This window comes from Streptomyces sp. enrichment culture, assembly GCF_964272895.1.
Taxonomy (GTDB): Bacteria; Actinomycetota; Actinomycetes; order Streptomycetales; family Streptomycetaceae; genus Streptomyces.
Genome location: NZ_OZ186832.1, coordinates 3,798,345 through 3,910,128 on the forward strand (window position 1 = coordinate 3,798,345; position 111,784 = coordinate 3,910,128).

Annotated in this window: 103 protein-coding genes, 3 tRNA genes and 3 pseudogenes (2 of these 109 only partly in view); 65 read left to right on the plus strand and 44 right to left on the minus strand. The window is 71.9% G+C overall.

The genetic code is table 11. The features are described 5' to 3' along the window. Window positions 1–526 carry the 5' portion of a UTRA domain-containing protein gene (locus tag ACSU6M_RS17175; protein WP_437070600.1) on the minus strand. 131 nt of this gene lie to the left of the window's left edge, so only the first 526 of its 657 coding nucleotides appear in the window; its start codon is at window positions 524–526; the stop codon falls past the left edge of the window. A gap of 148 nt (window positions 527–674) precedes the next feature. Beyond that, window positions 675–1,190 (minus strand): DUF6344 domain-containing protein, encoded by a 516-nt coding sequence (locus ACSU6M_RS17180; RefSeq protein WP_437070601.1) that lies wholly within the window; start codon window positions 1,188–1,190, stop codon window positions 675–677. A 338-nt stretch (window positions 1,191–1,528) separates the two neighbouring features. Between ACSU6M_RS17180 and ACSU6M_RS17185 the strand changes: the two genes are divergently transcribed. Both ACSU6M_RS17185 and ACSU6M_RS17190 read left to right on the plus strand, forming a co-directional pair. Beyond that, window positions 1,529–1,657: a DLW-39 family protein gene (locus ACSU6M_RS17185; protein ID WP_003999697.1), complete on the plus strand. Its 129-nt coding sequence runs from the start codon at window positions 1,529–1,531 to the stop codon at window positions 1,655–1,657. Window positions 1,658–1,851: 194 nt separating this feature from the next. After that, window positions 1,852–3,186: a hypothetical protein gene (locus tag ACSU6M_RS17190; protein WP_437070602.1), complete on the plus strand. Its 1,335-nt coding sequence runs from the start codon at window positions 1,852–1,854 to the stop codon at window positions 3,184–3,186. 117 nt (window positions 3,187–3,303) lie between these two features. Here ACSU6M_RS17190 and ACSU6M_RS17195 read toward each other — a convergent pair whose 3' ends face one another. Together ACSU6M_RS17195 and ACSU6M_RS17200 are read right to left on the minus strand one after the other, a co-directional pair. Continuing rightward, window positions 3,304–4,782, minus strand: a complete 1,479-nt coding sequence (locus tag ACSU6M_RS17195) for a serine/threonine-protein kinase (RefSeq protein ID WP_437070603.1) — start codon at window positions 4,780–4,782, stop codon at window positions 3,304–3,306. Between the two features lie 465 nt (window positions 4,783–5,247). Then, a complete protein-coding gene (locus ACSU6M_RS17200; protein WP_437070604.1) occupies window positions 5,248–5,796 on the minus strand; it encodes a helix-turn-helix domain-containing protein in 549 nt (182 codons plus the stop codon). A 181-nt stretch (window positions 5,797–5,977) separates the two neighbouring features. On the opposite strand from ACSU6M_RS17200, the gene ACSU6M_RS17205 reads away from it, so the two are divergent. Continuing rightward, window positions 5,978–6,050: transfer RNA gene (locus ACSU6M_RS17205), tRNA-Ala, on the plus strand. 528 nt (window positions 6,051–6,578) lie between these two features. Here ACSU6M_RS17205 and ACSU6M_RS17210 read toward each other — a convergent pair. After that, the gene (locus tag ACSU6M_RS17210) at window positions 6,579–7,271 is read right to left on the minus strand and encodes a DUF5324 family protein (protein WP_437070605.1); all 693 of its coding nucleotides are present in this window, start codon (window positions 7,269–7,271) and stop codon (window positions 6,579–6,581) included. A 272-nt stretch (window positions 7,272–7,543) separates the two neighbouring features. Here ACSU6M_RS17210 and ACSU6M_RS17215 point away from each other — a divergent pair, with 272 nt between their 5' ends. Continuing rightward, window positions 7,544–8,071: a peptidylprolyl isomerase gene (locus ACSU6M_RS17215; RefSeq protein WP_437070606.1), complete on the plus strand. Its 528-nt coding sequence runs from the start codon at window positions 7,544–7,546 to the stop codon at window positions 8,069–8,071. 115 nt (window positions 8,072–8,186) lie between these two features. Beyond that, window positions 8,187–9,059: a rhomboid family intramembrane serine protease gene (locus ACSU6M_RS17220; RefSeq protein ID WP_437070607.1), complete on the plus strand. Its 873-nt coding sequence runs from the start codon at window positions 8,187–8,189 to the stop codon at window positions 9,057–9,059. A 278-nt stretch (window positions 9,060–9,337) separates the two neighbouring features. Here ACSU6M_RS17220 and crgA read toward each other — a convergent pair whose 3' ends face one another. Then, window positions 9,338–9,592 carry a cell division protein CrgA gene (crgA, locus tag ACSU6M_RS17225; RefSeq protein ID WP_437070609.1) on the minus strand — a complete coding sequence of 85 codons (255 nt, stop codon included), beginning with the start codon at window positions 9,590–9,592 and terminating at the stop codon, window positions 9,338–9,340. A gap of 150 nt (window positions 9,593–9,742) precedes the next feature. On the opposite strand from crgA, the gene ACSU6M_RS17230 reads away from it, so the two are divergent. The 6 genes and pseudogenes from ACSU6M_RS17230 to ACSU6M_RS17255 all read left to right on the plus strand — a co-directional run bounded on the left by ACSU6M_RS17230 (window position 9,743) and on the right by ACSU6M_RS17255 (window position 13,924). After that, window positions 9,743–10,522, plus strand: a complete 780-nt coding sequence (locus ACSU6M_RS17230; protein WP_437070610.1) for a DUF881 domain-containing protein — start codon at window positions 9,743–9,745, stop codon at window positions 10,520–10,522. 20 nt (window positions 10,523–10,542) lie between these two features. Then, window positions 10,543–11,214 carry a class E sortase gene (locus ACSU6M_RS17235; protein ID WP_437070611.1) on the plus strand — a complete coding sequence of 224 codons (672 nt, stop codon included), beginning with the start codon at window positions 10,543–10,545 and terminating at the stop codon, window positions 11,212–11,214. Between the two features lie 19 nt (window positions 11,215–11,233). Beyond that, window positions 11,234–11,429: pseudogene (locus tag ACSU6M_RS17240) on the plus strand (hypothetical protein). Beyond that, on the plus strand, window positions 11,426–12,064 hold the full coding sequence (locus tag ACSU6M_RS17245; RefSeq protein ID WP_437070612.1) for an aminodeoxychorismate/anthranilate synthase component II: 639 nt from the start codon (window positions 11,426–11,428) through the stop codon (window positions 12,062–12,064). The pseudogene ACSU6M_RS17240 and the gene ACSU6M_RS17245 overlap by 4 nt, the downstream one beginning before the upstream one ends. Next, on the plus strand, window positions 12,061–13,161 hold the full coding sequence (locus tag ACSU6M_RS17250) for a class E sortase (RefSeq protein WP_437070614.1): 1,101 nt from the start codon (window positions 12,061–12,063) through the stop codon (window positions 13,159–13,161). Before ACSU6M_RS17245 ends, ACSU6M_RS17250 begins: the two co-directional genes overlap by 4 nt. A gap of 13 nt (window positions 13,162–13,174) precedes the next feature. Continuing rightward, window positions 13,175–13,924 (plus strand): class E sortase, encoded by a 750-nt coding sequence (locus ACSU6M_RS17255; RefSeq protein ID WP_437070615.1) that lies wholly within the window; start codon window positions 13,175–13,177, stop codon window positions 13,922–13,924. Between the two features lie 1,278 nt (window positions 13,925–15,202). On the opposite strand, the gene ACSU6M_RS17260 is transcribed toward ACSU6M_RS17255, so the two are convergent. Then, window positions 15,203–15,826, minus strand: coding sequence for a hypothetical protein (locus ACSU6M_RS17260; protein WP_437070616.1), 624 nt, complete (start codon window positions 15,824–15,826; stop codon window positions 15,203–15,205). 147 nt (window positions 15,827–15,973) lie between these two features. On the opposite strand from ACSU6M_RS17260, the pseudogene ACSU6M_RS17265 reads away from it, so the two are divergent. Continuing rightward, window positions 15,974–16,168: pseudogene (locus ACSU6M_RS17265) on the plus strand (IS5/IS1182 family transposase); the annotation flags it as partial. Between the two features lie 349 nt (window positions 16,169–16,517). Here the strand turns inward: ACSU6M_RS17265 and pknB are convergent. The 6 genes from pknB to ACSU6M_RS17295 form a co-directional block, all read right to left on the minus strand. Further along, a complete protein-coding gene (gene pknB / locus ACSU6M_RS17270) occupies window positions 16,518–18,527 on the minus strand; it encodes a Stk1 family PASTA domain-containing Ser/Thr kinase (protein ID WP_437070617.1) in 2,010 nt (669 codons plus the stop codon). A gap of 169 nt (window positions 18,528–18,696) precedes the next feature. Further along, window positions 18,697–20,169 carry a peptidoglycan D,D-transpeptidase FtsI family protein gene (locus ACSU6M_RS17275; RefSeq protein ID WP_437070619.1) on the minus strand — a complete coding sequence of 491 codons (1,473 nt, stop codon included), beginning with the start codon at window positions 20,167–20,169 and terminating at the stop codon, window positions 18,697–18,699. Then, complete coding sequence (locus tag ACSU6M_RS17280) at window positions 20,166–21,602, minus strand: FtsW/RodA/SpoVE family cell cycle protein (protein WP_437070620.1); 1,437 nt, start codon at window positions 21,600–21,602, stop codon at window positions 20,166–20,168. Before ACSU6M_RS17280 ends, ACSU6M_RS17275 begins: the two co-directional genes overlap by 4 nt. A 27-nt stretch (window positions 21,603–21,629) precedes the next feature. Continuing rightward, window positions 21,630–23,171, minus strand: a complete 1,542-nt coding sequence (locus tag ACSU6M_RS17285; RefSeq protein ID WP_437070621.1) for a Stp1/IreP family PP2C-type Ser/Thr phosphatase — start codon at window positions 23,169–23,171, stop codon at window positions 21,630–21,632. 140 nt (window positions 23,172–23,311) lie between these two features. Further along, window positions 23,312–23,827, minus strand: coding sequence for an FHA domain-containing protein FhaB/FipA (locus tag ACSU6M_RS17290; protein ID WP_437070623.1), 516 nt, complete (start codon window positions 23,825–23,827; stop codon window positions 23,312–23,314). 10 nt (window positions 23,828–23,837) lie between these two features. Next, a complete protein-coding gene (locus tag ACSU6M_RS17295; protein ID WP_437070624.1) occupies window positions 23,838–24,704 on the minus strand; it encodes an FhaA domain-containing protein in 867 nt (288 codons plus the stop codon). A gap of 483 nt (window positions 24,705–25,187) precedes the next feature. On the opposite strand from ACSU6M_RS17295, the gene ACSU6M_RS17300 reads away from it, so the two are divergent. The 5 genes from ACSU6M_RS17300 (at window position 25,188) to ACSU6M_RS17320 (ending at window position 28,497) form a co-directional block, all read left to right on the plus strand. Further along, window positions 25,188–25,274 (plus strand) — tRNA-Leu (locus ACSU6M_RS17300). 251 nt (window positions 25,275–25,525) lie between these two features. Further along, window positions 25,526–25,993: a type II toxin-antitoxin system CcdA family antitoxin gene (locus ACSU6M_RS17305; protein WP_437070626.1), complete on the plus strand. Its 468-nt coding sequence runs from the start codon at window positions 25,526–25,528 to the stop codon at window positions 25,991–25,993. Window positions 25,994–26,118: 125 nt separating this feature from the next. Beyond that, on the plus strand, window positions 26,119–27,249 hold the full coding sequence (locus ACSU6M_RS17310; RefSeq protein WP_437070627.1) for a hypothetical protein: 1,131 nt from the start codon (window positions 26,119–26,121) through the stop codon (window positions 27,247–27,249). Between the two features lie 73 nt (window positions 27,250–27,322). Continuing rightward, on the plus strand, window positions 27,323–28,126 hold the full coding sequence (locus tag ACSU6M_RS17315; RefSeq protein ID WP_437070628.1) for a TylF/MycF/NovP-related O-methyltransferase: 804 nt from the start codon (window positions 27,323–27,325) through the stop codon (window positions 28,124–28,126). Between the two features lie 8 nt (window positions 28,127–28,134). Next, window positions 28,135–28,497: a DUF6176 family protein gene (locus ACSU6M_RS17320; RefSeq protein WP_437070629.1), complete on the plus strand. Its 363-nt coding sequence runs from the start codon at window positions 28,135–28,137 to the stop codon at window positions 28,495–28,497. 21 nt (window positions 28,498–28,518) lie between these two features. Here ACSU6M_RS17320 and ACSU6M_RS17325 read toward each other — a convergent pair whose 3' ends face one another. From ACSU6M_RS17325 to ACSU6M_RS17340, 4 genes are all read right to left on the minus strand, one after another. Further along, on the minus strand, window positions 28,519–28,971 hold the full coding sequence (locus ACSU6M_RS17325; RefSeq protein WP_437070631.1) for a MarR family winged helix-turn-helix transcriptional regulator: 453 nt from the start codon (window positions 28,969–28,971) through the stop codon (window positions 28,519–28,521). Window positions 28,972–29,056: 85 nt separating this feature from the next. Then, window positions 29,057–30,049, minus strand: coding sequence for an aldo/keto reductase (locus tag ACSU6M_RS17330; protein WP_437070632.1), 993 nt, complete (start codon window positions 30,047–30,049; stop codon window positions 29,057–29,059). 52 nt (window positions 30,050–30,101) lie between these two features. After that, entirely contained in the window at window positions 30,102–31,307 is a 1,206-nt protein-coding gene (locus ACSU6M_RS17335) for a nucleotide disphospho-sugar-binding domain-containing protein (RefSeq protein ID WP_437070633.1), read from the minus strand. Next, complete coding sequence (locus tag ACSU6M_RS17340; protein ID WP_437070634.1) at window positions 31,304–32,545, minus strand: cytochrome P450; 1,242 nt, start codon at window positions 32,543–32,545, stop codon at window positions 31,304–31,306. The genes ACSU6M_RS17335 and ACSU6M_RS17340 overlap by 4 nt, the downstream gene beginning before the upstream one ends. A 704-nt stretch (window positions 32,546–33,249) precedes the next feature. Here ACSU6M_RS17340 and ACSU6M_RS17345 point away from each other — a divergent pair. The 3 genes from ACSU6M_RS17345 (at window position 33,250) to ACSU6M_RS17355 (ending at window position 37,248) form a co-directional block, all read left to right on the plus strand. Further along, window positions 33,250–34,293 (plus strand): methyltransferase, encoded by a 1,044-nt coding sequence (locus tag ACSU6M_RS17345; RefSeq protein ID WP_437070635.1) that lies wholly within the window; start codon window positions 33,250–33,252, stop codon window positions 34,291–34,293. Between the two features lie 61 nt (window positions 34,294–34,354). Beyond that, complete coding sequence (locus tag ACSU6M_RS17350; protein ID WP_437070636.1) at window positions 34,355–36,007, plus strand: FAD-dependent monooxygenase; 1,653 nt, start codon at window positions 34,355–34,357, stop codon at window positions 36,005–36,007. After that, on the plus strand, window positions 36,004–37,248 hold the full coding sequence (locus ACSU6M_RS17355; RefSeq protein WP_437070637.1) for a cytochrome P450: 1,245 nt from the start codon (window positions 36,004–36,006) through the stop codon (window positions 37,246–37,248). The genes ACSU6M_RS17350 and ACSU6M_RS17355 overlap by 4 nt, the downstream gene beginning before the upstream one ends. An 81-nt stretch (window positions 37,249–37,329) precedes the next feature. Here ACSU6M_RS17355 and ACSU6M_RS17360 read toward each other — a convergent pair whose 3' ends face one another. Together ACSU6M_RS17360 and ACSU6M_RS17365 are read right to left on the minus strand one after the other, a co-directional pair. Beyond that, complete coding sequence (locus ACSU6M_RS17360) at window positions 37,330–38,172, minus strand: AfsR/SARP family transcriptional regulator (RefSeq protein WP_437070638.1); 843 nt, start codon at window positions 38,170–38,172, stop codon at window positions 37,330–37,332. 132 nt (window positions 38,173–38,304) lie between these two features. Beyond that, complete coding sequence (locus tag ACSU6M_RS17365) at window positions 38,305–38,751, minus strand: DUF1772 domain-containing protein (RefSeq protein ID WP_437070639.1); 447 nt, start codon at window positions 38,749–38,751, stop codon at window positions 38,305–38,307. Between the two features lie 206 nt (window positions 38,752–38,957). Here ACSU6M_RS17365 and ACSU6M_RS17370 point away from each other — a divergent pair, with 206 nt between their 5' ends. The 10 genes from ACSU6M_RS17370 to rfbD are packed head-to-tail and all read left to right on the plus strand — an operon-like array spanning window position 38,958 to window position 46,835. Next, a complete protein-coding gene (locus ACSU6M_RS17370) occupies window positions 38,958–39,305 on the plus strand; it encodes a TcmI family type II polyketide cyclase (protein WP_437070640.1) in 348 nt (115 codons plus the stop codon). Continuing rightward, the gene (locus tag ACSU6M_RS17375) at window positions 39,302–39,718 is read left to right on the plus strand and encodes a cupin domain-containing protein (protein ID WP_437070641.1); all 417 of its coding nucleotides are present in this window, start codon (window positions 39,302–39,304) and stop codon (window positions 39,716–39,718) included. The genes ACSU6M_RS17370 and ACSU6M_RS17375 overlap by 4 nt, the downstream gene beginning before the upstream one ends. Beyond that, window positions 39,715–40,980 carry a beta-ketoacyl-[acyl-carrier-protein] synthase family protein gene (locus ACSU6M_RS17380; RefSeq protein ID WP_437070643.1) on the plus strand — a complete coding sequence of 422 codons (1,266 nt, stop codon included), beginning with the start codon at window positions 39,715–39,717 and terminating at the stop codon, window positions 40,978–40,980. Before ACSU6M_RS17375 ends, ACSU6M_RS17380 begins: the two co-directional genes overlap by 4 nt. Beyond that, window positions 40,977–42,275: a ketosynthase chain-length factor gene (locus tag ACSU6M_RS17385; RefSeq protein ID WP_437070644.1), complete on the plus strand. Its 1,299-nt coding sequence runs from the start codon at window positions 40,977–40,979 to the stop codon at window positions 42,273–42,275. Before ACSU6M_RS17380 ends, ACSU6M_RS17385 begins: the two co-directional genes overlap by 4 nt. Next, window positions 42,272–42,736, plus strand: coding sequence for an SRPBCC family protein (locus ACSU6M_RS17390; RefSeq protein WP_437070645.1), 465 nt, complete (start codon window positions 42,272–42,274; stop codon window positions 42,734–42,736). Before ACSU6M_RS17385 ends, ACSU6M_RS17390 begins: the two co-directional genes overlap by 4 nt. A 17-nt stretch (window positions 42,737–42,753) precedes the next feature. Further along, a complete protein-coding gene (locus tag ACSU6M_RS17395) occupies window positions 42,754–43,506 on the plus strand; it encodes an SDR family NAD(P)-dependent oxidoreductase (protein WP_437070646.1) in 753 nt (250 codons plus the stop codon). Then, on the plus strand, window positions 43,503–43,841 hold the full coding sequence (locus tag ACSU6M_RS17400) for an antibiotic biosynthesis monooxygenase family protein (protein ID WP_437070647.1): 339 nt from the start codon (window positions 43,503–43,505) through the stop codon (window positions 43,839–43,841). The genes ACSU6M_RS17395 and ACSU6M_RS17400 overlap by 4 nt, the downstream gene beginning before the upstream one ends. Next, complete coding sequence (locus ACSU6M_RS17405; RefSeq protein ID WP_437070648.1) at window positions 43,838–44,905, plus strand: glucose-1-phosphate thymidylyltransferase; 1,068 nt, start codon at window positions 43,838–43,840, stop codon at window positions 44,903–44,905. The genes ACSU6M_RS17400 and ACSU6M_RS17405 overlap by 4 nt, the downstream gene beginning before the upstream one ends. Beyond that, a complete protein-coding gene (gene rfbB, locus ACSU6M_RS17410) occupies window positions 44,902–45,957 on the plus strand; it encodes a dTDP-glucose 4,6-dehydratase (RefSeq protein ID WP_437070649.1) in 1,056 nt (351 codons plus the stop codon). The genes ACSU6M_RS17405 and rfbB overlap by 4 nt, the downstream gene beginning before the upstream one ends. Beyond that, the gene (rfbD, locus tag ACSU6M_RS17415; RefSeq protein WP_437070650.1) at window positions 45,918–46,835 is read left to right on the plus strand and encodes a dTDP-4-dehydrorhamnose reductase; all 918 of its coding nucleotides are present in this window, start codon (window positions 45,918–45,920) and stop codon (window positions 46,833–46,835) included. The genes rfbB and rfbD overlap by 40 nt, the downstream gene beginning before the upstream one ends. Before the next feature lie 58 nt (window positions 46,836–46,893). Here rfbD and ACSU6M_RS17420 read toward each other — a convergent pair whose 3' ends face one another. Further along, window positions 46,894–47,271 (minus strand): antibiotic biosynthesis monooxygenase family protein, encoded by a 378-nt coding sequence (locus ACSU6M_RS17420; protein ID WP_437070651.1) that lies wholly within the window; start codon window positions 47,269–47,271, stop codon window positions 46,894–46,896. Further along, window positions 47,268–47,525 carry an acyl carrier protein gene (locus ACSU6M_RS17425; protein WP_437070652.1) on the minus strand — a complete coding sequence of 86 codons (258 nt, stop codon included), beginning with the start codon at window positions 47,523–47,525 and terminating at the stop codon, window positions 47,268–47,270. Before ACSU6M_RS17425 ends, ACSU6M_RS17420 begins: the two co-directional genes overlap by 4 nt. 163 nt (window positions 47,526–47,688) lie before the next feature. Here ACSU6M_RS17425 and ACSU6M_RS17430 point away from each other — a divergent pair, with 163 nt between their 5' ends. The 7 genes from ACSU6M_RS17430 to ACSU6M_RS17460 all read left to right on the plus strand — a co-directional run bounded on the left by ACSU6M_RS17430 (window position 47,689) and on the right by ACSU6M_RS17460 (window position 55,894). Then, entirely contained in the window at window positions 47,689–49,209 is a 1,521-nt protein-coding gene (locus ACSU6M_RS17430) for an MDR family MFS transporter (protein ID WP_437070653.1), read from the plus strand. Window positions 49,210–49,587: 378 nt separating this feature from the next. Next, complete coding sequence (locus ACSU6M_RS17435) at window positions 49,588–50,400, plus strand: AfsR/SARP family transcriptional regulator (protein WP_437070654.1); 813 nt, start codon at window positions 49,588–49,590, stop codon at window positions 50,398–50,400. 220 nt (window positions 50,401–50,620) lie between these two features. Beyond that, entirely contained in the window at window positions 50,621–51,505 is an 885-nt protein-coding gene (locus tag ACSU6M_RS17440; protein WP_437070655.1) for a class I SAM-dependent methyltransferase, read from the plus strand. Further along, window positions 51,502–52,956, plus strand: coding sequence for a M20/M25/M40 family metallo-hydrolase (locus ACSU6M_RS17445; RefSeq protein WP_437070656.1), 1,455 nt, complete (start codon window positions 51,502–51,504; stop codon window positions 52,954–52,956). The genes ACSU6M_RS17440 and ACSU6M_RS17445 overlap by 4 nt, the downstream gene beginning before the upstream one ends. 143 nt (window positions 52,957–53,099) lie before the next feature. Next, entirely contained in the window at window positions 53,100–54,503 is a 1,404-nt protein-coding gene (locus ACSU6M_RS17450) for a DUF2252 domain-containing protein (RefSeq protein WP_437070657.1), read from the plus strand. 138 nt (window positions 54,504–54,641) lie between these two features. Further along, window positions 54,642–55,493 carry a hypothetical protein gene (locus ACSU6M_RS17455; protein WP_437070658.1) on the plus strand — a complete coding sequence of 284 codons (852 nt, stop codon included), beginning with the start codon at window positions 54,642–54,644 and terminating at the stop codon, window positions 55,491–55,493. Window positions 55,494–55,564: 71 nt separating this feature from the next. Continuing rightward, window positions 55,565–55,894, plus strand: coding sequence for a rhodanese-like domain-containing protein (locus tag ACSU6M_RS17460; RefSeq protein ID WP_437075192.1), 330 nt, complete (start codon window positions 55,565–55,567; stop codon window positions 55,892–55,894). Window positions 55,895–55,995: 101 nt separating this feature from the next. Here ACSU6M_RS17460 and ACSU6M_RS17465 read toward each other — a convergent pair whose 3' ends face one another. The 6 genes from ACSU6M_RS17465 to paaA all read right to left on the minus strand — a co-directional run bounded on the left by ACSU6M_RS17465 (window position 55,996) and on the right by paaA (window position 60,854). After that, window positions 55,996–57,132 (minus strand): acyl-CoA dehydrogenase family protein, encoded by a 1,137-nt coding sequence (locus ACSU6M_RS17465; protein WP_437070659.1) that lies wholly within the window; start codon window positions 57,130–57,132, stop codon window positions 55,996–55,998. 117 nt (window positions 57,133–57,249) lie between these two features. Then, complete coding sequence (locus ACSU6M_RS17470; protein WP_437070660.1) at window positions 57,250–58,314, minus strand: 2Fe-2S iron-sulfur cluster-binding protein; 1,065 nt, start codon at window positions 58,312–58,314, stop codon at window positions 57,250–57,252. Further along, window positions 58,314–58,847: a 1,2-phenylacetyl-CoA epoxidase subunit PaaD gene (gene paaD, locus ACSU6M_RS17475; RefSeq protein WP_437070661.1), complete on the minus strand. Its 534-nt coding sequence runs from the start codon at window positions 58,845–58,847 to the stop codon at window positions 58,314–58,316. The genes ACSU6M_RS17470 and paaD overlap by 1 nt, the downstream gene beginning before the upstream one ends. After that, on the minus strand, window positions 58,841–59,560 hold the full coding sequence (paaC, locus tag ACSU6M_RS17480; protein ID WP_437070662.1) for a 1,2-phenylacetyl-CoA epoxidase subunit PaaC: 720 nt from the start codon (window positions 59,558–59,560) through the stop codon (window positions 58,841–58,843). The genes paaD and paaC overlap by 7 nt, the downstream gene beginning before the upstream one ends. Beyond that, window positions 59,557–59,844 carry a 1,2-phenylacetyl-CoA epoxidase subunit PaaB gene (paaB, locus tag ACSU6M_RS17485; RefSeq protein ID WP_437070663.1) on the minus strand — a complete coding sequence of 96 codons (288 nt, stop codon included), beginning with the start codon at window positions 59,842–59,844 and terminating at the stop codon, window positions 59,557–59,559. The genes paaC and paaB overlap by 4 nt, the downstream gene beginning before the upstream one ends. Continuing rightward, a complete protein-coding gene (gene paaA, locus ACSU6M_RS17490; protein WP_437070664.1) occupies window positions 59,841–60,854 on the minus strand; it encodes a 1,2-phenylacetyl-CoA epoxidase subunit PaaA in 1,014 nt (337 codons plus the stop codon). Before paaA ends, paaB begins: the two co-directional genes overlap by 4 nt. 291 nt (window positions 60,855–61,145) lie before the next feature. Here paaA and ACSU6M_RS17495 point away from each other — a divergent pair, with 291 nt between their 5' ends. From ACSU6M_RS17495 to ACSU6M_RS17505, 3 genes are read left to right on the plus strand one after another with little or no spacing between them, the layout of a single operon-like run. Then, window positions 61,146–62,291, plus strand: coding sequence for a DUF5819 family protein (locus ACSU6M_RS17495; RefSeq protein WP_437070665.1), 1,146 nt, complete (start codon window positions 61,146–61,148; stop codon window positions 62,289–62,291). Then, window positions 62,288–63,583: an HTTM domain-containing protein gene (locus ACSU6M_RS17500; protein WP_437070666.1), complete on the plus strand. Its 1,296-nt coding sequence runs from the start codon at window positions 62,288–62,290 to the stop codon at window positions 63,581–63,583. Before ACSU6M_RS17495 ends, ACSU6M_RS17500 begins: the two co-directional genes overlap by 4 nt. Next, entirely contained in the window at window positions 63,580–64,320 is a 741-nt protein-coding gene (locus ACSU6M_RS17505; protein ID WP_437070667.1) for a TrmH family RNA methyltransferase, read from the plus strand. Before ACSU6M_RS17500 ends, ACSU6M_RS17505 begins: the two co-directional genes overlap by 4 nt. Here the strand turns inward: ACSU6M_RS17505 and paaN are convergent. Continuing rightward, on the minus strand, window positions 64,317–66,008 hold the full coding sequence (gene paaN / locus ACSU6M_RS17510; protein ID WP_437070668.1) for a phenylacetic acid degradation protein PaaN: 1,692 nt from the start codon (window positions 66,006–66,008) through the stop codon (window positions 64,317–64,319). The genes ACSU6M_RS17505 and paaN overlap by 4 nt on opposite strands. A gap of 160 nt (window positions 66,009–66,168) precedes the next feature. Between paaN and ACSU6M_RS17515 the strand changes: the two genes are divergently transcribed. The 3 genes from ACSU6M_RS17515 (at window position 66,169) to ACSU6M_RS17525 (ending at window position 68,727) form a co-directional block, all read left to right on the plus strand. After that, window positions 66,169–67,686 carry a 3-hydroxyacyl-CoA dehydrogenase gene (locus ACSU6M_RS17515; protein ID WP_437070669.1) on the plus strand — a complete coding sequence of 506 codons (1,518 nt, stop codon included), beginning with the start codon at window positions 66,169–66,171 and terminating at the stop codon, window positions 67,684–67,686. After that, window positions 67,683–68,273, plus strand: coding sequence for a TetR/AcrR family transcriptional regulator (locus ACSU6M_RS17520; RefSeq protein ID WP_437070670.1), 591 nt, complete (start codon window positions 67,683–67,685; stop codon window positions 68,271–68,273). Before ACSU6M_RS17515 ends, ACSU6M_RS17520 begins: the two co-directional genes overlap by 4 nt. A gap of 148 nt (window positions 68,274–68,421) precedes the next feature. Further along, window positions 68,422–68,727, plus strand: a complete 306-nt coding sequence (locus tag ACSU6M_RS17525; protein WP_437070672.1) for a hypothetical protein — start codon at window positions 68,422–68,424, stop codon at window positions 68,725–68,727. Window positions 68,728–68,743: 16 nt separating this feature from the next. Here the strand turns inward: ACSU6M_RS17525 and ACSU6M_RS17530 are convergent, their stop codons facing one another. Continuing rightward, the gene (locus tag ACSU6M_RS17530) at window positions 68,744–69,244 is read right to left on the minus strand and encodes an Lrp/AsnC family transcriptional regulator (protein WP_437070674.1); all 501 of its coding nucleotides are present in this window, start codon (window positions 69,242–69,244) and stop codon (window positions 68,744–68,746) included. Window positions 69,245–69,418: 174 nt separating this feature from the next. Here ACSU6M_RS17530 and pdhA (ACSU6M_RS17535) point away from each other — a divergent pair, with 174 nt between their 5' ends. The 5 genes from pdhA (ACSU6M_RS17535) to ACSU6M_RS17555 all read left to right on the plus strand — a co-directional run bounded on the left by pdhA (ACSU6M_RS17535) (window position 69,419) and on the right by ACSU6M_RS17555 (window position 75,424). Then, window positions 69,419–70,552, plus strand: coding sequence for a pyruvate dehydrogenase (acetyl-transferring) E1 component subunit alpha (pdhA, locus tag ACSU6M_RS17535; RefSeq protein ID WP_437070676.1), 1,134 nt, complete (start codon window positions 69,419–69,421; stop codon window positions 70,550–70,552). After that, window positions 70,549–71,553 (plus strand): alpha-ketoacid dehydrogenase subunit beta, encoded by a 1,005-nt coding sequence (locus ACSU6M_RS17540; RefSeq protein WP_437070678.1) that lies wholly within the window; start codon window positions 70,549–70,551, stop codon window positions 71,551–71,553. Before pdhA (ACSU6M_RS17535) ends, ACSU6M_RS17540 begins: the two co-directional genes overlap by 4 nt. Continuing rightward, complete coding sequence (locus ACSU6M_RS17545; RefSeq protein WP_437070680.1) at window positions 71,553–72,974, plus strand: dihydrolipoamide acetyltransferase family protein; 1,422 nt, start codon at window positions 71,553–71,555, stop codon at window positions 72,972–72,974. Before ACSU6M_RS17540 ends, ACSU6M_RS17545 begins: the two co-directional genes overlap by 1 nt. 198 nt (window positions 72,975–73,172) lie before the next feature. Continuing rightward, the gene (locus ACSU6M_RS17550) at window positions 73,173–74,084 is read left to right on the plus strand and encodes an NTP transferase domain-containing protein (RefSeq protein ID WP_437070682.1); all 912 of its coding nucleotides are present in this window, start codon (window positions 73,173–73,175) and stop codon (window positions 74,082–74,084) included. Next, window positions 74,081–75,424 carry a molybdopterin molybdotransferase MoeA gene (locus ACSU6M_RS17555; protein WP_437070684.1) on the plus strand — a complete coding sequence of 448 codons (1,344 nt, stop codon included), beginning with the start codon at window positions 74,081–74,083 and terminating at the stop codon, window positions 75,422–75,424. The genes ACSU6M_RS17550 and ACSU6M_RS17555 overlap by 4 nt, the downstream gene beginning before the upstream one ends. 9 nt (window positions 75,425–75,433) lie before the next feature. On the opposite strand, the gene ACSU6M_RS17560 is transcribed toward ACSU6M_RS17555, so the two are convergent. Beyond that, a complete protein-coding gene (locus tag ACSU6M_RS17560; RefSeq protein ID WP_437075194.1) occupies window positions 75,434–76,432 on the minus strand; it encodes a potassium channel family protein in 999 nt (332 codons plus the stop codon). 207 nt (window positions 76,433–76,639) lie between these two features. On the opposite strand from ACSU6M_RS17560, the pseudogene ACSU6M_RS17565 reads away from it, so the two are divergent. After that, window positions 76,640–77,303: pseudogene (locus ACSU6M_RS17565) on the plus strand (potassium channel family protein); the annotation flags it as partial. A 46-nt stretch (window positions 77,304–77,349) separates the two neighbouring features. Here the strand turns inward: ACSU6M_RS17565 and ACSU6M_RS17570 are convergent. Both ACSU6M_RS17570 and ACSU6M_RS17575 read right to left on the minus strand, forming a co-directional pair. Continuing rightward, window positions 77,350–78,198: an ABC transporter permease gene (locus tag ACSU6M_RS17570; protein WP_437070685.1), complete on the minus strand. Its 849-nt coding sequence runs from the start codon at window positions 78,196–78,198 to the stop codon at window positions 77,350–77,352. Further along, entirely contained in the window at window positions 78,195–79,271 is a 1,077-nt protein-coding gene (locus ACSU6M_RS17575; RefSeq protein WP_437070686.1) for an ATP-binding cassette domain-containing protein, read from the minus strand. Before ACSU6M_RS17575 ends, ACSU6M_RS17570 begins: the two co-directional genes overlap by 4 nt. 248 nt (window positions 79,272–79,519) lie before the next feature. On the opposite strand from ACSU6M_RS17575, the gene ACSU6M_RS17580 reads away from it, so the two are divergent. After that, the gene (locus tag ACSU6M_RS17580) at window positions 79,520–80,506 is read left to right on the plus strand and encodes an NAD(P)H-quinone oxidoreductase (RefSeq protein WP_437070688.1); all 987 of its coding nucleotides are present in this window, start codon (window positions 79,520–79,522) and stop codon (window positions 80,504–80,506) included. 145 nt (window positions 80,507–80,651) lie between these two features. Here the strand turns inward: ACSU6M_RS17580 and ACSU6M_RS17585 are convergent, their stop codons facing one another. After that, window positions 80,652–80,984 (minus strand): hypothetical protein, encoded by a 333-nt coding sequence (locus ACSU6M_RS17585; RefSeq protein WP_437070690.1) that lies wholly within the window; start codon window positions 80,982–80,984, stop codon window positions 80,652–80,654. Between the two features lie 652 nt (window positions 80,985–81,636). Between ACSU6M_RS17585 and ACSU6M_RS17590 the strand changes: the two genes are divergently transcribed. Further along, window positions 81,637–82,179, plus strand: coding sequence for a bacterial proteasome activator family protein (locus tag ACSU6M_RS17590; RefSeq protein ID WP_437070692.1), 543 nt, complete (start codon window positions 81,637–81,639; stop codon window positions 82,177–82,179). A 137-nt stretch (window positions 82,180–82,316) separates the two neighbouring features. Here ACSU6M_RS17590 and ACSU6M_RS17595 read toward each other — a convergent pair whose 3' ends face one another. Then, window positions 82,317–82,751 carry a winged helix-turn-helix transcriptional regulator gene (locus tag ACSU6M_RS17595; RefSeq protein ID WP_437070693.1) on the minus strand — a complete coding sequence of 145 codons (435 nt, stop codon included), beginning with the start codon at window positions 82,749–82,751 and terminating at the stop codon, window positions 82,317–82,319. Window positions 82,752–82,895: 144 nt separating this feature from the next. Here ACSU6M_RS17595 and ACSU6M_RS17600 point away from each other — a divergent pair, with 144 nt between their 5' ends. Together ACSU6M_RS17600 and ACSU6M_RS17605 are read left to right on the plus strand one after the other, a co-directional pair. Beyond that, a complete protein-coding gene (locus ACSU6M_RS17600) occupies window positions 82,896–84,323 on the plus strand; it encodes an MFS transporter (protein ID WP_437075196.1) in 1,428 nt (475 codons plus the stop codon). Between the two features lie 36 nt (window positions 84,324–84,359). Next, entirely contained in the window at window positions 84,360–84,851 is a 492-nt protein-coding gene (locus ACSU6M_RS17605; protein WP_437070694.1) for a pyridoxamine 5'-phosphate oxidase family protein, read from the plus strand. A gap of 9 nt (window positions 84,852–84,860) precedes the next feature. Here ACSU6M_RS17605 and ACSU6M_RS17610 read toward each other — a convergent pair whose 3' ends face one another. Continuing rightward, window positions 84,861–86,501, minus strand: a complete 1,641-nt coding sequence (locus tag ACSU6M_RS17610) for a protein kinase domain-containing protein (protein WP_437070695.1) — start codon at window positions 86,499–86,501, stop codon at window positions 84,861–84,863. Window positions 86,502–86,824: 323 nt separating this feature from the next. On the opposite strand from ACSU6M_RS17610, the gene ACSU6M_RS17615 reads away from it, so the two are divergent. From ACSU6M_RS17615 to ACSU6M_RS17630, 4 genes are all read left to right on the plus strand, one after another. After that, window positions 86,825–88,474 (plus strand): protein kinase domain-containing protein, encoded by a 1,650-nt coding sequence (locus ACSU6M_RS17615; RefSeq protein WP_437070696.1) that lies wholly within the window; start codon window positions 86,825–86,827, stop codon window positions 88,472–88,474. Between the two features lie 459 nt (window positions 88,475–88,933). Then, window positions 88,934–90,121, plus strand: a complete 1,188-nt coding sequence (pdhA, locus tag ACSU6M_RS17620; protein WP_437070697.1) for a pyruvate dehydrogenase (acetyl-transferring) E1 component subunit alpha — start codon at window positions 88,934–88,936, stop codon at window positions 90,119–90,121. Between the two features lies 1 nt (window position 90,122). Beyond that, on the plus strand, window positions 90,123–91,103 hold the full coding sequence (locus ACSU6M_RS17625) for an alpha-ketoacid dehydrogenase subunit beta (RefSeq protein WP_437070698.1): 981 nt from the start codon (window positions 90,123–90,125) through the stop codon (window positions 91,101–91,103). 10 nt (window positions 91,104–91,113) lie between these two features. Beyond that, on the plus strand, window positions 91,114–92,601 hold the full coding sequence (locus ACSU6M_RS17630) for a dihydrolipoamide acetyltransferase family protein (protein ID WP_437070699.1): 1,488 nt from the start codon (window positions 91,114–91,116) through the stop codon (window positions 92,599–92,601). A 10-nt stretch (window positions 92,602–92,611) separates the two neighbouring features. Here the strand turns inward: ACSU6M_RS17630 and ACSU6M_RS17635 are convergent, their stop codons facing one another. The 3 genes from ACSU6M_RS17635 to ACSU6M_RS17645 form a co-directional block, all read right to left on the minus strand. Continuing rightward, window positions 92,612–94,981 carry a hypothetical protein gene (locus tag ACSU6M_RS17635; RefSeq protein ID WP_437070700.1) on the minus strand — a complete coding sequence of 790 codons (2,370 nt, stop codon included), beginning with the start codon at window positions 94,979–94,981 and terminating at the stop codon, window positions 92,612–92,614. A 2-nt stretch (window positions 94,982–94,983) separates the two neighbouring features. Then, window positions 94,984–95,055, minus strand: a tRNA-Gly gene (locus ACSU6M_RS17640). A gap of 174 nt (window positions 95,056–95,229) precedes the next feature. Then, entirely contained in the window at window positions 95,230–96,132 is a 903-nt protein-coding gene (locus ACSU6M_RS17645; protein ID WP_437070701.1) for a D-alanyl-D-alanine carboxypeptidase family protein, read from the minus strand. A gap of 208 nt (window positions 96,133–96,340) precedes the next feature. On the opposite strand from ACSU6M_RS17645, the gene ACSU6M_RS17650 reads away from it, so the two are divergent. Continuing rightward, window positions 96,341–96,991 (plus strand): GntR family transcriptional regulator, encoded by a 651-nt coding sequence (locus ACSU6M_RS17650; RefSeq protein WP_437070702.1) that lies wholly within the window; start codon window positions 96,341–96,343, stop codon window positions 96,989–96,991. Further along, window positions 96,988–98,289 (plus strand): MFS transporter, encoded by a 1,302-nt coding sequence (locus tag ACSU6M_RS17655; protein ID WP_437070703.1) that lies wholly within the window; start codon window positions 96,988–96,990, stop codon window positions 98,287–98,289. The genes ACSU6M_RS17650 and ACSU6M_RS17655 overlap by 4 nt, the downstream gene beginning before the upstream one ends. Window positions 98,290–98,384: 95 nt before the next feature. On the opposite strand, the gene ACSU6M_RS17660 is transcribed toward ACSU6M_RS17655, so the two are convergent. Beyond that, the gene (locus ACSU6M_RS17660) at window positions 98,385–99,209 is read right to left on the minus strand and encodes a maleylpyruvate isomerase family mycothiol-dependent enzyme (RefSeq protein ID WP_437070704.1); all 825 of its coding nucleotides are present in this window, start codon (window positions 99,207–99,209) and stop codon (window positions 98,385–98,387) included. Window positions 99,210–99,390: 181 nt separating this feature from the next. On the opposite strand from ACSU6M_RS17660, the gene ACSU6M_RS17665 reads away from it, so the two are divergent. After that, on the plus strand, window positions 99,391–100,164 hold the full coding sequence (locus ACSU6M_RS17665; RefSeq protein ID WP_437070705.1) for a carbon-nitrogen family hydrolase: 774 nt from the start codon (window positions 99,391–99,393) through the stop codon (window positions 100,162–100,164). A 52-nt stretch (window positions 100,165–100,216) separates the two neighbouring features. Here the strand turns inward: ACSU6M_RS17665 and ACSU6M_RS17670 are convergent, their stop codons facing one another. Next, on the minus strand, window positions 100,217–100,711 hold the full coding sequence (locus tag ACSU6M_RS17670; protein ID WP_437070706.1) for an LURP-one-related/scramblase family protein: 495 nt from the start codon (window positions 100,709–100,711) through the stop codon (window positions 100,217–100,219). A 107-nt stretch (window positions 100,712–100,818) separates the two neighbouring features. Here ACSU6M_RS17670 and ACSU6M_RS17675 point away from each other — a divergent pair, with 107 nt between their 5' ends. After that, entirely contained in the window at window positions 100,819–105,414 is a 4,596-nt protein-coding gene (locus ACSU6M_RS17675; RefSeq protein ID WP_437070707.1) for a DNRLRE domain-containing protein, read from the plus strand. Continuing rightward, window positions 105,411–105,914, plus strand: coding sequence for a hypothetical protein (locus ACSU6M_RS17680; RefSeq protein ID WP_437070708.1), 504 nt, complete (start codon window positions 105,411–105,413; stop codon window positions 105,912–105,914). The genes ACSU6M_RS17675 and ACSU6M_RS17680 overlap by 4 nt, the downstream gene beginning before the upstream one ends. 49 nt (window positions 105,915–105,963) lie before the next feature. Here the strand turns inward: ACSU6M_RS17680 and ACSU6M_RS17685 are convergent, their stop codons facing one another. Beyond that, on the minus strand, window positions 105,964–106,929 hold the full coding sequence (locus tag ACSU6M_RS17685) for a GlxA family transcriptional regulator (protein WP_437070709.1): 966 nt from the start codon (window positions 106,927–106,929) through the stop codon (window positions 105,964–105,966). Window positions 106,930–106,980: 51 nt separating this feature from the next. Here ACSU6M_RS17685 and ACSU6M_RS17690 point away from each other — a divergent pair, with 51 nt between their 5' ends. Further along, a complete protein-coding gene (locus ACSU6M_RS17690; RefSeq protein ID WP_437070710.1) occupies window positions 106,981–107,385 on the plus strand; it encodes a cupin domain-containing protein in 405 nt (134 codons plus the stop codon). 1 nt (window position 107,386) lies between these two features. On the opposite strand, the gene ACSU6M_RS17695 is transcribed toward ACSU6M_RS17690, so the two are convergent. The 3 genes from ACSU6M_RS17695 to ACSU6M_RS17705 form a co-directional block, all read right to left on the minus strand. Beyond that, window positions 107,387–107,644 (minus strand): DUF6458 family protein, encoded by a 258-nt coding sequence (locus ACSU6M_RS17695; protein ID WP_437070711.1) that lies wholly within the window; start codon window positions 107,642–107,644, stop codon window positions 107,387–107,389. 88 nt (window positions 107,645–107,732) lie between these two features. Continuing rightward, window positions 107,733–109,031: a M18 family aminopeptidase gene (locus ACSU6M_RS17700; RefSeq protein ID WP_437070712.1), complete on the minus strand. Its 1,299-nt coding sequence runs from the start codon at window positions 109,029–109,031 to the stop codon at window positions 107,733–107,735. A gap of 75 nt (window positions 109,032–109,106) precedes the next feature. Further along, window positions 109,107–110,933: an acyl-CoA dehydrogenase gene (locus ACSU6M_RS17705; RefSeq protein WP_437075198.1), complete on the minus strand. Its 1,827-nt coding sequence runs from the start codon at window positions 110,931–110,933 to the stop codon at window positions 109,107–109,109. A gap of 244 nt (window positions 110,934–111,177) precedes the next feature. Here ACSU6M_RS17705 and ACSU6M_RS17710 point away from each other — a divergent pair, with 244 nt between their 5' ends. Both ACSU6M_RS17710 and ACSU6M_RS17715 read left to right on the plus strand, forming a co-directional pair. After that, complete coding sequence (locus ACSU6M_RS17710; protein ID WP_437070713.1) at window positions 111,178–111,606, plus strand: BP74-related protein; 429 nt, start codon at window positions 111,178–111,180, stop codon at window positions 111,604–111,606. A 36-nt stretch (window positions 111,607–111,642) separates the two neighbouring features. Next, window positions 111,643–111,784, plus strand: the 5' portion of a protein-coding gene (locus ACSU6M_RS17715; RefSeq protein ID WP_437070714.1) for an SseB family protein. The gene runs 323 nt beyond the window's last position; 142 of the gene's 465 nt are visible here — the first part of the coding sequence; the start codon lies at window positions 111,643–111,645; its stop codon lies beyond the right edge, outside the window.

Here is a 111,784-nt window from a genome sequence, read left to right on the forward strand (position 1 = left end):
CGGGCAGTCGCAGTTCCGTCGCCTCACGCCCGGTCGCCGGGCGGGCGGTCACGCGTTCCTCGACGCGGTCGATCTCGATGCCGACCGTGCGCAGCTGGTGATGGGTACCGCCGGGCCAGGGCTCTCGCGAGGCGTCCAGGAGGGCGGGGTTCGCGGCGATCATGTCGCGCGGCAGATACGAGGTGACGAGGCTCAGCGGCGCGGGCTCGCTCACGCAGCGGGTGCGGTAGGAGCGGCGCAGGAGGGGCGTGCCCGTGGGCACGGCGAAGGTCTCCGCGAGGTCTTGGGGGGCCGGGATCTCGTCGTACTCGGCGTGGAAGACCAGTTCTCCTGAGGCGAGGCCGGTCTCGTGTTCCGTCGCACCGGTGCTCGCCCGCTCGTCGAGGGGCTGCCTGGCGCGGTCCTTTTCCCACTGGTGACGCCGGTTGTCGCGGACCGCTCGGACACGTGCCGGGCGGGCGTCGTGGGAGGTGTCGTGTGAGGTGCTGTGCTGTTCTTCCGGGGTGTCTTCGTATGCCTTGGGCACGTGTGTCCGCCGGGGGTCGTGGGGTTCGTTCGGCCTGATCAGCCTACGGTTCCACGCGGGGACGTGTCGCGGGGGCGCCTCGGTGGCCTGGTGTCGTGCGGTGCGTTACGGCGTGCCGCACAGGGCCGGTGCGTCGGTGCGCCGGTGCCTAGTAGGTGCCCCCGCGGCCGTGGTCGGCGCCGTGGGCCTGGCCGGTGCCGCGGGCGGGGAGGCCGGTGCCGTGGTTCAGGGGGCCGGTGCCGCAGGTGGTGCTGTCCGGCGTGGACTGTGCGGTGCCGGCGGGGGCCGAGAGCTCGGCGTGGGCCGGGGCGGAGGCCGTGGTCTCGGCCGGGCCGGAGGCCGTGGTGTCGGTCGCGGGGGAGGCCGCCGCGTCCTCGGCGTCGATCAGCGGGAGGTGACGGCAGCTCGGGGTCTTGCCGTGGGCCTCGGCGTGGATGCGCTGCTTCATCGTCGGCGGCAGCGACCTGGCGTGCGACCAGGCCCACAACGGCATCGCCGCCGGCATCGCGACCGGAGCGCTGCTGTTGCGGGCGGGCTCGGTCTGCGGTACCGGCGCGGTGGTGGCCGCGGCGGCCGTGGTGGTGACGAGACCGAGCGCCGTGCACAGCGCGAGGAAGGCGGTGACGAAGGCGGTCCACAGCTGCATGACCTTGTTCCGGGCCATGTCCCCTCACTTTCGGGTTGGGCGATTTGCGTACTTTCCTCATGATGTGTATGCGGATCGCGATGTGGTGGACCGACGCCCGGGGTGCGTCGATCTTCTGATGAACACCACTCGGATGGACGTAAGACCTCCCGAAAAGACCGGAGAGAGGCCGAGGAGAGCCGAAATGTCACCGTCTGTGGATGTGTGATCACCCTCAGATCGCAGTGGCGCGCGACCGTCTACTGTCGTGTGGAGGAACGGAGTTGAGGGCCCGCGCAGGTCACCGATCGGTATCGGGCGGTGTGTATAGTCGGGCGCCAGAGGTCCCCTACGTCAAGGAAAGACGAGGTCGCGCGGTGAAGAAGCTTCTCCTGGTCGCACTGGCCGCCATCGGCGGGCTCCTCGTGTACCGCCAGATCCAGGCGGATCGCGCCGAGCAGGATCTGTGGACGGAGGCGACTGACTCCGTGCCCACGGGTTCGTGAGTTCCTGATCCCAGCAGACCCCGGCCGCCCGAGCGGTCGGGGTTTTGTGTGTCCGGGTTTTGTGCGTCCGGGGCGCGCGGCAGGATGGGGCCTCGGCCGACGAGGAGGGGTGGCGCGCGATGGGGCGGCGTACGGCGTGGTGGCCGGCGAGGGGAGAGGGCGGCTTTCCTTCGGGACGCGCGCAGGGACGGCCGGTGGTGCGGGGACGCCTGATCGGCGCCATACTGTGCGGCACCGCCGCGCTCGGCGCGGTGACGGGACCGGCCGCGCACCCGGCGCGGGCCGCCGATCCCGCCGGGGGCTACGCCTTCGCCGAGGGCGCGCCCCGCGTACCGGCGGCGCGGAGCACCACCGACGCCGAGGCCCTGGACCTGGGCCGCACCTACCGCGCCACCCTCCCCTACGGCACGCGGACCTACTACCGCCTCGACCTCGACGCCGCCTCCCACACCTACGTCGCCGCCACCGCCGTACCGCCCGCCGGTGCCGCAGTCTCCGCCCTCGACGGCATCAAGGTGTCCGTGCAGGACGCGGACGGCCACACCTGCCACCAGGACACCGAGAGTTTCGGCGGAGTCCGCAGCGCCCGCCCGATCACCGCGTGGGCCATGCGCGAGCTGTCCTCCCGGCGCACCCGCTGCCAGGAGGCGGGGACGTACTACGTCGTGGTGGAGGCGGGCCGGTCGGGCACGGCCGACGACCCGGACGCCGTCGGGCCGGGCGACTGGGAGCTGGAGCTGGCCACCGTGTCGGAGCCGGGGCTGTCCCGTCGCGGTGCCACCGAGGCGCCCGAGAGCTGGAACTCCGCCCCGCCGGCCGCCCTCACCGGCGATCCGTCGCCCCGTACCGGTGGCGCGGGCTTCACCGACGCCGCCCGTCTGGGCCACGGCGTCTGGGAGGACGAGATCCGGCCGGGGCACACGCTGTTCTACGAGATTCCGCTGGACTGGGACCAGCAGCTGCACGTCACCGCCGAACTGGGCAGCTCACCGGGACGTTCCGGCGCCACCGCCGGGGCGCTGGACATGACCCTGCACAATCCGGCGCGCGGTCCCGTCGAGGACGTCAGCGCCGGCTACTACGGGCGGCAGCAGTCCGCCGAGCTCGATCCGTTGCCGCCGGTCGGCCACGAGAACCGGTTCGCCGTCTCCGACCGGGTCAGCGGCATGCGGTTCGCCGGTTCCTACTATCTGGCCGTCCATCTCGCCGGGCAGGTGGCCGAACGCTTCGGCGACGGCCCCATCGGACTGACCCTGCGTGTCCGTGTCGACGGGGCGGGGGGCTCCGGGCCCGGGTACGCGGGCGAGCCGCTGCCTGCGGGGGTGTTCGACGTGGCCGGGGGGCCGCCGTCGGGGCCGGGTGGTGGCCCTGCGGGCGCCGCGGGCGGGGGGAGTGCCGCGGGGTCCGGGCGGTCCTCGTCCGACGGCACCGCCATGACCGCGCTCGCCGTGGGCGGCATCGGGACCGGCAGCGCGCTGGTGGCGTGGTTGGCGGTGTGGACGGTGCGGGGGCGGCGGCGGGTGGGGTGAAGTGTTGGGTGGCCTGGTGCTGGGTGGGGTGAGGTGCTGGGTGGGGTGGTGCCGGGTGGCGTGGTGCCGGGTGGGACGAGGCCGGGGGTGGGTGGCGCGGGCGGGCGGCCCGCGGCCTCAGATGCGGGTCAGAGCCCAGAACCCCACGGCGTAGCAGGCCAGCGCGAGCAGCAGGACCGGGACGGCCACCTTGGCGGGCGGGCCGGGGCGCCGTCGGCGACGGTGGTTGCGCCGGGCCTCGGCGCGGGGCGGGGGCTGCGGAAATTGCTGCGCCGGGGTGGGAACCCGGCGGTCCCGAGCGGTGTACGAAGCAGTAGAGGCATCGATACGCGGCTGGGGGGAGAACGGGGCATGGGTGGGTTCGTAGGGCGCCGGCGCGGGGCGTGGCGGCGGTGGGACCAGGGGCGGCTGGGGGTACTGGTCCTCGCCGTGTGCTGGTTGGTGGTGCGCGGGAGCCGGTGCGGCGGGCTGAGGGGGCGATTGCGGCTGGGAAGCGGTCACCGGGGGCGGCAGATGGAAGCTGCCCGTGTCGGACATGGAGACCTGCGGGGCGGGCGACGGCGAGCCGCTCCCCTGACGGGGATCACGCCCTACGGAGCTCGAGCCGCCCCCCGTGGCACCCGCATCCGACCTCGCACGCGCGGACGGCACGTCACCGGACGACGTCTCACCGGACGACGTCCCACTGGCCGCCGGGTCCACGCCGGGCGCCCGTTTCAGGGGCCCCGACGGCCCGAACCCCTCCGGAAGCGGCCCCAGTTGGTCGAAGATCTCGATCAGCTCGTCGTCGGGACCCGGCTCCGGCAGCAGCTCGGCCGCGCAGGCGAGGGCCTTGCGCGCCCCCGTGGCCGTGCGGAAACGGGCCTCGGGATCCGGTTGCAGCAGGCTCGCCACGACCTGCCAGAGCGGGTCGGGTATGCCCTTGGGCGCACCGGGTGTGCCGTGCGCCGCGAAGTGCTCGACGAGCGCCTTGGCGTCCGGCTTGGCGCCCTCCAGCAGATACAGCGCCACCAGCCCGACGGCGAACAGGTCGGCGGGGAAGTCCGGTTCCGAGCCGAGCAGTTGCTCGGGCGCGAGATAACCGGGCGTGCCCACCACGAGGTTGGTCTCGGTCAGGCGCGGTTCACCCAGGCGCATGGCGATGCCGAAGTCGGACAGCCGCAGCCGGGGGCGGGCGGTGCCGGTGGCCTCCAGCAGCAGGTTGGCGGGCTTGATGTCGCGGTGCACCACACCCTCGGCGTGCACGGCGGCCAGGCCGGACAGCAGCTGGTCGAGGAGGGTGACGACGAAGGAGGGCGGCAGAGGGCCGTAGTCGCCGACGAGGTGGACCAGTGAGCCGCCCGCCACGAGGTCCATGGTGAACAGGACCTGGTCGTCGTCGGCGGCCCAGCTGGCGGGGGCGAGGACATGGGGGTGATCGATCCGCAGCGCCTGCTCGCGGACGAAGCGCAGCAGTGAATGCGCGTCGCGCTGCTGGAGCACCTTGGCCGCGACATAGCGCCGCCTGCGGTGGTCCCAGGCACGCCACACGGCGCCGACGCCGCCGCGTCCGATCGGGTCGACCAGTTCGTACCGGCCGGCGAAGACCTCACCCATCGCTGTGCGCTGCTCCTCCCCCTGCGGCCGACGCCTGCGGTGACCCTTGAGTCCCGCGCTCCCCTTTACTCCCCCCGCAATCCGCCGGTACTCCACCGAGCCGGTTCCAGGAGCACGGACCGGGCGTCGAGCAGCCTCGGCACGCGCCCTGCCCCGTGCCCCGTCCCTGCCCCGTGCCCCGTCCCTGCCCCGTGACCCGTACCTGCCCCGTGCCCCCGTCCTGCCTGGGTCCCGTCGCCCTTCCCGTTGCCAGGCCCCCCGCGCTCGCACCGGTCCTCGGCGTTCCCGCGCTCGCACCGGCCCTCGGCGTTCCCGCCCTCGCACGGCTCGGCGCTCCCGCCCTCGCGCGGCCCTCGCGCCCGCGCTCCCCCGGCTCGCCCCCTCAGACCGGCGGCGAGGCGACCCCCCGCCCCGCCGTCGGCCGTCGGCCGGCCGCCGAACCCCCTCAGCGTGCCGGCCGGGCGGTCAGTTCTGGTGGGCCTGGTAGTGGGCGACGGCGTCGGAGGTGCGGCCGGCGCCGTAGACCCGGAGGAACTCGGCGAGTTCGGGATGGGTGGGAGCGAGGGAGTCGGCGGCGTCGATGATGTCACCGGCGGCGGCCACGGAACGCAGCAGCGACTGGATCTCGCGGACGACCCGCTTGACCGTGGGGGCACCCGAAGTGCTCGACGTCTGCGTGACGTTGCTCAGCATGGAGCCCCCCTGCGACTTCTTGATCTCGTCCATGCGCTCGGTGGCCTCGGCTGCGCTCACGCTGCCGTCGGCGACCTGTGCGGCCAGCTCCTGGAGCAGCTGCACACGCTGGACCACGGCAGGGTTGCCGATCTTCGCCCGCTGACCGCTCATCAGCTGCGACAGCATCGGTGCCGACAGTCCCAGTACCCCCGCGAGACGAGCCTGGTTGAGGCCGAGGTCGTCTATGAGCTTACGGAAGAGCGCCCCCAACGGCTCCCCGTACCAGTTCCGCTGCAGTTCCCGCGCTCTCGCGGTGGCTTCCTGCTGTGCGGCGTCCATTGCGTCTCCCCATCGCTTCCCCATGAAACCGCGGTTCGCTGTAGCGAACCACGCCGAGCATCTTACGGAGAGTGGTCGGTCACAGGGAGCCCCAATCTTTTTGCGAGATCCCCGGGGTGACCCGGTACTCTGGTCTGCGGCGCCTGCCGGTACGAGGTACTTCCGGCGGGACGCTTGTCACGGGGCCTTAGCTCAGTTGGTAGAGCGCCGTCTTTGCATGGCGGATGTCAGGGGTTCGACTCCCCTAGGCTCCACAAGGAAGAACGCTCCGACCTGCGGAAACGCGGTTCGGAGCGTTCTTTTTTCCTCGTGGTCCGTCAGCGGGGGCCCGGCGGTCGGCAGGGCCGAGGGCCTCGCAGCTCAGGCCCCGTGCGGTGGGGGCGCCGTGGCGTGTGGGGCCGTCTCCCGCCAGGACGTACTGCGTGGTGGTCAGGGCGGTCGGGCCCATCGGACCGCGGGCGTGGAGCCGCTGGGTGGAGATGCCCGGCTCGGACGACGGCGGCGGCGACGGCCGGTACGGCTCTTCGAGCCTGCGGGGGACACGGCACAGGGCACCGCCGATCCCGGCCGCCGACCGACACGCGAACGGCTCGTCAGGAAGGCCGAGTTCACGGCAGAGGCCGAGAGCGACCATGCGCTGCGCGCGACGCAACCGGGCCGCGGAGCGCCCGGTCACGGCTCGGCTCGGCTCGGGCGGCTGACGGCCGTACGGACATGCCGGTGGGGCGGCCGGCCCAGTGCCGGCCGCCCCACGGGCAGGTGAGGGAAGGGGGACGAACCGCTCAGCGCAGGTCGTCGGGGTTCGCCTCGTCCTCCGCCTCCTTGGCCTGCACCTCGGGGTCGAGGTCGCCGCTGCCGTCCACCGCGGTGAGCGGGGACGCCTCGGGGACCTCGGTCGCGGCGGGCGGCTCGACCAGCCAGTCGGGGTTGGCCTGCTTGTCCCACCACTTCCACGCGGCGAAGGCACCGCCGGCCAGCAGGCCGGCGACCCCCAGGAACTTCAGGGCCCGGCCGGTGCGGGCGCGGCGCGCGTTGCGGCGGGCCAGCCTGCGGATGTCCTCCGCGGTGACCTGCCCGCGCAGCGCCGCCAGCGCGGCCGCACCCCGCGCCGCGGCCTCGTCCTTCGCGGGCCCGGCCACCGCGACGGCCTGCTCGATCTTCGGCCGGGAGTACTCGGCGGCCTGCCGCGCGGCGACACGCGTCCGCGCCGCGGCCTCTTGGGCGGCCTGGTCGACCTTGGGCGGCACATGCGCGCGCGCCTCGGCCAGCCGCGGCGCGACATGGGACGCGTACTGCACACGTGCCTGCCCGGCGGCCTGGGAGACCTTGGGCGCGAGCTTCGCACGCGCCTCGAGCGCGTAGTGAGCGGCCCTCTCCTTGGCCGTGTCGGCGTAGGGCGCCACCACGTCCGCGGCGTGCAGCACGCTGTCCTTCGCCGAGCCGGTCGCGGCGCGCACGCTGTCGATGCGGGTCACGGGATCCTCCTCCTCGGTGGCGTACGGTATTTCGACTTTCCACCCTTTTACGGATCATGCCTGCCGGAGCACTCCGCGGCATGTGTGGGCGGGCATATGGGTTCCGATAGGCGTCATCACATGCCATAGCGGACGAACTGGCGGCAATGCGAGCTTGTCGTCGACAATGCCACGGATCGCCGCTCCCCGCTGGAGAACACCCGTGCCGGACGACGCACACCGGCGCTCGTGCGAGGATCGGGGGGTCACGGAAAGACAACGGAAGGCAGATCGTGGCCGAGCAGCTCTACGCCACCCTGAAGACCACCCACGGCGACATCGAGATCCGGCTCCTGCCGGACCACGCTCCGAAGACGGTCCGCAACTTCGTCGAGCTCGCCCAGGGCGAGCGGGAGTGGACCCACCCGGCCACCGGAGAGAAGTCCACCAAGAAGCTCTACGACGGCACGATCTTCCACCGCGTCATCAGCGGCTTCATGATCCAGGGCGGCGACCCGCTGGGCACCGGCATCGGTGGCCCCGGCTACGAGTTCGAGGACGAGTTCCACCCGGACCTCGCCTTCAACAAGCCGTACCTGCTGGCCATGGCCAACGCCGGCCCGGGCACCAACGGCTCGCAGTTCTTCATCACCGTCTCCCCGACGGCCTGGCTGAACCGCAAGCACACCATCTTCGGCGAGGTCACCGACCCGGCCAGCCAGAAGGTCGTCGACGCCATCGCCGCCGTCCCGACCACGCGGCCCAACGACCGCCCGGTCAACGACGTCGTCATCGAGTCGGTCGTCATCGACAAGCGCTGACCGGCCTCTTCCCCGGAGGAACCAGGGAATCGAGGGAACCAATCGCCCCGCTCGTCCGTAGGGATGAGCGGGGCCTGGTGTCCCCGACCAGGTGTGACGACGACGAGGTGAACCCATGGAGCAGGTGCCGGACGCCCAGCCGGTCCCGGTGTGCTACCGCCATCCGGAGCGGGAGACCGGCGTGCGCTGCACCCGCTGCGACCGCCCCATCTGCCCCGACTGCATGATCAGCGCCTCCGTGGGCTTCCAGTGCCCCGAGTGCGTCCGCGGCGCCGGCTCCGCGAGCTCGGCCCGCGCCACCGCGCCCCGCACCATCGCGGGCGCCACCGTCGTCGGCGACACCCGGCTGATCACCAAGATCCTGATCGGGATCAACCTCGCGGTGTTCCTCGCCGGCCGGGCCCGGCCCGAGCTCATCCAGGATCTGTGGCTGATCGGTGCCTGGCCGCCCGCCCCCTTCCCGGCCACCCAGGGCGTCGCGGACGGCGAGTGGTACCGGCTGCTGACCTCGGCGTTCACCCACGAGGAGTTCGTCCACATCGGCTTCAACCTGCTGAACCTGTGGCTGATCGGCGGCCATGTGGAGGCGGCGCTGGGCCGGGCGCGCTATCTCACCCTCTGTCTGCTCTCCGGCGTCGCGGGCAGCACCGTCGCCTATCTGCTGGAGCCCCCGACCACCGCCACGCTGGGCGCCTCGGGTGTCGTCTTCGGCCTGTTCGGCGCCTTCGCCGTGCTGGTGCGCCGGCAGCGGTACGACATGCGGCCGGTGATGCTGATGCTGGCGATCAGCCTGCTCTTCACCTTCAGCCCCGGCTCCGGCGTCTCCTGGCAGGCCCACCTCGGCGGCCTGGTCGCCGGTACCGCCATCGCCTACGCGATGGTCCACGCCCCGCGGGAGCGGCGGGCGCTGGTGCAGTACGGGACCTGTGCGCTGGTGTTCGCGGTGATCCTGATCGCCACCCTGTTGAGAACCGCCCAGCTCACCTGAGCGCTCTGTTGTCCACAGCCTGTCGCCGCTCTTGTGCACAGTGTGCGCGAACAACTGTGCCCCCTGTCACCGTCCCGCGTTTCCGCAGGTCAGGCAGGGGGCGAACAGGTTTTCGAGCCACGGATGGACGCCGGTAGTTCCGTCACACCGGCGTCAACCCCGGAGAGGTTATCCACAGATCGTCGTTTCTTTTCCCCAACATGTGGAAAGCTCGGCTCAGTCTGTGGATAACTCAGTGGATAGCCCTGGGCAGAGCTGTGGTCAGCTCTGGGCCACCGCTACTTCCACTGCGTGGAGACGCCGAATCCGGCCGCGATGAAGCCGAAGCCGACCACGATGTTCCAGTTGCCGAGGCTGTCGATCGGCAGCGAACCGTCGGTCACGTAGAAGACGACGATCCAGGCCAGGCCGATGAGGAACATGGCCAGCATGACGGGCGCGACCCAGGCGCGGTTGGTGAGCTTGATGGCCTGCGCCTGCTTCGAGGGCGGCGGCGTGTAGTCGGCCTTCTTGCGGATACGTGACTTCGGCACGAGGGTCTCTCCTGTCGATGCGCTGCGTGGCCGCGCAGGGAACTGGGTCGGGCTCGGGGCAACGTCCAGGGGACGTAAGGGGACTCTGAATGCTCCCCCGGGCGTCCGTTAGCGTAGTGCTTCCGCGGCGCCGAAGGAGATAAGGGTACGTTGAGCAATTCTGCCGACTCCCCCCAGGCGGGATCCAGTGTCGACCGCAGGGGACGTTTCCGTCCCGTGCGGGTGCTCACGGTGGCCGTCTTCGCCCTCGCGGGCCTCCTTTTCTTCACCAGTTTCAACACGGCCAAGGGCACCAATATCCGGACGGACGCGTCCTTGCTCAAGCTTTCCGACCTGATCCAGGAGCGGAGCCGCAAGAACGGCGAACTGGACGAGTCCAACGCGGCCCTGCGTGAACAGGTGGAGTCCCTCGCCGACCGCGACGACGGCAGCACCGCCGCCGAGGACGCCCGGCTCGCCGCCCTGGAGAAGAACGCGGGCACCCAGAAGCTCAAGGGCGAGGCCATCACGGTCACCCTCAACGACGCCCCGCCGGACGCCACCGCCAAGCTGCCCGGCTACCCCGAGCCGCAGCCCGACTACCTGGTCATCCACCAGCAGGACCTCCAGGCCGTGGTGAACGCCCTGTGGCAGGGCGGCGCCAAGGGCATCAAGGTCATGGACCAGCGGCTGATCTCCACCAGCGCCGTGCGCTGCGTGGGCAACACCCTGATCCTCCAGGGCCGCGTCTACTCACCGCCGTACAAGATCACGGCTGTGGGTGACCCGGAGAAGCTCCAGAAGGCGCTCAGCGCCAGCCCGGCCATCCAGAACTACCTGGTGTACGTCAAGGTCTACGGCCTCGGCTGGAAAGTGGAGGAGAACGGGACGGTGACTCTGCCGGGCTACTCGGGCACAGTGGATCTGCACTACGCCAAGCCCGTGGAGTAGCTCCCCGCTGGAGGCGCCGGGTGCGCGTCGTCGTGAGGACCGTCAGCGAGCTCTGCATCACCGCCGGCACGGTGATCGTGCTGTTCGTCGTCTATGTGCTGTTCTGGACCGGCGTACGCGCCGACGCGGCGATGGGCGAGCAGATCGACCGGCTCCAGGACACCTGGGCCGAGCGGCCGGCACGCCCCGCCGCGGCGAGCGCCGGGGAGCCGGCGCCGTACACGAGGGGCCGCCCCTTCGCGATCATGTACATCCCGCGGTTCGGTTCCACGTGGCACAAGCCGGTGCTGGAGGGCACCGGCACGGACACCCTGAAGAAGGGGCTCGGCCACTACGAGGCCACCGCCCGGCTCGGTCAGCGGGGCAACTTCGCCGTCGCCGGGCACCGGCGCACCCACGGCGACCCCTTCAAGGACTTTCCCCGGCTGCGGCGCGGTGACGCCGTGGTGCTGACCGACGGGACGACCTGGTTCACGTACCGCGTCGACAAGGGGCCCCACCGCACGGTGCCCACCGACGTGGCCGTCGTCGACCCCGTCCCCCGCGCGTCCGGCTACACCCGCCCCGGCCGCTATCTCACCCTCACCACCTGCGACCCCGAGTGGGGCCACAGCCACCGGTTGATCGTCTGGGCGCATCTTGAGCGGACCCAGCCTGTGGACACAGGGGAACCGGAGGCGCTGCGCCGTTAATCTGGTTCGGGCGGCGTGCGTGAAGGTGCCGTGGCACGGACGGAAGGGACGGCATGTACGGCTGGATCTGGCGGCATCTGCCGGGCAACGCGTGGGTGAAGGCGTTGATCTCACTGCTGCTGGTCCTCGCCGTGGTCTACGTCCTGTTCCAGTACGTCTTCCCGTGGGCCGAGCCGCTGCTTCCCTTCAACGATGTGACGGTGGACAACCAGTGAGCGCTCGCATTCTCGTCGTCGACAACTACGACAGCTTCGTCTTCAACCTGGTCCAGTACCTGTACCAGCTGGGCGCCGAGTGCGAGGTGCTGCGCAACGACGAGGTGTCGACCACGCACGCCCAGGACGGCTTCGACGGGGTCCTGCTCTCGCCCGGCCCCGGTGCCCCCGAGCAGGCCGGCGTCTGCATCGACATGGTCCGCCACTGCGCGGCCACCGGCGTCCCCGTCTTCGGCGTCTGCCTGGGCATGCAGTCGATGCAGGTGGCCTACGGCGGTGTCGTGGACCGCGCGCCGGAGCTGCTGCACGGCAAGACCTCGCTGGTGGAGCACGAGGGCAAGGGCGTCTTCGCGGGCCTGCCCTCGCCGTTCACGGCGACCCGCTACCACTCCCTGGCCGCCGAGCCCGCCACCGTCCCCGCGGAGCTGGAGGTCACCGCCCGCACCCACGACGGCATCGTCATGGGCCTCAGGCACCGCGAACTCCCCGTGGAGGGCGTGCAGTTCCATCCGGAGTCGGTGCTCACCGAGCACGGCCACCGGATGCTGGCCAACTGGCTGGTGGAGTGCGGCGACTCCGAGGCGGTGGCGCGCTCCGCGGGGCTCGCCCCGGTGGTGGGCAGGGCCACGGCGTGACGTCCGACTGGTACGGCTCGGAGGGGTACGCGACGGCGCAGGAGCCGTATGCGCCGTATCCGCCGGAGGAGCCGCACCAGCAGACGCCGTACGAGGCCCCGTACGAGACGCCGTACGAGGCCCCTCATGAAGAAGTCCCGCGGGACGACGAGACCGTCGCCCTGCGGATACCCGCCGTTGCCGGGGAGTCCATACCGGCTTTCTCCAGCGCCTCCGGGAGGGCCGGGGAGGGCGGACCCCCGGTCGGGGGCCGTGCGGCCCGCAGGAAGGCCGCCAAGGGCCGCCACGGGCGCCGTGGGAGCCAGGGTGGGAGTCAGGGGAGCCACGGGGGCCCGGGGAGCCGCGGGGGCGGCGCCGGGCCGGCCGGTGCCCCGGACCGTCCGCTGTCGCGGGTGGAGGCGCGCCGGCTGGCGCGTGCCCGCAAGCCCGGCCCGGCCGTCGTGGCGAGCAGGGTGATCGGCGAACTGTTCATCACCACCGGCGTGCTGATGCTGCTGTTCGTCACCTATCAGCTGTGGTGGACGAACGTACGGGCCCACGCACAGGCCGGTGCGGAGGCCAGGGACCTCCAGGAGGACTGGGCCAGCGGCAGGCGCAACCCCGGTGTCTTCGAGCCCGGCGAGGGGTTCGCGATCCTGCGCATCCCCAAGCTGGACGTGGTGGTGCCGATCGCGGAGGGCACCAGCAACAAGAAGGTGCTCGACAAGGGCATGGTCGGGCACTACGCCGACGGCGCGCTGAAGACGGCGATGCCGGACGCGAAGACGGGCAACTTCGGGCTCGCCGGGCATCGCAACACCCATGGGGAGCCGTTCCGTTACATCAACCGGCTCAAGCCGGGCGATCCGATCGTCGTCGAGACCCAGGACACGTACTACGTCTACAAGATGGCCTCGATCCTGCCGGTCACCCGGCCCAGCAACGTCAGCGTCCTGGACCCGATCCCCAAGGGCTCGGGTTTCACCACGCCCGGCCGTTACATCACCCTCACGACATGCACGCCGGAGTTCACGAGCAAGTACCGGATGATCGTCTGGGGCAAGATGGTCGAGGAACGGCCGCGCAGCAAGGGCAAGCCCGATGCGCTCGTGAGTTAAGGGCGGAAGAACAGTGGCAGCGACCACCGAAGAGCACACCGAGGCGGACCTGCCGGACCCCGCCCCCGCGCCCCGCCGCCGCGGCACCGGCCGGATCGCCACCGCGATCAGTGTCTTCGGGGAACTCCTCATCACCGCCGGCCTGATCCTCGGCCTGTTCGTCGTCTACTCGCTGTGGTGGACCAACGTCCTCGCCGACCGCAAGGCGGACAAGGAGAGCGACAAGGTCCGCGACCACTGGGCCGAGGCCCGGAACACCGGTCCCGGCTCCCTGGACACCAAGGACGGCATCGGCTTCCTGCACGTCCCCGCCATGACCAAGGACCAGATACTCATCAAGAAGGGCACGGACGCGAAGCTCCTCAACGACGGCGTCGCCGGCTACTACACCGACCCCGTCAGGGCGACCCTCCCCATGTCCGGCAAGAACGGCAACTTCTCCCTCGCCGCCCACCGCGACGGCCACGGCGCCAAGTTCCACAACATCCACAAACTCGACAAGGGCGACCCGATCGTCTTCGAGACCAAGGACAAGTGGTACGTCTACAAGGTCTATGCCACCCTCCCCGAGACCTCGAAGTACAACGTCGACGTCCTCGCCCCCGTCCCCAAGGAGTCGGGCCGGAAAAAGGCCGGCAAGTACATCACCCTGACCACCTGCACCCCGATCTACACCAGCCGATACCGCTACGTCGTGTGGGGCGAACTGGTCAGAGTGGAAAGGGTCGACAACGCCCGCACCCCCCCGAAGGAACTGCGGTAGCCATCTACCATGACGAAGGCCCGAAGCCGCAACTACGCCTTGCGACTTCGGGCCTCTTGCCTTCGGGGTTACCGCAGCGCCTTCAGCCGTGCCCCGGCGCTCCAGGCATCCAGCGCTCGCGGTCGACGGTGATGACGTCGCTGAGGCGGTCGGGCGATGTCGGCACGGGCGACGGCCCTGGCGCGATAGGAACTCAAGTTGAGCTCGTTAACTTCTCGCAGGTCAGCGCCCCGAACTACCCGCAGGCCATTGGACCCCAGCTTCTGCCGGTGGCGGTTGAGCAAGTTGTTGATGTGCGACGACGATCAACGGGGCACGTCTTTTATGAGTGCATCAGACAAAGAGCTGCGGCCGACTCGTGCTGTTCTGGACCGGCAGTTCGTTCCGAGAGACAGCGGTCGATGTCCGCGAGTCCGAGACTGGAGCGGGCAGAGGCACCACTAAGCGGTCTGAAGGTTGCACCGTCTAGAGTCGGCCTCATCAGCGGACTGACCGCTTCACTACCTTTCGACATGTCAAGGTGAAGCGTCTGCAGCCAGCCGACGGCACCTGAGTATCCTGCGGCGTCGTGCGTGCAACAGTGCAAAGGCCCAGCCGCTGGACTTCGGCTGGACCCTGCTCCTCCGACTCTACATATTTGTTCGGTGGTCGATTTCAATGCCTTGGAGACTGATGCAAAAACAGTCCGTCTCACGCGACAAGGTTAACAGCTTCCCAAGTAGCTGGTTGGCTAACAGTGGGATATTCCGGAGCTGGCGGATGCGATCTTGCCATTATAGGTGATATTCCCTGCGACAACGATGCAGTTGTTCGGTGCGGTCACGCTGACCGGGCCTGCATAGTAGGAGAAGTTCCCGCTGTCAGAATCAGATGCCGGGGGGTTGGTGCAATAGGTGCTACTCTGGCATTTGTGAATCACGAGATTCATTGGCTTCGGGGTGCCGTAGCCTCCGGCGGTTGTCGAAGGCATCGCAGCGCAGTTTTTTCCAGTGGCCGAGTCGTAGTAAAGGTAAATAGTCCCATACAGTGTGCCGTCGGTTGTCCTTACTGGATAGCTGTCGATCTGATTCCCACCGCAGCCGTAGCCAGCAGCTTGTGCTGAAGGGGCGAATGCAATTCCTGCTGCTGCAATAGCTCCGGCTACTGCAAATCTGCCAAGCGTCCTAAGCATCATCAATCCCTCGGTGGAAATTTTGATCGGTCGACGTGCTACCCAGCGCGTCTTTATCTTATGGGAGTGCAGAGGGGGCGTCTAGGACGATGTGATCAGCCGGCGGGTTATAGAGCTTTTACGGACAACTTCAAGTTGATCAAATGTGAAACTTCCATGTCTATGCTGTGGTTTGGGCTAAATTGGTGGGTGTTTTCCATGCTCGGCTTAAGCTGTCCTGAAGGCGGTCCCCTCATGACTGCTCGTTCCGGGAACGGCGGGGTGCCGCTCATCACTTGCAACAGCTTCCAAGCAGGCGTCGCCTCCTCTGGCCGTATGGAGGAGGCGACGCCCTCGATGACTGACCGGCCTGCGTACACGGCTGTCCTTGAGGCTGCTTCCCAACCGGTTTGCTGCTGGTAGCTCGCGTCGTGCTTGCGGTCGCGCGTCGCAGCAGCGGCGGAGTGCCACTGGTCGGTCCGGCAGATACTTCCCAGAAGGTCCAGCAGCTCGGCCTTGCAAGCCACGTGCGGGGACCCGACCAGTTCAAGAAGGAACGGCACCGTGGGTGCTGTCGCCTCGCCGACGACGAACCCCAGGGCACAGATGGCGTCGCCCAGGTCATCGATGGCGATGCGGGCCGTCTCCTCATCCCCGTATGCGATCCGGGATAGCAGAGGGGGGATACCATCGGCCGCGGCGCCCGTCGCGTCGTGTAGTTCTGCCCAGCGGACCCCGGAGACGTTCCTCAACAGACTTCACACGTCCTGCTCCTCATCAGATCGTCGTGCCACCCCCGGCGGCGCCTTGAGCATGGTGCAGCTACGAGTGAGGCCCTGGCCAGGCGGCCCGTGACGGGGCGGTGCGACACGGCTCCGGCCTGGCTTCATGATCTTGCTGTGACTGGAGTGATCACAGCGTCGGCCCCGTCCTGGACAGCCCCGTTCACCGGGCTGAGCCCACGCTGCTTCGGCAAGCTGGTAACCGCGCTGAGCCGAGAGGGGCTGATGCGGTGCGGTGAGGTCGGGGGATTGCCTTTGGAGGATCGGGCCCTGCTGATCTCGACGTGCTGGCGCACGAACTTAACGCTGCGCCACTTCACGGGATGACGCTTAGGGGAGAGAGGATCTGACGCCTGTAAGCGAGTGGTGTCTCATCCCAGTCGGCTCGTAGCTCTGTCTGCCCAAAGGCAGATGCAGACAGCCTCAGCCAGGGATACGTCAGTCCAGGTGATGCGCAGCGTCCGGTCTTGATCACACGTTGGTAGACCGCGGTGACCCTGTTGGCCAGCTGCGAACAGACAAGAAATCTCCGTCCACAGAGACGTCGATGAACCGGGGGGCTCGTCCGGCACGGAATCGAACCCCGCTGCCAACGACATGAATAAGCCCCTGACGCCCCTCAAGATGAAGGGTGTCAGGGGCCGCCGTCATGAGGACGCCGTCAGTCGAGGCCGCCGATGAAGCCGTCTCCGCCGCCGCCACCGTTGCCGTTGCCGCCGCCGTTCTGCTGGCCGCCGATGGTCGTCAGGGTGATCTGCTTGCCTGCGGGGTCGTCGGTCTTGTCGCCCGGCTTCGGGTCCTGGTCGACGACGATCGCGGCGTCGCTCGAGTCGCTGCCGGGCGCGAACTGGATGTTCGTGAAGCCCTGCTGGTTCAGGATCTGCCGGGCCTCTGCGACCGAGCGGCCGCGCACCTCCGGCACCTGGACCTCGGTCTTCTCCTTCTTGCCGATCTTGATGACCACGTTGGAGCCCGGGTCGACCGGAGTGCCGGCGGTCGGGACGGTCTCGATGACCTTGCCGTTCTGGTTGTCGTCCGTCACCGGGACCTCTTCGCAGGAGCCCGTGAGGTTGCTGGACTGGAGCTGGGCCTGGGCGGCTTCGCAGGAGGTCTGGCCGAGGACGTCCGGGACGGTCACCTTGGCCTCTTCCTTGGCCACGGTGAGGGTGATGGTGGAGCCCTTCTCGACCTCGTCGCCGAGCTCAGGGTCCTGCTCCAGGACCGTGTCCGGTTCCTCCGTCGACGTCTCCTCGTAGGTCACCTTGACGTCGAAGTTGTACTTGTCCTCACCGAGGATCGACTTCGCTTCGTCCAGGCTCTTGCCGGTGACGTTCGGCACCGCCACCTTGGGCGCGCCCGTCGACAGGACGAGGTTGATCGTCGTCTCCTTGTCGACCTCCCCGCCCGACTTCGGGTCCTGGTCGCAGACCTTGCCCTTCGCCATCTCCTCGCACGGCTTCTGCTCGAAGGCGACGACGAGGTCGACGTTCTCGGCCTGCTCCCTCGCCTGCGACTCGGTGAGGCCGACGAAGTTGGGCACCGCCGTGGTGTCGTTGCCGACGCCGTTGCCCTTGAAGATCCAGTTGCCGATGAGGATGGCGCCGACGAGGACCAGGACCGCCGCGATGGCCAGCAGGATCGTGGAGGTGTTGGACTTCTTCTGGCGGCGCCGGTCGGGGCGGTCGTCGTAGCCGTAGCCGCCGTCGTCCGGGTTCATCGGGGGCAGCATCGACGTGGCGCCGGCGTCCGTGGAGCGCAGGGCCGTCGTCGGCTGGTCGTCGGGGTAGCCGCCGTAGCCGACCGAGCCCATCGCGGCCGTGGCGGCGACCGGCTGGCCGTCGAGGCACGCCTCGATGTCGGCGCGCATCTCGTCGGCCGACTGGTAGCGGTAGTTCGGGTCCTTGACCAGGGCCTTCAGCACGATCGCGTCCATCTCGGGCGTGATCTCGGGGTCGAAGACCGACGGGGGCTGCGCCTCTTCCCGTACGTGCTGGTACGCGACCGCGACCGGGGAGTCGCCCACGAAGGGGGGACGCACGGTCAGCAGCTCGTAGAGCAGGCAGCCCGTGGAGTAGAGGTCCGAGCGCGCGTCGACCTGCTCGCCCTTGGCCTGCTCCGGGGAGAGGTACTGGGCGGTGCCGATGACGGCGGAGGTCTGGGTCATCGTCATGCCGGAGTCGCCCATGGCGCGGGCGATGCCGAAGTCCATCACCTTGACCTGGCCGTTGCGCGTCAGCATGACGTTGGCCGGCTTGATGTCGCGGTGGACGATGCCGTTGCGGTGCGAGTACTCCAGGGCCTGGAGGATGCCGATGGTCATCTCCATGGCCCGCTCGGGCAGCAGCTTGCGGCCGCTGTGCAGGAGCTCACGGAGTGTGGAGCCGTCGACGTACTCCATGACGATGTACGGGATCGAGACCCCGTCGATGTAGTCCTCGCCCGTGTCGTAGACCGCGACGATCGCGGGATGGTTGAGCGAGGCGGCCGACTGGGCCTCCCGGCGGAACCGGGCCTGGAAGGACGGGTCGCGCGCGAGGTCCGCGCGCAGCGTCTTCACCGCCACCTGGCGTCCGAGCCGGGTGTCATGCGCGTGGTAAACCTCCGCCATGCCACCACGGCCGAGCACCGGGCCCAGCTCGTACCGGCCGCCTAGGCGACGCGGCTCTTCCATGGTTACCTACCAGCCCTCTCCGTCGGTCCCGACCCGTACGTCCGTGCGGGTCGAGGCTGCCGTCCGGCCCTACCGTACCCGGCTCTCTTTGTGCGACCTGGCCAAGCCCGTCACCCGTGACAGGACCGGTACCGCAACGTGCACCGTTGTGAAGGGGACGTGATCGGCGTCACTTCTTGCTGTCGATGACCGCCTGCATCACGTCCCGGGCGATCGGGCCGGCCAGGCCGCCACCGCTGATGTCGTCACGGTTGGCCGCGCCGTCCTCGACGATCACCGCGACGGCGACCGGCGAGCTGCCGTCGTCGAGCTTGGCGTAGGAGATGAACCAGGCGTACGGCTTCTCGCTGTTGTTGAGGCCGTGCTGGGCGGTACCGGTCTTGCCGCCGACCGTGGCCCCGTCGACCTTGGCCTTGGCGCCGGTGCCCTGCGGGTCGTTGACGACCGCCTCCATCATCTCCTGGAGCTTCTGCGCGGTCTCGGCGGAGACGGCCTGGGACAGCTCCTCGGGCTCGGTGGTCTCGATGGTGTCGAGGTTGGCGGCCTTGAGCTGGTCGACCATGTAGGGCTTCATCAGCTTGCCGTCGTTGGCGATGGCCGCGGCGACCATGGCCATCTGCAGCGGGGTGGCCCGGTTGGATGCCTGGCCGATGCCGTCCATGGCGTTCTGCGGCCGGTTGTCCTCGGGGTAGATGGACTCGGCGGCGCGGACCGGGGTGTCCAGCTCCTTCTCGTTGAAGCCGAACTTCTCCGCCTGCTCGATCATCTTCTCGTTGCCGACGGTGTCGGCGAGCTTCGCGAAGACGGTGTTGCAGGACACCATGAGCGCGTACTTGATGCTGGCGTTCTTGCACTCGCCGTGCTGGTTGCCGAGGTCCGTGGTGGTCTCGGGCAGCCGGTACGGGTCGGGCGTCTTGGTCTTGTCGTCGATGCCGTCGACCACGCCGTTCTCCAGGGCCGCGGCCGCGGTGACCACCTTGAAGGTGGAGCCGGGCGGGTAGACCTCGCGCAGCGCCCGGTTCAGCATCGGGTCGTCGGGGTTGTTCTCCTTCTGGACGGCCTTCCACGCCTCGGCGTCCTTGTCGGAGGTCCCGGCGAACTTCGACGGGTCGTACGAGGGGGTGGAGACCAGCGCCAGGATCTTGCCGGTGGACGGCTCGATGGCGGCGACGGCGCCCTTCTTGTCGCCGAGCCCCTCGAAGGCGGCCTTCTGTGCGGCGGCGTTCAGGGTGGTGACGACGCTGCCGCCCTCGCGGTCCTTGCCGGTGAGCATGTCCAGGGTGTTGCGGAAGAACAGCCGGTCGTCGGTGCCGGTGAGGATGCCGTCCTGGAGCTTCTCCAGCTGGTTGGCGCCGAACGCCTGCGAGGAGTAGCCGGTGACCGGGGCCCACATGGGCCCGTTGACCCAGGTGCGCTTGTACTTGTAGTCGCCGGACTTGTTCTCGACCGAACCGGTGATGGGCTTGCCGTCGACGATGATGTTGCCGCGCGGGATGGAGTAGCGCGCGATGTTGACGCGGCGGTTGTCGTCGTCGGTGGCCAGCTCGTCCGCCTTGACGTACTGGAGCCAGTTGTCGCGGATCAGCAGGGTCAGGATGAGCAGCCCGCAGAAGATCGCGATCCGTCGCAGGGGCTTGTTCACGGTCGGACCACCTGGGTCATCTCGGCGTCGGGGTTGGGGGCGGGGGACGGTGCCGGGCGGCGCGCGGTGTCGCTGATCCTGAGCAGGATGCCGATCAGCGCCCAGTTGGCGATGACGGAGGAACCGCCGTACGCCAGGAAGGGCATGGTCATACCGGTCAGCGGGATCAGGCCCATGACGCCGCCGGCGACGACGAACACCTGGAGGGCGAAGGCGCCAGACAGGCCGATGGCGAGCAGCTTGCCGAAGGGGTCGCGGGCGGCGAGGGCGGTGCGCACACCGCGCTCGGCGATGAGCGCGTACAGCAGCAGGATCGCCATCACGCCGGCCAGGCCCAGCTCCTCGCCGAAGGTGGCGAGGATGAAGTCGGAGTTGGCGGCGAAGCGGATCAGCTCGGAGTGGCCCTGGCCCCAGCCGCTGCCCAGCGTGCCGCCGGAGCCGAACGCCCACAGGGCCTGCATGGCCTGCTCGGAGTGTCCGGCGACGCCCTGGCGGGAGAGCATGTACTCGCGCATCGGGTCGAGCCAGGCGTCCACGCGCTGCTGGATGTGCGGCTCGAAGCTCGCCACGCCGACGGCGCCGGCCGCGGACATCAGCAGACCGAAGACGATCCAGCTGGTCCGCTCGGTGGCGACGTACAGCATGATGACGAACATTCCGAAGAACAGCAGCGACGTGCCGAGGTCGGTCTCGAAGACCAGGATCAGGATCGACATGCCCCACACCGCGAGGATGGGGCCGAGGTCGCGGCCGCGCGGCAGGTACAGGCCCATGAAGCGGCGGCTGGCGAGCGCGAGGGCGTCGCGCTTGACCATCAGATAGCCGGCGAAGAACACCGCGAGGACGATCTTCGCGAACTCACCGGGCTGGATGGAGAATCCGGCGACCGAGATCCAGATCTTGGCGCCGTAGATGTTCTGGCCGAGGCCCGGCACCAGCGGCAGCAGCAGCAGGAACAGCGCGCCGACCATGGAGATGTAGGTGTAGCGCTGCAGGACGCGGTGGTCCTTGAGGAAGATCAGCACCACGATGAACAGCGCGATGCCCATCGCCGTGTACAGCAGCTGGCGGGGCGCGGCGGTGCCGGCCTGGCCGATGGACTGCAGCAGCTTCGACTGGTCCAGGCGCCAGATCGCGACGAGCCCGAGGCCGTTGAGCAGCGTGGCCAGCGGCAGCAGCAGGGGGTCCGCGTACGGGGCGAACTTGCGGACGACGAGGTGGCCGACGCCGGCCAGCAGGCCGAGGCCCAGCCCGTACGCCAGCAGGCCGGAGGGCACCTCGTCGTTGATGGCGAGGCCGACGTTGGCGTAGGCGAAGACCGGGATGGCGACGGCGAACACGAGGAGCGCCAGCTCGGTGTTGCGCCTGCTGGGCGCGCCGATGGCGCCGATCGTGGACGTGTGGTGCGTCGACGGGTTGGTAGTACTGCTCATCGTGTGACGGGGCCTCTCACGGCTCGCCTACTGCTTACCGCACAGCGAGACGACCTTCTGCTCTTCCTCCGACAGGCTCGGGCCGGGGCTGGGAGTGGGGGTCGCGGTCGGGGACTTGGAGGTGTTGGGGTTCGGCGACGACGGGGCCGACGGTGTCGGTGTCGGCGACGCCTTGGACGCCAGCGAGGTCCGGGTGGTTCCCGTGGTGCCGCCTGCCTCGCCCTGGCCCGTGGCCGCGTTGCGCTCGCTCTCGGCGGCGCGGCGCTCGGCCTGCTTGCGGCACGCGGACGCCTGCACGGAGAGTTCGTCGATCTTCGCCTGGGCGTTCTTCAGTCCGCCCTCGGCGATCGTGGCCTTGACCGCCTTCTGCTGGTACGGCGGCAGGTACTTGAGTTCGATCTCGGGGTGGTCCTTCTCGACCTTCGACAGCGACACCCAGGCCAGGTCCTGGCTGATGCCGCGGTAGAGGGCGACGTGCTCGCCGTTGGTGCCGACGTAGTACTGGGTCTGCGTCCAGCGGTAGCCGCCGTAGAGCCCGGCGCCGACGACGGCGAGGGCGAGGCCGATGTACAGCGACCTCTTCAGCCACTTGCCGCGGGGCCGGTCCTTGACGAAGTCGTCGTCGCCGTAGCCGCCGAAGCCGTCGGTGGGGATGAAGCCGGTGACGTCCCCGGAGCCGGGCGGGCCGAACTCGCCGCCGCCGTGCTGGGGCCGGCGGCCGAGGCCGGAGGCGCGTCCCGCGGGGGTCTGCATGATGTTGTTGTCGTGCAGCTGGTGCGGGTTCTCGGCGACGGCGCCGACGATGACGGGGGCGTCGGAGATCTGCCCGGCCAGGGTGTCGCCGGTGTCCAGGTCGAGGACGTCGGCGACGATGACGGTGATGTTGTCGGGGCCGCCGCCGCGCAGCGCGAGCTGGATCAGCTCGTGCACCGTCTCCTGGGGGCCCTGGTAGCTGGCGAGGGTGTCCTCCAGGGTCTGGTGGGAGACCACGCCGGACAGGCCGTCGGAGCAGATCAGATAGCGGTCGCCGGCCCGGACCTCACGGATCGACAGATCGGGCTCGACGTGGTCGCCGCTGCCCAGGGCGCGCATCAGCAGGGAGCGCTGCGGGTGGGTGGTGGCCTCTTCCTCGGTGATGCGGCCCTCGTCGACCAGGCGCTGCACCCAGGTGTGGTCCTGGGTGATCTGGGTGAGGACGCCGTCGCGCAGCAGATAGGCGCGGGAGTCGCCGACGTGGACGAGGCCGAGGCGCTGGCCGGTCCACAGCAGGGCGGTGAGCGTGGTGCCCATGCCCTCCAGCGTCGGGTCCTCCTCGACCATCTGCCGCAGCTGGTCGTTGGCGCGCTGCACGGCGGTGCCGAGGGAGGTGAGCACGTCGGAGCCGGGGATGTCGTCGTCGAGGGCGACGATGGTGGAGATGGCCTCGGAGGAGGCGACCTCACCGGCGGCGGCGCCGCCCATGCCGTCGGCGATGGCGAGCAGGCGCGGACCGGCGTAACCGGAGTCCTCGTTGCCCTCCCGGATCATGCCCTTGTGCGATCCGGCGGCGAAGCGCAGTGACAGACTCATGCCCACCTCGCCCGTCGGCTCCGCATGCAGCCGGTCGTGTCGAGCCACACTGCCCACCCTCCGGTCGGGAGCGCGCCGGGGCCCGGGGTGCCGGCCGCCGCAGCGTGCTCGCTCCGCTCGCGCTCATTCATGATGTAGCACTACTTCCGCAGCTCGATGACGGTCTTGCCGATGCGGATCGGCGCACCCAGCGGAATCGGTGTGGGGGTCGTCAGCCGGGCTCGGTCGAGGTAGGTGCCGTTCGTGGAGCCGAGGTCCTCGACGATCCACTGGCCGTCGCGGTCCGGGTAGATCCTGGCATGCCGGCTGGAGGCGTAGTCGTCGTCCAGCACGATCGTGCTGTCGTGCGCGCGGCCCAGGGTGATGGTCTGCCCCTGGAGGGCCACGGTCGTACCGGTCAGTGTGCCTTCCGTCACCACCAGCTTGGTGGGGGCGTTACGGCGCCCGCGGCCGCTCGGCGCGGCGGGCTGCTGGCGCTGCTGCGGCGGCGCCTGGCGTGCGGCCTGCTGTGTCCGGCCGGCGTCCCGTCGCGACCCGCGCTGAGTGACGCGCGTTCCGAACAGGTCGCTGCGGATGACCTGCACGGCCACGATCACGAACAGCCACAGTACGGCCAGGAAACCCAGCCGCATGACCGTGAGGGTCAGCTCTGACATTGCCCCCGGATCACCCTTCGGCTTGCCTATAGATAACGGTGGTGCTGCCCACGACGATCCGCGAGCCGTCGCGGAGCGTAGCGCGGGTGGTGTGCTGCCCGTCCACCACGATGCCGTTGGTGGAGCCGAGATCCTGGATCGTCGAGGGCGTTCCGGTCCGGATCTCGCAGTGCCTGCGGCTCACGCCGGGGTCGTCGATCCGCACGTCGGCTTCGGTGCTGCGGCCCAGCACGAGCGTCGGGCGGGAGATCTGATGGCGGGTGCCGTTGATCTCGATCCAGTAGCGGGTGCGGCCGCCGGCCGCGGGTGCGCCGGGGCGCGGGGCGGCGGCGGGCTGCGGGTAGCCGTAGCCGCCGGGCCGGGCGCCGGGCGGCGGGGCCGACGGCATGGGCGGCGCGCCCGCGGGAGGGGCGCCGGGCGCGGCCCCCGGCTGCGGGTAGCCGTAGCCGCCGGGGCGCGGGCCCGCGGCGGGGGCGGGTCCGGCGGGCGGGGCCTGGCTGGTGGAGGAGGCGAGGGTGCGGCTGCGCACCCGGTACAGGCCGGTGTCGAGGTCGTCGGCCTTCTCCAGGTGGACCTTGATCGGGCCCATGAAGGTGTAGCGCTGCTGCTTGGCGTAGTCGCGCACCATGCCGGCGAGCTCGTCGCCGAGCTGCCCGGAGTAGGGGCTGAGCCGCTCGAAGTCGGGTGTGCTCAGCTCCACGATGAAGTCATTGGGTACGACGGTCCGGTCGCGGTTCCAGATGGTGGCGTTGTTGTCGCACTCGCGCTGGAGCGCTCCCGCGATCTCCACGGGCTGGACCTCGGACTTGAACACCTTGGCGAAGGTGCCGTTGACCAGACCTTCGAGACGCTGCTCGAACTTCTTCAGGACTCCCATGGGGCACCTCCTCCGTCGCTGTAGTCCTGCGTACTGCTGGTTCTTACCCGGCTGCTTCTTACTTGGTACTGCTTACTGATCGTATCCACGCACTGCTGGATCGGCTGGTTCCCCCTGGTGAACCGGCTGATCGGTGTCGACGGGTGCCGACGGCTGCCTCCAGGTCGCCGTGCGGGTGCCGACTGGTTGCCGACGCCTGCGACAGTTCCCCCCGCGGACCTCCTTCGAACTCCGCTCGGGCCGCCTGCTGCCATGGATCGTAGAGGCGGCTCCGGACCAGTGTCCCGCACGCGGCTGTGCTCGTGGTCCGGCTCCTGGGAGGACGGGGAGGACCGGTACAGGGTTGATACGTGCCACCGGCTCCGGACGCCCGTGCGGGCCCCCGTCGGGAACGGATGTGAATCCACCCCGTCCAGCGTGCTAATGTTCTGCGTGTCGGAAGGCGCCGGGCCGAAAGGAACGGAGCCGGAGGACACACCCAATGCGCGGGTGGCGGAATAGGCAGACGCGCTGGATTCAGGTTCCAGTGCCCGCAAGGGCGTGGGGGTTCAACTCCCCCCTCGCGCACCAGGGAGCGCCGACGATGTGCTCCTGACGAACCGGCAGACAGGCCCCTCATGACCATGAGGGGCCTGTTTCCGTATGCCTGGGCGCTCTCTCGCCGATCTCCGCCGGGCCGTCGAAATGTGGCCGGTTTCACTCTCGCCGTCCGGCCCGCTCCCTCCACGACGACGTCGTCCGTCCCGCCGCGCGCACGCCGTGCGCAGGGTTGGGGTTATATTGGGGTTACAGCCTCATGGGGCTGGGGAAGTGTGGGACACATGCCAAAGATCAACGTCTACGTTCCCGATGCGCTGGCCGAGCGCATCAAGGCTGTCGGCATCTCGGTCTCTCCGGTCTGTCAACGTGCGTTGGAAGAGGAGGTGCGCCGGATGGAGGCGCAGCAGAAGGCAAGTGCGGAACTGCTTGAGGTCGCGGCCCGGCTCCGGGCCACCCGGCACGACTCGGTGCTGGACGGGGAGAAGGGGGCACGCGGTTACGAGACCGGCCTCGACTGGGCGCGGAACACGGCGACCTACGAGGAACTGTCCGAGATGGCGGGTCTGGGAACGCACGGCTGGACCGTGCTGCCGATCCTCGGACAGCACTCCATGGTGCCCCTCCTGCGCGAGGAGGGCTACCCCCAGGACGCGCACGGCGGCTTCGAGCTGAGCGTCCAGGATCCCTGGGTGCGCGGCATGGTCACCGCGTGCGGTGACGTGTGGCGGGAGGTCGAGCCGGTGATCTGAACCGGCAGGGCCCCGGTGGGCTCGAACGAACCTCGTACGAGACACCAACGGTCGGGTGACCCGCCGTCGCTAGATTCCCTGCCGTCTGGGATCTGCCCCTGCGCACCGACGAAGGGTGATGTCGCGTGATCGAGGACGACGTCGGAGAGTTGATCGCCGCGGCCGGCGGGACCGACGAGACCATCGAGGGCGTCCTGCGGGCCTTCGGACCGGAACGGGCGGTCCGGCTGCTGCTGGAGGAACTCGTCCACCGGGCCGATCTGGAGGATCTCCCGCACGCTCGGGCCGTGGTCCGCTTCGCCTGTCACCTGGGGGAGCGGACCGTCGAGCACCGGATACGCGTCGAGAAGGGCAGCGGGAGCCTGGGCGCCGACGCGGGGGCGGGCGAGCCCGATGTGACCGTCCGCTGCGCGGCCGCCGAACTGGTGCGGGCGGTGTTCGGCCCCACCGGTGCCCGCACCAGTGCCACGCGCCGCGTCGAATGGCACACCACCGACCCGATCGGGCCCCACAACGAGGTCCCGCGCACCGCCTTCGTCGTCCAGCGTCTGCTGCGCGGAACCGCGCCCGGCCGTGAGGACCTCGCCGAACTGGCCCTGCGGTTCGGCAGCGACAAGTGGGGCCTGCACTTCTACACCCCGCTGTACGAACGGCACTTCGCGCCGCTGCGCGACCGCCCGCTCACCGTCCTGGAACTGGGTGTGGGCGGATTCGACGACCCCCGGGCGGGCGGAGGCTCGCTCCAGCTGTGGCGGCGCTACTTCCACCGCGCCCTGATCGCCGGCATCGACATCGCGGAGAAGACCGCGGTGGGCGGCGCCCGGGTGCGCACGTTCCGCGGCAGCCAGGCGGACCCCGACTTCCTGGACGCCGTACTGGAGGAGACCGGACCGCCGGACATCGTCATCGACGACGGCAGCCACCGCTGCGCGGACGTCATCGCGTCCCTGCGCCACCTCTTCCCCCGGCTGCGGCCGGGAGGGCTGTACCTGGTCGAGGACCTGCAGACCTCGTACTGGCCCCGGTACGGCGGCAGCAGCGAGTCGCTGTCCTCGCCGGCCACCAGCATGGGGTTCCTCAAGGAACTCGCCGACGCCGTCAACCACGAGGAGCTCAACGTCCCGCCGTCGGGCACGGTCGCGGACTTCGGCCCCCACGTCGTCGGCGTGCACTTCTACCACAACCTCGGGGTGATCGAGAAAGGCGTCAACCAGGAGGGCACGCTGCCCCCGTGGCATCCGGCGCGGTCCGGATGACCGCTCGCCCACGGCCGCCCCTCGCTCACCGCTCCTCGTCCCGTACCGTCCGCACCGAACGGAAGGCACCGCGATGACCACGTCCGCCCCCGCCCTGCGCATGGCCGAGGACCTCGCCGACACCTACCTCGAACTGATGAAACGCGTCCTGATGCGGTGCGCCGACGGCGAGGTGTTCCTCGCCTCGCCGCCCGACGGCACGGCGAGCCGGGCGCCGTCCATGGAGGAGATGGAGAACGGGGTGGCGATGCACCCCGACGCGGACACCATGATCGGGCGGCCGCGGCTGGACAACGTACAGGCGTGCATCGAGAGCGTGCTGCGCGACGGCGTACCCGGAGACCTCGTCGAGACGGGCGTGTGGCGCGGCGGCACCTGTGTCTTCATGCGGGCCGTGCTCAAGGCGTACGCGGTCCGGGACCGCCGGGTCTGGCTCGCCGACTCCTTCGCCGGATTCCCCCGGCCGGACGCCCGCACCTACCCGATGGACGCCGTCTACGAGCGCTACGCCAGCTTCGCCAAGGGCCTCGGCGAGTCCATCGCGGTCTCCGCGGACGAGGTGCGGGCCCGCTTCCGCGGGTACGGCCTGCTCGACGACCAAGTCCGCTTCCTGGAGGGCTTCTTCGCCGACACCCTGCCGCAGGCGCCGATCGACGAGATCGCCGTCCTGCGCCTGGACGGCGACTACTACCAGTCCACCTGGGAGGCGCTGGAGCACCTCTACCCCCGGCTGAGCCCCGGCGGTTACTGCATCGTGGACGACTACTGGCTCACCACCTGCCGCAAGGCCGTGGACGACTTCCGCGCCAAGCACGGCATCACCGAGCCGGTCGAGATCATCGACTGGACCGGTGTCTACTGGCGCAAGGGGAAGTGAGGGCCGCCATGCACACACGGTGCATTCGCATCCGGCTGCGCCCCGGCACGGCCGACCGGGCCGCCGAGTGGCTGCGGGACTTCGAGCGGCGCAAGGAGGAGTCCCTCGAGGCCATGCGGTACTCCGGGATGGTCTGGGAGAGCGCGTTCCTGGACCGCGGGCCCGAAGGCGACGAGGTGCTGCTGGTGCAGTGCTCGCACGACTTCGAGCGCACGTCGCGGGCCTTCCTCGGCTCCAGCCTGAAGATCGACGTCGAGGCGCGGGCCGTGCTGCAGGAGATCGCCGCGGAGTTCCGTGTGCCGGAGACGCTCGTCCAGCTCGTGGCCGACGATCAGCAGTGGCCCGCGGCGGCGTCCCGAGACATCTCCTAGGGCCTGTCGTCCGGAAAGGCCCTACAGCCGGCGCTCGACGGACTCCGCGAACCTGACCAGCAGTCGGGAGAACTCGCGGACGTCCGCCTCCGGCCAGTCCGCGACGAGTCCGTCGAAGACCTCCTGCTGGAACTCCGTGGACCGGGCGAGCAGCCCCTGGCCGGCCGACGTCAGCCCGAGCACCCGGCGTCGGCTGTCCCGCGCGGAGGGCGTCTGGGTGACGTATCCGCTCTTCACCGCGTCCGAGACCATGCGGCTGGCGGTCGACGGATCCAGCTTCAGCCGCTCGGCCACGGAACCGACCGTGATCTCGTCGTCGGCCGTCGCGGGGTCCCCCACGGCCTGGACGACCAGGATGTGGATCAGCCGGTCCTGCTCCACGGAGCCCGGTTGGCGGCCGAGGATGCGCACCACGCGAAAGAGAGCCGGACCCGAGGCGCGGGTCGGAGAACCGATGTCATCCACGCTGTTCACAACGGGACCGTAACATATTCGTTCAGCACACATGTGAAGGGCCCGGCGCCCGGGGAGAACCGGGCGCCGGGCTCAAGCCGTGGGCTCATGTGTCCAGCAGCTCTTCGATCTGCGGCGCGTACCGGGCGCCCGCCACCTCGGCCGCGGGGAAGCACTCCGCGAGCTCGGCCAGTTCCTCGGGACCCAGCTCCAGCGACACGGCCGCCGCGTTCTCCTCCAGATGGCCGGGGAACTTGGTGCCGGCCAGCGCCACGATGTCCTCCCCCTGGGCCAGGACCCAGGCGATGGCCAGCCGGCCCATCGGTACGCCCAGCCGCTCCGACAGCGCCGCGAGCCGCTTCAGCAGCACGAGATTGCGCTCGATGTTGCCGGGGGCGAAGCGCGGGAAGTTGTGGCGCCAGTCGCCCTCGTCCACCTCGTCCAGCGAGCGCACCGTGCCGGTGAAGAAGCCGCGGCCGAGCGTGCTGTAGGCGACCAGCGGCACGCCCGACTCCCGCTGGGCGTCGAGGATCGGGCCCTCCACATGGCGCTGCCACAGGGAGTACTCCGTGGCCACGGCGGCGATCGGATGGACCGCCTGCGCCCGGCGCAGGGTGGCCGGCGACACCTCGGACAGCATCAGGCCGCGCACCTTGCCGGCCTCCACCAGCTCCCCCAGCGCACCCACCGACTCCTCCACCGGCACCTGCGGGTCCACCCAGCCCAGGCAGTACAGGTCGATGCGGTCCGTGCCCAGCCGGCGCAGCGAGTCGTCGCAGGTGGCGCGCAGGTACTCCGGCGAGCCGTCGAGCATCATGCCGCCCTCGGGGTTGGGGCGGATGCCCGTCTTCACGCAGATCACGGCCTCGTCGCGCCGAGTGCCGAGGGCGCGGCCGAGCCGCTTCTCCCCCTCGCCGCCCGCGTAGAAGTCCGCCGTGTCGATCAGGGTGACGCCGAGGTCCAGGGCGCGCCGGACCGTGGCCTCGCACGTCGCCGGGTCCTCCACGCCGTACCCACCGGACATGCTCAGCGTGCCCAGTCCCAGAGCCGACACCTCGATCCGCGGCCCGTGCGCCGATCCCAGGGTGCGTGTCCTCATCAGCTGTGCTCCTCCCTCGTCCGCCTCGGTTGCGTGATGTGCTCCGCCGCTCTCATCCGGCCGCCCGTTCGCCGACGAGCGACGCCATCTCGGACGGCGACGGCTGCGCGGCCGACTCGGCGGCCAGGGCGAGCGACGCCTTGCGCTGGGGGACGTCCCCCTGAAGGGCCGTCACGGCCTCCCGTATCGCCTCCACCGTCAGGTGCTCCGGCGCGAGCCGCAGACCCGCGCCCGCCTCCGCGATCCGCTCCGCGTTGGCGAACTGGTCCGCGAAGTGCGGCAGCACCAGCTGGGGCACCCCGCTGACGAGCGAGGTCATCGTCGTGCCGGAGCCGCCGTGGTGCACGACCACGTCGCACAGCGGCAGCGTGGCACCGAGCGGCAGCCAGCTCGCCGTGCGGACCTGGCGCGGCAGCCGGGCCCGCTCGCGCAACGCGGCCGCGTCCCGCTCGTCCATCCCGACCACGGCCTCCACGTCCAGCTCGGACAGCGCCTCCAGCACCTTCTCCAGCAGCGACTCCATCCGCCCGTACCGGGGCAGCACGGTGCCCAGCGTGACGCACACACGCGGCCGTTCGGCCGGCCGCAGGGCCCAGTCGGGCAGCTGCGAGGGGCCGTTGTAGGGCACGTACGCCATCGGGTCGCCGACCGGGACGTCGTGGTGCTGGAAGCTGGGCGGGCAGACGTCGACCAGGGCCACCGGCGGTGCGGCGTGCGGTGTGGCCAGCACACGGGTGGCGGGCCGGAACGCCGCCGTCGCGGCGGCCATCAGATCGGGCCGGGGCGCGAGCCCCCAGCGGTGTTCGACCCGCGGCACGCCGAACCGTGTCGCCGCCACCGGGCCGGCCAGCTCCATGGGCTCGGAGACCACGACGTCCGGCCGCCACCGCTCGATCAGCCGCATCAGCCCCGGCAGCGCCAGCTCGGCCAGCCGGGCGAACCCCTGCGCGGTGTCGGCGACGGCTTGGCGGGGGTCGGCGGAGCGGTGCGGCGGGGTGTCCGAGGCGCTGCGCCGGGGGCGCATCACCTGGATCATGTCGTAGGCGTCGGCGCAGGGCACGACCGGCAGACCGGCCCTGGTCACCTCCGGCACCAGGCTGCCCGGCGTCGCCACCAGCACCTCGTGCCCCGCGGACCGCAGGGCCCAGGCCAGCGGCACCATGGGGAAGAAGTGGCCCGCCGCCGGACACGTCGTGAACAGCACCCGGCGCCGGCCGGCTCCGGTGGGGGCATCGGCCCCCCGCGCGGCGGCGCTCACCAGGTCACCCGCAGCCGGCGCACGATGCGGTGCATGCCCGGCAGGAACTCCAGGGCGTCCTCCCCGTCCAGCCGCAGTCCGGGCAGCCGGGCGGACAGCTGCCGCAGCGTCGACTGCAGCAGGGCGCGGGCCAGATGCGAGCCGACGCAGGCGCGGGGGCCGTGGCCGAAGGCGAAGTGCCGCCGGGGCTCGCGGGTGATGTCGAGCGTGTCGGGGCGCTCGTACTGGGCCTCGTCGCGGTTGGCGGACGCGTACAGCACCATGAGCCGGTCGCCCGCGGCGAGCGACTTGCCGCCCAGCTCCACCGGCCGCGTGACCTGGCGGAACAGACCCTGCAGCGGCATGTCGTAGCGCGCCACCTCCTCCACCGCCCGAGCCGCCAGGTCCGGCTGCTCGCACAGCAGGTCCCACTGGTCGCGGTGGTGCAGCAGATGCCATACGGCGGTGCTCACCATGGCCGTGGTGGTGCTCTGGCCCGCGCCGATCAGCCCGACCAGGGACTCCACCACGGTCCGGCGCTCCCGGGCGGTCAGCGGGCCCTCGCCCTCGGCCACCGCCGCCACGACCGCGCTGAACAGGTCGTCGCGCGGCTCTGCCCTGCGCTGCTGCGCGTACCGGTCGAGCAGCCGCTGATAGGCCGCCACCCGGCGGGCGTTGGCCACCTGCTCCTCGGGGCTGAGGCGGGCCGCGGCCGACATCAGCACCGTGAGCGAGTAGCTGCCCTCCACGACCGCGTCCACGTCCTGCGCGGCCAGGCCGAGGACGCGCGCCTTGCCGCGGATGGGCAGCCGGCGGGCCAGGCGGCTCTGCAGATCACCGGGGCCGCCGGCGGCGAACTCCTCGACCAGTTCGGCGACCTGCTCCTCCAGGTGCGGGCGCAGGGCGTTCACCCGTGCCTGGGTGAACGCCTGCTGGATCGGCTTGCGGGCCCTGAGCCGTGCCTCGTCGCCGGGGTTGCCGGCGTCGGCGGGCAGCGGCGGGGTGGACGCCTCGATCTCGGCCGTCGCCTCCGGGGTGAGTTCCTCCAGGGAGCGGAGCACGGCGGCCAGGGAAAAGGTCTCGGGGTCGGCCAGCACCCGCTGGACGTCCCGGAAGCGCGTCACCACCCACGCGCCGAGCCTGGGTGAGTGGAAGACGGGGTCCTCCCGGCGGGCCCGGGCGTAGAAAGCGTAGGGGTCGCCCTGAAGGCGTAGCGGATCGTACTCCTGCCCGAGCACCGGCACGCGGGTCTCGGCCATGTGATCACCTCTCTCTGCGGGCTGGGCCTCTGCGAGGCTTTGCGGGGCTCTGCGGGGCTTCTGCGGGGCTCTGCGGGGTTCGGGCGGGGCTCTGCGGGGTTGCGGGCTGCGGGCCGCCGGTCTTCGGGTCTTGCTGGCCCCCGGTCTTCGGGGGTCCCCGGTCTCCGGGTCTTGCTGGGTCTCTGGTCTTCGGGGCTGCCTGGTTTCCGGGTCTTGCTGGGTTCCCGGTCTTCGGGGCTGCCTGGTTTCCGGGTCTTGCTGGGTCCCCGGCCGTCGGGTCTCCCCGGTTTCCGGGCTCCCTGGGCTCCCCGGCCTTCGGGGCCCCCGGCCTTCGGGGCCCCCGGCCTTCGGGGCCCCCGGTCTCCGGGGCCCGCTGGGGCTCCCCGGTCTCCGGGGCTCACCGGATCGCGCGGGCTCCGGGTTTTTCGGGTCTCTCCGTGTTTCCCCAGGTCCTTCCGGGGGCTCAGCCGGGGGCGGTGGAGGCTCGGAGGGGTCCGTGGCCGCCGCAGAGTCCGCCTCGTACCGGGGCCGATGCTGCGGCGATGCCGTCACCGCTGATTCGAGAGGCGGTCGAAGGCCGGTGTGCCCGGCCGGCCGCCGCGGGGCACAGCGCATTCTCAAACCGTTCCTGATGCCGCGTTCACAGGATGGCCGGTACGACGGCCGACGCCCGGTCGTCACCCCGTCCCGTCGGAGGGAGAGCCATGCCCGAGTCGTCCGCCGTGTCCGAGTCCCGCGCGTTGAGCCCGGAGCCCGTCCACCGCGTCCTGATGGCCTACTGCGGCTCCAAGATGCTGATGAGCGCGGTCGAGCTGGATCTGTTCAGCGTGCTCGCCCAGGACGGTCCCGCCACCGAGGCCGAACTGCGCCGCAAGCTCAATCTGCACCCGCGCTTCGCACGGCACTTCCTGGACTCCCTGGTCGCCCTCGAACTGCTGGAGGCGCACGGCGACCGGTACGCCAACTCCCCGGTCACCGACCACTTCCTGGACCGGGGCAAGCCCACCTGCATCGGCGGATTCGCCGAGATGACCAGCGACACCTTCTACCCGGCCTGGGGCCGGCTGACGAAGGCCCTGCGCACCGGACAGGCCCAGGCGCCCCAGCCGCCCGACGACGCGGACCACCTCTTCCGGGTCAACGCCAAGGAACAGCCCGACCGCGTGCGCCGCTTCATGTCGTCCATGGACTCGCACAGCACCCGCATCGGCGAGGAACTGGCCGCGCTCATCGACTGGTCGGACCGCACCCGCTTCGCGGACCTCGGCGGCGCCCGCGGCAACCTCACCGCGGTCATCGCCAAGGCACATCCGCATCTGCGCGGCATCTGCTTCGACCGGCCGCAGAGCCGCCCCTTCTTCGACGAGCACATCGGACGCCTCGGTCTCGCGGACCGGGTCACCTTCCAGGCGGGCGACTTCTTCGCCGACCCGCTGCCCCAGGCGGACGTCCTGATATACGGCCACGTCCTGCACGACTGGGGCCCGGACAGCCGCCGCATCCTGCTGGAGCGCGCCCACCAGGCACTGCCGGAGGGCGGGCTGCTGGTGATCTACGACCGCATGCTCGACGGCAGCCCGAAGGACCTGTCCAAGCTCATGTACAGCATGACGTTCATGCTCGCCTCGGCCGGGGGCTCCGAGTACAGCGTCGACGAGTGCCGCGACTGGCTGACGGAGGCGGGCTTCACGCAGACCTCCGCCCAGCCGCTGCTGCACGACCACACCGTGGTGATCGCCCGCAAGTGAGGTCCGCGGTCCTGCCTCGCCTGCCCGCCGACACCCGTTCCCGCTCCTTCCTGGAGGCCCCATGCACACCGAAAGGACACCCGTCCTCGTCATCGGCGGCGGTCTGACCGGCCTGTCCGTCGCCGCGTTCCTCGGCTGGCACGGCGTACCGTCCGTGCTCGTCGAGCGGCACGCCGACATCTCGCCGCATCCGAAGGCGCGGGCCATCAACCCCCGCTCCACCGAGCTGTTCCGCTCCATCGGGATGGAGCAGACGGTGTACGCCAACCGCTCGCCCATCGCGGACAACACGGACCTCGTCCACGTGGAGACGCTGGCGGGCCGGGAGCGTGTGCGGATGCCGCGCTCGACCAGCGAGGAGATCAGCGCGCTCAGTCCGGCCGACTGGGCGCTGATCGACCAGAACCGGCTGGAGGCGCTGCTGCGCGACCACGTCCGCGCCGCCGGCTGCGACGTCCGCTACCACACCGAGCTGGCGTCGTTCACCGCCGACGAGGACGGGGTCAGCGTCGAGGTCGTCGACCGCGGCACCCAGCGGCGCGGTGCCATCCGCGCCGACTACGTCATCGCCGCCGACGGCGGGCGCAGCCCGGTGCGCGAACTGCTCGGCATCGCGCAGACCGGGCCCGGCACCCTCTCCCACCTGGTGAGCTTCTTCTTCACCGCCGACCTCACCGAGGCGCTGCGCGGCCGCAGCATCATCGCCTGCTATGTCAACAACCCGTCCGTGGTGGGCACGTTCATGCCGCTGGACAACGACCGGCGGTGGGTCTTCAACGTCTCCTACGACGCCCAGGGCGGGGAGAAGCCGGAGCAGTTCACCCCGGACCGGTGCGCCGAGCTGGTCCGCCTGGGCGTCGGCATCCCCGATCTGCCCGTGAAGATCGACACCACGGACCCGCTGCCCTGGGAGATCGCCGCCCGGGTCGCCGACCGGATGCGCGACGGCCGGGTCCTGCTCGCCGGGGACGCCGCCCATGTGATGCCGCCCACGGGCGCGTTCGGGGCGAGCACCGGTGTCCAGGACGCGCACAACCTGGCCTGGAAGCTCGCCCTGGTGCTGAACGGCTCGGCCGGTCCCGGCCTGCTGGACAGCTACCACGTCGAACGCCACCCCATCGCCCGGCTGATGATGGAGCAGTCCATGCTGCGGTTCAGGATCCGCGAGGGTGAGGACTACGCCGCCGTGGCGGCGGCCATGCTGGACGAGCTGGCCATGGCCTTCGGCTACTACTACCAGCGGGGCGCGTTCGTGACGGCACCGGCCGGCACCGGCCTGCCCGGCGAACCACCGGTGGAGGACCCGCGGCGGCCCAGCGCCGCACCCGGCCACCGCGCGCCGCACGTCGCCCTGCGGCGCGGCACGGACGAGGTGTCCACCCTCGACCTGTTCAGCCGCTCCCTCACCCTGCTCGCCGGCGCCGAGGCGCACGCGTGGACCCGCGCCGCCCGCACCGTCGCCGGTGAACTCGGCGTCGCCGTCGACGTCCACCGCATCGCGCCCGACGGGGAGCTGACGGACCCGTCCGGCGCCTGGGAGGCGAGGTACGGCATCGGGCCGGCCGGCGCCGTCCTGGTCCGGCCCGACGGCTTCGTGGCCTGGCGGTCGAAGGGGGCCGCCGCCACCGGCCCGGAGGCCGAGCTGCGGTCCGCGCTGCGCACCGTACTGGCCCTGGAACCCGTGGACGGGCGGACGGCGGAGGACGCGCGATGACCGAGACGAGCGCACCCCCGGTCGCCGAGGTCTACGTCCCCTTCGCCGACGACGACCCGTACCCGGTGTACGCACGGGCCCGCCGGGAGGAGCCCGTGTTCTTCTCACCGGCGCTCGACGCGTGGGTCGTCACCCGCTACGAGGATGTGCGCACGGTCCTCGGCAACCCCAAGGCGTACTCGCTGGCGACGGTGCCCGACTCGCTGGCCATGCTCTCGCCCGAGGCGTACGCGGAGCTGGCGAAGACCTTCTCCGAAGTGCCCGTCGCCATCCGCGAGGACGCCGTCGACGAGGCCCGCAAGCGGGTGCGCACGCCGATCCTGCGGGCGTTCTCCGGTGAGCGGGCGGTGGCGATGGCGGGCTTCGTGCAGGCGCAGGCCGACCTGCTCGTCGACGGGTTCGAGGAGCGCGGGCACGCCGAGCTGATGACGGAGTTCGCCCGCCAGCTCCCGGTCCGTGTCAAGGCGCCGGTCCTGGGGATCGACGAGGCCGACATCGAGGCGTTCGTCACCGGCACCTCCGACTTCATGGAGCTGCACTCGGTGGCCGCGCAGCTGCCGGTGCCCGACCAGATCGACCGGGCCCGCAAGGTCGTGGGCTACCAGCGGCTGCTGGACTCCTACGCCGAGCGGCGGCGTGCCGAACCGCGCGAGGACCTGTTCAGCGAGCTGGTGGCGGCGATGGCGCCCGGCGACGGGCCGCTCACCGTCGCCCAGCGCAAGGCGCTGGTGGACAGCATGACCGGGCTGATCGCGGCGGGCCACTTCACCAGCACCGCCGCGCTGGGCACGGCCGTGTGGCATCTGCTGTCCCACCGCGACCAGTGGGAGCTGCTGTGCGAGCGGCCGCAGCTGGTGGACGGCGCCATCGAGGAACTGGTCCGCTACGACATGCCGTTGCGCGGCCTGATGAGGCGGGTCACCAAGCCGGTCGAGCTGTCCGGGGTGAAGCTCGGGCCGGGCGACGAGCTGATGGTGGTCTACCAGTCGGCCAACCGGGACGAGACGGTGTACGAACGACCCGATGTGCTGGACATCCAGCGCGCGGACGCCGCCGAGCACTTCGGCTACGGACACGGTTCGCGCTCCTGCGTCGGCGCGGACCTGGGACGGCTGATGCTGCGCACCGCCCTGCTCACGCTGACCGCCCGGCTGCCCGGTCTGCGGCTCGCGGCCGGCCGCGAGGTGCGCTGCATGCCGGGGCTGCACAAGATCGTGCGGGAGCTGCACGTGGAGTGGTGAGCGGGACCGTCCCGCAGCGGCCGGAGCCGGGGCCTCCCGGACTCCGGCCGCGACGACGGGACGGGCGGCGTGGCGGGCCGGTCAGTGCAGCAGCGTCTCCACCGGGGTCGCGCACTGGGCGGACAGGACGCGGTTGCGCAGCCGGGTCAGCCGGGGGGCGGGCGCGGTGCCTAGCTCCGCGCGGATCCGGTGCTGATGGGTCTGGTAGGCCCGCAGGGCCTCACCGCGCCGACCGGAGCGGTGCAGCGCGACCATCAGCTGCGCGGTGAAGCGGTCCTCCAGCGGGAACTCACCGACCAGGCTCTTGAGCTCCCCGATCAGCTCGCGGTGCCGGCCGAGCAGCAGGTCGACGTGGATGCGCAGCTGCATCGCGCGCAGCCACTGGGCGTTGAGGTCGGCGAGGTGCATGTCCAGGTGCGGGCCGGTGGGCACGCCCGCGAAGGCCGGGCCGCGCCACAGGCCGAGCGCCTCGGTCAGCAGCGCGGCGGTGTGCCGGAGCGGTTCGGTCCGCGGGGCCGGCACGGGGTGGGGCGGCCGGACCGGGCGGTCAGGCGCGGGGTGGGGCGGCCGGATTGGGGGGCTGTCGCGCAGCAGGGACCGTGCCGTACCGACGCGGTCCTCGAAGGACAGGGCGTCCACGTCCTGCCAGGGCACGGCCAGCCGGTAGCCGGCGCCTTCGGTGGACAGCCGCCCGGCGCCGGCGGGCAGGAGCTTGCGGAGCTCGTGCACATAGGTGCGGATCGTCGTGTCGGCGGTGGACGGTGGCCCGGCCGGCCACAGTTCGGCGGAGATCGCGCTGAGCGGCAGCACGCTTCCCCGGGCCATCAGCAGGACGACGAGGAGCTGTTGCAGCCGCGGGGCGGAGACGGCTGTGCGCCCGCCCTCTTCGGTCAGCTCAAGCGGTCCGAGGACCAGGAACTGCACGGAAATCCTCCTCCGGAACGGGCGGGACGCGCAGAAGGGTGACGACCGGCGGACGACCTCGCGACCGGCCGGGCCGCCGTCGGACGTCGCCCGCGGATGCCGGCCGGGTGGTGTTCCCGAGGCCGTGGCCGGTCAGCCGGACACCACCCCGGCCGCCGTGAGGACGAGCCCCAGGATCGCGAACACCGTGCGCAGGGCGTGCCAGTTGCGCCAGGCGATACGCGGGTCGTCCCAGTCGTCGGGCACGGTGGTGAGTCGCTTCACGCGCCGGTTGATGGGGACGTTGCGGCTCTGCGAGACCACGGAGACCCCCAGCAGGCAGACAGCCGCCGCGATCAGCGCCGTACGCCGTCCGGTGCTGTCGTTGGTGAAGGCCAGGACCGCCACCATGACGGTGGTGAGCACCACCAGGGGCGGCATCACGCGGTCGAAGTAGCGGCCGAAGAGCCGGTGGGCGTCGACGTATTCGTCCGGCGGCAGCGCGATGAAACCCGGGACCAGACTGATCGCGACGCAGAACAGCACTCCGGCCGTGACGCCGGCGCCGAGCAGCGCTGTGACGCCGATGACGTGCAGCATTTCCGCCGCCTTCCGTGGGGGACAGGGACGTGGGTCGGTCGAGCGGATCGAGCCTCGCAGCTCTGTGTCCGGCACCGGACCAGGAATGTTCGAGAAAGGGTTGACACGTGCCCTGCCGGTCTCCACCCGTCCTCGACACCCGGCTGACGGCCCCGGCACATCGTGTGACGGACCACGTACGCACACCCCATCGGAAGGGCCCGAGCGTGTATCGAACCCTCATCGTCGCGCGGATGGATCCCGGTGACGCCGGCGCCGTCGCCGACGCCTTCGCCCGATCCGACCGGACCGAGCTGCCCGCCATGCTCGGGGTGCGGAGCCGGGCGCTGTTCCGCTTCCACGACCTGTACTTCCACCTGGTGGAGTCCCGCGACGAGCTGGCCGCGCCGCTCGCCCGGGTCCGCGAGCACCCGCTGTTCGCCTCCCTCAACGGCGAACTGGCCCAGTACATCTCTCCCTACTCCCCCCAGTGGCGGGAGCCCCGTGACGCGATGGCCGAGTGCTTCTACTCCTGGGAACCCGAGGCCACCGCACGAAAGGCGGCGCAGGCATGACGACGCACGGGACGAGTCCGGCCCGGGTCAGTACCTCGGACATCCCCGCGGACCGGCGCCGCGGCGCCGACCTCCGGGTCCTGCTGAGCCCCCGCACCGTGGGCTCGACCAAGGGGATGCTCGGGGTCGTGGCGCTGCGGCCCGGCGAGTTCGTCAGCGAGCACTACCACCCGTACTCGGAGGAGTTCCTGTACGTCGTCGAGGGCGAGGTGGTCGTCCGGCTGGACGGCGAGCCGGTGGCGCTCGCCGCCGGCGACTCGCTGCTGGTGCCCGTCGGCGTGCGCCACCGGGTGCAGAACGACGGCGGCGCCGCGGCCCGCGTCGTCTTCGCGCTCAGCGGGCTGGCCCCGCGCCCCGACCTGGGCCACGTCGACACCGAGCGGCGGCCCGGCGACGCCGGGGGCGAGCAGTGACGCGACGTGCCGTGGTCACCGGGATCGGCGTGGTGTCGGCCGGGGCCGTGGGAGCCAAGGCGTTCTGGTCCCTGCTCACCGACGGCCGCACCGCCACCCGGCCCATCACCCTGTTCGACGCCGCAGGCTTCCGCTCCCGGATCGCGGGGGAGTGCGACTTCGACCCCGAGGCGAGCGGCCTGACCGCGCGGGAGGCCCGCGACCTGGACCGCGCCGCACAGTTCGCCGTGGTCTCGGCCCGCGAGGCGATGGCCGACTCCGGGCTGGAGCCCGGCCGGCCGGACCCCGGCCGCTGGGCGGTGTCCCTCGGCAGCGCCGTCGGCTGCACCATGAGCCTGGAACGGGAGTACGTGAACGTCAGCGGCTCCGGCGACGCCTGGCTGGTGGACCACCGGTCGGCGCACGCGCAGCTGCACAGCTACCTGGTGCCCAGCAGCCTCGCCCGTGACGTGGCCCTGCAGGCCGCCGCGGAGGGGCCGGTCACGCTGGTGTCGAACGGCTGCACCTCCGGCCTGGACGCCGTGCGGCACGGTGCCCGGCTCATCGAGGAGGGCACGGCGGACGTCGCCCTGGCCGGCGCCACCGACGCGCCCATCTCCCCGATCACCGTCGCCTGCTTCGACGCGATCAAGGCGACCTCGCCCAACAACGAGGACGCCGCCCACGCCAGTCGCCCCTTCGACCTGCACCGGGACGGCTTCGTGCTCGGCGAGGGCGCGGCCGTCCTGGTGCTGGAGGAGCGGCAGGCGGCCCGGCGGCGCGGTGCCCGGATCTATGCCGAGGTCGCCGGGTACGGCTCGCGTGCCAACGCCTACCACATGACCGGACTCAAGCCGGACGGCCGCGAGATGGCGGAGGCCATCCGGGTCGCCCTGGACCGGGCGCGGCTCGCCCCGGACGCCATCGACTACGTCAACGCCCACGGCTCGGGCACCCGGCAGAACGACCGCCACGAGACCAGCGCGTTCAAACGCAGCCTGGGCGAGCACGCGTACCGGGTGCCGGTCAGCTCGATCAAGTCGATGATCGGGCACTCGCTGGGAGCGATCGGCTCGCTGGAGGTCGCCGCCTGCGCCCTGGCCATCCACCACGACGTCGTGCCGCCCACCGCGAACCTGCACCACCCGGATCCCGAATGCGACCTCGACTATGTGCCGCTGACCGCCCGTGAGCTGCCCGTCGAGGCGGTGCTCAGTGTGGGCAGCGGATTCGGCGGCTTCCAGAGCGCCCTGGTGCTGACCGCGCCGGGGGCCGAGCGATGACCGCGACGGCTGCGGTGGCGACCGGTTCCGAGACGGTCGGCGCGGGCAGCTCCGAGACGGTCATCACGGGCATCGGCGTCCTGGCCCCCACCGGCCTGGACACCGACTCGTTCTGGCAGGCCACGCTGCGCGGCGAGACCGCGATCGCGCCGGTCCGCCGGTTCGACGCGAGCCGCTATCCGGTGCGGCTCGCGGGCGAGTTGCCGCCGTTCCCCCTCGCCGAGCGGGTCCCGCGCCGGCTGCTGCCGCAGACCGACGTATGGACGCAGCACGGCCTGGCCGCGGTGCGCGAGGCCCTCGCCGACGCCGTGCTGGAGACGTCCTCCGTCCCGGAGTACGACTTCGCCGTCGCCACCGCGAGCTCGGCCGGCGGCGTGGAGTTCGGGCAGCGGGAGATCGAGAACCTGTGGGCCAAGGGCCCCCGGCACGTGGGGGCGTACCAGTCGATCGCCTGGTTCTACGCCGCCACCACCGGCCAGACCTCCATCCTCCACGGGCTGCGCGGCATCTGCGACACCGTCGTCGCGGAGGCGGCCGGCGGGCTGGACGCGTTCGCCGGGGCCCGGCGCGCCGTGGAGGACGGGGCCGCCGCCGTGGTCTGCGGCGCCACCGACTCCCCGCTGAGCCCCTACGGGCTGGTGTGCCAGTGGACGAGCGGCCGGCTCAGCGAAGGCACGGACCCGGCCGGCGCCTATCTGCCCTTCACCGCGCAGGCGCGCGGATACGTCCCCGGCGAGGGCGGCGCGATGTTCGTCGCGGAGGACCGCTCGGCCGCCCTGCGCCGCGGGGCGCCCCGCCTGTACGGGCGGATCGCCGGGCATGCCGCGACGTTCTCCCCGCCACCGGGCTCGGGCCGCCCGTCCACCCTGCGGCGGGCCGTCGAGGCGGCACTGGACCGGGCGGGCCTCGGCCCCGAGCAGGTGGACGTGGTGTACGCCGACGCGCTCGGCGTGCCCGACGCCGACCGGGAGGAGGCGCGCGCCCTGTGCGAGGTGTTCGGACCGCACGCGGTGCCGGTCACCGCGCCCAAGGCGGGCATCGGGCGGCTCTCCTGCGGCGGCTCGGCGCTGGACGTGGCGACGGCGCTGCTGAGCATGCGGGACGGGACGATCCCGCCCACACCGAACGTCCCCCGGGCCGCGCAGGAGTACCGGCTGGACCTGGTGGTGGGCGCCGCGCGGAAGACCCCCGTACGCCACGCGCTGGTCCTGGCGCGCGGATACGGCGGCTTCAACTCGGCCCTGGTGCTGAGCGCACCGCAACGGCAGGACACAGCAGAGGAGGCACGAGCATGAGCGCCCACACCGAGAACACGGTGACCATCGACGCGCCGCTGGACCTCGTCTGGGAGATGACCAACGACGTCGCCTCCTGGCCCGAGCTGTTCAGCGAGTACGCGTCCGCCGAGATCCTGGCCCGCGAGGGGGACACCGTCCGCTTCCGGCTCACCACCCGCCCCGACCCCGACGGCACGTCCTGGAGCTGGGTGTCGGAACGCACGGCGGACCCGGCGACCAGGACCGTGCGCGCCCATCGCGTGGAGACCGGCGCCTTCGCCTACATGTGGATCTTCTGGCAGTACCGCGCCACGGACGAGGGCACCGAGCTGCGCTGGGTGCAGGACTTCGAGATGAAACCGGACGCGCCGCTCGACGACGCCGGGATGCGCGAGCGGATCAACCGCAACTCGGCCGTCCAGATGCGGCGGATCAAGGAACGCGTGGAGCAGCGAGCACTGACCCGCACCGCCGACTGAGCCCTTCGGAGGCACCCATGGACGTCATGACGCACGGCACATTGCGCGGAAAGAAGGCCCTGGTCACCGGGGGCACCCGGGGCATCGGCCGCGCCATCTCGCTGGCCCTCGCCCACGAGGGCGCCGCGGTCACCGCCTGCTACCAGCAGGACCAGGAGGCGGCGGCCGCGCTGGAGCGGGAGCTGAAGCAGACCGGAACCGGCGATCACACCACACTCCAGGCCGACCTCGGCGCCCCGGACGCGGTGCGCCGGCTGATCGAGACCTATCAGGAACGCCACTCGGGCATCGACGTCCTGGTCCACAACGCCGGGGCGATCAGCCACGTACCCGTCGAGCGGCTCGACCAGGCGGAGTGGCAGCGGATCCTCGACGTCAACCTGACGGCCGCCTTCCTGCTGGTGCAGCAGGCGCTGCCGCTGCTCGGCCCCACCGCGTCCGTGGTCCTCGTCGGGTCCAAGGTCGCCCACGTCGGCGTGCCGCTGCGGGCGCACTACACCGCGGCCAAGGCGGGGCTGACCGGCCTGGCGCGCAGCCTGTGCAAGGAACTGGGCCCGCGCGGCATCCGGGTCAACGTCGTGGCCCCCGGCGTCACGGAGTCGCCGGCCGCCGACCGGCTGAGCCCCGAGCAGCGGGCCCGCTACGCGTCCATGTCCGCGCTGCGCCGCCTCGGCACCCCCGAGGACGTGGCGGCCGCGGTCGCCTTCCTGGCCGGTGACGCCGCGGGCTACATCACCGGGGAGACCCTGCACGTGGACGGTGGGATGTGACCCCCGAGGGCGGCGCCGGCGTCCGGGTGCTGGTCTGGTACCGGGAGCCGCGGGACGATCCGGCGGCCCTGTACCGGGCCTTCGAGGAGGCGGAGCGGGCGATGCGGTCCACTCCGGGGCTGATCCGCAGCGAGCTGCTGTGCTCGGTCGTGCACCCCGGAAGCGTCGCCGTGCACAGCGAGTGGACCGGCCTGGACGCCTTCCTCGCCTGGGAGCGGGGGCCCGACCACCGGCGGGACACGGCACCGCTGCGGCCCTACCAGGACACCGGGCGCGACCGGGTCTACGACGTGTACACGGTGACCGGCAAACCGGGGGACGGGACGGCGGGATGAAGGCCCTGGTGCTCTCCGGCGGCGCCGGCACCCGCCTGCGGCCGATCACCCACACGTACGCCAAACAGCTGGTGCCCGTCGCCAACCGGCCGGTGCTGTTCTACGGCCTGGAGGCGATCGCCGAGGCGGGCATCACCGAGGTGGGAGTGGTCGTCGGCGGCAACGGCGACGAGATCCGGGCGGCCGTCGGCGACGGCTCCCGCTTCGGGGTGCGCGTCACCTACCTCCCCCAGGAGCGCCCGCTCGGCCTCGCCCACGCCGTGCTCGTCGCCCGGGACTTCCTCGGCGAGGAGCCCTTCGTGATGTACCTGGGTGACAACTTCCTGGTCGGTGGCATCACCGGGCTGGTCGAGGGGTTCGCCGCGAGCCGCTCCGACGCCCATGTCCTGCTCACCCGGGTCGGCGACCCGTCCGCCTTCGGGGTCGCCGAACTCGACGGGCGCGGAGCGGTGGTGCGGCTGGAGGAGAAGCCGGAGCGGCCCAGGAGCGACCTCGCCCTGGTCGGCGTCTACCTCTTCGGCCCCGCCGTGCACCGTGCCGTACGCGCCGTCCGGCCCTCGCACCGAGGCGAACTGGAGATCACCGACGCCATCCAGTGGCTGATCGACAACGGCCACGACGTGCGGTCCACGACGGTGTCCGGCTACTGGAAGGACACGGGCAACGTCGACGACATGCTGGAGGTGAACCGGACCGTCCTGGAGTCCTTGACGCCGGGTGTCGCCGGGGAGGTGGACGAGGCGAGCGAACTCGTCGGCCGGGTGCGGATCGAGCGGGGCGCCCGGGTGTCGGGCTCACGGATCGTCGGTCCGGCGGTCATCGGCTCCGGCACCTGGATCAGGGACTCCTACGTCGGTCCCTTCACCTCCGTGGCGGAGGACTGCCGGATCACCACCAGCGAGATCGAGTTCTCCATCGTGCTGCGCGACTCCCGGCTGTCCGGGGTGCGCCGCGTGCACTCCTCGCTCATCGGCCGAAGCGTCACGCTGACGGCGGCGCCCAGACCCCCGGACGCCCACCGCTTCGTGCTGGGCGATCACAGTGAGGTGCAGATTCCCACATGAGCACACATCGCCCCAGGCCCGCGGGAGGCCGCTTCCGGCCCACCCGCAGGGTGCTCGTGACCGGAGGAGCCGGGTTCATCGGCTCGCACTACGTCCGCAGCCTCCTCGGTGCCCGGGCGGGGCGGGGCGCCGAGGAGCCCCGGAGCGCCGGGGACACCGCGGTCACCGTGCTGGACAAGCTGACCTACGCGGGGGTCCTCGCCAACCTGGACGCCGTGCGGGGCCATCCGGGCTTCACCTTCGTGCGCGGTGACGTGTGCGACGAGTCGCTGGTCGGCGGCCTCGTCGCCGCGCACGACGAGGTGGTGCACTTCGCCGCCGAGTCGCATGTGGACCGCTCGATCGAGGCGGCCGGCGACTTCGTACGCACCAACGTCCTGGGCACCCAGGTGCTGCTGGAGGCGGCCGTCCGGCACCGGACCGAGCTGTTCGTGCAGATCTCCACCGACGAGGTGTACGGCTCGGTGGCGCACGGCTCCTGGCGGGAGGACGCCCCGCTCGCCCCGAACTCGCCCTACGCCGCCTCCAAGGCCGCTGCCGACCTGCTGGCCCTGGCCCACCACCGGACGCACGGCCTGGACGTGCGCATCACCCGCTGCTCCAACAACTACGGCCCCGGCCACTTCCCGGAGAAGCTCATCCCCCGGTTCGTCACCCGGCTGCTGGACGGTCTCACCGTCCCCCTGTACGGCGACGGAGAGCACGTCCGCGACTGGCTGCACGTGGAGGACCATGTGCGGGGGATCGAACTCGTCCGCCGCCGTGGACGCGCGGGCGAGGTCTACCACATCGGCGGCGGCACCGAGTTGAGCAACAGGGAGCTGACCGGCAGGCTGCTCGCGCTGGTGGGCGCGGACTGGGACCGGGTGGAGCGGGTCGAGGACCGCAAGGGCCACGACCGCCGCTACTCCCTCGACTGGGCCAAGGCACGCCGGGAACTGGGCTACCGGCCCCGCCGGGACTTCGCCGAGGGGCTGGCGGAGACCGTCGCCTGGTACCGGGAGCACCGGTCGTGGTGGGAGCCCCTGGTCGGCGCGGCGGCGACCCGGTGACCGGCCCGCGCCGCCCGTGGCTGGTCACCGGAGCCGGCGGGACGCTGGGGCACGACGTGGTGGCCGCGCTGGCGGCGGAGCCGGTCGTGGCACTGGACCGGCGGGCGCTGGACGTCACCGACGCGGACGCCGTGCGGGAGGCGGTCGCCGCGTACCGGCCCGCCGTGGTGGTCAACTGCGCCGCCTGGACCGCCGTGGACGAGGCCGAGGCCCGGGAGGCGGCGGCCCGGCGGGTCAACGCGGACGGCGCCCGGTACCTGGCGGCGGCCTGCGCCCGCGGCGGGGCCACACTGCTGCACGTCTCGACCGACTACGTCTTCTCCGGCGACGCGAACGCCCCCTACCCCGAGGACCATCCGACCGGGCCGCGCACCGCCTACGGCCGCACCAAGCTCGCGGGCGAGCACGCCGTGCGGGAACTGCTGCCGCGTACCGGACTGGTGGTGCGCACCGCCTGGCTGTACGGCGCGGTCGGCCACAGCTTCGTGCGCACCATGATCCGCCGGGCCGCCGAGGAGGGGCCCGTCGCGGTGGTGTGCGACCAGCGGGGCCAGCCGACCTGGAGCGCCGATCTGGCCGGTCTGCTGACTGGACTCGGCCGGGCCGCCCGGCACGGCGCCGCTCCGCCCGGCGTGTACCACGGCACCAACGGCGGCGAGGCCAGCTGGTACGAGCTGGCGCGGGAGGTGTTCCGGCTGCTCGGCGCCGATCCGGGGCGCGTCAGACCGATACGGTCCGCGGAGCTGGGGCAGAGGGCACCGCGCCCCGCGTACAGCGTGCTGGCGCACGACGGCTGGCGGCGGGCGGGCCTCGGCCCCCCGCGGCACTGGCGTGAGGCGCTGGCCCGGGCACTGCCTTCGCTGCTGCGGCGAGCGTGACGCCTCGGGGCGGGCGGCCGGTGTCCTCGGCCGCCCGCCCCGAGGCGTGAGCACGGACTCAGCCGGCGCCCGCGCCACGCAGCTCGTAGACCATCCGCATCGTCGTCATCGAGCCGGCGCCCCGGTACGGATGGAGCAGCTCGCGGTGGCGGACGTGTGCCGCGCTGCTCTCGAAGGCCCGGAAACTCGGCTCGTCCGTCCAGTCGCTGACGATGTAGTAGACGCTGCCCTCGGCTCCGTCCTCCTCGGCCGCCTCGCGCAGCAGCCACTGGGCGACATTGCCGGGACGGCTGGTCACCGCCTCTCCGACACTGAGCCACGTCTCCTCGAACTCGCGCTCCCTGCCCGGGTGGATCTCCATGCGCAGCAGTACCCGGAAGACCCCGGAGCCGGTGCGGCCGCCGCCCGTGTCCGCCGCCGCTCGTGCCGTGGTCATGCCGACTCCTTGAGCTGCTGGACGACGTAGTCGTGGAACAGCCTGGGGCTGGAGAGTTCGGGTACCTCGGACTCCGGTACGGCCACGCCGGTCTCCAGTTCCACCCGGGTCGCCGTCTCCAGCAGGGCGAGCGAGTCGACGCCCAGATCGCCGAACGCGGTGTCCTGGAGTTCCTCCGGCGGGGCCGAGTCCAGGGGTTCCCCCGTGGCGGAACGGATGATGCGGAACAGGTCGTCGAGTGTGAATGCACTCATCGTCTGAGCCTCCTCCCGGTTGCCCCGAGCATCCCGGTCGCGGGTCAGCGCTCCTTGGAGTCCTGGCCGAGGCCGGTGCGCGGCGGGCGTGCCGGGGTTGCGCCCCGACCTCCGGGGACTAATATGTGTTCGTCACGCATATATCGGAGGGACCGTGTCCGAAGTGAAAACCGAGAGTCAGCGCCCGGCGGAGGACACGCCGACGGCCGGGCGCCGTGTACTGCTGCCGCTGGTCGGCGTCCTGCTGGCGCAGCTGCTGGCCATGCTCGACATGAACATCACCGCGACCGCGATGCCGGTGATCATCGACGAGTTCGGCGCGCTGGGCTCCTTCTTCTGGGTGGCCACGGCCTACACCCTGGCCGCCACCGTCACCACACCGCTGTACGGCAAGTTCGGCGACCTCTTCGGCCGCAAGCCGGTGTTCGTCTTCGCCATGGGCGCGTTCCTGGCCGGGTCGGTGCTCAGCGGCGCGGCGCAGTCCATGGTCGAGCTCTCCCTCTACCGGGCCGTCCAGGGTGTGGGCGCGGGCGGGTTCATCGTCTCCGCCATGGCGCTCTACACCGAGCTGCTCACTCCGCAGCAGCGGACCCGGTACCAGGGGTACTTCTCCACCGCCCTGACCGGGTTCGCCGCCCTCGGTCCGCTCGTCGGCGGCTATGTCACCGACACCTGGGGCTGGCGGTGGATCTTCTACATCAACGTCCCCATCGGGGCGGTGTCCCTGCTGCTGATCCTCACCACGCTCAAGCTCGACCGGCGCGCCACCCGGCCGAAGATCGACTACTCCGGCGCCCTCCTGGTGGGCGGAGTGGCCACCGGTCTGGTGCTGATCTCCAGCTGGGCCGGCACCGAGTACGGATGGGGGGATCCGCTGATCCTCTCCCTCATCGCGGGCACCGTGGCCCTGATCGTGGGGCTCGGGCTGGTCGAGCGCCGCGCCGCGGAGCCGATCGTGCCCCTCTACCTGCTGCGCCGGCCCATCCTCAACATCTCCAACGCCCAGGCGTTCGCCTCCGGTACCGCGATGTTCGGCGCCCTGATGTTCCTGCCGATCTTCCTTCAGGTGACCACCGGAAGCTCTGCCACGGACTCCGGCCTCCTGCTGCTGCCGCTGACCGTCGGCATCGTGATCGCCGCCCTGTGCGCCAGCCCGTTGATGGTCAAGTTCGGCAACGAGAAGTGGTTCGGTGCCGGCGGTGTGGCGGTCACCGGCGTGGGGATGGCCATGCTCATCACCCTCACCCCGGACACGGACAGGCTGGTCTCGCTGGCCTACACGGTGCTGATCGGCATCGGCCTCGGGCTGATGACCCAGGTGTACGCGCTCGCCGTGATGAACAACTCGCCGATGAAGGACCTGGGGGCCGCCGTCTCGCTGCAGACCCTCAGCCGGCAACTGGGCGGGTCGCTGGGCCTCGCGGCGTTCAATGCGATCTTCCATGCGCGCCTCGTCTCCGACCTGTCCGAGCTGGATGACGAGCAGGTGGAATTGGCGCAGCAGCCGGAGAACGTCCATGGGATGAGCGGAAGCCTTCGAGAAACCGTTCTGAACGCCTACGACGCCGCGGTCGACCGGGTATTCCTGGTGGCCACGTCCGTTCTCGTGGTCGCCCTGATTCTGGCGCTGCTGCTCAAGCTTCCGAAGCAGTCCAAGGAGGCCGAGCAGAGCGAAGGAAAATGAAAATGATCGGCCTTTGCGGGGCCGCGTAGCATATCCTTGGCGGGTGCAGGAGTGAAGGGACTGTTCCAGCCATCCCCCTAGTCCGGGGGGCCGGATGTCGGGCCCATATATACCCGCAAACAATCGGAATGATGCATTCCGAGCAAGCGGAGTCGGGAATCTCACGTGCCAGATTGTTCTTCCGGGGTAACGTGATACGTTCACTATGAACGAGTCAGCGCGGAAGCTTTTCTGGGCGGTGTTCTGATAGCGCACGGGTGTGCCGTCGTGCGCGGTCGAGCCCAGGAGCAGGGCGGTGCGCTCTGCCGTGTCAAAAACAGTCCTTCCGCGCTGGGGTGTCTCCTCGCACAGAGGTAAAACCTTCCCGGAGGAAAGACCATGGAATTTCGCCTGCTCGGCCCCATGGCGGTCAAACACGACTGTCTTTCCGTACCGACTGCGCCCAAACCGCGCAAGGTCCTGGCTCTCCTGCTCCTCCACGCCAACCAGCCGGTCCCCACCTCGATGCTCGTGGAAGAACTGTGGGACGAACGGCCCCCGGCCAGCGCGATCCGCACCCTCCAGACCTACATCTTCCAGCTGCGGCGCCACTTCTCCGTGCTCGACGACCTCGCGAGTACGGAGTGGGACGCCACCGGGCAGGAATACCGGTTCATCGTCACCGGTGCGTCCAGCTACGTCCTTCGCATCGACGAGGACGCCCTGGACGTGCTGGCGTTCCAGCGGCTGTCCGCGGCGGGACGTGCCGCCCTCCGGGACGGCCGGCCGCGCGAGGCCAGTGAGCTGCTCGGTCGGGCCCTGAGCCTGTGGCGGGGACCCGCCCTCGCCGACGTGAGCCTCGGGCGCCCCCTGCAGATGCACGCGGTGCGCCTGGAGGAGGACCGGCACGCGGCACTGGAGGGGAGGATCGAGGCGGATCTGCTCGCCGGCCGCCCGTACCACGAACTCATCGGCGAACTCAGCTCGTTACTGGTGGCAGATCCCCTCAACGAGGGGGTCTGCCACCGGCTGATGACCGTCCTGTGCCTCGCCGGGCGCCGCAGCGAGGCCATCCTGGTCTATCACCAGCTGCGCTCGCGCCTGGTGGAGGAGTTCGGGATGGACCCCTGCGGCGAACTGCGCGAGCTGTACGAGCGCGTCCTGCACGACGACCTCTCATCGCCCCGGACGCGCGAGTCGGTCCCGCTGTAGTGAGCCCGACCGCGCGTGTACTGAGCCCCGCCGTGCATGCGGTGAGCCCGGCCACGCATGCGGTGAGCCCCGCCGCGCATGCGGTTGAGCCCCGCCACGAGCGCGGTGAGACCTGCCATGAGCGCGGTGAGCCCCGCCACGAGCGCGGTGAGACCTGCCACGAGCGCAGTGAGCCCCGCCACGAGGACACCCCTTTCCCGGCCATGCAGGAGGCACTGTCATGGATGTGACCCAGCACAAGTCCGCCATTTCCGACACCTTCGACCGCGCGGCAGCGGACTTCGACCGCTCCCCGGTGGACTTCTTCACGCCACTGGGCCGACGGCTGGTCGCCCGGGCGGAGTTACGCCCCGGCGAGCGGATACTCGACCTCGGATGCGGCCGGGGGGCGTGTACGTTCCCCGCCCGTGAGGCCGTCGGGCCGGACGGCTCCGTCACCGGCGTCGACATCGCGCCCGCGATGGTGCGCCACACCGCGGCGGAGGCCGCCGAGCGGGGCTGGCGCAATGTGACGGTACGTCATATGGATGCCGAGAGCCCGCAGTTCGCCCCCGAGTCGTTCGACGCGGTGCTGGGCGGCTTCAGCGTGATGCATCTGCCGGGCGCTCCCGACGTACTCGGGGCCTACCTCCCCCTGCTCGTCCCGGGCGGGCGGCTCGTCTACAGCGACCTGGTGGACGAGGACGGCCTCCCGCCCTTCGTCCCCCCGGCCGCCTTCGCCGTCCTGGCCCCGCACTTCCCGCCCGGCCCCGACCCGCGGGAGCGAGGACGGGCACCCTGGTCCGACTCGGCGGAGAGCATCTCCTCGGCCCTGACCCGGCTCGGCTTCACCGAGGTGGCGGTGACCGAGGAGGCCCACGAGATGTCCGTCGGCTCGGGGGCGGACTGGATCACCTGGACGATGTCCACCGGCCTGCGCGCCGCCTGGGACAACCTGCGCGGAGCCGACGCCCTCGCCGCCCGGCGGAGGATCGAGGCCGTCTTCGACGAACGACGCGGGCCGGACGGCCGTATCTCCCTGCCCGTCGTCGTGCGCTTCGTCCACGCCCGCAGGCCGTCCGGCCCAGGAGCCGCCGCGGCGTCCGGCTCGCGGGAGGGACGGTGACCGTGCGATCCGAGCCGGAGGCACACGCCCCCGACGACATCGATGTCGTCTCGCTGGCCCGCACGATGGTCCGGTACGACACCTCGCACGACGGCGAAGGCGCGGACACCCTGCCACTGGCCCGCACCCTGGACCGGATCTGGCGGCACGCCGGCGTCGCGACCGAGATCATCGAGACCCCGAAGCCCGGGAACGTCCACTTCCTGGCCCGCATCCCCGGCACCGGGGAGCGGCCGCCGCTGCTGGTGCTCTCCCACTCCGACGTGGTGTCCACCCGCCCCGAGGACTGGCAGCGCCCTCCCTTCGCGGCCGAGATCGCCGACGGCTTCCTGTGGGGACGCGGCAGCCTCGACATGAAGGGGGCGGGTGCCGCCTTCATGCACGCCCTCCTGCGCCACGTACGGGAAGGGGCCCGGTTCGACCGCGACATCATCTTCCTCTCGGACTGCGACGAGGAGGGCGGCTGGTACGGAACCCGCTGGCTGACCGAACACCACTGGGACCGGGTGGACGCCGGAGCCGTGCTGACCGAGGGCGGCTGGACCCTGGCCGGCGAGGACGGCCGCACCGCAATGCTGGCGTCCCTGACCTGCGTCGACCGCACTTTCGGCGCGGTGCGCCTGACCGCCTCCGGCACGGCCACCCACTCCTCCCGCCCGCTGCCGGACTCCGCCATCGCCCGGCTCGCCGCGGTGGTGCACGCCGTCTCGCGCACACAGCTCCCGGTGGTCCTCACGCCCCTGAGCCGCGACTACTTCACGGCGCTGGCCCGAGCCACCCGCGACCCGGAACTCACCGCCGCCGTCCACCGCCTGCTGGACGCCGACAAGGCCGGCGACCAGGCCGAACGCGACGCGGCGGCCGACGCCGTGCTGAGCAGAACCGCGTATCCGGGACTGCACAACGCGATGCTGCGCGCCACCATCGCGCTCGTCGCCCAGGACGGCGGGCTGCGCGCCAACGTCATTCCCGGCCGGGCGTCGGCGCTGCTGCAGTTGCGGTTCACTCCGGGCGGCCAGCCGCCTCAGGACGTACTCGACCACATCGGCGAGATCGTCAGGGAGTACCCCGGCATCCGCATGGACCTGGTCGGCCCGCCCGGGGAGAAACCCGCCGACACCCTCGCCCGGTGGAACCGGGACTGGCGGGCCCGGCCCAGCCCCACCGACTCCGACCTCTTCGACGCCTGGCGGCGGGCCGTGGCGCGAACCCATCCGGGGATCCCCGCGGTGCCCGCCGTGTTCGAGGGCGGCACCAGCGGAAAGCCCTGGCAGGACCGGGGGATCCCGGTGTACGGCATGTATCCGTACGTGGTGGACAACCCGACGCTGACCGCCATGCACGGCAATGACGAACGGGTGAGCGTGGCGGCCCTGAGGCAAGGGGCGGAGTTGCTCTACCGCATGTTCGGGTCCTTCGTCGCGGCGGGCGCGGGCAGAGCGCGGGGTTAGTGCGCGGACGAAGCGGTCGTCACCGCAGCGGTGGCGGCCGTTTCGCGTGGACATGGACTGACGGGTTTCGGCCACCGGTTGTACGGTCGGCACGCAGAAGTGTTCGTGTCGTGCGCGGATGTGCGTGCGGGGGAGGGGTCGGCATGACCGGGGCCGGGGTGGGGCGGCGGGTGCCGCGGGTGCGGGGGTTCGCCGAGTGGCCGGACGCGGGGTCGGCGAAGGAGGACGGCAAGGAGCTGCGGCGGAAGGTGCCGCGCCGGGCGCAAGCCGTGCTCGAACCGGACGCCGCGCGGCCGGACGCGGTGAGCGCGGTGGAGGAGTCCGGCCGCGGCCGGATACCCGAGCTCACGCCGATACGGGTGGGCCGCATGGCCGCGACGCCCTTCGCCTTCCTGCGCGGTTCCGCCGGGCTGATGGGCCACGATCTGGCCCGTACGCCGACGACCGGGATCCGCGCCCAGATATGCGGGGACGCCCACGCGGCCAACTTCGGGCTGTACGGCGATGCCCGCGGCGACCTGGTCATCGATCTCAACGACTTCGACGAGACCGTGGTGGGCCCCTGGGAGTGGGACCTCAAGCGGCTCGCCGCCTCGCTGGTGCTCGCGGGCCGGGAGGCCGGCGCCGACGAAGACACCTGCCGTGCGGCCGCCCATGACGCGGCCGGCGCCTATCGCCGCACCATGCGGCTGCTGGCCAGGCTGCCCGCGCTGGACGCGTGGAACGCCATCGCGGACGAGGAGCTCGTCTCCCACACCGACGCCCATGATCTGCTCGGCACGCTGGAGCGGGTCATGGCCAAGGCGCGGGCCAACACCAGCGGGCGCTTCGCGGCCCGCTCCACCGAGCGGACCCCCGACGGCGGGCGCCGCTTCGTGGACGCCCCACCGGTGCTGCGGCGGGTGTCCGACGCCGAGGCGGCGGCCGTGGCGGCGTCCCTGGAGGGGTACCTCGGCACGCTCTCCGAGGACCGGCTTCCGCTGCTCGCCCGGTACGCCGTGCAGGACGTGGCGTTCCGCATCGTCGGCACCGGCAGTGTGGGCACGCGTTCCTACGTCGTGCTGCTGCTGGACCATCGCGGGGAGTCCCTGGTCCTCCAGGTGAAGGAGGCCCGCCCCTCCGCGCTGCTGCCGCACCTGGCCACGGCCGGGGTGAAGGTGCCGGACGTCCCGCACGAGGGCCGCCGGGTGGTGCTCGGGCAGAAGCGGATGCAGGTCGTCAGCGACATCCTGCTGGGCTGGACCACCGTCGACGGGCGGGACTTCCAGGTGCGGCAGTTCCGCAACCGCAAGGGCAGCGTCGACCCGGCCGCGCTCGCGCCCGACCAGATCGACGACTACGCCCGGATGACCGGCGCGCTGCTCGCCCGCGCCCACTCCCACAGCGCCGACCCGCGGCTGATCGCCGGCTACTGCGGCAAGAACGAGGAGCTGGACGAGGCGATCGCCGCGTTCGCCGTCGCCTACGCCGACCGCACCGAGGCGGATCACGCGGAACTGGTCGCCGGGGTACGGGCGGGGCGGATCGCGGCGGAGACCGGGGTGTGACGGTGGGGGCGGTGGTGCGACCGTGGCGCTGAGTGGGCGAACCGTGGTGCTGGGCCTGACAGGTGTGTCAGGGCTTGTGGTGCTCGGGGCGGATTCTGGGATTCCGGAGGTCGTGGAGGCGTGGCCTACGCTGGTCGGGTGACGAGCCCGGAAGCTGAGCAGGGTGGTGGCGTGGCCGGTGGGACCGGTGTGGCGCCTGATGGCGGTACGTCCCCGGAGACCCCCGAGGAGCGGCTGGAACGGGCCGTGCGGGTGGCCGAGCAGGCGCTGATCGAGTTCGAGATCGCGGTGGAGACCTTCCGTATCGAGGTCGACAACTTCTCCCGGTTGCACCACCAGCGGCTCGGCCCCATGTACGCCCGGCTGGAGGAGCTGGACGCGCTGATAGCCGAGGCGCGTGCGGCCCGCACCGGAGACCCCGAGGATCTGCGCCGGGCGCAGGAGCTGCGCGCGCGGGTGCTGCCGATGCCCAGCGTCGAGGAGCTGTTCCACGGCTGGATGGACGGCGACGGGCTGTTCCCGGAGGCCGCGGCGATGCTCACCGGCCAGCCGGTGCGGCCCCCGGCGCGGGTGCGGCCCAGCGAGGAGGCCCGCAAGCTCTACCGCGAGCTGGCCCGCAAGGCCCACCCGGACCTGGCGCAGGAGGAAGGCGAGCGCAAGCGGCGTGAGGAGTTCCTCAGCCGCGTGAACGCCGCCTACGCCCGGGGCGACGAGGCCGAGCTGCGGGAGCTGGCCGAGGAATGGGCGAAGGGCCCCGCGCCCGCCGAGCGCGGCCCGAGCCGCAGCGAGGAGCTGTACGCCCGCCTGGACTGGCTGGCCCGGCGCAAGGAGATGCTCGCCGTGGTCGCCCGCGAGCTGGAGGAGGGCGCCATCGGCTCCATGCTGCGCCTCGCGCCGGACGATCCCGACCGGCTGCTGGAGGAGATCGCCGAGCAGCTGCTGGCGGAGGTCGCCAAGCGGGAGACGGAGCTGGCCGAGCTGCGCGGATAGCGGGGCCGGGCTTCCGGGACAGCGGCGGCCGGGGTTCGGGTAGCGTCGGAGGCATGAGTTTCGGAGCTGGAGTGCCCACGGTCGAGGTCGCGGACCTCAAGGACGACGACTTCCTGCTGGACGTCCGTGAGGACGACGAGTGGCGGGCCGGTCACGCCGCGGGCGCGCTGCACATCCCGATCAGCGAGTTCGTCGCCCGGTACGGCGAGCTGACCGAGGCCGCGCCGCAGGACGGCCGGGTCCATGTGATCTGCCGCTCGGGCGGGCGCTCGGCGCAGGTCACCATGTACCTCGTCCAGCAGGGCATCGACGCGGTGAACGTCGACGGCGGCATGCAGGTGTGGGAGGCCGCGGGCCGTCCCGTGGTGACGGACGAGGGGAAGCCCGGATTCGTCCTGTGACGTCCGGCGACCTCCGGACGTCTGTGACCTTGTGGCGTCCGTGACGTCCGTGGCTGCCGTGACGTCGGTGGCGTCCGTGACGTCCCGGCCGTCCGGCCGCCTCAGCCGCCGAGCGGGTGGGCGGCCAGGAGGTCGCCCAGGGTCTCCTCGTGGGCGGCCGCCGGGCCGAGCGACAGCTCCAGGTGCTTGGCCCAGGCGTGATAGCGGTGCAGCGGGTGGTCCACGTCGGCGCCCGAGCCGCCGTGCAGATGCTGGGCGGTCTGCACGACCCGTCGTACGCCCTCGGCCGCCCAGATCTTGGCGACGGCCACATCGCCGCGCACGGGCAGCGCGCCCGGCGCCCCCGAGGCGATCCGCCAGGCCGCCTGCCAGAGGGTGACCTCCATGGCGCGCAGGTCGATGTAGCGGTCGGCGGCCTGCACGGCGACCGCCTGGAACGTGGCGAGCGGATGCCCGAACTGCTTCCGTGCGCCGGCGTGGTCGGCCGTCATCCGCAGCACGCGCTCGCCGAGCCCCAGGGCCAGCGCGCATGTACCGGTGGCGAGCAGATCGCGCAGCCACTCCCAGGCGCCGGCCGTCTCGACGACGTGGTGCTCGGGGAGGCGGGCCGCGTCCAGGCGCAGGTGCCCGAGGCGTTCGCCGGTGGTGGAGATCTGCTCGGCGAGGGTGGTGCCGGGGCGTCCGCGGGGGACCAGGGCGAGGACGGTGCGGTCGTCGGCGGTGTGCGCGGGCACGAGGACATGATCGGCGTCGTGCGCCCACGGCACCGCGGTCTGCACGCCCTCCAGCAGCCACTCCCCACCGTCCCAGCGGGCGGTGACGGCCCGTTCGGCCGGGTCGTGGCCGGTGCGGCCGTGCGCGGCGACGGTCAGCACGGTCTCGCCGCGGCCGGTCGCGGGAAGCAGCCCGGACGTCAACTCGGGGTCGGCGTACGCCTGGAGGGCCGCCGCGGCCGCGCAGTTCTCCAGGAGCGGCACCCGCGCCAGCGACTTCGCGGACTCGCGCAGCACCAGGCACAGGGCGACCGCGTCCAGGCCCGCCCCGCCGTGCTCGGCGCCCAGCAGCAGGCTCAGCAGGTCCGCCTCGGCGAGCCTGGCCCACAGCGCCCGGTCGAAGCCGTCGGCGACGGCGCCCCGGGTGACGGCGGGAGAGGGCACGGAGTCGGGCACGACGCCGGTGAACACCCCGCGCGCCGCCTCCGCGGCCGCCAGCTGCTCCTCGCTGAAGGTGAAGTCCACGGTCCCGTCCTCCCGCCGCCTCCGCCGGTCCGGCACAGCGCCGGATCTGACGGGGCGTCAAGATAGAACAGGTTCCAGGAGAAGGGAATGCCCGGCCCGGTCCTCCGGGGGCTCCCGTCAGCGGTCGAAGTCCAGCTCCACCTTCTCCGTCGCCGGATGCGACTGGCAGGCGAGGACGAATCCGGCCTCCGTCTCCTCCGGTTCCAGGGCGAAGTTGCGGTCCATGCGGACCTCGCCGGAGACCAGGAAGGCCCGGCAGGTGCCGCAGACGCCGCCCTTGCACGCGTAGGGCGCGTCGGGGCGGTTGCGCAGGACCGTCTCCAGCAGGGACTCGCCGTCCTGCACCGGCCAGGTGCCGGCCCGGCCGTCGAGCCGGGCGGTGACGGTGCTGTGCGCGGGGGCACCGGCCCGTGCCGTGGGCGCGGGGCTCGCGTCCACGTGGAAGATCTCCTCGTGGATCCGGGCGCGCGCCACCCCGAGCCCGCGCAGCGCCCGCTCCGCCCCCTGCACCAGGCCGAACGGCCCGCACAGGAACCAGCCCGCCACCTCGTCGACCGGCAGCAGCGCCGGCAGCAGCCCGGTCAGCCGCTCCTGGTCGAGCCGGCCCGAGGGCAGCCCGGCCTGCTGTTCCTCGCGGGACAGGACCGTCACCAGCTGCAACCGGTCCGGGTAGCGGTCCTTGAGGTCGGCGACCTCCTCCAGGAACATCGTCGAGGCCGTCGTACGGTCGCTGCGTATCAGGCAGAACCGCGCCCGCGGCTCGCGCGCCAGCAGCGTGGAGACGATCGACAGCACCGGGGTGATGCCGCTGCCGCCGACGACCGCCGCGTACAGTCCGGGCGCCGGGTCGAGGGTGAAACGGCCGGCCGGGGTCATCACCTCCAGCTCGTCGCCGATGTTCACCTCCTTCAGCGCGTACGTGGAGAACGCGCCGCCGTCCACGAGGCGCACGCCGACGCGCAGGGTGCGCGGGCCGGGCTCGCCGGGCGCGGGCGCCGGGGCGCAGATCGAGTACGTCCGCCGGATCTCCACGCCGTCGACCACCCGGCGCAGGGCCAGGTGCTGGCCGGGGGCGTAGCGGTAGGACTCGCGCAGCTCCTCGGGCACGGTGAGGGTCAGGGCGACGGAGTCGTCGGTGAGCCGGTCGACCGCGGCCACCGGGAGTGTGTGGAAGCGGGCCATCACAACTCCTTGAAGTGGTCGAAGGGTTCACGGCAGGACAGGCAGCGGCGCAGGGCCTTGCACGCCGTGGACGAGAAGCGGGTGAGCAGCTCGGTGTCGGCGGAGCCGCAGTGCGGGCAGTGGACGGTGTCCGACGCGCCGTCGGGTCCGGCTGTCCGGGTCGGGCCGAGCGTCACCGCCACCGGTCCGCCGCCCTGCCGTACGCGCGGGGGCGCGATGCCGAACTCCCGCAGTTTGCGGCGTCCTTCGGCCGAGATGTCGTCCGTGGACCAGGCCGGCGAGAGCACCGTGCGGACCGTGACCTCGCGCATCCCGTGCTCGTGCAGCACGCGCTCGATGTCGGTCGCCATCGTCTCCAGGGCCGGGCAGCCGGTGTACGTCGGGGTCAGCTCGACCTCGACGGCGTCCGCCCCGCGCAGGTGCACGGCGCGCAGGACACCCAGCTCCTCAAGGGTGAGGACGGGCAGCTCGGGGTCGGGCACCGATCCGGCCAGCGCGAGGAGTTCGGCCTCCAGCGGGGTGGTGGTCACCATGACGCCCCCGGGTGGCTGCGGTGCAGATGCTGCATCTCGGCGAGCATCCGGCCGAACGACTCGGTGTGCAGGCCCTCGCGTCCGGCACCGGCGGCCCAGGCGCCGGTGCGCGGCCCCTCGGGCACGGTCAGGGTGGCCCGGCGCAGCACGTCCTCGACGGAGGCGAGCCAGGCGGTCTCCAGGGCCGCCACGTCCACCTCCAGGCCCTGCACCGGGCGGAACATCTCGCCGGTGAACCGCCACAGCGCGTCGCAGGCCCGCCGCATGCGCTCATGGCTGACCTCGGTGCCGTCGCCCAGGCGCAGCGTCCACTGCTCGGCGTGGTCGCGGTGGTAGGCGACCTCCTTGACCGCCTTCGCGGCGAGCGGCACGAACGGGCCGTCGCCCGCGGCCAGTTCGGTGTACAGCAGGTGCTGGTAGGTGGAGAAGTACAGCTGGCGGGCGATGGTGTGGGCGAAGTCGCCGTTGGGCTGCTCCACCAGCTGGAGGTTGGTGAAGGCCCGCTCCTCGCGCAGATACGCCAGCTCGTCCTCGTCGCCGGCCATGGACAGCAGCACACGGGCCTGGCCGAGCAGGTCGAGGGCGATATTGGCGAGGGCGACCTCCTCCTCCAGCACGGGGGCGTGGCCGATGCCCTCGCCGAGGCGGTGGGAGAGCACCAGCGCGTCGTCGCCGAGGGCGAGCGCGGCCGTCGTGGGGATGGTGGCGGTCACAGGTGCTTCACCCCCTCCGGGATCTCGTAGAACGTCGGGTGCCGGTACGGCTTGTCGGCGGCCGGCTCGAAGAAGGGGTCCTTCTCGTCCGGCGAGGAGGCGGTGATCGCGGAGGAGGGCACGACCCAGATGGACACGCCCTCGCCGCGCCGGGTGTACAGATCGCGGGCGTTGCGCAGGGCGAACTCCGCGTCCGGCGCGTGCAGGCTGCCGGCGTGGGTGTGGGACAGGCCGCGGCGCGAGCGCACGAAGACCTCCCACAGCGGCCAGTCGGACGTGCTCATCCTTGCGCCTCCTTGCGCTCACCGTGGTGCTTGGCCGCGTACGCGGCGGCCGCCTCGCGCACCCACGCGCCCTCTTCGTGGGCCCGCCTGCGCTGGTTGATCCGCTGTTCGTTGCACGGGCCGTTGCCCTTGAGGACGTCCCAGAACTCGGTCCAGTCGATGGGGCCGAAGTCGTAGTGACCCCGCTCCTCGTTCCACTTCAGGTCCGGGTCGGGCAGGGTCAGGCCCAGGGACTCGGCCTGGGGGACGCAGATGTCGACGAAGCGCTGGCGCAGCTCGTCGTTGGAGTGGCGCTTGATCTTCCAGGCCATCGACTGCGCGGAGTGCTGCGACTCGTCGTCGGGCGGGCCGAACATCATCAGCGACGGCCACCACCAGCGGTCCACCGCGTCCTGCGCCATCGCGTGCTGCTCGGGGGTGCCCTGGCTCAGCGCCAGCAGCAGCTCGTAGCCCTGGCGCTGGTGGAAGGACTCCTCCTTGCAGATACGGACCATCGCGCGCGCGTACGGCCCGTAGGAGCAGCGGCACAGCGGCACCTGGTTGGTGATCGCGGCGCCGTCCACCAGCCAACCGATCGCGCCGACGTCCGCCCAGGTCAGGGTGGGGTAGTTGAAGATCGACGAGTACTTCTGGCGGCCGCTGTGCAGCTTGTCGAGCAGTTCGTCGCGGCTGGTGCCCAGGGTCTCGGCCGCGCTGTACAGATACAGCCCGTGGCCCGCCTCGTCCTGGACCTTGGCCATCAGGATCGCCTTTCGGCGCAGCGAGGGCGCGCGGGTGATCCAGTTGGCCTCCGGCTGCATGCCGATGATCTCGGAGTGGGCGTGCTGCGCTATCTGGCGTACGAGCGTGGCGCGGTAGGCGTCCGGCATCCAGTCGCGCGGCTCGATGCGCTCGTCGGCCTCCACGGCCGCGTCGAAGACGCGCTGGTACGCCTCGGCGGCCGCGTCGGTGCCGTCGGGGCCTTGGTGCGCCGGTGTGCGGGCCGTCTGGTGCGCGGCTGCTGTCGCCATGAGGTCCCCCTCGACCATGGGCTCTGCGCGGAGCTTCTCCCGACCGATCGTTCGGTCCGTGCGGTTCCATGGTGGGACGGGCGCCGTAAGGTGTCAACCGTTGTGGATAACCCGCCCGGCCGCGGGGCCCTCCGGGGGCTGCGCCGTCCGGGTGAGGCTCAGTACCGTTCCGCGTGCGAGCGCGGGGGCGGTGCCGGGTGGTGCACGGGGCGTACGGGGCCCTGCTCGCCGTAGGACCTACGCCGGAGCGGCCGGCACAGCTGAGATCGGAAGTCGGGGAATCGGGGCGTGATGGACGCGCACGAGGCGAAGGACGCGGACGGCGCCGCCGAGCGCATAGGCCGGGGTGCCGAGCCCGCGGACGCGGAGCCGGGGAGTGCCGACGCCGAGATCCTCGACGCGGAGGAGGGGCGCGCCGACGCGGAGGCCGGGGGTGCTGACGCCGGGGCGGGGAGTGCTGATGCCGAGGAGGGGCACGCAGACGTCGGGGCGGGGAGCGCTGATGCCGAGGAGGGGCACGCAGACGCGGAGGCGGGGAGCGCTGATGCCGAGGCGGGGCACGCCGACGCGGAGGCGGGGCGTGCCGACGTCCAGGCCGCCCCCGCCGAGCCCGACCCCGCGCCTGCGTCGCCGCCGGTGGAGGCTCGCCCCGCGCCTGCGGCGCCGCCCGTGGACCCCTGGCCCGAGCTGCCCGTGCCGGCTGCGGTCAAGGCTCCCGCGGCCGCGCCCGCCCCCGCCGCCGTGCCCGCTGCCAGGGTCTCCTCCCCCGCCGCACCCCTTGAGGGACCGCGTACGGGGGTCGCCGCGCTGTCCCTGCGCTATCGGGTCGGTGTCGCGCTGACCCTCGCGATCGTCGCCGTGGCCGTGTGTGTGCACCTCGGGATGGTGTTCCTGCACGTGGCCCCGTCGAACACGGTGTCGAAGAAGCACGCGGAGACCATCGACAAGTGGGTCTACCCGGAGTTCGAGCAGAACTGGAAGCTCTTCGCCCCGAACCCGCTCCAGCAGAACATCGCCGTGCAGGTCCGGGCCCAGGTCCGGACGGCGGACGGCGAGCGGCGCACGACCGGCTGGCGGGACCTGTCGGCGCAGGACGGCCGGGCGATCGACGGCAATCCGCTGCCGAGCCACACCCAGCAGAACGAGCTGCGCCGGGCCTGGGACTTCTTCCTCGCCACGCACGACGCCCAGAACCGCCCCTCGGGGGTGCGCGGCATGCTCGCCGAGTCGTATCTGCGCCGTATCGCGGTGCTGCGCCTGGACCGGTCGGGTGACATCGGGGCGGGCGGCACCGTCGAGATGGTCCAGCTCCGCTCCCGTACGGAGAACGTGCCGCCGCCGAAGTGGAGCGAGGAGAAGGTGTCGCTGACGCCGATGCACCGGGAGCTGCCCTGGTGGACGGTGTCGCGCGCCGAGGCCGAGGGGGTCCTGCGGTGAACCGGTTCTCCCTCGCCGTCTCCGGCGCCATCGCCCGGGTCACGGAGGCGGCCCTCGGTCCGTACCAGGCCGCCGTGATCCGTATCGGCTTCGCCCTGACCTGGCTGCTGTTCCTGCTGCGGGAGTTTCCGCACCGGCACGAGATGTACGGCCCGAGCGCCCCGTGGAGCTGGGAGCTCGGGCGTCAGCTGATCGACCTCAACCATGCGTTCACGGTCCTGATGTGGTCGGACAGCGGGTTCTGGTTCGAGTCGGTCTATCTGCTGGCCGTGCTCTCCGCCGCTCTGCTCATGCTCGGCTGGCGCACCCGGACGATGTCCGTGCTGTTCCTGCTCGGCGTGCTGTCGCTGCAGAACCGCAGCGTGCTGATGGGCGACGGCGGCGACAACGTCCTGCATCTGATGAGCATCTACCTGGTGTTCACGCGCTGCGGTCAGGTGTGGTCGCTGGACGCGCGCCGGGAGCGGCGCGGCGCGGCGGCACGCGCGCGGGGGGAGCGGGTCGTGGACCGGGTGGGGCCGGCGCTGTGGGGCCTGTCCGGCGTCGCACTGCTCGCCGCGACCCTCGCCGGGAAGCTCGGGGACGACTGGATGCTGGAGGCGGCCGGGTCCGAGGGCATGGGCGCACCCCGGCTGGTGTGGACGTTCGCGGAGTCCGCGGTCAACGGTCCGGGGATGGTGCCGGCCCTGCTGTGGGCGGTGTGGGCGGCGATGGGCCTGTGGTGGCTCGTCGGGCGCCGCGCGAGGACCGCGCAGCCGCGCATCCTGCTCGACGTCGTGACGAACGTCCTGCACAACGCCGCCCTGCTGGTGATCATGGCCGAGGCGTGTCTGATCTACGCCACCGCCGGCTGGTACAAGATCCAGGGCTCGCGCTGGCAGGACGGCACGGCCGTCTACTACCCGCTCCACCTCGACTACTTCTCGCCCTGGCCCGCCCTCGCCGACCTGCTGTCCTCCAGCGGCACCCTGGTGATGCTGGTGACGTACGGGACCGTGCTGGTGCAGGTCGCCTTCCCGTTCACGCTGCTCAACCGGCGGCTCAAGAACGTCCTGCTCGCCCTGATGATCACCGAGCACGCGGTGATCGCCGTCGTGCTGGGGCTGCCGTTCTTCTCCCTGGCCATGATCGCGGCGGACGCGGTGTTCCTGCCCACGACGTTCCTGCGCCGGCTCGGCGCCCTCGGGGCACGCGCGCGGGGACGGCTGTCGCGCCGGGGCGGACGGGAGGAACCGGCCGCGCCACCGAGCGCGCCGGCGCCCGAGCAGACGCACGTAGGCTTCACGGCATGAACGACCCTGTGGACGCCTGGCACCGCCTGGCCGGCGCCTCCGTCCTGCTCGACGGCTTCCACGCCCTCAAGCACGCGCTGCGCTTCGGCGCCGAGGTCCCGGTCGCCGTCACCGCCGATCGCGCGGCGGCGCTCGCCCTGGCCGACGAGCTGGCGCCCGATGTGCGGGCGGCGCTGGACGCGCTGCTGACCGAGGTGGACCAGCGGACCTACGCCTCGCTGGTGCCGCGTCCGCACCCCACGGCGGTGGCCGCCCTGGCCGTACGGCCGTCCCGCGCGGCCCACCTGGAGCGGCTCGCGCACGCCCCGCGCACCGCCCCCGTGGTGGTCCTCGACAACCCGCGCAACCTCGGCAACGCGGGCGCGGTGATCCGTCTGGCCGCCGGGTTCGGCGCGACCGGCGTGGTCACCACCGGCACCCTGGACCCCTGGCACCCCACGGTCGTGCGCGGCGGAGCGGGCCTGCACTTCGCGACCGCCGTGGAGCGCCTGGACGTGGCCGAACTGCCCTCAGGGCCGCTGTTCGCCCTCGATCCGGAGGGCGACGACATCCGGGGCGTGAAGCTCCCGGACGACGCCGTCCTCGCGTTCGGGTCGGAGCGCAGCGGCCTGTCGGCCGAGCTGCGCGCGCGTGCCGACCATCTGGTGTCCCTGCCGATGCGCCCGCAGGTCTCCAGCTACAACCTCGCCACCAGCGTGGCGATGACGCTGTACCACTGGAGCTACGGCAGGGCCTAAGCCTCGCGCCTGACCTCCACCACCCGGAACCGGTTGGCCACGAAGGCGCCGTCGCACAGCGCCGCGTTGGCCGCCGGGTTGCCGCCGGAGCCGTGGAAGTCGGAGAAGGCGGCCGTCTGGTTGACGTACACGCCGCCCGTGAGGTTCAGCGACAGCTGGGCCGCCTCCTCCAGGCACACCTCCTGCACGGCCTGCTCGACCTCGGAGTCGACGGTGTACGCGCCGACGGTCATCGCGCCCTTCTCGCGGACCGTGCGCCGCAGCAGCTCCACCGCGTCGGCGGCGGAGTCGACGGCGACGGCGAAGGAGACCGGACCGAAGCACTCGCTCATGTAGGCGGCCTCGTCGTCCGGCTTGGCACCGTCCAGCTTCACGATCACCGGGGTGCGCACGACCGCGTCCGGGAACTCCGGGTTGACGACCTCGCGGGAGGCGAGGGCGACCTCGCCGAGCCCGGCGGCGGCCTCCAGACGGGCCTTGACGTCCGGGTTGACGATCGCGCCGAGCAGCGCGTTCGCGCGGGCGTCGTCGCCGAGCAGGCCGTCGACCGCGCGGGCGAGGTCGGCGGTGACCTCGTCGTAGGACTTGGGGCCCTCGTCGGTGCGGATGCCTTCGCGCGGGATCAGCAGGTTCTGCGGGGTGGTGCACATCTGCCCGCTGTACAGGGACAGCGAGAAGGCCAGGTTGGACAGCATGCCCTTGTAGTTGTCGGTCGACTCCACGATCACCGTGTTGACGCCGGCCTTCTCGGTGTACACCTGCGCCTGGCGGGCGTTGGCCTCCAGCCAGTCACCGAAGGCGGTGGAACCGGTGTAGTCGACGATCCGGATCTCGGGGCGCGTGGCCAGCGTCTTGGCGATGCCCTCGCCGGGGCGCTCGGCGGCCAGGGCGACCAGGTTCGGGTCGAAGCCGGCCTCGGTGAGCACCTGGCGGGCGACCTGCACGGTCAGCGCGAGCGGCAGCACCGCGCGCGGGTGCGGCTTGACCAGGACCGCGTTGCCGGTGGCCAGGGAGGCGAACAGGCCCGGGAAGCCGTTCCACGTCGGGAAGGTGTTGCAGCCGATGACCAGGCCGATGCCGCGCGGGACCGGCGTGAACTGCTTGGTGAGCGCGAGCGGGTCGCGCTTGCCCTGCGGCTTGGTCCACTCGGCGGTGCCGGGCGTGCGCACCTGCTCCGCGTAGGCGTAGGCCACCGCCTCCAGGCCGCGGTCCTGGGCGTGCGGGCCGCCCGCCTGGAACGCCATCATGAACGCCTGACCGGAGGTGTGCATGACCGCGTGGGCGAACTCGTGGGTGCGGTCGCTGATCCGCTTGAGGATCTCGACGCAGACCGCGGCCCGCAGCTCCGCCCCCGCCTCGCGCCAGGCGCGCCGGCCGGCCTGCATGGCGGGCAGCAGCACGTCGATGTCCGCGTGCGGGTAGGTGATGCCCAGCTCGATGCCGTACGGGGAGACCTCGCCGCCGACCCAGTCGTCGGTGCCGGGCTGGCCGAGGTCGAGGCGGGTGCCGAGGAGGGCGTCGAAGGCGGCCTTGCCCGCGGCCGCGTCCAGGCTGCCGTTCTCGCCGTAGCCCTTGGGGTGCTCGGGGTGCGGGGACCAGTACGCGCGCGTGCGGATGGCTTCCAGCGCCTGATCGAGGGTGGGCCGGTGCCGGGAGATCAGCTCGTGCGCGGTGAGTTCGGCGGCCATACGGGACCAACTCCTAGTTCCTGAGCTCTTCCTCGAGCTCGTTGACCTGTGGAGAAACGTGGGCAGGTTCAGCCAGTCAGAGTTAGAGTAACCGAACGATCGGTCGGTTCAAGGGGGTCCGCCGCATCTGTGGAAAACCCCGTGCGGGAGGATCGCGAACATGACAGCACTCGACCTCAGCAGCCCCGTGGCAGTCGTCGGCACCGGCACCATGGGCCAGGGCATCGCCCAGGTCGCACTTCTCGCGGGCCACCCCGTACGCCTGTACGACGCCGCTCCCGGACGGGCCCGGCAGGCGGCCGACGCGATCGGCGCCCGCCTGGACCGGCTCGTCGAGAAGGACCGGCTCACCGCCGCCGACCGGGACGCCGCCCGCGCCCGTCTGCAACCGGTGGAGGAGCTCACCGCCCTCGCCGACTGCACGCTGGTCGTCGAGGCGATCCTGGAGCGGCTCGACGCCAAGCAGGAGCTGTTCCGCGCGCTGGAGGACGTCGTCTCCGACGACTGTCTGCTGGCCACCAACACCTCGTCCCTGTCGGTCACCGCCATCGGCGGGGCGCTGCGCCACCCCGGCCGCTTCGTGGGCCTGCACTTCTTCAACCCCGCCCCGCTGCTGCCGCTGGTCGAGGTCGTCTCCGGGTTCGCCACCGACGTCACCTCGGCCACGCGCGCGTACGAGACCGCCCGCGCCTGGGGCAAGACGCCGGTCGCCTGCGCCGACACCCCCGGCTTCATCGTCAACCGCATCGCCCGGCCCTTCTACGCCGAGGCGTTCGCCGTCTACGAGTCCCAGGGCGCCGACCCGGCCACCATCGACGCGGTGCTGCGCGAGTCGGGCGGCTTCAAGATGGGCGCGTTCGAACTGACCGACCTGATCGGGCAGGACGTCAACGAGTCCGTCACCCACTCGGTGTGGCAGTCCTTCTTCCAGGACGTGCGCTTCACGCCCTCCCTCGCCCAGCGCCGCCTGGTGGAGTCCGGCCGGCTCGGCCGCAAGAGCGGACACGGCTGGTACGACTACGCCGACGGCGCCGAGCGCCCCGAACCGCACACCGCCGAGCAGGCCCCGCCGCCCGCCCACGTCGTCGCCGAGGGCGATCTGGGCCCCGCCTCCGAACTGCTCGCGATGATCTCCGAGGCGGGCATCCAGGTCCGCGAGGAGGACGAGGACAACGGCACCCGGCTGGTGCTGCCCAGCGGCGGCCAGCTGGTGCTCGCCGACGGCCAGACCTCGGTGGAGTTCCGGGACGTCGTCTACTTCGACCTCGCGCTGGACTACCGCAGGGCGACCCGGATCGCCCTGTCGGCCTGCCAGGACACCTCGCCGCAGACCCTCGCCGAGGCCACCGGCCTGTTCCAGGCGCTCGGCAAGAAGGTCAGCGTCATCGGGGACGTCCCCGGCATGATCGTCGCCCGTACGGTCGCGCGGATCGTCGACCTCGCGCACGACGCCGTCGCCAAGGGCGTGGCCACCGAGGAGGACATCGACACCGCGATGCGCCTCGGCGTGAACTACCCGCTCGGCCCCTTCGAGTGGAGCCGCAGGCTCGGCCGCAGCTGGGCCTGCGCCCTCCTGGACGACCTGCACCAGCGCGACCCCTCCGGCCGCTACGCGCCGTCCCTCGCGCTGTACCGCCACGCCTACGCCTCCGACAAGCGGGAGGGGAGCACCTCATGACCACCGCCAGGCGCGACACGTACACCCCCGACTCACTGCTGTCGGTCGCCGTCCGGGTCTTCAACGAGCGCGGCTACGACGGCACCTCCATGGAGCACCTGTCCAAGGCGGCCGGTATCTCCAAGTCGTCGATCTACCACCATGTCGCCGGCAAGGAGGAGCTGCTGCGCCGCGCCGTGAGCCGGGCGCTCGACGGGCTCTTCGGGATCCTCGAGGAGGAGCACGCGCGCGTGGGGGGCGCCGCCGACCGGCTGGAGTACGTGGTGCGGCGCACGGTCGAGGTGCTCATCGCCGAACTGCCCTATGTGACGCTGCTGCTGCGGGTGCGCGGCAACACCGACACCGAGCGCTGGGCGCTGGAGCGGCGCCGCGAGTTCGACCACCGGGTGGCCGATCTGCTGAAGGCGGCCGCCGCCGAGGGCGATGTGCGCGGTGACGTGGAGTTCCGGCTCGCCACCCGGCTGGTCTTCGGGATGGTCAACTCCATCGTCGAGTGGTACCGGCCCGACGGGCGCGGCATGAGCGAGCGCGAAGTGGCCGACGCGGTGGTCCGGTTGGCGTTCGCGGGGCTGCGGCAGGCGGACTGAGGGAACGGGCGTGTGCCGGCGTTCTGAGCACGCGCGTGTGCCGGCGTTCTGAGCACGCGCGTGTGCCGACGTACTGAGTACACGCGCGCGTGCCGACTTGAGTACGTCCGCCGATGTCCCGTCGGCCCGGCGGTGATGGGCTGGGGGCATGTCCCCCTACCCCGACCGTCCCGGCACCGCCCACCCGACCTGGTGGCGGGTGCCGCTCGTGGCCTCCCTGCTCGGTCTGCCGTGCCTGGTGCTGGATTTCCTGTGGTTCCGGTCGCAGGACGGCACGGGGGCCTTCGGCGGCATCCTCTACTGGTCCGCCGGTCTGCTCGTTTTCGCCTGGCTGCCGCCCCACCGCCGGGCCCTGCGCGGGCCGCGGACGGCCGCCGCCGTCGCCGGGCTGGGGTGCGCGATGCTCCCGGCGCTGTTCGCACTGGCGCTGGGGGCGGCCCTGACGGCGAACTGAGGGCTTGGGACCGGTGTCAGCCCTGCGGTTCGAGGTCCTCCTCCTCGAAGACCAGCAGCGTGCGGCTGCTCAGCACCTCCGGGATGGCCTGGAGCCGGGTGAGGACCAGTTCGCGCAGCGCGCGGTTGTCGGTCACATGCACCAGCAGCAGGACGTCGAAATCGCCGCCGACCAGGGAGATGTGGGCGGCGCCGGGAAGACGGCGCAGCTGCTCGCGCACGGTGCGCCAGGAGTTCTGGACGATCTTCAGGGTGATGTACGCCGAGGTTCCCTGGCCCGCGCGCTCGTGGTTGACGCGGGCGCCGAACCCGCGGATCACGCCGTCCTCCACGAGACGGTTGATACGGGCGTAGGCGTTGGCCCGCGAGACATGCACCCGTTCCGCCACGGAACGGATGGAGGCCCGCCCGTCCGACTGGAGCATCCGCAGGATGTCCTGATCGATGGCGTCCAGCGGCCGCGGCGGCTGCGGCGGGGGCCCGGCGTCCGGTCCGTCGGCCATTTGTTCAGATGCCATGTCCCCCCGCCTCCCTACCATGGACGTACTGCGTCCATCAGAGGCTGTGGAGAACCGTTTGTCCACAGCCTGAGGGCACCCGTAGCCAAAATGTGCCGACGACCGAACAATCGGTAGGTGAGGCGCATCACAGACGCTGCGCCTGTGAAGCCGCTCCCACGAGGAGGTGCCGTCATGACGGTCATGGAGCAGCGTGGCGCGTATCGGCCATCGCCGCCGCCCGCCTGGCAGCCCCGTACCGACCCCGCGCCGCTGCTGCCCGACCCGGAGCCCTACCGCGTCCTCGGCACCGAGGCGGCCGCCAAGGCCGACCCGGACCTGCTGCGCCGGCTGTACGCCGAGCTGGTGCGCGGCCGCCGGTACAACGCGCAGGCCACCGCCCTGACCAAGCAGGGCCGCCTGGCGGTCTACCCCTCCAGCACCGGCCAGGAGGCATGCGAGGTCGCCGCCGCGCTCGCCCTGGAGGACCGCGACTGGCTCTTCCCCAGCTACCGCGACACCCTCGCCGCCGTCGCCCGTGGCGTCGACCCGGTCGAGGCGCTCACCCTGCTGCGCGGTGACTGGCACACCGGGTACGACCCGCACGAGCACCGCGTGGCCCCGCTGTGCACCCCGCTGGCCACCCAGCTGCCGCACGCCGTCGGCCTCGCGCGCGCCGCCCGCCTCAAGGGCGACGACGTCGTCGCGCTCGCCATGGTCGGCGACGGCGGCACCAGCGAGGGCGACTTCCACGAGGCACTGAACTTCGCGGCCGTCTGGCAGGCCCCGGTGGTCTTCCTCGTCCAGAACAACGGCTTCGCCATCTCCGTCCCGCTCGCCAAGCAGACCGCGGCGCCCTCCCTGGCCCACAAGGCCGTCGGGTACGGCATGCCCGGCCGCCTGGTCGACGGCAACGACGCCGCCGCGGTGCACGAGGTGCTGACCGACGCCGTGCGCCACGCGCGCGCGGGCGGCGGCCCCACCCTCATCGAGGCCGTGACCTACCGCATCGACGCCCACACCAACGCCGACGACGCCACCCGCTACCGCGGCGACTCCGAGGTCGAGGCATGGCGCGACCACGACCCGATCCTGCTGCTGGAGCGGGAGCTGACCGGGCGCGGACTGCTCGACCAGGACGGCATCGACGCCGCCCGCGAGGACGCCGAGACCATGGCCGCCGCCCTGCGCGAGCGGATGAACCAGGACCCGGCGCTCGACCCCATGGACCTCTTCGCCCACGTCTACGCCGAGCCCACCCCGCAACTGCGGGAGCAGCAGGCGCAGTTGCAGGCCGAGTTCGACGCCGAGGAAGGTACGCAGTCATGACCACCGTCGCCGTGAAGCCCGCCACCATGGCGCAGGCCCTCACGCGCGCGATGCGCGACGCCATGGCCGCCGACCCGGCCGTGCACGTCATGGGCGAGGACGTCGGCACCCTCGGCGGCGTCTTCCGCGTCACCGACGGACTCGCCAAGGAGTTCGGCGAGGACCGCTGCACCGACACCCCGCTCGCCGAGGCCGGCATTCTCGGCACGGCCGTCGGCATGGCCATGTACGGCCTGCGCCCGGTCGTGGAGATGCAGTTCGACGCCTTCGCCTACCCGGCGTTCGAGCAGCTGCTGTCGCACGTCGCGAAGATGCGCAACCGCACCCGCGGCACGATGCCCCTGCCCATCACCATCCGCGTCCCCTACGGCGGCGGCATCGGCGGCGTCGAGCACCACAGCGACTCCTCCGAGGCGTACTACATGGCGACTCCGGGGCTCCATGTCGTCACGCCCGCCACCGTCGCCGACGCCTACGGCCTGCTGCGCGCCTCGATCGCCTCCGACGACCCGGTCGTCTTCCTGGAGCCCAAGCGGCTGTACTGGTCCAAGGACTCCTGGAACCCGGAGGAGCCGCCGAGCGTTGAGCCGATAGGCCGCGCGGTGGTGCGGCGCACCGGCCGGAGCGCCACACTCATCACGTACGGTCCGTCCGTGCCCGTGTGCCTGCAAGCCGCCGAGGCGGCACAGGCCGAGGGGTGGGACCTCGAAGTCGTCGACCTGCGCTCCCTGGTGCCGTTCGACGACGAGACGGTCTGCGCCTCGGTGCGCCGGACCGGACGGGCGGTCGTCGTCCACGAGTCGAGCGGGTTCGGCGGACCGGGCGGGGAGATCGCGGCCCGCGTCACGGAGCGCTGCTTCCACCACCTGGAGGCGCCGGTGCTGCGCGTGGCCGGGTTCGACATCCCCTATCCGCCGCCGATGCTGGAGAAGCACCACCTGCCCGGCGTCGACCGGATCCTGGACGCCGTGGCGCGTCTGCAATGGGAGGCCGAGAGCTGATGGCGCAGGTGCTGGAGTTCAAGCTCCCCGACCTCGGGGAGGGGCTCACCGAGGCGGAGATCGTCCGCTGGCTGGTGCAGGTCGGTGACGTCGTCACCGTCGACCAGCCGGTCGTGGAGGTCGAGACGGCCAAGGCGATGGTCGAGGTGCCCTGCCCCTACGGCGGCGTGGTCACCGCCCGCTTCGGCGAGGAGGGCACCGAACTGCCGGTGGGGGCACCGCTGCTGACGGTCGCCGTCGGCGCGGACGCCTCCGAAGGCGCGGACGTCTCCGGCGGTGCGGCCGGGGCGCCGGGCGAGCAGGGTGCCGGGGGTTCCGCCGCGGCGTCCGGGCGCGGTGCGGACGAGGGTTCGGCCGGTGCGGGCTCGGGGAACGTGCTCGTGGGCTACGGCACCTCCGAGGCGCCCGCCCGCCGCAGGGCACGCGCGGCGCGGCCCGCCCAAGCCAACGGCTCGGCGTCGCCGACGGCCACGGCCACCGCGCCGCAGGCCACCGAGCCCGTCCGGGAGGTGCCCGAGGGGCCGGTGCCGGTGATCTCGCCCCTCGTACGCAGGCTGGCCCGTGAGCACGGCCTGGACCTGCGGGAGTTGCACGGCTCCGGCCCCGAGGGGCTGATCATGCGGGCCGACGTGGAGGACGCGCTGCGCGCGGCCGCGGCCAAGGACCGCACCGCCCAGCCGACGGCCCCCGCGGCGCCCACCGCCCCGGTCCGCTCCTCCGCCGCCGCGCACGGCGAGGTCCGCGTCCCCCTCAAGGGCGTGCGCGGAGCCGTCGCCGACAAGCTGTCGCGCAGCCGGCGGGAGATACCGGACGCCACCTGCTGGGTCGACGCCGACGCGACGGAACTCATGCGGGCCCGCACCGCGATGAACGCGGCCGGCGGGCCGAAGATCTCGCTGCTCGCCCTGCTGGCCCGGATCTGCACGGCCGCGCTCGCGCGGTTCCCCGAGCTGAACTCCACCGTGGACCTGGAGGCCCGCGAGATCGTCCGGCTGGACCATGTCCACCTCGGCTTCGCGGCGCAGACCGAGCGCGGACTGGTCGTGCCGGTCGTGCGCGACGCCCACGCACGGGACGCCGAGGGGCTGACCGCGGAGTTCGCGCGGCTCACCGAGGCCGCCCGCGCCGGGACGCTCACGCCCGCGGAGCTGACCGGCGGCACCTTCACGTTGAACAACTACGGGGTGTTCGGGGTCGACGGCTCCACGCCGATCATCAACCACCCCGAGGCCGCCATGCTCGGCGTCGGCCGCATCGTTCCCAAGCCATGGGTGCACGAGGGCGAGCTGGCGGTGCGGCAGGTCGTGCAGCTGTCGCTCACCTTCGACCACCGCGTCTGCGACGGCGGCACGGCGGGCGGCTTCCTGCGCTACGTCGCCGACTGCGTCGAACAGCCGGCGGTGCTGCTGCGCACGCTCTGAGCAGCGCCGCGGGATCGCCGAGAACGGCGCGGGGGCGTCCCCCGCGCCGTTCCGCCCCACCGGACGGAACCCGGCCCAGCCGCCGTCCGGTCCCGGCGGACCGTGCCCGATCCGCCCGTCGGCCGCTGTCACCGCCGGTGCCGTTCCATCCCTCGGTCGGCGTTTTTGCAGGCCGGGGTGCGACCGCATACTCAGGGGGTGACCGAGAACGCGTCTGGGGAGCCCGCGTACGACGCCGTCGTGCTCGCCGGTGGTGCCGCGCGCCGGCTCGGCGGTGCCGACAAGCCCGGTGTGCGCGTGGGTGGGCGGGCGCTGCTCGACCGGGTGCTCGGTGCCTGCGCCGAGGCCCGCACGACCGTGGTCGTCGCCGACCCGCGGCCCACGTCCCGGTCCGTGCGCTGGGCACGGGAGGAGCCGCCGGGCGGCGGACCGCTCGCCGCGCTGGACGCCGGGCTTCGGCACACCACGGCACCCCATGTCGTCGTCCTCTCCGCCGATCTGCCGTTCCTGCGCGAGGACACCGTCGACCGGCTGCTGGCCGGGCTGCGCGCGGGCGGCGGCGACGGGGTACTGCTCGCCGACGCGGACGGCCGCGACCAGCCGCTCGTCGCCGCCTACCGCAGTGCCGCCCTGCGGAGCGGACTGGCCGCGCTGACCGCAGCCAACGGCTCGCTCAGCGGGCTGCCGCTGCGCCGGCTGACCGCCGGACTCGGTCTCACCCGCCTCACCGACCCCGTCGCGGCGTTCGACTGCGACACCTGGGACGACATCGCCACCGCCAGGGCCCGCATCAGGGAGCATGAGCACGTGTTGGATGAATGGATCACCGCAGTCAAGGACGAGCTGGGCATCGACCTGGACGTCGACACCGGTACCCTCCTCGACCTGGCCCGGGACGCCGCGCACGGCGTGGCCCGCCCCGCGGCGCCTCTGACCACCTTCCTGGTCGGTTACGCCGCCGCCCGCGCCGGAGGCGGCCCCGAGGCGGTCGCCGAGGCATCCCGCAAGGCCGCGGCCCTGGCCCAGCGCTGGGCCCAGGAGGACACCGCGGCCAGTGAGCCCGACGTGGCCCCCGACGCCACCCCCGACACCCGCCCGGACGCCGGATGACCGCCCCCGGCCTGGGACAGGACGCCGACGACCTCGACGTCGAGGAGGCCCTCGCCCTGGTGAACCGGACGCACGGCACCGAACCCGCCGTACCGCAGCCCTCCGCGGGCGGCGGCCCGCTCCCGCCGGAGGCCCGGCACCGGGGCACGGCCTGGCCCGAGGCCCGCGCGACCGCCGCCCGCGCCGCCCGCCGGGGCGCCCGCCGCGCCCCCGCCCCCGTACCGCTGGACGACGCCCTCGGTCTGACCCTGGCCGCGCCGCTCACCGCCCTCACCGACCTGCCCTCCTTCGACACCTCCGCCATGGACGGCTGGGCGGTCGCCGGACCCGGCCCCTGGAGCGTGCGGGACGAGGGCGTGCTCGCCGGACACGGTGCGGCCGTCCGCCTGGAGGACGGAGAGGCGGTGCGGATCGCCACCGGCGCCCGGATCCCCCCGGACACCACCGCCGTGCTGCGCAGCGAGCACGGCCGCACGGACGACAAGGGACGCCTGCACCTGCTCCGCGACCTGGCGCACGGCCAGGACATCCGCCCGCGCGGCCAGGAGTGCCGCAGCGGCGACCAGCTCCTGCCCGTCGGAACCCTGGTGACCCCCGCCGTGCTGGGCCTGGCCGCGGCCGCCGGCTACGACACCCTCACCGTGGTTCCGCGCCCCCGCGCCGAGGTGCTCGTCCTGGGCGACGAACTGCTCACCGCGGGACTGCCGCACGACGGACTGATCCGGGACGCCCTCGGACCCATGCTGCCGCCCTGGCTGCGGGCGCTCGGCGCCGAGATCGTGGCCGTGCGCAGGCTCGGCGACGACGCGGAGGCCCTGTACCGGGCCGTCTCCGACAGCGACGCCGACCTCGTGGTGACCACCGGCGGCACCGCGGCGGGCCCCGTCGACCACGTCCACCCCACGCTCCGCCGCATCGGCGCGGAGCTGCTGGTGAACGGCGTCCAGGTGCGCCCCGGCCATCCCATGCTGCTGGCCCGCACCAAGGAGAACCAGCACCTCGTCGGGTTGCCCGGCAATCCGCTCGCGGCCGTGTCCGGGCTGCTCACCCTCGCCGAGCCGCTGCTGCGCACGCTCGCCGCGCATCCCGCCCCGGAGCCGTACGCGCTGCCGCTGAGGGACGCGGTGCAGGGGCATCCCCACGACACCCGGCTCGTTCCGGTCACCCTGCGCGCCGACCACGCCGTGCCGCTGCACTACAACGGCCCGGCGATGCTGCGGGGCATCGCGGCGGCCGACGCCCTGGCCGTCGTACCGCCCGGTGGTGTGCGCAAGGGTCAGGAGGCGGAGCTGCTCGACCTGCCGTGGGCGACCGCCGGAATCGGCGTGTGTTTCACGTGAAACAGCGCCCTACTCCTCCGGCTCCTCGTTCGCCCGCTGCACCGTGACCACCCGGTCGCCCGGGCGCAGGATGCCGATCCGCTCGTCGGCGTAGTCCAGGACCTTGCGGTCGCGTACGACGGCCATGACGAGGTCGGCGCAGGCGCGCGGGTCCTTGCCCGCCTCGGCCTCCGTCACCGGGCGTTCGACCAGGTCGAGCCCGGCGCCCAGGGTCATGATGTCCTCCAGCGTCCGCGCCACGACCGGGCTGACCATGGAGACACCGAGCAGACGGCCGGCGGAGCTGGAGCTGGTCACCACGGTGTCGGCGCCGGACTGCCGCAGCAGGGGCACGTTCTCGTCCTCGCGGGCGGCGACGACGATGGTGGCGTGCCGGTTGAGCTGCCGGATGGTGAGGGTGACCAGGGCGGCCGTGTCGTCGCGCTGCGGGGCGACGATGACACGGGAGGCCGTGGCGACCTCGGCCTTCAGCAGCGTCTCCGAGCGGGTGGCGTCACCGATGACCGCCACCAGACCGTCGTCGCCGGCCGCGGTCACCGCCTTGCGCTGGGCGTCCACCACCACGATCCGGTCCTTGGACACGCCCTGCCCGATGAGGGTGCGCACCGCGTGGTAGCCCTTGGTGCCGTAGCCGACGACCACGATGTGGTCACGGGTGCGGCTGCGCCAGCGGTGGACCCGCACCTGCTGCCGGGTGCGCTCGGTGAGCGCCTCCAGGGTGGTGCCGACCAGGATGATCAGGAAGATCACCCGCAGCGGTGTGATGACGAAGATGTTCACCAGCCGGGCCGCGTCGCTGGCGGGGGTGATGTCGCCGTAGCCCGTGGTGGAGAGGGTGACGGTGGCGTAGTAGGCCGCGTCGAGGAGGTCGACGGCGCCGTCGGAGTTGTCGTTGTAGCCGGAGTGGTCGGCGTAGACGATCACGGTGGTCAGGACCAGGACGCCGAGGGCCATGGTCAGGCGCCGCATCACCTGCTGGAGCGGATGCAGGACGGTGCCCGTGGGCATCGTGACGGAACGGCCCGCCTCGGCGTCGTCCCGCGCCTCCCGGTGCGAGCGGCGGTACCACAGGTACCGCAGCATGGTTCCGACCGTGGATTTCTCGTCCTGCTTCTTCGCCTGTCCCACGCCGTGATCGTAAGTCGTCGGCACCATGGTCGTGGGTGGGATCGCGGACCATGGTTCAGTAGGTCCGCCCTGTGGAACCACCCTGAGCGCTGGAGGAGCCGTGCGTGACCACACCGTCGTCATCGGATTCGGTACGAAGGGGCGGTCGGCGCTGCGGACCGTCTGTGGCGCGGGGCTGAAGAAGGACCGGGTGGTGGTGATCGACCCCAGCGCCAAGGCGGGGGCGGCCGCGACCGCGGAGGGCTTCGAGGCCGTCGTCGGCGACGCCACGCGCAGTGATGTGCTGCGCCAGGCCGAGGTGCAGCGGGCGGGGAAGATCATCGTCGCGACCCAGCGGGACGACACGGCCGTGCTGGTGGTGCTGACCGCCCGCCAGCTCAACCCCACCGCGAAGATCGTGGCCGCGGTCCGGGAGGAGGAGAACGCCCCGCTGCTGCGGCAGTCCGGCGCGGACGAGGTGGTCACCGGGGCGAGCGCGGCGGGACGGCTGCTGGGGCTGTCCGTGCTCACGCCGGCCGCCGGTCTGGTCATGGAGAACCTGATGCGGCAGGGCAGCGGCCTCGACATGGTCGAGCGCCCGGTCACCAAGGCCGAGTCGGGACGCCGCCCGCGCGATCTGGCCGACCTGGTCGTCACCGTCGTACGCGGGCACCGGGTGCTGGCGTACGACGATCCGGCCATCGGCGTGCTGGAGCCGACGGACCGGATCGTGACGATCGTGCGCGGGAACGGGGAGCCGGCCGCGCGGTGAGCCCCACGGGCGGCTGAGCCGCGCCTGCGGCCGCCGCCCCCGAGGATCACTTGCGGTTGTACAGCCGCATCGTGATCGGGCCGAAGACCAGCACGAACAGACCCGCCCAGCCCAGGGACCAGGCGATCTCGGCGGTCGGCCAGTCGCCCGCCATCAGCCCGCGCACCGCCGAGGCGAGGTGGGTGATCGGGCTGTTGTTGACGAACGCCTGGAGCCAGCCGGGCATGGTGCGCGGGTCGACGAAGACGTTGGACAGGAAGGTGAGCGGGAAGATCACCATCATGCTGACGCCCATCACCGACTTCTCGGAGCGCAGCATCAGCCCGAACATCGTCCAGATCCACGAGAACGCGAACGAGAAGACGATCAGCAGCGCCACCCCGGCGACCACGCCCGCGACCCCGCCGTCCGGGCGGTAGCCGAGGATCATGCCGACGACCAGCATCACCAGGGACGCGATGGTGTAGCGCAGGGCGTCGCCGAGGAGGTAGCCGACCATCGTCGACGGCCGCCAGATGGGCAGCGAGCGGAAGCGGTCGAAGACGCCCTTCTCGATGTCGGTGTTGACCGAGACGCCGGTGTACATGGTGATCATCACGACCGACATCACCAGGATGCCGGGCAGCAGGAACTGGATGTACTCCTTCGGCGATCCGGCCAGCGCCCCGCCGAACAGGTACGTGTACATCAGCACCATCATGATCGGGAACGCGGTGACGTCGAAGAGCTGCTCCGGTACGTGCTTGATCTTCAGCACCGCCCGCCAGCCGAAGGTCAGCGACGCCGACCAGGCGCTGGGCCGGGGCGGCCGCTCCTTGGCCACGAGCAGCGCGGCGAGCGACTCGGCGCTGACGGGGGCGAGTTCCTTGTTCTCGGTGGTGGTCGCGGTGCTCATGCCGCCGCCTCGCCTTCGGAGTTGTCGGAGCCGTCGGAGTCGCCGGAGCCGCGCGGGCGGTCGGCGTCCGGGCGGTCGGGGCCGGGAGTGTCCCCCGCGTGCGTGTCGTGGCCGGTCAGGGCGAGGAAGACCTCGTCGAGGCTGGGCTGGCCCAGGGAGAAGTTGTCGACGGTGATGCCGCCGCGGGCCAGTTCGGCGAGCGCGCGGGCCGCCTGTTCGGCCGCGCCGCGCCCGTTCGCCGCCCCCGCGCCGACCCGGGCGGTGAGCGCGACGGGGTCGGGCTCCAGCTGCACATCCGCGTCCAGCGTCAGCCGCAGCACCCGCTCGGCCTCGGGCCGCTGGGCCGCGTCGCGCAGCCGCAGATGCACCGAACCGGCGCCGACCGATGCCTTCAGCTCGCCCTTGGTGCCCTCCGCGATCACCTTGCCGCGGTCGATGACCGCGATCCGGGACGCCAGCTGATCGGCCTCGTCGAGGTACTGCGTGGTCAGCAGCACGGTGGTGCCCTGGGCGACGACGGCCCGCACGATGTCCCACACGTGGTTGCGGCTGCGCGGGTCGAGGCCGGTGGTCGGCTCGTCGAGGAAGAGCAGGTCGGGGGTGTTGAGGATGGACGCCGCGATGTCGATACGGCGCCGCATGCCGCCCGAGTAGTGCTTGACCTGCTTGCCGGCGGCGTCGGTGAGCCCGAACGCCTCCAGCAGCTGCGCGGAGCGCTCGCGCGCGGCCTTCTTGCCGTGGCCCAGCAGCCGGCCGAGCAGGACCAGGTTCTCGGTGCCGGTGAGGTCCTCGTCCACCGAGGCGTACTGGCCGGTCAGGCTGACCCGGCCGCGTACCTCGTCGGCCTCGTGGACGACGTCGTGGCCGAAGACGTGCGCCTGGCCGCCGTCGGGGCGGAGCAGGGTGGCGAGCATCTTCACGGTCGTCGTCTTGCCCGCGCCGTTCGGGCCGAGGACGCCGTAGACCGTGCCGGTCGGCACCGCGAGGTCGACTCCGTCGACCGCCCTGGTCTGACCGAACGTCTTCACCAGGCCCGCGGTCTCGATGGCCAGGCCGGAGGTCTGCTGGCTCATGGTGGGTGTCCTTCCGCGTACAGGGGTGACGCATGGGGAGACCTTCACGGTCGCGCAGATTCATCGCTCGCGCACCGGGATTTCCGACAGGTCCGGTCGAAGGGCGGAGAGGGACGGGACCTTCGGCGGAGGTCCGGTGAGGTCCGGTGACGTCCGGCGAGGTCCGGGTGGGTGCGGGTGGGCCGGACCGGGCGAACGGTGGGTGAAGGGGGCGTGTGCGCGGGAGCGGAGGCAGTAGCGTCCGGTCCATGTATGCGATCACGATTCCCGAACCCGGCGGACCCGAGGCGCTGGTCTGGGCCGAGGTGGCAGATCCGGCGCCCGGCCCCGGCGAGGTGCTGGTGGAGGTGGCGGCCAGTGCCGTGAACCGGGCGGACATCCTGCAGCGGCAGGGCTTCTACGACCCGCCGCCCGGCGCGTCCCCCTACCCCGGCCTGGAGTGCTCCGGCCGGATCGCCGCCCTCGGCACCGGGGTGTCCGGCTGGGCCGTCGGCGACGAGGTGTGCGCGCTGCTCTCGGGCGGCGGCTACGCCGAGAAGGTCGTCGTCCCGGCGGGCCAGCTGCTGCCCGTGCCCGAGGGCGTCGGCCTCGTCCGGGCGGCCGCGCTGCCCGAGGTCGTCTGCACGGTCTGGTCGAACGTCTTCATGATCGCCCACCTGCGTCCCGGTGAGACCCTGCTGGTGCACGGCGGCTCCAGCGGTATCGGCACGATGGCCGTCCAGCTCGCCAAGGCCGTCGGCGCCCGGGTCGCCGTCACCGCGGGCAGCGCCGAGAAGCTGCGGCGCTGCGCCGAGCTGGGCGCCGACATCCTGGTCAACTACCGGGAGCAGGACTTCGTCGAGGAGGTCGGCAAGGCCACCGACGGGGCCGGGGCCGACGTCATCCTCGACAACATGGGCGCCAAGTACCTGGACCGCAACATCCGCGCCCTCGCCCTCAACGGGCGCCTGGCGATCATCGGCATGCAGGGCGGCGTCAAGGGTGAGCTGAACATCGCCCGGCTCCTGAACAAGCGCGCCGCCATCACCGCGACCTCGCTGCGCGCCCGCCCGCTGGAGGAGAAGGCGGCCATCGTCGCCGCCGTGCGCGAGCATGTCTGGCCGCTGCTGGACGCCGGACGCGTCCGGCCGGTCGTCGACAGCGAGCTGCCCCTGAGCGACGCGGCGGCCGCGCACCGGCGCGTGGAGGACAGCGGCCACGTGGGCAAGGTGCTGCTGGTGACGGACACCGCCTAGCGCCCGGCGCGGGGGAGCGGGCGCCTGCTCCGGCGGCAGGGCCCTGCTTTTCGTACGGCCCAAGTCCCCGTACGGCCCAAGTCCCCTTACGGCCCTGGTCCCCGTACGGCCCAAGCCCCCGTACGGCCCAAGCCCCCGTGCGGCCCTACTCCCGCCTCAGCCGCAGGCCCACGAACGCCAGCCCCAGGCCGAGCCCGACGAGGACCAGCCCGCTGCCCAGGGTGAGGATCTCCAGTACGGGCTCGGCGGGCTGGGCGGCCTGCGGTGCGAGGGGTTGTGTCGCGGCGGGCGGATGTGCGGAAGGGGCGGTCGGACGGGAGCCCGGCGTGGGCTCCCCCGACGCCTCTCCGACGGCCTCCTCGCCCTCCGGCTCGGGCGCGGACTCCTGCGGTCGCCGTCCCGGCCGTTCCTTCCCCTCACCGGCCCGGCTGCCGGCCCGTGTCGGCTCGGCGGCGGGGGCCGCCCGACCGGAGGGCACCTGACCGGAGACCGTGGGACCAGGGGCCCGGCCGGGCACCCGACCCGAGGCCGAGACGGCGGAGGACGGCTCGGCGGCGACCGGCCCGTGGGCGGCACCCGTGGCGGCGGGACCGGGACGGTCGGCGCCGGCGTCAGGGCGGCCGGAGCCCCCTGCGGGTCCCGCGGAGGCGGTGACCGAGGACGCGGCACCCGGACGGTCCGCCCCGAGCCCGGCCCCCGCCGAGGGGGACTCCGGAAGGCGGGCCCCCTGCCCGGCGACCGTCGGGCCGGACCCCGCGACAGAAGGCGAACCGGACGGCACCTCGCGACGCCCCGGCGAGGCAGAAGGCCCCACCCTCGCCTCCGTACTCACCCCCGAGCCCACATGCACGCCCACCCCCACCTCCGCCCCCGCCCCCCACGCCGAGCCCGAGCCCCCCGCACCCACCGGCGCGAAGAGCCCCGTCACCACGACCACGACCACGCACAGCCCACGACGACTCACATCCCCACCCTCACATCACCGCGCATTCCCGGCATTCCGGACTGCGCCGGTCCGCCGAACGCGATCCCCCGCCCGGAAAACCCGGTCCCCCGCCCCGGAAAAGGTGGATCACCCCCCTCCGGGGGCACCACGATGATGAGCTGTCGGGGTGCGAGAGAATGGCGGCATGGAGATGCCGAGGAACGAGAGGTCACCGGAGAACCCGCAGATCCTGGTCGTGGGCCAGGACGGCATGGCGCTCAGCGGTGGCAACGGGGACGAGGACTCCCGCGAGATTCCGGTGACCGAGCAGGTGGAGCAGCCTGCCAAGGTCATGCGGATCGGCAGCATGATCAAGCAGCTGCTGGAGGAGGTGCGCGCGGCTCCCCTCGACGAGGCGAGCCGGGTCCGGCTCAAGGAGATCCACGCCAGCTCGGTGAAGGAGCTGGAGGACGGTCTGGCGCCGGAGCTGGTCGAGGAGCTGGAACGGCTGTCGCTGCCCTTCACGGACGACGCCACCCCGAGCGACGCGGAACTGCGCATCGCGCAGGCCCAGTTGGTCGGCTGGCTGGAGGGCCTCTTCCACGGCATCCAGACCACGCTGTTCGCCCAGCAGATGGCGGCACGGGCCCAGCTGGAGCAGATGCGCCGCGCCCTCCCGCCGGGTGTCGCCCACGAGGGCGACGAACCCCACCGCACGGGCGGCCGCTCGGGCGGACCGTACCTGTAAGGCCCGGCGCAAGGCGCACCTTCCCCGTACCGCCGTACACCCGTACCGCCGTACACCCGTACCGCCGACCCCCGACCCACACCCGTCGAGCCGGGCTCGTACCGACGAGCCCGGCTCACCCCTTTCCCGGCAAGGTGTCAGGACGCCTCGGCCCGCTCCGCCCGCCGGTCGTACTCCGCCCGCGCCGCCGCGATCTCGTTCTGGTGCTCCTCGGTCCACACCACCAGACTCCGAATGGTGTCGTGCAGCGTGACCCCCAGCGGCGTCAGCTCGTAGTCCACCCGCGGCGGTACGACGGGATGGACCGTCCGCTTGACCAGCCCGTCCCGCTCCAGCTGACGGAGGGTCACGGTCAGCATCCGCTGGCTGATCCCCTCGATCTGCCGGCGCAGCTCGGAGAAGCGCAGACTGCGGCGGTCCAGCAGCGCGATCACCAGCAGCGACCACTTGTCCGCCACGCGGTCCAGGATCTGGCGGACCTCGCAGCCCTGCCGGGTGTCCCACTGGAGGACGTCGTACTCGTCCTCGGTACCCCCGCAGTCACTCGGTGACTTCAAAGTGCCTTCTTCCATGGTCGTCGAGCCTGCCGCACGATTTCCATGGTTACAAGAGGGAACCGCCGCACGGCCCTTCTCTCTTCTCCTTCCTGACACTTCCTCACCAAGGGATTCTCCGTGTCCATTTCGCATTCCTCGCCGCCGAGCGGCACCGCCCGTATGACAGGACGCGAGTGGGGCGTGCTGTTCGTGCTGTGCGGCGCGATCTTCCTGGAGGGCGTCGACGTCGCGATGCTCAATGTGGCCCTGCCCTCCATCCGCGCCGACCTGGGGCTGTCCACCGGCACCCTCCAGTGGGTGATGAGCGCCTACGTCCTCGGCTACGGCGGTTTCATGCTGCTCGGCGGCCGGGCGGCCGACCTGTTCGGGCGGCGCCGGATGTTCCTGTTCTGGCTGACGGTGTTCCTGCTGTTCTCCGGGCTGGGCGGGCTGGCCAGCGAGGGCTGGATGCTGATCGTCGCCCGGTTCGTCACCGGAGTCGCGGCGGCCTTCATGACCCCCGCCGGTCTGTCGATCATCACCACCGGCTTCGAGGAGGGGCCGCGCCGCAACAAGGCGCTGCTCGTCTACTCGGGCACCGCGGCCGGCGGCTTCTCCGTCGGTCTGGTCGTCGGCGGTCTGCTGGCCTCCGCGGACTGGCGCTGGGTGTTCTTCGCGCCCGTGATCCTGTCCTTCCTCATCCTGCTCGCCGGAACGGTGTTCATCCCGCGGTCGGCCGGGCCCGACCGCGCGGGGCAGCGTATGGACGTGGCGGGGGCGGTCAGTGTGACCGCGGGCATCGTGCTGCTGGTGTTCTGCGTCGAGCGGGCGAGCCATGCGTCGGCGGCGGCGACCGCGCTGACCGCGGCGGCCGCCGCGGTGATGTTCCTCGCCTTCGTGCTGATCGAACGCCGGTCGGCCGCGCCGCTGGTGCGCCTCGGCCTGTTCCGCAGCGGGAGCCTGGTGCGGGCCAATGTCTCCGGACTGCTGTTCGCCGCCGGGTTCTTCGGCTTCCAGTTCGTCGTCGTCCTCTACCTCCAGGAGCTGCGCGGCTGGTCCACGCTGGAGACGAGCTTCGCCATGATCGTGATCGGTGTCGACGCGATCCTGTCGCCGACGCTCACCCCGAAGCTGGTCGACCGGTTCGGCAACGCCCGGGTCATCTTCGGCGGTCTGCTGCTGGCGGTGCTGTCCTACGCGCTGATGCTGCCGCTGGGGCTCGACTGGAGCTACCTGGCGATGTTCCCGAGCCTGATCGTCCTGGGCCTCGCCTTCGCCCTGGCCTACGGTCCGCTGACCATCGTCGCCACCGAGGGCGTCGAGGAGGAGGAACAGGGCGTCGCGGGCGGCCTGCTGTACACGTCGTTCCAGTTCGGCGCCGCCCTCGGGCTGTCCACGGCCACCGCCGTGCTCACCGCCGCGACCGACGGCACCGGCCCGCAGGCGCTGCTCGACGGCCACCGGGCCGCCCTCCTCGTCCCCCTGGCCGCCGCCGTGCTCGCCACCCTGGTCAGCGCGTTCGGCCTGCGCGGCCGGCCGGGCACGGTGGCCGCGCGGTCCGCACCGGCCGACGAGGCCGCCCTGCAGCCCGCCGAGTCCGACCGCTGAGCCCGTGAAGCCCTTCCCCACCGACAAGGAGCCGACATGGCAGCCGTCACAGTGAGGTCCTTCTCGGACATCGAGTCGACCTTCACGGCGTACATCCAGGACATCGTGTACTGCACGATGGTCACCGTCGACCGGAAGTCCCGGCCCCGGGCGCGGGTCCTGCTGCCGGTCTGGGAGGTCGTGGCCGGCCGGCCGGTCGGCTGGCTGGCCGTGTACCGGACCCCGGTCAAGACGGCCCATCTGGCGCACAACCCGCACACCACGTACGCGTACTGGAGCCCCAGGCAGAACGCCGTGTTCGTCGACAGCGTCACGCGCTGGGCCGACGACCCGGAGAGCAAGCGGTACGCCTGGGACCTGTACGCCAAGGGCAGCCCGGCCGGGGTCGGCTACAACCCGCGCTCCTTCTGGCGCCTGGGCCCCGAGGACCCGCAGTACCACGTGCTGCGCATCGACCCCTGGCGGGTGCAGGTGCTGCGCGGCACGGACCTCAGCAGCCGGATCTGGACCGACACCGCACCGGACTGAGGCCCCGCGTCACTCGTTCGGGTTGCCCGTCGAGATGCTCAGCTGGATGTCGCCCGGGTCCTTGGGGTCGACGTCCGTCCCCGGCGCGGGGAACTGCTCCAGGACCGTGCCGTCACCCCAGGTGTTGTTGTCGACGTCCTTCTTGGTCATCGTCCAGCCGGCCGCCTGGAAGCACTTGCGGACCGAGTCGATGTCCTTGAAGCGGAAGTCGGGGAGCCTGACCTTCGCCGGGTCGTTGTACGACTCCTGGGGCTCGGAGCACTCGGTCTCGTCGATCGTGCGGGTGTGGTCCGGCGGCCGGTAGCCCGGCTTCTGGGACGAGGACGCCGAGGCGCTCGCCTCGCCGCCCTTGCCCTCGTCGTCGCCGCCCCCGCTGCTCAGCGTCAGGGCGGTGATCAGGCCGACGACGGCGACACCGGCGACCACGATCGAGCCGATGATCACCCCCCGGTTGCTCTTGCGGCCGCCGCCCGGCGCGGGGGTGTGCTGCTGCGGGGTGATGTTGTACGGCGGCGGGGTGGAGGCGTTCGGCTGGGGCGCGTAGGCCCCCGTGCCGTAGCCGCCCTGCTGCGGATAGCCGTACGCCGGGGAAGGGGCGGGCGCCGGCGTGGGCGTGCCGTACGGGTTCGGCGCCGGCGTCGGCTGGTACGGCGTCTGCACCGGGCCCGTCGGCGCCGGGGTGGTCTGGTCGACCGGCGGGAACACCGCGGAGCCCACGCCCGCGCCGCTGGCGGTCGGGGCGCCGGCGACGATGTTCGGCGCGGCCGGCTGGAAGGAGGCCGCGACCCGCAGGCACTCGTCGCGCATGGCGACGGCCGTGGGGAAGCGCTCGTTCGGGTTCTTCTTCAGCGCGCGGGCGATCAGCGCGTCCACGGCCGGCGGCAGCGAGCGGTTGATGGAGGAGGCGGCGACCGGCTCCTCCTGGACGTGCGCGTAGGCGATGGCCAGCGGCGAGTCCGCGTCGAACGGCAGCCGCCCGGTGACCAGTTGGAACAGCATGATGCCGACCGAGTACAGGTCGGAGCGGGCGTCCACGCCACGGCCCAGGGCCTGCTCGGGCGAGAGGTACTGCGGGGTGCCGACGACCATGCCGGTCTGCGTCATCGACGTGACACCGGACTGCATGGCCCGCGCGATGCCGAAGTCCATGACCTTGACCACGCCGCGCTTGGTCATCATCACGTTGCCGGGCTTGATGTCGCGGTGGACCAGGCCCATCTCGTGGCTGATCTCCAGCGCCGCCAGCACATCGGCGGTGATCTTCAGTGCCTTGTCGGCGGACATCGCGCCGTACTGCCGTACGTCCTCGTCGAGCACCGAGCCCAGCGGGCGGCCCTCGATGTACTCCATGACGATGTACGGCGTCGTCATGCCGTCGACCTCGTCCTCGCCGGTGTCGAAGACGGAGACGATGTTGGTGTGCGTGAGCTTGGCCACGGCCTGCGCCTCGCGGCGGAAACGCTCGCGGAAGGCGGCCTCGCGGCCCAGTTCGGTGTGCAGCGTCTTGATCGCGACCTGGCGGTCCAGCACACTGTCGTAGGCCAGGTGCACCGCGGCCATGCCGCCCTGGCCGAGCAGGTCACGCAGCTGGTAGCGGCCGCCGGCGAGCGCCCGCGCCGTGTAGCGGTCCTGTGCGCCGTCCTGGCTCATGATCCGTATCCCCCGTAGGCCCTCAGGCGGCGTTGATCCAAAGTGCTATTCCCGGCCAAGTCTGCCGCAGGGCACTGACACGTCAAGCTCGGTGCCCGTTCCGTGACCGTACGCGAAAGAAGCGTCGCGGAAGCGTTACAGCCCACGTACCGGCGGTACACAGGATTTGCACGGCAGCGGGTTGACACGTTTGGATGGCGGGTCCGTCTCGTGCCCGTGGCGGCGCCATCTCGGACCGGCGGATCGCGCGGAGGCTGTAGCGTGGCCGACGGAGACCGTAACAACACCGCGCGCACCGCGGGCAGAAACGACGGCGAGGACTGATGGCACAGCAGCATGGCGCTCAGGGCCCGTCCGAACCCGAGGCGACTGGCGGCGGCATGTCGGACGCGCCGGAGACCTGGGGCAACGGAGGGCTGGTCGGGGACGGCCGGTACCGGCTGACCCGCCGGCTCGGCCGGGGCGGCATGGCAGAGGTGTTCGCCGCCGAGGACGTACGCCTCGGCCGCACCGTCGCCGTCAAGCTGCTGCGCCCCGACCTCGCCGAGGACCCCGTCTCCAAGGCCCGCTTCACGCGCGAGGCCCAGTCGGTCGCCGGGCTCAACCACCACGCCATCGTCGCCGTGTACGACTCCGGCGAGGACCATGTCGGCGGCCAGTCGGTGCCGTACATCGTGATGGAGCTCGTCGAGGGCCGCACCATCCGCGATCTGCTGCTCAACGCCGAGGCGCCGGGCCCCGAGCAGGCCCTGATCATCGTCTCGGGCGTGCTGGAGGCGCTGGCCTACTCGCACCAGCACGGCATCGTGCACCGCGACATCAAGCCGGCGAACGTCATCATCACCCACAACGGCGCGGTGAAGGTGATGGACTTCGGCATCGCCCGCGCCCTGCACGGCGCGTCGACGACGATGACGCAGACCGGCATGGTCATGGGCACCCCGCAGTACCTCTCCCCGGAGCAGGCGCTCGGCAAGGCCGTCGACCACCGCTCCGACCTGTACGCGACGGGCTGTCTGCTCTACGAACTCCTCGCGCTGCGTCCGCCGTTCGTCGGCGAGACCCCGCTGTCGGTGGTCTACCAGCACGTCCAGGACATCCCGGTGCCGCCGTCGGAGGTCTCCGACGCCTCTCCGCCGGAGCTGGACGGCCTGGCGATGCGGGCGCTGGCCAAGGACCCCGACGACCGCTTCCAGACCGCAGAGGAGATGCGCGGTCTGGTGCAGTACGCGCTGCAGATGCTCTACGACCAGGGCGGTCACACCGGCACCTGGAACACCGGGCCCGTGACCGTGCACGACGGCCGGCACACGCCGTCGGCCGGTATGGCGGGCACGGCGGTGCTGCCGATGGACGGCGCGGGCACCGCGCAGATCCCGCAGCCGATCCTGCCGCCCTACGGCCATGGCGACGACGGCGGGTTCGAGGGGCACGGCAACAAGGGCGGCGGCCGCGGCAAGGTGTGGATACTGGCCGTCCTCGCGGTGATCGCCATCGCGGGCGGTGTCGCGTTCGCCATGAACAACGCGGGCGGCGACGGCGAGGGCGGTGGCGGCACCTCGCCCACGCCGACCGTCACCCGGAGCACCCAGGAGGAGACCGCCTCCCAGGAGCCGAGCGACGAGCCGACCCAGGAGCAGACGCAGGAGGAGGAGAACGACGGCAGCGGCGGCGGTGGCGGTGACTGGAACTGGTCGCCCACCCCGACCCCGTCGTGGACGCCCTCCCCGACGCCGACGCCCACGCCGACCGGTGAGCCGTCGCAGCCGGAGCCGACGGACACCGGTGGCACGGACACCGGCGGCACCGACGACGGCGGTACCGACAACGGCGGCACGGACACCGGTGGCACCGACACGGGCGGCACCGACCAGGGCGGTACCGACAACGGCGGTACGGACACCGGCGGCACCGACACGGGCGGCGCGGACACCGGCGGCGCCAACGAGGGCGGCGTCGTCGGCGGCGGCTGACGGCCGCCCGCTCGCCGTGACGGGGCTCCACGCGTGCGCGTGGAGCCCCGTCGCCGTTTCCTCATAAAGCGGGGGCAAACCCCCACCGCATTTATTACTGACCGGTTGGTCCAATCGAAATGGGCTCTTCCCGTGACCTGGTTCACCGGGATAACGTGCCGTAGTTCCGGCCCCCTGCAAGGCTGTGACCAGGAGTTGTTCCCGGCTTTCGCGATTTACTTGGAAATCCAAGCAAAATCGCAGGTCAGGAGGGGTTTCACAGAAATGTGGAGCACTGGGTAACGTGCTTTTTGCAGGGCGCTCGCCGGGGCACCTGTCACGCCTGTCCCCCACGAGCCGCACCCACCCCGTGCGCCGCGGGTACACACAGGTGAGCCGCTCCCCCAGGCTCCTGAACGGAGCTGGGGGGTCCCCCAGGCACCCGGCGAACCCGGGAGCCGGACCGACGGAGGAGCACACGTGAGCGTGGAGAGCACTGCCGCGCGCAAGCCGCGAGGCGGCGCCGGAAGCAAGGCCGGCACCACCGGCACAAAGCGCACCACCCGCACGAGCGCAAAGAAGGCCACCGAGCCCGAGCTCGTGCAGCTGCTGACGCCCGAGGGCAAGCGCGTCAAGAACGCCGAGTACGACCGTTACGTCGCCGGCATCACCCCCGAGGAGCTCCGCGGCCTGTACCGCGACATGGTGCTCACCCGACGCTTCGACGCCGAGGCCACCTCCTTGCAGCGCCAGGGCGAGCTCGGCCTGTGGGCGTCGCTGCTCGGCCAGGAGGCCGCCCAGATCGGCTCCGGCCGCGCCACCCGCGAGGACGACTACGTCTTCCCGACCTACCGCGAGCACGGCGTCGCCTGGTGCCGCGGCGTCGACCCGACCAACCTGCTGGGCATGTTCCGCGGCGTGAACAACGGCGGCTGGGACCCCAACGGCAACAACTTCCACCTGTACACGATCGTCATCGGCTCCCAGACGCTGCACGCCACCGGCTACGCCATGGGCATCGCCAAGGACGGCGCCGACTCCGCGGTCATCGCCTACTTCGGCGACGGCGCCTCCAGCCAGGGCGATGTGAGCGAGGCGTTCAACTTCGCCGCGGTCTACAACGCTCCCGTGGTGTTCTTCTGCCAGAACAACCAGTGGGCGATCTCCGAGTCCAACGAGAAGCAGACCCGCGTGCCGCTCTACCAGCGCGCCCAGGGCTTCGGCTTCCCCGGCGTCCGCGTCGACGGCAACGACGTCCTCGCGTCCCTCGCCGTCACCCGCTGGGCGCTGGAGCGCGCCCGCCGCGGCGAGGGCCCGGCGCTGATCGAGGCGTGGACGTACCGCATGGGCGCCCACACCACCTCCGACGACCCCACCCGCTACCGCCACGACGACGAGCGCCAGGCATGGGAGGCCAAGGACCCGATCCTGCGCCTTCGCCGGTTCCTCGAGGCCGCAAACCACGCGGACGAGGGATTCTTCGCGGAACTCGAGGCCGAGTCCGAGGCGTTGGGCAAGCGAGTGCGTGAGGCGGTCCGCGCCATGCCGGACCCGGACCACTTCGCCATCTTCGAGAACGTGTACGCGGACGGGCACGCGCTCGTCGACGAGGAACGCGCCCAGTTCGCCGCCTACCAGGCGTCGTTCGCGGACGTGGAGGGGGTCTGACATGGCAGCGGAGAAGATGGCTCTGGCCAAGGCGATCAACGAATCGCTGCGCCGCGCCCTGGAGAACGACCCCAAGGTCCTCATCATGGGCGAGGACGTCGGCAAGCTCGGCGGCGTCTTCCGGGTGACCGACGGACTGCAGAAGGACTTCGGCGAGTCCCGTGTCATCGACACCCCGCTCGCGGAGTCCGGCATCGTCGGCACCGCGATCGGCCTCGCTCTGCGCGGCTACCGCCCGGTGGTGGAGATCCAGTTCGACGGCTTCGTGTTCCCGGCCTACGACCAGATCGTCACCCAGCTCGCCAAGATGCACGCCCGCTCGCTGGGCAAGGTCAAGCTGCCGGTCGTGGTGCGCATCCCCTACGGCGGCGGCATCGGCGCGGTCGAGCACCACTCCGAGTCCCCCGAGGCGCTGTTCGCGCACGTCGCGGGCCTGAAGATCGTCTCCCCGTCGAACGCCTCCGACGCGTACTGGATGATGCAGCAGGCCATCCAGAGCGACGACCCGGTGATCTTCTTCGAGCCGAAGCGGCGCTACTGGGACAAGGGCGAGGTCAACCCGGACGCCATCCCCGGCCCGCTGCACAAGGCGCGCGTGGTCCGCGAGGGCACCGACCTGACCCTGGCCGCCTACGGGCCGATGGTGAAGACCTGCCTGGAGGCCGCCGACGCGGCCGCCGAGGAGGGCCGGAGCCTGGAGGTCCTGGACCTGCGCTCGGTGTCCCCGCTGGACTTCGACGCCATCCAGGCGTCCGTGGAGAAGACCCGCCGTCTGGTCGTGGTCCACGAGGCACCGGTGTTCTTCGGCTCCGGCGCGGAGATCGCCGCCCGCATCACCGAGCGCTGCTTCTACCACCTGGAGGCCCCGGTGCTCCGGGTCGGCGGCTACCACGCCCCGTACCCGCCGGCGCGCCTGGAGGAGGAGTACCTGCCGGGCCTGGACCGGGTGCTCGACGCCGTCGACCGTGCCCTGGCGTACTGAGGAGAGGGACGTGACGACGATGACTGACGCGTCCGTGCGCGAGTTCAAGATGCCCGACGTGGGCGAGGGCCTCACCGAGGCCGAGATCCTCAAGTGGTACGTCCAGCCCGGTGACACCGTCACCGACGGACAGGTGGTGTGCGAGGTCGAGACCGCCAAGGCGGCCGTCGAACTGCCCATCCCGTACGACGGTGTGGTGCGCGCCCTGCACTTCCCGGAGGGCACCACGGTCGACGTGGGCACCTCCATCATCGCGGTGGACGTCTCCGGCGGAGCTGCCCCGGAGCCCGAGCCGGCGCCCGCCCAGGCCGAACCGCAGGCCCCGGTGCAGGAGGAGCCCAAGCCGGAGGGCCGCCAGCCGGTGCTCGTCGGCTACGGCGTCGCCGCCACCTCCACCAAGCGCCGCCCGCGCAAGGGCCCGGAGGTCCCGGCCCAGGCGTCCTCGGTGATCCAGGCGGTGCAGAGCGAGCTGAACGGCCACGGCCCGGCCCCCGCCGCGGCCCCGGCCCCCGCGGCCCCCGCCCCCGCCCCCGCGGCCCCGGCCGCCGGCGCGGACCGCCCGCTGGCCAAGCCGCCGGTGCGCAAGCTCGCCAAGGACCTCGGCGTCGACCTGGCCACCGTCACCCCGACCGGCCCGGACGGCATCATCACCCGCGAGGACGTTCACGCCGCGGCCACCACCCAGGCGGCGCCCGCCCAGGCCGCCCCGGCCGAGGCCCCCGCGCCGACGGCGCCCGCCCCGGCCCAGGCACCGGCCCCCACGGCCGCCCCGGCTCCCGCGGCGTCGTACGACACCGCGCGCGAGACCCGCATCCCGGTCAAGGGCGTCCGCAAGATGACGGCCCAGGCGATGGTCGGCTCGGCGTTCACCGCGCCGCATGTCACCGAGTTCGTCACGGTCGACGTCACGCGCACGATGAAGCTCGTCGAGGAGCTCAAGCAGGACAAGGACATGCAGGGCCTCAGGGTCAACCCCCTCCTGCTGATCGCCAAGGCCCTGCTGGTCGCCATCAAGCGCAACCCGGACATCAACGCCTCCTGGGACGAGGCGAACCAGGAGATCGTGCTCAAGCACTACGTCAACCTGGGCATCGCCGCCGCCACCCCGCGCGGCCTGATCGTCCCGAACATCAAGGACGCGCACACCAAGACCCTCCCGCAGCTCGCGGAGGCGCTCGGCGAGCTGGTGTCCACCGCGCGCGAGGGCAGGACCTCGCCCGCGGCGATGCAGGGCGGCACGGTGACGATCACCAACGTCGGCGTCTTCGGCGTCGACACCGGCACCCCGATCCTCAACCCGGGCGAGTCGGCGATTCTCGCGGTCGGCGCGATCAAGCTCCAGCCGTGGGTCCACAAGGGCAAGGTGAAGCCGCGTCAGGTGACCACGCTGGCGCTGTCCTTCGACCACCGCCTGGTCGACGGCGAGCTGGGCTCGAAGGTCCTCGCGGACATCGCCGCGATCCTGGAGCAGCCCAAGCGGCTGATCACCTGGGCCTGACCGGCGGACATCAGGGAAGCACCGGGTCCGGCCGCAGCCAGTGGCCCCCGGTGCTCCAGCCCAGCAGCAGCCGTCCCTCGCCCTCCCGCGCCGATCCGCCCTCCGCGACCTGACGCAGGCCGGTGAGCGCCGGGGCGAGCCGGACGGCCACGTGCCACGGGTGGCGGGCGGTCTCCTCCGGCAGCCAGGCCAGGGTGCGGGCCCGCCCGCCCGGCGTGCACAGCGAGAGATGGAACAGCATCTGCCGCCAGGCGTAGGCCACGTCCTTGACGGTGCCCAGCGGCCGCGGGTTGCGGTGGATCCGCGCGGTGAGCCGGCAGACGGTCGTGTACGAGCGCCGGGCCAGGTCGTCCCAGCCGGTGCCGGGGGTGATGCCCGCCCGGTGGACCAGGGTGGCCAGGTTGTGCGTGGTGAGGATCTGCGCCTGCTCGATCACCGTGCCGTTGGCCGCCACCCGCGAGCCCTTCCCCGACCCCGGCGCGAGGGCCGCCGCCCGGCGCGCGCACAGCTGCGCGAACCCCGGTGAGGTGCGCGCCCCGGACGACCGCCGGGCCGCCTCCCCGGCCTCGACGACGGCGAGGTTGCGGACGGCGCGGTAGTCGATGGCGTAGTAGCGCGCGTAGAGGGAGCCGCCGCCCAGGAGTTCCGCGGCCACGCGGGCGGACCTGAGGAACTTCGGGGTGAAGGTGCCCATGAAGATGTCGGCGGCCAGCTCCTCGACGAGCGGTGCGCCGAGGTCCGCCTGGCGGGCCAGCACGGACAGCTCCCGGACCAGCGGGTTCGGCAGGATCGTGCCGGGGAACGCCCGGACGGCCAGCCCGCCCAGCTGCCGCAGCGCGACGGCGGCCACGTCGGAGCCCCCCGCGTCGGCACGGTGGGCGGCGACCGCCCGTACCCACGGCAGCTCCTCGGCCTGTACCTGCCGCTCCAGGTCGAGCAGCAGCAGGGAGCGGCGGTTGCGGAAGGCGCGGTAGGTCGCGGCGGACAGGGTGCGCAGCGCCGGCTCCGGGTAGGGCTGGGCGGCGACGGCGGCGACGAGCTGCGGCACCAGTCCGGCGAGCACTTCGGCGGACGGGACGACACCGCGCTCGACGAGCGTGCCGAGGGGAGCGCTCAGCGCGGCCTCGACCGGCCGCCGTACCGAGGCCGGGACGGCGGCGCCCGCGGGCAGACCCGTGCGCTCCGCCTCCGGCGCGCTCACATCGGCGACGAACGGGCCGGTCTCCGCGATGCCGCCGTCCGCGGGCAGCTCGGCCAGCCGGTCGAGGACCAGCCCCGCCAGCGCGTGATGCGAGGGCAGCGCCGCCTGGGCGGCCTGCTCCCGGCGCAGGGCGGTGTGGACCGCCGAGCCGGGCAGCCCGCGACGGCGCACCATCGAGCCGACGGCATGCCGCAGCAGCCCGAGCCGCCGCGCGTCCAGCTCCCGTCCGGCGACGGTCTCCTCCAGCGCGCCCCGCAGGATGCCGAGGTTCTCCTTCGGCCTGCGGTGCTTGGAGCAGTGCGGATGACGCCGGGCGAGGGCGCGGTAGCGCACGAGGAGGGCGGCCGACCGGTCGTGCCAGTCGGGGCCGGGGGCGGCGGCGTTCTCGGGGGTGGGGCGCGTCGGTGTGCGGAGGTGGCCGCCCCGGTTGCGCGGTGGGACGCGGACGTGACCGTCGGCGTCCGTCACCTCCAGCCAGTGCGTGAGCAGTTCGTCCCCGAAGGGCTGCCACACGGTGAGGGCCTCGCGCTGGGTCTCCACGGCCGTGCTGGGGCGGCGGCGGGAGAGGGCCGCGCGGGCGTCGGCGACGGTGGAGCGGTGGACGGCGTCGGGGCGGGGCGCGGGCCGATCGGAGGGGCGCGGGGCGAAGCGCAGCCGGCCGGCGAACGGCGCCAGCTCCGCCACGAGGTCCAGCGCGGCCTGCGTCTGCCCGGCCCGGATCAGCCAGGCGACGGTGAGCAGGGCCGCCTCCTCCGGTACGGCGACCTCGTAGCGTCCGCTGTCCAGCAGCCCGTACAGCTCGGTCAGCCCGTCCTCGGACAGGAAGTGCGCGAACAGCGCCTGCCGCTCCTCGGGCACCCCCGCCCGGCGGGCGGCGGCGCGCTCGTAGGGGAGCAGCGGGCCGCCCGCGCCGGGCGCGCCCGTGGCGAAGCCGCCCCGGACGACCTCGGGCGTCACCCACGCGGGCAGTCCCGCGACCGGCGTCCGGGATCCGACGGTCAGCAGGCCGTTCGCCATTCCGGTGAGCACGGCACGCCACTTGCGCCCGCGTTCCTCGGCGCGGCGCCGGGTGTCGGGGTCCTCGTGCAGGACGGAGGTCCGGAGCGCGGCGGCCAACTGGCCCGCGGCGTAGGCCGGGTTCGCCTCGGCGGCGTGCTGCTGCTCAGCGTCGTCGTTCATAGCCGACGTGGCGGGTGCTGCCCCCGCGCCCTCCGGGTAGGAAGCCCGGTGCTCTGCTGCTGAGCTACACGTCGAGGGAACCGACGCTAGGGGGCCGATGTCCGTTCGGACAAACGGATTTCGTCCGCGGCCCGGTGCGCGTGCACCGCGGGCCCCGGTGTCCCGCGGGCCCGTGGCCTGGTTCCACGTGGAACAGGGCCCGCCGTGAGGAACACGGCGGGCCCTGCCGGGTGTGCTGTCCGCGGGCGTCAGGCCTGGCGGGCGAAGCCGTAGTTGAGCAGCTTCGTGGCGTCCGACTTGCGGGTCGTGGCGTTGGTGGAGTTGAGGATGACGCCGTAGACCGTCTTGCCGTCGCGGGTGGCGGAGAAGGCGAGGCTGTAGCCGGAGGAGGGGCCGGAGCCGGTCTTCACGCCGGTGGCGCCGGAGTAGGAGCCGAGCAGCGGGTTGGTGTTGTTCCAGGGGGCCATCGTGCGGGTGGTGCCCGAGCTGGTGATCGTCTTGGCCGTGTACGTCCTGGTCTTGACGATCGAGCGGAACGTGTAGCCGGCCATCGCGCTGCGGGCGAGCTTCGTCAGGTCCCGCGGCGTGGAGTAGTTGGAGCCGTTGCTCAGGCCGTCGAACGAGTCGAAGTGCGTGTTCGTCATGCCCAGGCTGGCGGCCATGGTGTTCATCTTGCCGATGAAGTTCTTGGTGCGGGCGGCGACCGTGGTGCCGGTGCCGAACTTGTCGGCGAGGACCATCGCGGCGTCGCAGCCGGACGGCAGCATCAGGCCGTACAGCAGCTGGCGGACGGTGAGCTTGTCGCCGACGATCAGCCGGGCCGACGAGGGGTAGCCCTCGGCGACCATGTAGTCGCTGACTTCCCGCCGGACCGTGACCAGGGTGTTCAGGTTCAGGTTCGGCTGGGACAGGACGACCTTGGCCGTCATGATCTTGGTGGTGGAGCCGGTGGGGCGCCTGTAGTCGGCGCCCTTGACGTAGAGCGTCCGGCCGCTGCCGTCGCTGACGTAGGCGCCCTTGGCGTAGACGGTCGGGGCCGTGACGGCCTGCGCGGGGGCCGCCACGACGGCGCCCGCGGTGAGCATGGCGCCGGTGGTGAGGCCGACCGTGACGGCCCTGCGGATCCGGGCGCCCGGAAGAGTAGTGATCAAGAGGATTACCCCGATTTGATCGAAATTGTCGTGAAGTCCCTTTATGTGGCAGCCGAGTTGAGAGGGGACAACAGGGCTGCACACGTGAGACTCACGAGGGGGGTGCAGGGTTGTGCGCCGCATGCGGAAAACTTTTCGCCCGCGCCGCGGCCGTCCGCATCGTGGAACGACCCCTCTCATGCGTACGTGTTGTATCTATCCTGTCGGCATGACCATGGCCGTGAAGCAACCCCCCGCCGCCGAACGCGTCTACAGTCACGTCAAACAAGGCGTCCTCGACCGCCGTTACGAGGGCGGCACGCTGCTCACCGAGGGCGAGCTCGCCGAAGCCGTCGGGGTCTCCCGCACCCCGGTGCGCGAGGCGCTGCTGCGCCTGGAGGTCGAGGGGCTGCTCAAGCTCTACCCGAAGAAGGGCGCCCTGGTCCTGCCCGTCTCCGCCCAGGAGATCGCGGACGTCGTCGAGACCCGGCTGCTCGTCGAGGAGCACGCCGCCCGCAAGGCCGTCCCCGCGCCGCCCGCGCTGATCGAGCGGCTGGAGGAGCTGCTGGAGCGGCAGCAGCGGGAGGCCGCGACCGGCGACCTGGCCGCCGTGGCGGTCACCGACCGCTGCTTCCACGCCGAGATCGTCCGCAGCGGCGGCAACGAGATCCTCTCCCGCCTCTACGACCAGCTGCGCGACCGCCAGCTGCGCATGGGCGTCGCCGTCATGCACTCCCACCCCGACCGCATCGCCAAGAACATCACCGAGCACCGGGAGATCCTCGACGCCCTGCGCGCCGGGGACGCCGACGCCGCCGTCGCCCTCGTCCACCGGCACGTCGGCTGGTTCTCCCACCTGGCCCGGGGTGAGGTGCGGTGAGCGCGGCCCCGGTCAGTCTGCCGGGCGACCCTCCGGGCGGGCGGCGCGCCGCCGCCGTGTGGGGCATCGGTGTCGCCGTCTACTTCGTCGCCGTCATCTTCCGTACGTCGCTGGGGGTCGCCGGACTCGACGCGGCCGACCGCTTCGACGTGGGCGCCTCGGCCCTGTCGACGTTCTCGATCCTCCAGCTGCTGGTGTACGCGGGCATGCAGATACCCGTCGGCCTGCTCGTCGACCGGCTCGGCACCAAGAAGGTGCTGGGCCTCGGCGTCGTCCTGTTCACGCTCGGCCAGCTGGGCTTCGCCCTCTCGCCCTCCTACGGCATGGCGCTGGCCTCCCGCGCGCTGCTGGGCTGCGGTGACGCGATGACGTTCATCAGCGTGCTGCGGCTCGGCGGCCGCTGGTTCCCCGCCCGGCGCGGGCCGCTGATCGCACAGCTCGCGGGGCTGGTGGGGATGGCCGGCAACCTCGTCTCCACGCTGGTGCTGGCGCGGCTGCTGCACGGGATCGGCTGGACGGCCGCGTTCGGCGGCAGCGCGCTGGCGGGCGTCGTGGTGTTCGTGCTGTTGCTGCTGTTCCTCAAGGACCATCCCGAAGGGCACGAGCCGGAGCCCGTGACGCATCAGGGGGCCGCGTACGTGCGGCGGCAGATCGCCGCGTCCTGGCGGGAGCCGGGGACCCGGCTGGGGCTGTGGGTGCACTTCACCACCCAGTTCCCGGCGATGGTGTTCCTGCTGCTGTGGGGGCTGCCGTATCTCGTCGAGGCGCAGGGGCTGTCCCGCGGGACCGCGGGATCCCTGCTGACGCTGGTCGTGCTGTCCAACATGGCCGTCGGGCTCGTCTACGGCCAGATCGTCGCCCGGCACCACGAGGCGCGGCTGCCGCTGGCGCTGGGGACCGTGGGGGCGACGGCTGTGCTGTGGGCGGTGACGCTGTACTGGCCGGGGGAGCGGGCGCCGATGTGGCTGCTCGTGGTGCTGTGCGCGGTGCTGGGGGCGTGCGGGCCGGCCTCGATGATCGGGTTCGACTTCGCGCGGCCGGCGAATCCGCCGGAGCGGCAGGGGACGGCGTCCGGGATCACCAACATGGGCGGTTTCGTGGCGTCCATGACGACGCTGTTCGGGGTCGGGGCGCTGCTGGACGCGACCGGGGACGACTACCGGGTGGCGTTCTCCGTGGTGTTCGTGCTCCAGCTGTTCGGCGTCGGACAGATCCTGCGGCTGCGCAAGAGGGCGGCCCGGCGGGAGCGGGAGCGGTTGGTCGCCAGCCGGGTGGAGACGGTGCACGTCCCGGCGTAGCCGTCTCCGCCCCCGCGCCTCCCGCCCCGGTCTCCCGCCCAGGGGGTCTCCCGCCCCGGTCTCCGCCCCGGCCTGCGCCCTGGTCTCCGTCCGGGCTACTTCGTCACCGTGAAGTTCCGCAGGATCGCCGTCGACAGGTCCGGGTCGCCCTCCGTCTTCACCCTGTCGGCCACCGCCTCCGGCGTCACACGGCCGCAGGCGAGACGGACGTAGGTCTCCCAGTCGAGGGTGAGGGAGGCGGCGGGGCCGAGGGCGGGGGCGGTCTCGAGGGAGCCGCGGCCCTGGATGTCGACCCGGATGGTGCGCAGGAACTCGACGGGGCCGTGCACGTCGAAGACGATCGCGGAGCTGCGGGGGGCGCCGGCGCGGACGGCGACGACGTCGGGCAGGGCCTCCAGCAGGACGTCACGGACGATGTGCGCGCCGGGGGAGTCGAGGTTGCCGGGGCGGCCGAGGGCGGTGCGCAGGTCCTGCTCGTGGACCCACATCTCGAAGGCGTGGGTCCGCATCGACTCCTCCAGGGTCAGCTCCGCGCCCAGCGGCCCGCGCACCTTGGTACCGGGGTCCCGTGACTCGTTCCGCAGCTGACGGTTGCGGCGGATGACCGTGTACTCCAGCTCGGAGGTCATCTCCGGTGCCGTGTGGTGGCGGCGGACGTCGACCTGCATCTCCATGTAGCGCTGGTGCTCGTTGGTGACGTGGAACAGGTCGCGCGGCAGGGCGTGTATCGGCCGCGGGTCGCCGAGCATCTCGCAGTCCAGGCCGATCACATGGGACACGACGTCCCGTACGGACCAGCCCGGGCAGGGCGTGCGGCGGTTCCAGTCGGCCTCCACCAGGTCCCGCACCAGCTCGGATATCGCGTCGATGGAATGGGTCCAGGCGTCGGCGTAGGGCTGGAGGGTGGGATGCAGACTCACGGAACGGGACCCCTCGGCGGTCGATCACGGGCAGGTGGTGGCGGCGTTGCCAGTGGGAGGTGGCGGCGGTCGGCGGGTGTCTTGAGTGGCTAAGTTACGCTGCTTCAAGGCACCCGGTCAGTGCTTTCGTGTGACGATCGTAGGCCGCTGTGGACGACTCGAATCCCAGGACGGTGGTAGTGTGCGCGCCTCGCTGATCCAGATCGCCGTAGACGAGGGCGAATCGGTCGCCTCCCGCCGGCAGCGCGCGGCCGCGCTGGTGCGGGAACAGGCCGGGTCCGACCTGGTCGTCCTGCCGGAGCTGTGGACCACCGGGGCGTTCGCCTACGAGGAGTTCGGGCGCGAGGCGGAGCCGCTGGAGGGTCCGACGTACGAGGCCATGGCGAAGGCGGCGAGCGACGCGGGCGTCTGGCTGCACGCCGGCTCGATCCCCGAACGGGACCCCGAGGGCCCCCTCTACAACACCTCCCTCCTCTTCTCCCCCGCGGGCGACCTCGCCGCCGCCTACCGCAAGATCCACCGCTTCGGCTTCGACCAGGGCGAGGCGGTGCTCATGGGCGCGGGGCGCGAGCTGGTGACGGTCCGTCTGCCGGAGACGACCCTGGGCGTGGCCACCTGCTACGACCTCCGTTTCCCCGAACTCTTCCGCGGCCTCGTCGACAGGGGCGCCGAGACCCTGGTGATCCCCGCGGGCTGGCCGGAGCGCCGCCGGGCGCACTGGACGCTGCTGGCTCAGGCGCGGGCGGTGGAGAACCAGGCGTTCGTGCTCGCCTGTGGAACGGCCGGGACGCACGCGGGAGTTCCCCAGGCCGGTCACTCGATCGTGGTCGATCCCTGGGGCGAGGTCCTGGCGCAGGCGGGCGCCGGCGAGGAGGTCCTCACCGCCGAGTTCGACCCGCGCCGGGTCGCCACGACCCGCGAGCAGTTCCCGGCGCTGAAGGACAGGGTCCTGTGACCCGGCGGCGCCGGAGGCGGACTCCGTCGTCCCGCGCCCTCCGCGGCCGGCCTCAGTCCCCCTCCCGCTCCTTCTCCGCCAGGTGGATCACACACACCGCCACCGCGATCAGCAGCGCCGGATCGGCGTCCTCGCGGACGACGTCGACGCCGTAGGTGTCCCGGACGTGCAGCCAGCGGCGGGAGATCACCGCCAGCAGCTCACCGTCGTACTCGACGACGAACTCGCGGTCGACGATCTTCCCGCTGACGTCGAGCGCGGTGCCGTCGGCGAGGGTCACCCGGAAGTGGTTGCGCAGCAGCGACAGCCGTTTGCGCCGGATCGTCGCGAGCGGTCCGCCGTCCCGCTCGATCACCATCGTGTCCCGCAGGGCGAGCATCTTCTGCCGGATGTCGATCAGCACCCGCCCCTGGGCGTCCTTCAGCTCGAAGGTGTCCCGCAGCCGCATCGCCTTGCCGTCGACCAGGAACACCTTGTCGCCGCTGTCGTCCTCGATCCAGTAGTCGTCACCGAAGCCGAGGAGCCGGTCCCGCACCAGGAATCTCATGCGAGACCGCTTCCCCGCAGCGGGGCGCGGGCAAGCGCAAGGGCGGGCCGATGGAGTGACGGGACGTCAATGACACAGGTCAGCGGGGACATTGTGATAATCACGCGGTGAGAAGCAACGACGCGGCCGGATGCAGACGCATACCCGGCCCCAGATCCAGACCCGCGCGGGGCGCGGCGGCCACCGCGGCCCTGCTCGTCATCGCGCTGACCGGCACCACGGTCGCCGCGGTCGGCCGTGCGGCCGCCGATGACACCACCCCCACCGCCGGCCCCGCCCCGCTGACCGCCCCGCAGCGTGACCTGGGCCCCGCCGTGGCCGAGGACGAGGCGACGGCCCGCCTCCTCGCCCAGGCGCAGAACCGCCGTATCGAGATCCTGCCCGAGCGCACGGAGACCACCTCCACGTACGCCGACCCGGACGGCACCCTCACCACCGAGGCGTTCGCCGCCCAGGTCAGGGTGCGCGAGGACGGGCGGTGGAAGGACATCGACACCTCCCTGTCCGACACCGGCACCGCCCTGACCCCGCAGACCGCGGCCGCGCAGGTCGCCGTCTCCGACGGCGGCGACACCCGCCTGGCGGCCGTGTCGGACAGCGGCCGCACCTTCGGCCTCGGCTGGCAGGAGAAGCTGCCCAGCCCCACGGTGGACGGCGACACCGCCTCCTACGACCTCGGCGCGGGCGAGACGCTCCAGGTCACCGCGCTCCCCCAGGGCTTCTCGCAGAACGTGCTCCTCGACCGCGCGCCCGACGGCCCGGTCTCCTACCGCATCCCGCTGGAGCTGCGCGGACTCGCCCTCAGCGAGGCCGACTCCGGGCATCTGCTGCTCAAGGACGCGAGCGGCCGGCTGGTCGCCGAGGCGCCCGCGCCGATGATGTGGGACTCCAGCAAGGACGAGCGCTCGGGCGAGCCGGAGCGCCTCGCCCGGGTCGACGCCGAGATCGAGACCGCCGCCGACGGCGCGCAGACCCTCGTCCTCACCCCCGACGCGGACTTCCTCGCGGACGCCACCTATCCCGTGACGGTGGACCCGACGTCCACGCTCGCGGTGACCACGGACACCTGGGTGGCCACCAACTACCCCGACTCGCAGGTCTCCTCCACGGAGCTGAAGTCGGGCACGTACAACGCGGGTGAGACCAAGGCCCGTTCGTATCTGAAGTTCGACGTGTCGGCCTTCGAGGGCAAGCACATCACCGACACCAACCTGGCGCTGTACTCGTACTGGTCCTCGTCCTGCTCGACCGAGGGCGCCGGGACGCAGGTCCGCCGGATCACCTCCGCCTGGTCGTCCTCGTCCGTCACCTGGGACGCGCAGCCGACGACCACCACGACGGGCGCGGTCACGTCCACGGCCGCCAAGGGCTACTCGGACGCCTGCCCGGCCGGCACGGTCAACTTCGACCTCGACGAGATCGTGCAGGCATGGGCCGACGGCGCGGAGAACCACGGCATCCAGGTGCGCGGCGCGAGCGAGACCGACTCCCTGACCTGGCGCCGCTACCACTCGGCGAACCACGTCTCCGGCGACGGCCCGACCGAGCCGCATCTGACGGTCACGTACAACTCCTACCCGAGCACCCCGGTGCAGTTCCTGCCCGTGGCCGGTGCCGTCACCTCCGACGCCACCCCCACCCTGTGGGCGCGGGCCTCGGACGCGGACGCCGACCAGATCCGCTACACCTTCGAGATCTGGGACAACGCCCTGACCACCCGGAAGACCACCGGGAACTCCGCGTACGTGCTGTCCGGCCGGATGGGCACCTGGACCTCGGGCACGCTGCCCGCGGGCGTCTACAAGTGGCGGGTGCGGGCCTACGACACCACCGACCTGTCCAAGGCATGGTCCACCTGGCGCACCCTGACCGTCGACCCGACGGCCCCCGCCGCGCCCGGCGTCACCAGCACCAGCCACGCCTCCTCGACCGCCTGGTACGGCGCCGACGACTTCACCGGCACCCTCACCGCCGACGACACCAGTGGCATCGACGGGTACGCCGTGACGGTCGACCGGGCCCCGGCCACGAGCGCCGGCACCACCGTCACCCAGACCTCCACGGCCGTCACCGCCGCGGATCTGGCCGACGGCACCTGGTACGTCCACGCGGCCGCCCGCAACAAGGCGGGCCTGTGGTCGGCGACGCGGCACTTCCCGTTCAACGTCGACACCACGGCGCCCGGCGTCCCGGCGGTCACGTCGTCCACGCACCCGCTGGGCACGTCCACCTACGCGAGCCGCACCGCCTCCTTCGCCTGGACCGCGCCGGCCGACACCTCCGGCACGGCCGCGTACGCGGTGACGGTGGACCAGAACCCCTCCACGCTGCCCTCCAGCACGGCGGCCACCCAGAGCGCCGCGTCGTACACCACCACGGTGAACGCCGACGGCACCTGGTACCTGCACGTACGGGCCAAGGACCGGGCGGGCAACTGGGCCGCGTCCGCCGCCCACCACGCCTTCCGCGTCGACTCGACGCTGGGTCTGCTGCCGACGGTGACGTCCACCAGCCACCCGGACCAGACCGCCGCCTACCGGGCGACGGGCTTCACGGCGACCTGGCGCACCGACGCCGCCGCGGCCGGCTACAGCTACGCCCTGGACGACGCCGCGACGACGGTCCCGAACACCACGGCCGACTCCACCACCGCCTCGTACACCGGGACGGTCCCGGAGGGCACCTGGTATCTGCACGTCCGCGCGGTCGACGCCGCCGGGACCTGGGGGCCCACGGCCCACTACCGCCTGACCGTCGACACCACCGCGCCGGCCGCGCCCGCGGTCACCTCGCCGGACTTCCCCAGCGACGCGTGGGCCGGGGACATCGGTGACACCGGGACGTTCACGCTGAGCTCCGGCGACCCGGGCCTGGAGTCGTTCTCGTACTCCCTGGACGGCGGACCGGCCACCCAGGTCACCGCGGACGCGGCCGCCGAGCAGGTCCGGCTGACCCCGGCGAGCGACGGCAGCCACCGGCTGACGGTGACCGCCACCGACCGGGCGGGCAACACCTCCGCCGCGGCGGTGTACACCTTCCACGTGGGCGGTTCGGGCCTGACGGCTCCGCTGAACGGCGAGGAGGTCGGTCACGCGGTCACCCTGACCGCGGCCGGGCCCGCCTCCCTGACCGGCGCCACCTTCCAGTACCGGCGCTCCGACACCGACCCGTGGGCGGACATCCCCGCCTCGGCCGTCACCCGTGCCTTTGACGGCACCGCCGTCACCTGGCCGGTGGCGCTGACCGCCGGCGAGACCCCGGCCCTGACCTGGGACACCGGAGCCCTCGCGGCGGACGGCGACCTCCAGCTGCGGACGACCTTCACCGGTCCCCACTCCCCGGCGCCCTCCGACGTGGTCACCGTGCTGCTGGACCGGGTCCGGATCACCGACGAGGGCACCGACGCGGCCGGCCTGCTGGAGCCGACGAGCGTCCAGGTGCACGCCATGGACGCGGCCGAGGCGCGGGCGGAGGCGTCCCCCGACACCCTCGCCCCGCCCTACCTGGACCAGGACACCGGCCGGATCGTCGCGCCGGTCACCACCGCGCAGGCCCAGCCGGCGGCCACGGCGGCCATCGCGCTGACGGACATCCCGGTGGACGAGGGCACCGACAACGGCACGGTCGAGGACACCGCCGAGGCCGCCGACGGCACCACCACGACCGAGGACGGTGTGGCCGACCCCGCCCCGACGACGGACGCCACCGTGGTGCCCGTCACCGAGGTCGTCGCCCACAGCCAGGCCGAACTCGACTCCGTCGCCGACGAGATCCTGCTCCTGGAGGAGGCCGAGGTCCCCGGCGCCGACAAGCTTGCCACGGCGGTGGTCGACGCCGCGACCAACAAGGTCGTCGTGGAGATCGCCGCCCCGGACGACGCCCTCGCCGACCGGCTCGGCCGGCGCTACGGCACCGACATGGTCACCGTCCGCGTCAACCCCGGCGTGACCGAGCTCCAGGAGACGGCGAACCGGTGGAGCGACGTCAGCCCCTACAAGGGCGGTGCGGCCTACGAGTCCCACTGGCTGAACGGTGACCTGAACGACAAGATGGCCCAGTGCACCACCGGGTTCGCCTGGACGCACAACGGCAAGCCGTACCTCCTCACCGCGGGGCACTGCACCTACGCCGACGGCTACATGAACGCCTGGAACGGCCCCACCGTCGGCTTCGTCTCCGTCGACAACTGGGCCAACGGCAAGGGCTCGGTCAAGCTGTCCGGGCTCGGCTACTACTCCGGCGACCTGTCGCTGATCGACGTGATGGAGAACAAGTACAACGTCTCCGCGCGCATCTACAAGAAGGACAGCATCCTGCGCCGGGTCGCGGACCGGGCCACGTCCCGCTCCACGATCGGGCAGAAGGTGTGCTCCGGCGGCGCCCGCACCAGCGAGGTGTGCGGCTGGAAGGTCACCGAGACCAAGAAGCGGATCAACTTCAGCACCGGCGCGGTCGGGCAGAACCTGACCATCGCCGAGAAGAGCTCCGGAAAGTGCCTGATCAAGGGCGACTCCGGCGGACCGGTCTACACGATCCGGTCCAGCGGTTCGGTGACCGCCCGTGGCATCATCTCGGGTTCCGGCTGTGAGTCCGTCACCGATGACGGCGAGTGCGGTGACGCCTGGGACGGCGACTGCCGGCTCATCTTCACCGACATCTCCCTGGCTGAGAAGGCGCTGCCGGGGGTGGTCAAGAAGTGGTGACAGCCGCCGGGCGGGCCTCTCTGCCGATCGCCGTGGCCGCTCTGCTCGCCGCCGTCTCCGGCTGCGCCGAGCAGCAGCCCTGCGCGGGTGTGGGCGTGGTGCCCGGCGTCGTCGTGTACGTCGAGCCGGCCGGCTACGACGGTCTCTCGGGTGCCACGGCCGAACTGTGCGTGGACGGTGAGTGCGTCAGGCATCCGGTCGGGGCAGAGGGCATCACGAAGGTCAGCTCCGATCTGCCCGACGGCGTCGACCCGGACCGCGTCACCGTCCGCCTCCGCGTCACCCGTGCCGGGGCCACGGCACCGTTCGTCGACGACACCGTGGACAAGAAGCTGAGCTTCCAGTCCGACGAGTGCGGCGGCGGCGCCCGCCGAGGCGGGCTCGCCTTCACCAAGGAGGACGGCCTGACGCCGGCCGTGCCGAAGAAGGTCGGCGAGGCGTGGATGCGGCAGATCAGGGCCGAGGCCACCGCCCCGCCCGACCCGTCGCTCTCCCCCTGATCCGGGGACACCCGGCGCCCGGTCCCTCCCCGCGAGGGGCCGGGCGCCCTCATGTGGTCACGGCGAACCGCCGCCGGTACGCCGAAGGGCTCAGCCCCGTCTCCCGCCGGAGCCGGGCGCGCAGATTGGCGGCCGTGCCGAGACCGCTCAGCCGGGCCACCACGTCCAGCCGTTCCTCGCCGCGCTCGATCAGCCGGCAGGCCAGGGCCACCCGTTCGCCCGTCAGCCAGGCCAGCGGGGTGGTGCCGAGCTGGGCCTTGAAGCGGCGGTGGAGGGTGGCGGGGGACACGGCGGCCCGCGCCGCGAGGTCCGCCACCGTCAGCGGCTCGGCCAGGCGTTCCTGGGCCCAGGCCAGCAGCGGGCCCAGCGACTCGTCCCGGACGTCCGGCACCGGCCGCTCCACGAACTGCCGCTGGCCGCCGTCACGGTGGGCGGCGAACACCAGCCGCCGGGAGACGTGGTTGGCGATCTCGGCACCGTGGTCACGGCGTACGACGTGCAGGCCCAGGTCGAGCGCGGAGGCGCTGCCGGAGGCGGTGAGGATGTCTCCGTCGTCGACGAAGAGCACGTCCGGCTCCAGGAGCACCTGCGGGAAGCGGGACCGGAACGAATCCGCCCACATCCAGTGGCAGGCCGCCCGCCGGCCGTCCAGCAGCCCGGCCTCGGCGAGGGTGAACGCGCCCGAGCAGAAGCCGATCAGCCGGGCGCCGCGCGCATGGGCGCGCCGGACGGTGTCCAGCACCTCGGGGGAGCGGGGGACGTCCGTGTCGGGCCGGTTCGGCACGATCAGCGTGTCCGCCTCCTCGGCCGCCTCCAGTCCGGCGACACCGGTCAGGGTGAAGAAGCCGTCCCTCATCCGTGTCAGGGGGTCCGCCGCGCACAGCCGGAAGTCGTAGAGCCTGCGCCCCAGTTCGGGGCGGTCGAGGCCGAAGATCTCGATGGCGCAGCTCATCTCGAACGGGTTGGAGTTCGCGTCGACGACCAGCACCACACGGTGAGAGGATTCTTGCGGCATATGCGATTCCTAGCACTCGCGGCCGCCGCGCGCCACGGTCAGGATCGGCGTATGACCAAGGAAACCGCCGAGGAACCCGTCTCCCTGTCCGCCGCGCTCGCCTCCTTCACCGCACAGTGGAGCCCCCGTATCGTCGCCACCGTCAACGACTACGACGTCCGCGTCGCCAAGGTCGAGGGCGAGCATCTGTGGCACGCGCACGACGACACCGACGAGTTCTTCCTCGTCCTGACCGGCGAACTCCACATCGGCCTGCGCGAGGCGGACGGCGAGCGCACCGTCGTACTGCCGCAGGGCTCGGTGTTCACCGTCCCGCGCGGTACGGAGCACAAGCCGTACGCGCCTGTGCCCACCGAGATCCTGCTGCTGGAGCCCACCGGAACCTCCACCGTGGGCGACCGCCACGAGGAGATCCCGTCCCATGTGGACGCGACGACGGGCCACGCTCTGGCGTGACTCACACGCCGTATCCGTCGCTGTAGCCGTCGCGCCGGTGGTGGTGATGATGAACGTCGTCGTCGACCACCGGCGTGGCCGGCGGGACGACCACCCGCCGCCGGCGGGCGATGCTGCTGAACGTGGTGACGCCGATGAGGCCGACGATCATGAGGATGACGCCGACCACGTCGAGGTTGACTCCCCTCATGTCCCAGTCGGTCGCGAACGTGAGGATGGCTCCCACGGCGATGAGGATGATGCATCCGCCCAGGCCCATCAGAGCTGCCTCCCTCGTAGGGATGTCGTGGTGCTCGGAGAGGGTCCGGGTACCCGGACCCTCCCGATGGACACCCCCGCGGGCCGGATCAGCCTTCCAGGAACGCCGTCAGCGCGCGGGTCAGCAGCAACGGGTCCTCGGCGCCGCACAGTTCGCGGACGCTGTGCATGGACAGGATCGCCACACCGATGTCGACCGTGCGGATGCCGTGCCGGGCGGCGGTGATCGGGCCGATCGTGGTGCCGCAGGGCATGGAGTTGTGCGAGACGAACGACTGGAAGGGGACGCCCGCCTTCTCGCAGGCCGCCGCGAAGACCGCCCTGCCGGAACCGTCGGTGGCGTAGCGGTTGTTGACGTTGACCTTGAGGATCGGGCCGCCGTTGACCCGCGGGTGGTGCGTCGGGTCGTGCCGCTCGGCGTAGTTGGGGTGCACGGCGTGACCGGTGTCGGAGGACAGGCAGACCGTGCCCGCGAAGGCCCGCGCCCGGTCCTCGTACGACCCGCCGCGCGCGAACACCGAGCGCTCCAGGACACCGCCGAGCAGCGGGCCGTCGGCGCCGGTGTCGGACTGGGAGCCGTTCTCCTCGTGGTCGAAGGCGGCCAGCACCGGGATGCAGGGCAGGTCCGTGCCGCCGGCCGCGACGGCCGTCAGGGCGCTCACCCCCGCGTGCACCGACAGCAGGTTGTCCATGCGCGGCCCGGCCACCAGCTCGCGGTCCCGGCCGAGATAGGCGGGGGCCTCCACGGAGTGGGTCATCAGGTCCCAGCCGGTGACCTCACCCGCCGGGATGCCCGACTCCTCCTCCAGGAAGGCGATCAGGTCGCCGCCGCGGACGTCGTCGCCGAGCCCCCACACCGGCTGCAGATGGCGCTGCTTGTCGAGCTTGAGCCCCTCGGAGGACACCGACCGGTCGAGGTGGATGGCGAGTTGGGGGACCCGCAGCAGCGGGCGGTCGACGTTCACCAGGCGGGTCGAGCCGTCCCGCAGGGTCAGGCGGCCGGCCAGGCCCAGGTCGCGGTCGAGCCAGGAGTTGAGCAGCGGCCCGCCGTAGATCTCCACGGCCACCTGGCGCCAGCCGTGCGCCCCGGTGTCGGGCTGGGGCTTGACCCGCAGGTTGGGGGAGTCGGTGTGCGCGCCGACGATACGGAACGGCGTGTGGGGCGCCGCGCCCTCGGGGACGTACCAGGCCACGATCGCGCCGCCGCGCGTCACGTACTTGCCGCCGTGCGTGCCGTCCCAGGCGTCCGTCTCCGCGACGTGCCGGAAACCGGCCTTCTCCAGGCGCTCCGTCGCGCTCGCCACGGCGTGGTACGGCGTGGGGCTGGCGGCGAGGAAGGACATGAGGTCGTCGGTGTGGCCGCGGTCGCTGCGGGGGGGTTCGCTCATGGGTTCACCTTAACGACGTACGAGGGCCCGCTCCCCCTGTTGGAGAGCGGGCCCTCGGGAAGGTCTGCAGCCGTACTAGAACGCGGCCTCGTCCAGCTCCATGAGGTCCAGCTCGACGTTCTCCGAGACCTTGCGGGCCAGGGTCACGCCGGGCAGGACGTTGGCCGCGAAGAACTTCGCCGCCGCGATCTTGCCGGTGTAGAACGCCTTGTCCTTGGCGGAGGCCGTCGGCAGCTTCTCGGCGGCCACCGCGGCGCCCTTGAGCAGCAGGTAGCCGACGATCACGTCACCGGAGGCCATCAGCAGGCGGGTGGTGTTCAGACCCACCTTGTAGATGTTCTTGACGTCCTGCTCGGTGGCCGCGAGGTCGGTCAGCATCAGGCCGACGATGGCCTCCAGCTCGACGGCCGCCTTCGCCAGGTGCTCACGGGCGCCGGCCAGCTCGTCGCCGCCGGTGCCGAGCGCCAGGAACTTCTTGATGTCCTCGGCGAGGGAGTTCAGGGCGGCACCCTGGTTGCGGACGATCTTCCGGAAGAAGAAGTCCTGGCCCTGGATGGCCGTGGTGCCCTCGTACAGGGTGTCGATCTTGGAGTCCCGGATGTACTGCTCGATCGGGTACTCCTGGAGGAAGCCGGAGCCGCCGAAGGTCTGCAGCGACTGGGCGAGCTGCTCGTAGCCCTTCTCGGAGCCGTAGCCCTTGACGATCGGCAGGAGCAGGTCGTTCAGCGCGTGCTCGGCCTTGGCGTCCTCGCCCGCGGCCTCCTTGACCTGGATCGCGTCCTGGATGGAGGCGGTGTAGAGGACGAGGGCGCGCATGCCCTCCGCGTACGCCTTCTGCGTGATCAGCGAGCGGCGCACGTCCGGGTGGTGGGTGATGGTGACCTTGGGCGCGGTCTTGTCCATGAAGTTCGCCAGGTCGGGGCCCTGGACGCGCTCCTTGGCGTACTCCAGGGCGTTGAGGTAGCCCGTGGAGAGGGTGGAGATCGCCTTCGTGCCGACCATCATGCGGGCGAACTCGATGATGCGGAACATCTGGCGGATGCCGTCGTGCTTGTCGCCGATCAGCCAGCCCTTGGCGGGGTGCTGGTCGCCGAAGGTCATCTCGCAGGTGTTGGACGCCTTCAGGCCCATCTTGTGCTCGACGTTGGTGGCGTAGACGCCGTTGCGCTCGCCCAGCTCGCCGGTCTCGAAGTCGAAGAGGTACTTCGGGACGAGGAAGAGGGACAGGCCCTTGGTGCCGGGGCCGGCGCCCTCGGGACGCGCCAGCACGTAGTGGAGGATGTTCTCCGACATGTCGTGCTCACCGGAGGTGATGAACCGCTTCACGCCCTCGATGTGCCAGGAGCCGTCCTCCTGCTGGATCGCCTTGGTGCGGCCGGCGCCCACGTCCGAGCCGGCGTCCGGCTCGGTGAGGACCATCGTCGAGCCCCACTGCTTCTCGGTGGCGATCTTGGCGATGTGCTTCTGGACCTCGTTGCCCTCCTCGAAGAGGATGCCGGCGAACGCCGGGCCGGAGGAGTACATCCACACGGCCGGGTTGGCGCCCAGGATCAGCTCGGCGTAGGCCCAGATGAGGGAGCGCGGGGCGGTGGTGCCGCCGATCTCCTCCGGGATGCCGAGGCGCCAGTACTCGGAGTCCATGAACGCCTGGTAGCTCTTCTTGAAGGACTCCGGGACCGGAGCGGTGTTGGTCTCCGGGTCGAAGACCGGCGGGTTGCGGTCGGCGTCGGCGAAGGACTCGGCCAGCTCGTTCTCGGAGAGGCGGGTCAGCTCCTCCAGGACGCTCTTGGCGGTGTCGACGTCCATCTCCTCGAACGGGCCGGTGCCGTACAGCTTGTCGCGGCCGAGCACCTCGAAGAGGTTGAACTCGATGTCCCGGAGATTCGACTTGTAGTGCCCCATGGCGACGGCTCCGTAGAGAGATCGGCGAGGCACTGACTCCTCGCGACTGATTCACGTACCAGCAAGTAGCTACGATGATGCTACCCGCCAGTAATAAGACGCAACCCCGATCCGCGCTTCTGTGACGCTCCCAACGCGCCCCTGCCGGCCGGGTGAAGCCGTACCGCCGTACCGGGCCTCCTCCGTAACCGTCTCGCTACGTTCGGTGACTGATCGTTCTTCGCCCTGTGCTCGGAGGCACCTCATGCGACGACTCCTCACCAGGCTCGGCGGCCTCGCGGCGGCGGCCCTGCTGACCGCCGGACCGGTCCCGCCCGCTCAGGCGGCCGAACCGGCGTACTTCGTGATCACGGACGTCACCCAGGAGGAGATGGTCCTCCGCCTCGACGATCCGGCGAAGATCGAGCACGCCCGCGACCTGCTGAACGGGGCGACCGGGGAAAGGCCCCATGTCGTCGGGCGGATCGTCAAGAGCCAGGCGGACTACAACCCCCGCTGGAGCTTCCACTACGACCCGGGGACGGTCGACTTCTTCGAGGCGGCCATCGAAATCTGCGACGCGACCATCCCCTATGTCGAGGACCACCTCGACGAGGCCGGCGGCGCCTTCCTGCCCGGTCTGGTCTGGTGCCCCTGGACCTCGCGCGTGGTACGGGAGATTCCGGCTCCGTAGGCCGGACGGGCGGGGCGGCTCGGTAGGCTGAGGCCCATGTACGGATACGGCCAGCCCATGGACGGGGGCGGTGCGCAGCAGCAGTACGCCGCGCCGCAGCAGCCCGGTTACGGCCAGCAGGCGCCCCTGTACCCCGAGCCGTCCCCGCCCTCGCTCGCCGACGCGGTGCGGGCCTTCA

Coding starts and splice junctions, on each gene's coding strand:
- ACSU6M_RS17405 (WP_437070648.1), top strand. CDS start 43,838: ATGAAGGCCCTGGTGCTCTCCGGCGGCGCCGGCACCCGCCTGCGGCCG.
- ACSU6M_RS17395 (WP_437070646.1), top strand. CDS start 42,754: ATGGACGTCATGACGCACGGCACATTGCGCGGAAAGAAGGCCCTGGTC.
- ACSU6M_RS17340 (WP_437070634.1), bottom strand. CDS start 32,545: ATGGCCGAGACCCGCGTGCCGGTGCTCGGGCAGGAGTACGATCCGCTA.
- ACSU6M_RS17710 (WP_437070713.1), top strand. CDS start 111,178: ATGCGACGACTCCTCACCAGGCTCGGCGGCCTCGCGGCGGCGGCCCTG.
- ACSU6M_RS17290 (WP_437070623.1), bottom strand. CDS start 23,827: ATGTCAGAGCTGACCCTCACGGTCATGCGGCTGGGTTTCCTGGCCGTA.
- ACSU6M_RS17515 (WP_437070669.1), top strand. CDS start 66,169: ATGACAGCACTCGACCTCAGCAGCCCCGTGGCAGTCGTCGGCACCGGC.
- paaB (WP_437070663.1), bottom strand. CDS start 59,844: ATGAGCACGTCCGACTGGCCGCTGTGGGAGGTCTTCGTGCGCTCGCGC.
- ACSU6M_RS17495 (WP_437070665.1), top strand. CDS start 61,146: ATGGACGCGCACGAGGCGAAGGACGCGGACGGCGCCGCCGAGCGCATA.
- ACSU6M_RS17435 (WP_437070654.1), top strand. CDS start 49,588: ATGGAATTTCGCCTGCTCGGCCCCATGGCGGTCAAACACGACTGTCTT.
- ACSU6M_RS17590 (WP_437070692.1), top strand. CDS start 81,637: ATGGAGATGCCGAGGAACGAGAGGTCACCGGAGAACCCGCAGATCCTG.
- ACSU6M_RS17280 (WP_437070620.1), bottom strand. CDS start 21,602: ATGAGCAGTACTACCAACCCGTCGACGCACCACACGTCCACGATCGGC.
- ACSU6M_RS17700 (WP_437070712.1), bottom strand. CDS start 109,031: ATGAGCGAACCCCCCCGCAGCGACCGCGGCCACACCGACGACCTCATG.
- ACSU6M_RS17695 (WP_437070711.1), bottom strand. CDS start 107,644: ATGGGCCTGGGCGGATGCATCATCCTCATCGCCGTGGGAGCCATCCTC.
- ACSU6M_RS17195 (WP_437070603.1), bottom strand. CDS start 4,782: ATGGGTGAGGTCTTCGCCGGCCGGTACGAACTGGTCGACCCGATCGGA.
- ACSU6M_RS17685 (WP_437070709.1), bottom strand. CDS start 106,929: ATGCCGCAAGAATCCTCTCACCGTGTGGTGCTGGTCGTCGACGCGAAC.
- ACSU6M_RS17670 (WP_437070706.1), bottom strand. CDS start 100,711: ATGAGATTCCTGGTGCGGGACCGGCTCCTCGGCTTCGGTGACGACTAC.
- ACSU6M_RS17520 (WP_437070670.1), top strand. CDS start 67,683: ATGACCACCGCCAGGCGCGACACGTACACCCCCGACTCACTGCTGTCG.
- ACSU6M_RS17450 (WP_437070657.1), top strand. CDS start 53,100: ATGACCGGGGCCGGGGTGGGGCGGCGGGTGCCGCGGGTGCGGGGGTTC.
- ACSU6M_RS17610 (WP_437070695.1), bottom strand. CDS start 86,501: ATGAGCCAGGACGGCGCACAGGACCGCTACACGGCGCGGGCGCTCGCC.
- ACSU6M_RS17420 (WP_437070651.1), bottom strand. CDS start 47,271: ATGACCACGGCACGAGCGGCGGCGGACACGGGCGGCGGCCGCACCGGC.
- ACSU6M_RS17505 (WP_437070667.1), top strand. CDS start 63,580: ATGAACGACCCTGTGGACGCCTGGCACCGCCTGGCCGGCGCCTCCGTC.
- ACSU6M_RS17635 (WP_437070700.1), bottom strand. CDS start 94,981: ATGAACGACGACGCTGAGCAGCAGCACGCCGCCGAGGCGAACCCGGCC.
- ACSU6M_RS17330 (WP_437070632.1), bottom strand. CDS start 30,049: ATGAGGACACGCACCCTGGGATCGGCGCACGGGCCGCGGATCGAGGTG.
- ACSU6M_RS17470 (WP_437070660.1), bottom strand. CDS start 58,314: ATGGCCCGCTTCCACACACTCCCGGTGGCCGCGGTCGACCGGCTCACC.
- ACSU6M_RS17390 (WP_437070645.1), top strand. CDS start 42,272: ATGAGCGCCCACACCGAGAACACGGTGACCATCGACGCGCCGCTGGAC.
- ACSU6M_RS17575 (WP_437070686.1), bottom strand. CDS start 79,271: ATGAGCCAGCAGACCTCCGGCCTGGCCATCGAGACCGCGGGCCTGGTG.
- ACSU6M_RS17425 (WP_437070652.1), bottom strand. CDS start 47,525: ATGAGTGCATTCACACTCGACGACCTGTTCCGCATCATCCGTTCCGCC.
- ACSU6M_RS17545 (WP_437070680.1), top strand. CDS start 71,553: ATGGCGCAGGTGCTGGAGTTCAAGCTCCCCGACCTCGGGGAGGGGCTC.
- ACSU6M_RS17705 (WP_437075198.1), bottom strand. CDS start 110,933: ATGGGGCACTACAAGTCGAATCTCCGGGACATCGAGTTCAACCTCTTC.
- ACSU6M_RS17350 (WP_437070636.1), top strand. CDS start 34,355: ATGCACACCGAAAGGACACCCGTCCTCGTCATCGGCGGCGGTCTGACC.
- paaN (WP_437070668.1), bottom strand. CDS start 66,008: ATGGCCGCCGAACTCACCGCGCACGAGCTGATCTCCCGGCACCGGCCC.
- ACSU6M_RS17605 (WP_437070694.1), top strand. CDS start 84,360: ATGGCAGCCGTCACAGTGAGGTCCTTCTCGGACATCGAGTCGACCTTC.
- ACSU6M_RS17600 (WP_437075196.1), top strand. CDS start 82,896: ATGACAGGACGCGAGTGGGGCGTGCTGTTCGTGCTGTGCGGCGCGATC.
- ACSU6M_RS17440 (WP_437070655.1), top strand. CDS start 50,621: ATGGATGTGACCCAGCACAAGTCCGCCATTTCCGACACCTTCGACCGC.
- ACSU6M_RS17320 (WP_437070629.1), top strand. CDS start 28,135: ATGCACACACGGTGCATTCGCATCCGGCTGCGCCCCGGCACGGCCGAC.
- ACSU6M_RS17650 (WP_437070702.1), top strand. CDS start 96,341: ATGACCATGGCCGTGAAGCAACCCCCCGCCGCCGAACGCGTCTACAGT.
- paaA (WP_437070664.1), bottom strand. CDS start 60,854: ATGGCGACAGCAGCCGCGCACCAGACGGCCCGCACACCGGCGCACCAA.
- ACSU6M_RS17625 (WP_437070698.1), top strand. CDS start 90,123: ATGGCAGCGGAGAAGATGGCTCTGGCCAAGGCGATCAACGAATCGCTG.
- ACSU6M_RS17540 (WP_437070678.1), top strand. CDS start 70,549: ATGACCACCGTCGCCGTGAAGCCCGCCACCATGGCGCAGGCCCTCACG.
- paaD (WP_437070661.1), bottom strand. CDS start 58,847: ATGGTGACCACCACCCCGCTGGAGGCCGAACTCCTCGCGCTGGCCGGA.
- ACSU6M_RS17385 (WP_437070644.1), top strand. CDS start 40,977: ATGACCGCGACGGCTGCGGTGGCGACCGGTTCCGAGACGGTCGGCGCG.
- pknB (WP_437070617.1), bottom strand. CDS start 18,527: ATGGAAGAGCCGCGTCGCCTAGGCGGCCGGTACGAGCTGGGCCCGGTG.
- ACSU6M_RS17375 (WP_437070641.1), top strand. CDS start 39,302: ATGACGACGCACGGGACGAGTCCGGCCCGGGTCAGTACCTCGGACATC.
- ACSU6M_RS17345 (WP_437070635.1), top strand. CDS start 33,250: ATGCCCGAGTCGTCCGCCGTGTCCGAGTCCCGCGCGTTGAGCCCGGAG.
- ACSU6M_RS17355 (WP_437070637.1), top strand. CDS start 36,004: ATGACCGAGACGAGCGCACCCCCGGTCGCCGAGGTCTACGTCCCCTTC.
- rfbB (WP_437070649.1), top strand. CDS start 44,902: ATGAGCACACATCGCCCCAGGCCCGCGGGAGGCCGCTTCCGGCCCACC.
- ACSU6M_RS17560 (WP_437075194.1), bottom strand. CDS start 76,432: ATGCCCACGGGCACCGTCCTGCATCCGCTCCAGCAGGTGATGCGGCGC.
- ACSU6M_RS17305 (WP_437070626.1), top strand. CDS start 25,526: ATGCCAAAGATCAACGTCTACGTTCCCGATGCGCTGGCCGAGCGCATC.
- ACSU6M_RS17525 (WP_437070672.1), top strand. CDS start 68,422: ATGTCCCCCTACCCCGACCGTCCCGGCACCGCCCACCCGACCTGGTGG.
- pdhA (WP_437070676.1), top strand. CDS start 69,419: ATGACGGTCATGGAGCAGCGTGGCGCGTATCGGCCATCGCCGCCGCCC.
- ACSU6M_RS17555 (WP_437070684.1), top strand. CDS start 74,081: ATGACCGCCCCCGGCCTGGGACAGGACGCCGACGACCTCGACGTCGAG.
- ACSU6M_RS17615 (WP_437070696.1), top strand. CDS start 86,825: ATGGCACAGCAGCATGGCGCTCAGGGCCCGTCCGAACCCGAGGCGACT.
- ACSU6M_RS17295 (WP_437070624.1), bottom strand. CDS start 24,704: ATGGGAGTCCTGAAGAAGTTCGAGCAGCGTCTCGAAGGTCTGGTCAAC.
- ACSU6M_RS17580 (WP_437070688.1), top strand. CDS start 79,520: ATGTATGCGATCACGATTCCCGAACCCGGCGGACCCGAGGCGCTGGTC.
- ACSU6M_RS17200 (WP_437070604.1), bottom strand. CDS start 5,796: ATGGACGCCGCACAGCAGGAAGCCACCGCGAGAGCGCGGGAACTGCAG.
- ACSU6M_RS17220 (WP_437070607.1), top strand. CDS start 8,187: ATGGAGCAGGTGCCGGACGCCCAGCCGGTCCCGGTGTGCTACCGCCAT.
- ACSU6M_RS17570 (WP_437070685.1), bottom strand. CDS start 78,198: ATGAGCACCGCGACCACCACCGAGAACAAGGAACTCGCCCCCGTCAGC.
- ACSU6M_RS17315 (WP_437070628.1), top strand. CDS start 27,323: ATGACCACGTCCGCCCCCGCCCTGCGCATGGCCGAGGACCTCGCCGAC.
- ACSU6M_RS17180 (WP_437070601.1), bottom strand. CDS start 1,190: ATGGCCCGGAACAAGGTCATGCAGCTGTGGACCGCCTTCGTCACCGCC.
- ACSU6M_RS17365 (WP_437070639.1), bottom strand. CDS start 38,751: ATGCTGCACGTCATCGGCGTCACAGCGCTGCTCGGCGCCGGCGTCACG.
- ACSU6M_RS17530 (WP_437070674.1), bottom strand. CDS start 69,244: ATGGCATCTGAACAAATGGCCGACGGACCGGACGCCGGGCCCCCGCCG.
- ACSU6M_RS17595 (WP_437070693.1), bottom strand. CDS start 82,751: ATGGAAGAAGGCACTTTGAAGTCACCGAGTGACTGCGGGGGTACCGAG.
- ACSU6M_RS17690 (WP_437070710.1), top strand. CDS start 106,981: ATGACCAAGGAAACCGCCGAGGAACCCGTCTCCCTGTCCGCCGCGCTC.
- ACSU6M_RS17285 (WP_437070621.1), bottom strand. CDS start 23,171: ATGAGTCTGTCACTGCGCTTCGCCGCCGGATCGCACAAGGGCATGATC.